This window comes from Streptomyces sp. V3I8 (assembly GCF_030817535.1).
GTDB lineage: Bacteria > Actinomycetota > Actinomycetes > Streptomycetales > Streptomycetaceae > Streptomyces.
The window spans coordinates 1,826,689-1,941,455 of the sequence record NZ_JAUSZL010000002.1 but is presented as its reverse complement, the minus strand read 5'-3'; the positions used below and the strand labels follow the sequence as shown (position 1 = coordinate 1,941,455).

Genomic DNA, 114,767 nt, shown 5'->3' with positions numbered 1-114,767 from the left:
CTCCTGGAGATCGCGGAGGCGCTGCGCGAGCGGTGCCCGGGGTTCGACCCGTGGGAGCCCGCGCGCCGGGAGCTGGGCCGGTACGCCGCGGAACTGCCCGAGGTGACGGACCTGCTGCGGTCCCCGGCCCTGCCCGGCAAGACGAACCTGCTGCTGCGCTGGACGGGGGCGGACGGCGCGGACGCGCGCTACCGGCCCGTCCCGAACCCGTTGCGGACGCCTGACGCCTGACGCCTGACGCCTGACGCCTGACGCCTGAGGTCTGAGGTCTGAGGCCTGACGCCGGACGTCTGACCGGCTGCGTGGCGGTCCGGCGGGCCCCCGCACACGGGCGCGGTGCGGAGACCCGAAGCGGCGGAGGCCCGAAGCGGCCCCCGCACCGTCGTCGTGCCGACGCCGTGCCGTCTCAGGGAGCCGACGGAAGACCGGCCGGGAGGTCCGGTCCGACCGTGTGGCCCAGCAGGTGCAGCGGCCCCGCCGTCACCCCCGCGCGTTCCACGGCCTCCCAGTGGGCGAGGGCCGCCGCCCCGTCGACCAGGCCGTGCACCGGCGGCAGTCCGGGATCCGCCGCGTGCAGCAGGGACTCCACCCGGCAGGAGGCCAGCGTCCCCTTGAGCCACGGCTGGGCCAGGTAACCGGCGGCGGCCGCCGCCGGCAGGTCCTCGGCGATGTCCCGGACGAGGTCGCCGACGTGCAGGAGTCCGCCGCCCAGGACGAGCACGTCCCGGCGTTCGCGCATCCGGGCCAGCGCCCGGCCGGTGTCGAAGCAGTGCGGGAAGGAGTCGTCGACCACCACGGCCCCCGGCGCCAGCCGGTCCACGTCCAGCAGGGTCCCGGCACCGCTCACCGCCGTCACCAGCAGACCGGCGCCGTACACCGCGTCGGGCAGCGCGGGTCCGGACTCCAGCACCTCCACCGCACCGGCCAGACCATGCTCCCGCAGCCCGCGCGCCAGCCGCCGCAGCCGGGGCCCGCTGCCGGGCACGTCGCACAGCAGCAGGCGCCGTGGCGGCCCGGCGGCCCGGGAGAGCAGCAGCTCCAGGGACGAGGTGCCGATGGACCCCAGCCCGACGAACGCGACGTCGAGGCCGGTCAGGTCCCGCCCGGTGGCGTCGAGGGACGCCTGCACCGTCCGCACCACCGAGACGACCGTCGCCGCGTGCCCGGTCGTCACCGTCACCGCCGACGCCATCGGTTCGAAGTCCGCGGACCGCAGGACGTCGAAGCCGTAACCGGTCAGCGACGGGATCATCCCGGCCAGCGAGACGCACCGGGCTCCGAGCGAGGAGGCGTACGCCACCGCGCGGACGGTGTGCGCGACGAGCCCGGGATCCTGCGCCAACTCGTCGGAGAACAGCGGCACGCAGACGAAACCCGACCCGCCCAGGGGCGTGCGGGCCGTCTCCAGCAGACGCGGCGCTCCCTCGGGGAACAGCATCGCGCGCAGGTCGTCCCGCCGCAGGGCGCCCTCGGGCAGACCTGCCAGTTGCGCCAGATGGTCCGGCGCGGGCAGGTAGCCGACCAGCGCGGCGTCCATCGTTCCCCGTGCACCTGACGTTTCCCGGGGGCCTGGGATTCCCCGAGGGTCTGACATTCGCCGGGGAGTTGACGGGCGGTGTGCGGCGCGCGGGTGTACGGCCCGGACGAGCCGTTCCCGGAGCGCCCGCGCGAACTCCTCCAGCGCGGCGGCGGAGAAGGCCGCGCCGGCCCCCCGCACGCTCACGCGCAGCCCGGCGCCCTCCGGCCGGGCGGCCAGGAACACGTCCGTCGCCGACGGGGGCGGCGCGAACGCGCTGTCCCCGTCGTCCCAGGTCACGGTCAGCGACTGCCCGTGCGGAGCGGCCAGCACGGAGAAGTCGAGGAAGGTGAAGAAGAACTGCGACGTCAGCGGCAGCCCGTCGCCGTCGCGGGGCACGATGTCCTCGTGCCTGCGTGCCTCCTCCGCCTCCGCGACGACCCGGCGCAGGACGGCACCGAAGTCGTCCGCCGGTGCGCCGTCCCGCGCGACCGCCGGCCGTACGGGCGGCCGTACGGGCGGCCGTACGGGCACGGCGGTGGCGAACGGGCCGAAGATCCGGTGCACGTCGGGCAGCGGACGGTCACGGCCGCTCACCGCCAGGCCGACGATCAGATCCGCCCGACCCGTGAGATACGTCAACTGCTGGTGGTAGGCGGCCAGCAGCGGTGCGTACAGCGTCGCCCCCGCCTCGGCCGCCAGCGCCCGCAGCGCCGCCGTCGCCCCGGCGTCGAGCACGAACCCGGCCGACCGGAACGGTTCGGGGTCACGCCCCCAGGCGCCGGCGGCGCGCAGCACGGGCGGGCGATAGGGGGCGTCGAGCCGGGCCCGGCGCTCGGCCGCGCCCGGTGCGGCACCGGTGTCCGGCACGTCGCCGGTGTCCGCAGCGGACACCGGCAGCGCGTGGTCCCGGAAGGTCGCGCGCGGGGCGGGCAGGTCGACGGCGCGACCGGCCGCCAGACGGTCGTGGACCGCCGTCAGCTCCTGTACGAGGAGTGCGGCGCTGTATCCGTCGCCGATGAGGTGGTGCGCGTGCACCAGGAGGACGTGTTCGCGCTCGCCGAGGGTGAGGACCCGGAGCCGGAGCAGCGGCCAGGCCCAGGGTTCGAAGCGCCGCTCGGCCTCGGCCGCCGCGCGTTCGTCGACCTCGGCCGGGTCGGTGAGCGTCTCGAAGACGACCGGCAGCCGCAGCGAGGGCGGGAGTTCCTGCTGCACGGGCGGCCGGGCGCCGGCGGGGAAGACGGTACGCAGCATGCCGTGACGTTCCACCAGCAGGTCCACGGACGCCTGGAACACCTCCTGGTCGAGCGGGCCGGACAGCCGCAGCCGCGCCGGCCACGAACCGCCTCCTCCTGGTGAGAGCGCCTCGGCGAGCAGGAATCCGCGCTGGGCCGGTGTGACGGGGAAGGGGGCGGCACGGTCCGCGGTGCCGCTTGCCGTGGGTGCGGGGCGCCGTTCCGTGGCGGTCGCGTCCACCGCGGCGGCGAGCTTCGCGAGGGTGCGGTTGTCGTAGATCACGGTGGGGCGGGGCAGCGGTGCCCGGGTCTCACCGAGCCGTGCGAACACCTGGAGGACGAGCAGCGAGTCGCCACCCAGGTCGAAGAAGTCGTCTTCCGGGGAGACGGCGTCGAGGTCAAGCAACTCGGTCCAGATGAGGGCCAGTTGCTGCTCGGTCGGTGTGCTCGGTGTGCTTGGCGTGCTCGGCGTGCTCGGGGGCGTGGTCCCGCTGGTGGTCACCGCCGTGCCGGCGGGAAGGCCGGCGAGCGCGCGCCGGTCGACCTTGCCGGTGCCGGTGAGGGGCAGCTCGTCCAGCACGGTGATCCGCGCCGGGATCATGTACGGCGGCAGGAGACCGGCCAAGTGGCGTCGTACGAGCCGCGGTTCGGGCCGCCCGGCGCCCGGCCGGGCGGTGACGAACGCCAGCAGCCGTCCCTCGTGCGCGACGACCGAAGCCTGTGCGACACCGGGATGCGTCTGCAGGGCCGTCTCGACCTCTCCCGTCTCCACCCGGTTGCCGCGGATCTTGACCTGGCCGTCGATCCGGCCCAGGAATTCCAGGTCACCGTCCGTGCGGAGCCGGACCCGGTCGCCGCTGCGGTACCACCGCCGCCCGTCCCGCACGGTGAACGCCCGGGCGGTCAGCTCGGGTTCGCCCAGGTATCCGGGCGTCAGGCCGATTCCCGCGATCAGCAGTTCACCCGTCCCCTCGGTGCGGCCGAGGACGCCGTCCGCGCCGAGGACCGCCAGATCGGTGCCGGTGACCGGCCGTCCGATCGGCAGGGTCCGCACGTCGTCGGCCGGACGCGCCGTGATGACGTGGCAGGTGGCGTTGACGGTCGCCTCGGTGGGGCCGTACAGGTTGGCGATGCGCTGCCCGTCGCCGAACAGGTCGAACCACCGGCGTACGTACGCGGCGGGCAGGGCCTCGCCGCCCACGTGCACCCAGCGCAGCGCCGACAGGTCCGGCGGCCCCGCTCCCCGCCGCACCCGCTCCTCGGCGGCCGACAGCAACTGCTCCCACAGCGTCGGGACGGAACTCCACACGGTGATCCGGGCCCGTTCCGCGTACGCCAGCAGCAGTTCGGGATCCCGCAGCAACGTCCGCGGCACGGTCACCACGGTGCCGCCGACCAGCAGAGGCGCGAGCAACTGGCGCACCGAGGCGTCGAAGCACGGCGAGGCGGTCTGCGCCAAGCGGTCGCCGGGGCCGTAGCCGAACGTCCCGATGGCCCAGTCGAGGTAGTTCTCCATGGCCCGGTGGGTGAGGGGGACCGCTTTGGGGCGGCCCGTGGAACCCGAGGTGAAGATGACGTACGCGATCGCGTCGGCGCCGGCGCAGGTGTCGGGAACAGGCGCGGACGAGAGGTCGTCGGTCCGGGGGTCCGGCGCGCCGTCGGCACGTACCGTCCGTACTCCGTCGAGGGAGACGGCGGTGTCGAGCGTCGGCGCGTGACACACCACGGTGCGGACGTCCGCGCGCCGCAGCTGATCCGTCAGCCGGGCGGCCGGGTGCGTGCCGTCCAGCGGCACCCAGCCGGCTCCGGCACGCAGGATGCCGGTCAGGCCGACGACGGTGTCCGGGCCGGGCTCGGTGAGCAGTCCGACCAGTTCACCCGGGCGCACCCCGGCCGCACGCAGCCGCGTCGCCAGCAGGTGCGAGGCGTGGTCGAGCGCCGCGTAGGTGAGGGTCCTCGGCCCGCCCTCCACGGCGGTCGCGCCGGGCGTGGCACGGAACTGCCGCAGCAGCCGGCCGACCACCCCGCGCGGTGCGCCGGTCGCACGGGACGGCACGGGTGCCGAGAGGATGGCGGGAGCAGGCACGACGGCGGCAGGCACGGCGCCGGATGAGGGCATGGCGGCGGGCGAGGACACGGCGGGCGAAGGCACGGCGGGTGAGGGCACGGCGGGCGAAGGCACGGTCTGGGCCGGGGGCCCGCACAACGCGGCCAGTTCCTCCCGGTACCCGCTGTCCAGCCGCGCCACCGTCCGGGGTTCGAAGAGGGGCAGCGGGAAGTTCCACGACCAGCGCAGCGCCCCTCCGTCCGCCCAGCACAGCAGACTCAGCCGGGTCGCGGCCGATCCGGTGCCGGCCGCTTCGGCCCGTACCTCGACCGGGCAGTCGTCCGCCGTACGGGACGGGAAGCGGGCGAAGCTGAAGCCCGCCGGGCCCGCCGTGCGAGGGCCGCCACCGGGCAGCAGGGCGGCCAGGTCCAGGCTGCTCAGCCCGGCATGCCGTTCGCTCTCCAGCCAGGTGCGGCGCAGTCGTTGCGCCAGCGCCACGACCGGTTCGCCGGGGACCGTCCCACAGAGCAGGGGGAGGGTGTCGGCGAGCGGGCCGACGAGCCGGTCCACCCCGGGGAACCGCTCCTCACGCCGGGCACGGGCCACGTTGACCGCGACGTCCGGCCGCCCGGTCCACCGCGACAGACAGCGCACGTACGCGGCGAGCAGCAGGTGGAACAGGGACACGTCGTGCGCGGCGGCCAGCCGTTCGAGGCCGGCGGTGAGGGTCGCGTCGAGCGAGCCGTAGTGCTGCACGAGCGGGCCCGCCGGAGGCGCGTCGGGATCGCCGTCGTAGGGCAGCCGCGGCGGTTCACCCCGCCCGGCCCGGTGCGCGGCCAGACGCTCGGCCCAGTACCGGCGGTCGACGTCCGGGACGGCGCTGCCGGAGGAACGGGTGGTTGCCGCCACGTGAGCCACGTACGCCGCGAAGTCCGGCGCGTCCGGTACCGGCGCCGACGCCGGGCTCGGGTACTCGCCCCGCCACAGCAGGGTGTACGAGGACCACAGCTCCTCGGCCAGGACGTTCAGGCTGTACCCGTCGACCGCCGCGTGGTGCACCACCAGCAACAGGTGTGCGACGGAAGGTTCCTGACGGAGCAGCACGGCACGCACGGGAGGTTCCGCGGTCAGGTCGAAGGGACGGTTGCACAGCTCCGTCTCCAGGTCGGCCACCTGTCCGGCACCGCACGCGCGGACCTCGTACCAGGCCGACAGCGGAACGGCCGGTGCCAGGCGTTGCACCGGCCCCGCCGGTCCCGTGCCGGCGTCGTCGATCCGCAGGCGCAGCATGCCGTGCCGTTCGGCCAGGCCGGCCAGCGCCCGGCCGAGCACATGGGTGTCCAGCGGACCCCGGACCGTCATCCGCAGATGACCGCGGGCCGGGACACCGGGGTGCAGCCGGCTGCTGGTGTGCAGGGCCAGCTGTACGGGGGTGAGGGCGAAGGGAGCAGCCTGTCCCGGGGCGGGTACGGGAGCGGGCGCCGCGGCCTCCTCGGTGCCGGGGGACGGGGTGCCCTCCGCGTCCAGACGGGCGGCCAGTTCGCGCACGGTCCGGTACTCGAAGAAGAGCGTGGCCGGCAGGGACCGGCCCGTCCGGCGTTCGAGCCGCTTGACCAGGTCGACCGCGCCCAGCGAGTCCAGGCCGAGGGACAGGAACGGCGTGTCGCTGTCGACGCGGGACACCGGGACGCCCAGTGACTGCGCGAGCAACTCCCGCAGTACCTCGGCGATGCCGGACGTCGACACCGCCACCGCCCCGGACCGGGGCACGGCCGACGCTTCCTGCGGCAACGGCGTTCGTGGCGGGCCTGGTTGCGGCGGGCGCGGTCGTGAGGACGTACGGTCCGGCCGGACCGCCGTCAGGTCCGCGAGCACCAGTTGGGCGGCGCCGGTGCCACAGGCGGATCGCAGCGCCGCCAGTGCCGGTGCGGTCGCCAGTGGCCGGCCTCCGTCACGCGTGACGCCGGTGACGTGGGTGACGCCGGTGGAGGTGTCGGCGGCGAACGCGGCGGTGGCCAGGCCCGTCTCGGCGAACGGACCGAGGTTCACCGCCAGCCACGGCCGTCCCGCCTGCCGTTCGGCGGCGGCGAACGAGTCAAGGAACGCGTTCGCAGCCACGTAGGCACCGAGCGCCCCCGCGAGTCCCGGCAGGACCGAGGAGACGGAGGAGAAACGCCACGCACAGTCCGGGACCGCGGCCGTGCCTGTCGAACGCCTCGGCCAGCAGCACGGTGCCGAGCGTCTTCGCGCCCAGCGCCTCCATCGTCTCCTCCGCCTTCGTCCCGCGCAGGCTGCCGGGGCGGACCACCCCGGCCGCGTGGAAGACCGCGTCCGGCGCGGGCAGTGCGGCGACCAGCGCATCGACGTCGTCGTACGAGGTGAGGTCGGCCCGGTGGTAGCGGGCGTCGGCGCCGAGACCGGCGAGTTCCTCCAGCAGGCCGGCCGGTGGCTGCGGGGAACGGCCCGTGAGCCACAGCACCGGCCGGCCGCGGGCGGCGAGTTCCCGGGCCAGGGCGGAACCGAGGCCCCCGCCGCCCCCGGTGATCAGGAAGGTGCCGTCGGCGGGCAGTCGGCTCGGGTCTCCGGACAGCCGGCCCTGATCGCCGGGCAGCCGGTCGGGGGCGTCGAGCACGTCGGCCGTTTCCGGTGCGACGGTCCGCACCAGCCGCCGCCCGCCCCGCCAGGCGACGGCCCCGGCCGCCTGGGGTGCCGTCGCCTCGGCGAGGACGGCCAGGACGCGCTGCCCGGCGTCGTCGAGGGAGGAGAGGTCGACCCAGTTGGCCACCGCCCCGGCGGACTCCGACGGCACGGCGGCCGCCAGACCGCCCAGTACCGCCTGCACCGGGTTCGGCTGCTCACGGCCGTGCCCGGTCACCTGCGCGTCCTCGGTCACCACCAGCAGGCGGCCGGCCCCGGTCAGGTCGAACAGACCGAGGGCCTCGGAGAACGCCGTGACCAGCTCGTACTGGATCCGCTCGATCCTGTCGGACGTGCCACGAGCGGCGGGCCCGGCCAGCAGGACCACCGTCCGCGGACGGACGTCGGGGTCCGGGGCCACGGTCGTCCGTACGCCCCGGTCCGCGAGGCGCCGCGCGAGGTCGCGCACGGCGGCCGGGTCGGGGCCGGTCACCAGCACCGGTCCGCAGTCGCCCGGCGGCAGGGGCGCCGCCCGCCAGCCGACGCGGTGCAGCAGCCCGCGCTCCGCCGCCCCGGGCCAGAACCGGCGCCGCTGGTAGGGATACGGCGGCAGCGACACCCGCGGACGGCCCGCGCCCGCGTCCGCGTTCATGTCCGCGCCCGCGCCCGCGTCCGGTTCCACGTTCACGTCCGGTCCCGTTCCCGGTCCCGGGTCGGTACGGTCCAGCGCCGCACCGCGTGCCCACAAGTGCGCCACGGTCTCCATCAACTCGCGTGCCCCGCCCGGGACATCGTCCCGTGATGCTCCGGAGCGCCCGGGGCCGAGGGGCGCGGACAGGACGAGGACGTTCCTGCCGGTACCGTCCGCAGGTTCCCGCACGGCGGCGACGGCCCGTACGGGTCCGGCGAGGCTCTCGCGCGGGCCGAGTTCCACGAACGTGTCGTAGCCCTCGTCGAGCAGCCGTGCCGTCGCCCGCCCGAACAGCACGGGTCGCAGCGCGTGTTCGCGCAGGTGGTCCGGGTCCATGCGCGGCTGCCACTCGGCGGTGAGCGTGCTCATCACCGGGAGCCCGCCCGTCATGACCTCCAGCTTGCGGGCCGCGTCGGTCAGGTCCTGGGCGACCGGCTCCATCAGCGGCGAGTGGAAGGCGCGCGACACCTCCAGCGCCCGTACGGCCGCTCCGCGCGCGGCGAGTTCCCGCGCCGCCCGTTCGACGGCCTCGGGACCGCCGGACAGCACCAGCCGGCCGGGGCCGTTGCAGGCGGCGACGGCGAGCTCTCCGGGGGCCGCCGCGACCAGCGCCGCCACGGCCTCCTCGTCGGCTCCCCGTACCGCCACCATCGCGCCCTGCGGGGTCGACGTCCCCATGAGGCGCCCACGTTCCGCCGCGAACGTGAGCGTGTCGGTGAACGACAGCATCCCGCCGACGCACGCGGCGGCGAGTTCGCCGACGCTGTGCCCGAGGAGTGCGTCCGGCCGTATGCCCCAGGCCAGCAACTGCCGGGCGAGCGCCACCCCGTGGGCCACCAGCAGCGGCTGTGCCACCTCCGTCGCGGCCTGCGCCCGCGCGTCCACCTCGCTGTCGGCACACCAGGCCGTCAGCGTGCGTCCGTGCACCGCGCCGACGTGGGCCGAGGCCTCGTCGAGCGTGTCGCGGTACACCGGGGCCGTCGCGTACAGCGCACGCCCCTGCCCCGGCCGCAGGGCCCCCTGGCCCGGGAACACGAAGACGGTCCGCGGCCGGCTCGTCACCGTGCCGCCGGCCACGCCCGGCGGTCGGCCGCCGCCGGGAGCGGTGGCGGTGGCCGCGGCCAGGCGTTCCGGCAGGTCGCCGTCGGCCACCACGGCCAGGCGGTGCGGGCCCTCGTCCCGGGCGGTCGCCGCCGCCCGGCACACGTCACCCTCGGCCAGCTCCGGGTGCGCGTGGAGATGGCCGAGGAGACGGGCCGCCCAGGCGTCCAGACCGGCCGCGCTGTTCGCCGACAGGGTCAGCAGGTGCGGTCCGCCGACGCCGGCCCGCCGGCCGTGCGCCGCCGGTGGCGGGGCCTGTTCCAGTACGGCGTGCGCGTTGGTGCCGCCGAAGCCGAAGGCGTTGACCCCGGCCCTGCGTGGGCCGGACGGGCCGGTGGAGGGCCAGGCCCCGGCCTCGGTGACCAGCGCGAACCCGGAGCGTTCGACGGCGGGCGAGGGCGGCGTGTGGTGCAGGGAGGCGGGCAGCCGGCCGTGCCGCAGTGCCAGCACCACCTTCACCAGCGAGGGCAGCGCGGCCGCGTTGAGCAGGTGGCCGACGTTCGTCTTCACCGAGCCGAGCAGCCGGGGCCGGCCGTCCTCGCGCGGGGGGAAGGCATGCGCCAGGGACCGCAGTTCGACGGGGTCGCCGACTGCCGTGCCCGTGCCGTGCGCCTCGACGTACGTCACCGAGGCCGGATCGACGCCGCAGCCCTCGTACGCGCGAGTGATCACCTCGCGCTGCCGCAGCGGGTTCGGTGCCATCAGGCTCAGCGAGGTGCCGTCGTTGTTGACGGCGGTGCCCCGCACGAGCGCGAGTACGTCGTCGCCGTCCCGGCGGCTGTCCGCCAGGCGCCGCAGGACGAGGGCCGCTCCGCCCTCGCCGGGGACGAACCCGTCGGCGGCCGTGCTGAACGCGCGGCCGCGTCCGGTGGGGGAGAGGGCCTGTGCGGCTTCCAGCGCCTGGTACCCGTCCGGGGTCAGATGCAGGTTGACCCCGCCGACGACGGCGATGTCGCATTCGCCGTCCGCGAGACTGCGGCGGGCCAGATGCAGTGCGACCAGGCCCGACGAGCAGGCGGTGTCGACGGCGAGCGCGGGCCCGTCCAGGTCGAGGCAGTGCGAGACCCGGGCGGCGACGAGGTTGGGGAGGTTGCCCGTCAGGGTCGCCGCGGACGGGAGCGGGGCGGGGGAGGCGCCGGCGAGGACCCGGCGGTAGCCGCTGTCCCCGACGGCGGCGAAGACGCCGACGCGCAGGCCGCGGCGGCGGGGTCCGGCGTAACCGGCCCGTTCCAGGGCCTCGTGGGCGAGTTCGAGGAAGATCCGGGCCTGCGGGTCCAGGGCGCGGGCCTCCTCGTCACCGATGCCGAAATGGCCGGCGTCGAAGGCGGCCGGGTCGTCCAGGAAGGCGCCCCAGCGGCCGGTGGAGGGGGCGAGCGGCGGTCCGTCCGTCCCCTCCCCGGGCAGTCCGGTGCCCCAACGGTCCGTCGGGACCTCGGTGACGAGGTCCCGTCCGGCCGTCAGCAGTTCCCAGAACTCCTCCGGCGTGCTCGCGCCGGGGAACCGGCAGGCCATCGCGACGACCGCCGTCGCGGACGGGTCGGCGGTCGGCACGGGCGCTCCCGTCGCGGGCGCTCCTGACGGTGACGCTCCCGTCGAGGACGCTCCCGACGGTCCGCCCGCGGCGCGGCCCGCCCGGTCGCCTGTCCGGAACGGCTCGCTGCCGGCGGCGACCGGCGGGCGGGCGGATGACGGCGGTGCCGCACTCGCCGCCGTGTCCGCCTCCACGGCCGCCAGCAGGTGATCGGTGAGCGCGGCGACGGTGTCGTCGCGCATCACGGCGGGACCCAGCGTGACGCCGAGGGCCTCTTCCAGTTCGGCCAGCGCCTCCATGGCCTTCAGCGACGTGCCGCCCAGCTCGCGGAACCGGTCCCGGTCACCGAAGGACGCCTCGGGCAGCCCCAGCACGCTGCTCCAGACACCGCGTACCACCAGCCGCACGTCACCGCGCGAGCGAGGCACGGCGGCCCCGCGCCCGTCCGGCACACGGGGGGCGGGACCCGGTGCGGGAGCGGCGGCGTGCGTTCCGGACGACACGGCGGAGTCGTACGCGCCCTCCTCGAACCGCGTCCGCATCCGCTGCCGCTGCACCTTCCCGCTCGTGGTGCGCGGGAACGCCGACGGCGGCAGCGCGAGCACCCGTACGTCGTCGTGGCCCAGCGCGGTACGCACCCGCCGCGCGACCCCGTCGAGGACCGGTCCCGCGTCCCGGGGCGGCCGGGCCCACGGCACGAGGACCACCACCCGCTCGCCGCCGGTCACCGGGTCCGTGGAGCCGACCACCACCGGACTGCCCGGCGGCAGCCCGGGACTCGTGCTCGCCACCTCCTCCGTGTCCGGGGCGTGGAAGGTACGGCCGTTCAGGAAGAGGACGTCCTTGTGGCGGCCGCTGACGCACAGCCGGCCGTCCCGCAGGAACCCCAGGTCCCCGGTCCGCAGCCAGCCGTCGGCGAAGGATAGCGCCGTCTCCCGTGGCAGCCGGTGGTAGCCGCGGGCGATCTGCGGACCGCGTACCTCGATGTGCCCCACCCGCCGGTCGCCCAGCGGCCGGCGGGCGTCGTCGGTGATCCGCACCGAACAGCCCGGCACGGGCAGCCCCACGTCCATCACTTCCACGACGCCACCGTGCGCCGCACACTCCACGACGCCACCGTGCGCCGCACACTCCACGACGCCACCGTGCGCCGGGCACTGCGCGCCGTCACCGTGCGCCGCACACGCCGCGGCATCGCCGTCCGCCGTGCGTTCCACGGCCACGCCCCGGCTGAGCGCCGCCCGTTCCAGGACCACGGGAACCGCCACCTCGCCCAGGGGAGGGCACGTGACGCTCAAGGTCGCCTCGGCCAGCCCGTACACGGGGGTCGCCGCCCGCGGGTCCAGCCCCGCCGGCCGCATCCTGGCGGTGAAGTCCCGCCACACCGTCGCGGAGATCGGTTCGGCCCCCACCATGAGGAGCCGCACCGCACCGAGGTCCAGTGCGGCGATGACCTCGCGCGGAACACGGCGGACGGTCAGGGCGAGCGCGAAGTTGGCGGCCGACAGGACCGTGGCCCGGTGCCGGGCGGCCACGTCCAGCCACAGCCGCGGGCGCTTCGCGAACGACAGCGGTCCGATCTTCACCTGCTTCATCCGCGCGGCCAGCGGCGCCAGATGCGTGCCGATGAGGCCCATGTCGTGGAAGTACGGCATCCAGCTGACCATGACGTCCTGCTCGCGGAGAGCCGAAACGGCGATCATCTGCCGCAGGTTGGCCACCACGGTCCCATGGGGCAGTTCCACGCCTTTGGGCGCACCGGTACTGCCGGACGAGAACTGCAGGAACGCCAGGTCGTCGGGGGCCGGTACGGCGGGGACGGCCGGGGTACGGCACTCCCGCAACGTCTCGAGCCGCAACACCCGTACAGGACCGGGCAGTTCGTCGGCCACCCCCGCGCACGCGGCGTCCGCCACGACCGGCGGGCGCCCGAGGTGCTCCCACACGGGCCCGACGCGCCGCGCGTCGGGAGCGAGCGGCACCGGCACCAGACCGGCCGCCAGCGCGCCCCAGAACATGGGCTGGAAATCCTCACTGCGGTCCGCGAGCAGCGGCACACAGGTACCGGGCGTGATCCCGGCCGCGCGGAAGCCGCCCGCGACGCGCAGGGACTCGTCGAGGAGCTGCCGGAAGGTGACGGTCACCTCGCTGCCGTCGCCGCGGACATGGACGACGACTTGTCCGGGTGCCCGGCGGGCCGCGTCCAGCAGTACGTCCAGGAGCGTTTCAGGAGGAGTCATGAGTCCGTTCGATCTTGCGTGGGCCTGAATCGTGCGTGTGCGTGTGTGCCGAAGGGGAGGCGGCGCGCTGCGGGAAGCCCAAGTATCGAGTACGAGGAGGACGTGAGCCCTGCCGGGGACGGCCGAGGACGCGGACGCGGAAACGAGTTCGGCCCTGCCTGTAAGAAGTGGGCCGCCGCGCGCACTGCTCGGTATGAGAGGCGACATGAGGGGCGACACGAGGGGCGGCGCATGACACACGCCCAACGGTTCCGCGACATCTACGAGGAGTGCTGTCCGCGCGGGACAGCGGTGCCGGGACCGGCGGCGGGCGCACGGCCCACGTGCTGCGGCAGGCCGCCGGTTTCGTCTTCCCCGGCACTGTGTGGACACCGCTGGGAAGGGTCGAACAGCGGCTGGTCGTGGACCCGTCCACCGGCGCGATGCTCGCTGAGCAGACCGTACTGGTCGAACCGTCGGCCAGGGCCGAGAAGGCGGGTCCGGCCGCGGGCACGACCGTGAACTGCACGGTGACGACGCGGACGGGCCGGGGCGAGAGCCGGATCCCGGTGCCGGAGAACGCGCGGCACTAAGCGTGAGGGGCGCGCGGAACACCCGCGACCACCGTGACGTGTCGTCCTTCGTCGGAGCCACCCCGAAAAGCCCTACTTCAGTTCGTCCTCCTTGTACCATCCGCCTCCTACGAGCACCGCTTCGTAGTTCGACCTGTCGACGCTGACCGGCTGCAGCAGGTACGCGGGGACCACCTTGACGCGGTTGTCGTAGCTCTTCGTGTCGTTGATCGGCGGCTTTTTCCCCTTGAGTTCGGCGTCGACCATTCCAGCGGTCACCTTGGCGAGTTTCCTGAGATCCTTGTACACGGTCTGTGTCTGCTCGCCGGCGATGATTGACTTGGTCGAGGCCAGTTCGGCGTCCTGGCCGGTGATGACCGGCCAGGGCTTGGCCTCGGAGCCGTAGGCGTCGGACTTCAGCGCCGATATGATGCCGATGGATATCCCGTCGTACGGCGAGAGGATCGCGTCGATCTTCCTGCTCTTGTACGACGAGGTGAGAATGTCTTCCATGCGTTTCTGCGCGGTCGCGCCGTCCCACCGCAGAGTGGTGATGCGATTCAGCTCGGTCTGTCCGGACCTGACGACGAGCTGCTTGCTGTCGAGATAGGGCTGCAGAATCTTCATCGCGCCTCTGAAGAAATAGCGCGTGTTGTTGTCGTCGTTGGAGCCCGCGAACAGTTCGATGTTGAAGGGGCCCTTCGTGGAGCCCTTCTCCAGTCCGAGCTTCTTGACGATGTAGCCGCCCTGCATCTCGCCGACCCTCTCGTTGTCGAACGAGGCGTAGTAGTCGACGTTCTTCGTGCCCAGGATGAGGCGGTCGTAGGCGATCACCGGTACGTCCGCATCGGCGGCCTGCTGGACGACGTTGTTCAGCGACTTGTTGTCGATCGCCGCGATGACCAGCGCCTTGACGCCCTGTGTGATGAGGTTTTCGATCTGCGAGACCTGCTGATCGGGATCGTCCTCCCCGAAGACCAGTTTGACCTTGTACCCTTTTGCCTCCAGCTCCTTCTTGACGTTCGCCCCGTCGGCGATCCAGCGCTCGGAAGACTTCGTCGGCATGGCGATGCCGATGGTGGCGCCCTCGGTTTTCTCGTCGTCACCGTCGCCGTTCTGCCCGCAAGCGGATAAGGCCAGGACGAGAAGTGCGGCGGGAGCCATTCTGTAAACTTTCACTTCGCCCATTCCTGTTCGATATATCGACAGCCGTTCGAAATCTGACGCGGACTCTAGGAGGGGGCGTCAGAGGTGTCAACGGAATGGACGGTAATCGTTGAACGGGCCACAACCTGGTGAGCGGGCGTGCCGGCACACTCTTCTCGCTGCCGGACCTCCCCGGACTGTTTCAGGGCCCTCGTCACGCGTCACGTCACGGATGGAACCGCCACCGGCCCTCGGAGACGACGTCCACCTTGCCGTCCCTGACGCGGACGGCCGTCTCGTCGTCGATGAAGTAGATCGGGAAGTCCGCCCGCGCGGTGATGCGATCGGCCCAGGCGTCGTCCCGCTCGGGGAAGTCCGGCGAGTACAGGTGGGGCTTGAGATACCAGTCGAAGAGGCCGAACGGCGGCTCCACGGTCGTCGCGCCGAGCACATGGAGGTCGGCGGTGTCCCCGATGACGTCGGCGGAGTGTTCGGTGAGATTGCGGCTGAACATCATCGATCCGGCGCTGAACCCCACGTAGACCCGGCTCTCCAGCGCCTCCAGGAATCCGTCGGCCAGGCCGTTGCCGGTGATGCTGCGCGCGAGGTGGTAGTGGCTGCCGCCCGAGACATGGACGACGTCCGCGTGGAGCAGCCGGTCGAGCACCATCTGCCGGGGCAGGCCGTTCAGCTCCAGGACGTCGAACTCCCGCCAGCCGAGGCCGTGCAGCCGGTTCATGTCCTCGAGAACCCATCCGTGGTCCCCGGGCTCGGCGACCGACGCCGTGGGAACGTACACGACGTTCGCCGAACCGAACGGCTTTCCCAGCATGTCCCGCAGTGCCTCGCGCAGTGTCTCGTTGCGCAGGCCGCTCGCCGTCAGCAGAAAGTTCATCGGGCGAGCCAAGCACGGCTGACGGGCACGCGCAAACGAACCCGGAATCCCCCGTACCGCCATGGCGCGGCCGCATCGGGAAGCGGCCGGTCGGTGTTTTCGCAAGGGCCGTACGGCCCTGGCTCAGGGGCGTACGACTCTGGGACGGGTGGGCGGACAGGGGCAGAATCTCGGCACAGTCCGCGGTCGGCCGTGCCCGTGTCCCGTGCAGCCACCCGCGGCGATCCTCGCATCGAGAGAGAGCGGCCGAACGTGACCGGTGTCGCAGTGCGTTCCGCCGACGAGCCGCGGCCACGCGGAAACACTCCCGCGGTCCCGCCGCCGTGCGGGGCGACGCCATGAGCGCCGACGAGGCCGTGAGTTCCGGAACCGGCGCGCACCTGGTGGTACTGAGCAGAGGGGAAGCGCTGCGGCTTCTGGCGAGTGTGTCCCTGGGGCGGGTCGGTTTCACCCAGCAGGCGTTGCCCGCCATCCGGCCCGTCAACCACCTGGTCGACCGGGGCGTCGTCGTCATCCGCACCCACTCGGGGTCCGCCCTGCTGAATCACTCCCTGCGCTCGGAGGTGGTGGCGTACGAGGCGGACGACATCGACCCGGCCACGCACACCGGTTGGAGCGTGGTGGTGACCGGAGTGGCCACACGGGTCACCGGCGCCGAGGAACTGGCCCGCTACCAGCGTCTGCTGACGCCCTGGTCCGGCGCGGCCGCGGGAGACGTCGTACGCATCGAGCCGGAACTCGTCACCGGGTACCGCCTGACGACGACACCCTGACCGGGGCGCACCGCGGCGTGCGGGTGTGCGCCGGCCGTCCTTCGGGGCCGCTCTCCGGCGGGGCGGGACCGGTGGCCCCTCACCGACCACCACGACGCCGTTCGACATGGTGGTACGCAACGACCTCGACCGGTACCGCCTGGTGATGGACGTCATCGACCGCGTCCCCGGTCTCGCGGTACGGGCCGCCGCCGTACGCCGGTCCATGGAGGACGCCCGGCTGCGCCACCACGACCGGATCCGCGAGCACGGCACCGACCTGCCCGAGATCGCCGACTGGGCGTGGGACGGCTGAACAGCCCTTCCCCGCAGGGACGTTCGGCCCTGTTCCCCGGGCCCCACAGCCCCTGCGTTCCCCGTTCCCGACGCGGGACATTGATGACGCAACGAAAGACATCGAGAACCCCGGGCACCACCCCTGGAAGGAACGAACATCATGGCAGTCCACGACCACCCCCGACAGCACCGGGGATTCCGCCTCCCGTCCCTGCGCGGGAACGGGACGGCTCCTGTGGCAGCCGGCACGACCGTCGCGACGGCGACCGCGACGACGGCGTACGCCCTCGCCGGGTTGCGGCTGCTGACGGGTTTCGTCTTCCTGTGGGCGTTCCTCGACAAGGCGTTCGGCTTCGGTTACGCGACCGGCTCCGGCAAGGCCTGGATCGACGGCGGTTCGCCGACCAGGGGTTTCCTCAGTGGTGTGGCGGCCGGGCCGATGGAGTCCACGTTCCATGACTGGGCGGGCGCGGCCTGGGCGGACTGGCTGTTCATGCTGGGTCTGCTGGGCGTCGGTCTCGCGCTGGTCAGCGGGATCGCGCTGCGGCTCGCGGCGGTGGCGGGCACCCTGATGATGGCGTTCATGTGGATCGCCGAGTGGCCGCCGGCCAAGCACCTGTCCGACGGTTCGCCGAGCATGTCGCCCAACCCGTTCGTCGACTACCACCTCGTCTACGCCGTGGTCCTGATCGCTCTGGCGGCGCTGGGCGCGGGCACCGTATGGGGACTGGGCACGGTGTGGGCACGGCTGCCGCTCGTCAGCCGCAACCGCTGGCTCACCTGACCTCCGCAGCACCGCAGGGGGCACCGCCGTAACCGCGGCGGTGCCCCTCTACGCGTGTGACACGCAGGACCGTACGGGAGGCGGAACAGGGCCGACCGGCCCTGGCCTTTCGAGCGGTGAGCGGGAAGGATCCCGATGGACGAGGCCGACACCGTCCCTCACCGGACACCGGCGCGGACCGCAGGGCAGGGAGCGTCTCATGGCGGACAGCGAGCAGGTCGGTGGCCCCGGCGGACCGATCCGGGTCTTCCTGCTGGACGACCACGAGGTGGTTCGGCGCGGAGTACGTGACCTGCTGGACGACGAACCGGACATCACCGTGGTCGGCGAGGCCGGCACCGTGGAGCAGGCCCTGGTGCGCGTGCCCGCGCTGCGGCCGCAGGTCGCCGTCCTCGACGTCCGCCTGCCCGACGGCGACGGCGTGACCGTGTGCCGGGAACTGCGTTCCCGGATGCCGGAACTGCTCTGCCTGATGCTCACCTCGTTCGACGACGAGGAGGCTCTGCTCGACTCGATCATGGCCGGGGCGTCGGGGTACGTGCTGAAGCAGATCCAGGGCACGGACCTCGTGTCGGCCGTCCGCACGGTGGCCCGGGGCCAGTCGCTGCTCGACCCCAGCGCCGCCACCAGCCTGATGGCCCGGCTGCGCAAGGACCAGCAGCGGGAGGAGGAGCCCGACGCGCTGCCGGGCCTGACCGACCGGGAGCGGGAGATCCTCAAGCTGATCGGTGAAGGACTGACCAACCGGCAGATCGGCCAGCGGCTCTACCTCGCCGAGAAGACGGTCAAGAACCACATCTCCCGCCTGCTGGCCAAACTCGGCGTCGAACGGCGCATCCAGGCCGCCGTCATCGCCACCCACGCCGAGGACCGCCTTCGGCCGGGCCGCTGACACCGGCGAGCGCCGGCGAAGCCGCTGCCGCTGCCGCTGCCACGGCCTGATCCTCTACCGCCTCCTGCGCCGGAGCGTTAGTGTGACGCGTGACCACCATGGTCGGCAGTCGACACCGTGCGACGACCTGGAGGATCACCGATGGATGGCACGCCGGAGGCCGGAGAGGCCCGTGTACGGCTGCCGCAGTTGAGGCTGGACGAACTCCTGGAGGAGCTGCAGGCCCGGCTGGACGCGGCCCGCGGCACGCGCGACCGGGTGCACAGCCTGCTGGAAGCCGTGCTGTCGGTCGGCCGGGAACTGGAACTGGAGCAGGCGCTCCACAGCATCGTGGAAGCCGCGGCGGTCCTGGTCGACGCCGAGTACGCGGCCCTCGGCGTGATCGGTCCGGACGGCAAGGGCCTGTCGGCCTTCCACACCGTCGGTGTCGGACCCGACCGGATCGCCCGCATCGGCCCGTTCCCGGAGGGGCACGGCATCCTGGGCGAGCTGATCAGCCACCCCGAGCCGCTGCGCCTGACGAAGCTCTCCGACCATCCCTCCTCCTACGGCTTCCCGGCGAACCACCCGCCGATGAATTCGTTCCTCGGTGTCCCGATCCGGGTGCGTGGCGAGATCTACGGAAATCTGTACCTGACCGAGAAGCGGGACGGGCTGCAGTTCGACGCGGACGACGAGTCGGTTCTCTCCACCCTGGCCGTCGCGGCCGGCGTGGCCATCGACAACGCCCGCCTCTACGAGGACTCCCGGCTGAGGGAGCGCTGGCTGCAGGCGAGCGCGGAGGTCACCCACAGCCTCATGTCCGGGAGCGGGCGCACCGAGGCCCTCGACCTGATCGCCGAGAGGGCCCGGGAGATCACGGGAGCGGCTCTGGCGGCCGTCGCGCTGCCCATGCCGGACACCGGAATGCTCTCCGTGGAGATCGCCGTCGGGGTGGACGCGGACGTGCACCGGGGGCTGGTGCTGTCCATGGAGGACACCCTGATGGGGCTGGCGTTCTCCGCGGCGGCCCCTGTCACCACCGCTGATGTCGCCAAGGACGAAAGGATCTCTCCCGAGCCCCCGCGCTTCCAGGGGCTCAGCCCCGCGATGGCCGTCCCCATCGGAACGGGCGAGGACGATGTGCGAGGGGTGATCCTGCTGGCGCGGGAGGCCGGCCGGCCGAGTTTCTCGGAGAAGGAGTGCGAGACGCTGCGGGGCTTCGCGGCGCAGGCGGCGGTCGCCATGGAACTGACGGAGCGCCGGCAGGACGCGGAGAAGATCGCGGTGCTCCAGGACCGCGACCGGATCGCCCGGGACCTGCACGATCTGGCGATCCAGCGGCTGTTCGCGACCGGCATGACCCTCCAGAGCGCGGGCCGCTTCATCCAGCACGAGGAGGCGTCGGAGCGCGTGGCGCGAGCGGTGGACGATCTCGACGAGACCATAAAGATCATCAGGTCCACGATCTTCGGCCTGCGCTCGCGCGACGCGGCCACCGGATCCGGCCTGCGGGCGCGGACCGTGCGCGTGGTCGGTGACGCCGCTCCGATCCTGGGCTTCACGCCCAGCCTGCGGATGGAGGGCCTGCTGGACACCCAGGTCCCGAAGGGGACCGGCGACCACGTCGTGGCGGTCCTCTCCGAGGCCCTGACCAACATCGCACGGCACGCGCGAGCCGGCCGGGCCGAGGTCGTCCTGGAGACCGACGGGCGGGAACTGCTGCTGACCGTGTCCGACAACGGCGTGGGCATCCCGGCCGGTGGCCGCCGCAGCGGCCTGCGCAACCTGGAGGAACGAGCCGAGCAGCTGAGCGGCTCGCTGCGGACGGACAGCCCGGCGGACGGCGGCACGACATTGGTGTGGCGGGTCCCGCTGGAGGAGCGCTAGACCGGAACACGGCGGCTCCTCGCGCACGACCGCCTCACCACGGCGGCCTGCGCCGGCACACTCGGGTTCCCCGACGCGTCCAACTTCTCGGTGCTCTTCCGGAAGGCGACCGGGATGCGCCCGGGCGCATGGCGGGCGACGCCGGCCGTCGAGTGAATACCTGTGCCGGAACCGAGTATCCGTCCTCCTGGGCGCCGGACAGCCTCGCGGACGACCACCGGATGACGGCAGTGGTGCCGGCGCGGACGCGTGCCCGGGGCTTCGGTGAGGTGCGGCACCACGAGACCCGGTTCGGGTGGGGCCCCGGGGCGCCCGGGGTGCGGTGACGGCGGGAGTGATGCTGGTTGTGCCGTCCCTGCGGTCGGGGTCTGTCGTGTTGCGGGTCCGAGCGGTGGCAGGAACGGTGGTCGTGTGACGTTCACGATCAGGGACCAGCCGACTCTGGGTGTGGAGGAGGAGTACTTCCTGACCGCGGCCGGCTCCCGTGCGGTGGCCGACGGTGCCTCGCGTATTGCGCCGGGTGCCACGGCGGCGCTGGGGGAGCGCTTCTCCTGCGAGCTCATGGAGTGCCAGGTCGAGGCGAAGACGCCGCCGTGTTCCACGCTGCGGCAGGCCCACGGTCATCTGACCGCGATGCGGGAGGCGGTCGCACGGGCGGCCGGTGCGCAGGGGCTGCGGATTCACGCGTCAGGCACTCCGGTGCTGGGTTCGCTGGGCTCCGCGCGGCTCCGGGACGATCCCCGCTACCTGGCCGCCCACGCCACCTTCCGGGCCAGGACGGAGGCGGCTGTCATCTCCGCGAGCCACGTCCACGTGCAGGTGCCCGGGCGTGAGGAGGCGGTGCTGGTGGGCAACCACCTGCGTCCGTGGCTGCCCGCTCTGGTCGCGCTGTCGGCCAACTCCCCGTTCTGGGCGGAGCGTGACACCGGTTACGCCAGTTGGCGGACCATGGCGGCGCACGCCCTGCCCGTTTTCGGGCCGCCACCGTACTTCACCTCCCTGGACCACTATCACCAGGTGGTCGCCGGCCTGCGCGAGGCTGAAGCAGTGGTCGACGAGGGCATGCTCTTCTGGGACGTGCGGCCGTGCAGCCACCTGCCGACCGTGGAGATCAGGGTGATGGACGCGGTCGCGGACGCCGAGGTGCTGGCCGTGCTCGCGGTCCTGGTCCGGGCCCTGGTGGTGACCGCCCTGGCACAGGTGAACCGGGGCGACGCGGGACCACAGCTGCCCGAGCCGGTACTGGCCACCGCGTACTGGAGGGCGGCGCGTGACGGACTGGGGGGCCACGGCGTCGAGGTGCACAGCGGGCGGCTGCTTTTGGCGCACCGCCTCGTCGCGGAGCTCGTACGCGCTGTCAGGCCGGTGCTGAGGGAGTACGGCGAGTTCGAACAGGTATGCCAAGTGCTGAGGCGCTGGTGCCGACAGGGCGGCGGAGCGGGCCTCCAGCGCGCGGCATACGGCCGCCGCGGGGACCTGCGGGACGTCGTCGACATCCTGTGCGCCTGCACCACCGGGGCGGCGACGGACACTGCGGGGCCGGCCGACGGTCGAGACCGGGACCGCGCGGCACGGCGGCCTGCCGTCACCCCCACCGGGCCCCGGTGACAGCCGGCCCCTGCCTTCCACACTCGCGACCGGGGCGGCTTGCGCAAGGTCACCTGTTCGGACCACGCGAGGCGCGAGGCGCAGACACCACCGCGACGATGAAGGTGTCCCGCCCGGGCCGGCCTTTCCGGCCGTCGAAAGAGGGCTTCCCCATGGAGCAGAACTCCGGCTACCCCGACATCGGCCTCGCGGACGGCAGGGTCTTCGTGAGCTTTCCCCCCGGCCATCCGGGGCACCGTGACCTCGCCTACCACCGGCGCCGTGTCACGATCGCCGAGGCCGCCTTCGCGGCGGGCCCCGCCGCGCCCGCCGCGGACATCACGTACACCGACGAGGAACACGACGTGTGGCGCACGGTCGGCGCGGCCCTGGCGGACCCCCACGCGAAACATGCCTGCCGGGAGTTCCTCGAAGGCGCCGACCGGCTGCGTCTGCCCGCCGACCGGCTGCCGCAGCTCCGCGAGGTCTCCGACACGATCGAGCAGCTCACCGGGATGCGGTTCAGCCCCGCCCCCGGCATGCTCGCGCCGCGCGACTTCTACAGCTCTCTCGCGGAGCGCCGTTTCCAGGCCACCCAGTACATTCGGCACCCCTCGCTGCCGCACTTCTCCCCCGAACCCGACCTGATTCACGAGGTCATCGGGCACGGCACCGCCCTGGCACATGAGCGATGGGCCGACGTCTACGAGCTGTTCGGCCACGCCGTGCGCCGCCTGAAAAGCCACGATGCCCTCAGCGACGTATCGAAGGTGTTCTGGTTCACCATGGAGGCCGGACTCGTCACAGAAGACGATGAAGTCAAGGCGTGCGGCGCCACCCTGCTCTCCTCCTGCGGGGAACTGGACAACATCGCCCGAGCCGACATCCGCCCCCTGGACATCACGGCCATGCAGCGACAGCGGTACACCGTCACCGGCTACCAGCCCGTCCTCTTCTGCGCCGATTCCTTCGACCACCTCGAGGGCACCCTCCGGGCCTACCTGACGGGCGCGCAGGACAAGCGGTGACGCATCATGGCCGGCCGAGGTGCCGTACGCGGGCCTGGAGGGCGCGGCGGGAATCCGTCCGCAGCGGTCCGTGCTGCGTCCGGGGACCGTCGCGGTACGCGTCACCGTATGACGCCCGTCCGTCACGCATAGGTAATCGGCTGGTGGCTTGCAGCCTTTGACGCTCTGCCCCGCCGAGCGCCGGGAGCGGCTGGCGGTGGGGGTGGCGATACACAGCCGTCCGCCGGCGTTCGTCAGCGTCTTGCAGGTGTTGGCGAAGAGGCTGACGCCGCTGGAGTCCATGAAGGTGACCACGCTGAGGTCGACGACGATGCGCAGCGGCTGAGACCGTCTTCGGTGTGCAGGGCGGCTTCGCGCCGCTGCACGGCGGCGATTTGGGCGTCGACGCGCCGCACCCACAGGGCGTGCCAGGTCCTCAACGTGGTCAGTCGTGCCAGATGTTGTCAGGTAGGTCGTCGAACATACGCGTCCTCCTGCGGTCGGGCAGCCGGATCACGTTGCCGTGACCTGGCTCCCTCGGAACCGGACGTGCACCTTTCAGCGCATCCGGCTCAAGCGAGCCCCGATGGCTTCGCAGGTCAGGCGACGCCACCGGGAGCCGTTCGACGACGGTGACCTGCGAGGAGACCGGAGAGGCGTTGCAGGGTGCGGCCGGACAGATCGATACCGCACGGGTGGACAAGCACGCGAAAGCTCCTGGCGGACTGGTGATCCTGGTCGTGAACCCGCTTTACCAGGAGCTTTTTCATGCCCACCGCCGGGGCGCCCGTCCAATCACCCGTCAGGGTGGAGACGCCTCACGCCCTGTCATCAGGCAGCCGGAGCTCCATGCTGCCGACACCCACCCGCTGCTACCAGCATGCCCACTCACAACACGCGTTGAACTCCCTCTGATAGCAAGGGAGTTCAGCGCCACACCTGTCTCCTCGGTTACGAATCCATGACATTGGGACGTACAACTGGGATCGCCCGGCTCGAGTCGTACCCACTGAACGCGGCCTTCCGCGTACAGAACCGACCGACTCGAAAGGCTCACGTATGTCCCGAGCACACCGCTGGACCCGTACGCGTCTCACCGCCCCCCTGGCAGCCGCGGTGCTGCTCGCCGGAGGATTCGGCGCCATGGCCCTCACCGGGAGCCCGGCGCTGGCGGCCACCGGGTCCGCGGGCGCGCAGGACGACTTCAACGGCGACGGGTACGCCGACCTGGTCGTGTCCGCCCCGGACGCCACGATCTCCAGCAAGGCCAAGGCGGGCTACGTGGCCGTCACGTACGGCTCCGCCCATGGGGTCTCCACGGCCAACAAGAAGCTCATCAGCCGCTCCACCAGCGGCGTTCCCGGCTCCGCCACCGCGAACCAGCGCTTCGGGACCAACTTCACCAAGGGCGACCTGGACGGCGACGGCTTCAGCGACCTGGTGATCTCGGGCGGCAGTCCCGGCTCCGTCATCCTCTGGGGCTCCGCCTCCGGACTCACCGGCGGCACGGCCGTACCCGGGTACGGGCAGTCCCCCACGACCGGCGACTTCGACGGCGACGGCAAGACGGACCTCGCCCTGTTCTCCTACTTGTCCGGCGCGGGCGACGACCCGGCGAGCGGCGACGCCACCGTGTGGAAGGGCCCGGTCACCCGTGCCGGACAGCCCGCCGCCACCCTGCCGCTGCTGGACAAGGCCGACTGGTGGGGCTACGACACCCCCGACGCGTCCTGCGCCACCAACGGCGGCTGCCAGGAGGACGGCGACTCGATCAGCGGGCCCATCCGCTCCACCCGGACCGGCGACGTCAACGGCGACGGCAAGGACGACATCGTCGCCTGGAAGTACGCGGGCGACGGCCAGTGGGGTAACCATCTGCTCCTCGGCGGCGGCAGCACGGGCTTCACCACCGGCTGGGTCCCCTCGGATGGCACGGCGACCGGCACGGGCACCGGCATCGGGGACGTGAACAACGACGGGTTCGACGACGTCGTGGTGGGCAACTACTGGAACGGCGGCAAGGTCCAGATCGCGTTCGGGTCGGCCTCCGGCCTGTCCGAGGAGCGCGTACAGACCTTCGACCAGGATCTGCCCGGCTTCCCCGGCGTGGAGGAGGAGGGCGACGGGATCGGCTCCACGGTCTCGGTGGCGGACGTCAACGGTGACGGCTTCGGCGACATCGCGCTCGGCATCCCGGGCGAGGACATCGGCGACATCACCGACGCCGGGTCCGTCGCCCTGGTCCCCGGCAGCGCCTCCGGTGTCACGGGCGCCGGTACGCAGACCTTCCACCAGGACACCGCCGGGATACCCGGAGTCGCCGAGAACGACGACCAGTTCGGCGCGAGCAGCGCGCTGCTGGACTTCGACGGTGACGGCCACGCCGACCTCGCGGCCGGTTCCCTGGCCGAGAACAGCTGGAACGGCGCGGTCTGGGTGCTGCGCGGCACGGCGACCGGTCTCACGGCCACGTCGTCCCTCGCGTTCGGCGCCGGCGACCTCTCGGCGCCCGCCACGGGCGCCCGCTTCGGCGCGCTCCTGCGCTGAGCGAGCCGATCGGGCAACGGGGGTTCGGTGGGGCGGCCTGGTGCCGCCCCACCGTCATGTCCGGCCGGGACGAGCCGGCTTCGGCCGAGGTGCGCGGGCCGCCTCACCGCCTCGGTCCAGGTGCGTCGGCGCGCACATCCGCAGCACCGCAGGCAGCACGACCACCGAAGGGCCGGCGGACGCGGCCGTTGATCTGGTCGATGCGTTCGGGGATCACGGCCCGGATGCCTCGTCTGCGGAGGCAGCTGCGGATCTTCCGGGACGAGTAGCCCTTGTCCGCGGCCACCTGGGCGGGGCGGGTGCGGGGCCGGCCGGGTCCGCATCGCTGGATGCGGATACGGATGCGCCGCCCACCAGGGCGGGTGTCCTGGCAGAGTGCGCAGCGGCCGGCCCGCGCTGCGCAGCCCGCACCTGCATGCCACGCACCGATTGCGCGGTCTGTACGGCCTGCGCACCGTTCGGTGGTCCGAGGGGGGACAGCCGTGCGTTTCATCGGCGGGAGCGCACGGCTTGCCGAACGTATGGCCTCTGCCGCGTCTGCTGCACCCGACGCCTGTGCCGGGTGTGCTTCGCGACCGGAGTCTTCCGGCTCTCACCACCCCGGGCGCTTCCTTGCCGTGAAGTGCCCGCGACGGGCTGCCGAGGCGAGGTGGGGTCAGCTGTGGAGGGCCTGTTCGAGGGTGGGGTGGCAGTTGATGAGGTCGTCCAGGGCGACGATGTGCAGGACGCGCAGGATCGCTTCCTGGGCTCCGGCGATACGTATCCATCCTTGTGCGCGGTGGGCGGCCTGGTAGGCGGCGACGAGGATGTTGACGCCGCTGGAGTCCATGAAGGTCACCGCGCTGAAGTCCAGGACCGTCCGGGAGGGCGCCGCACCGTCGCGGGGCAGGAGGGTCTGGGCGAGGTGGTCCTTGGTGGTGTGGTCGATCTCGCCGCGCAGGACGAGGACGCGGATGCCGTCGAGGGTGACGTCATCGACCGACAGCCGACTCGAGGGGGCCATTCCGTTGGTGTCTGTCACCGTCTCCCTGACTGCGCTCTCGACCAAAAAGGCGGATGTGGGGCTCCGCCACGATATGCGCTGCGATCCTGCCCGCCGCCACCGCCTACAACCATTCGCCTGTACCGGGCGTCCCAGCAGACATGTGAGCAACCGCAAGGGGTATCCGTACAGTCCGGATACGGGGGGATACAAGGTGGAGCTGATGGAATCGGTCCCCGGCGTCGAGGACCACGCACGGCCCGGTGACCGGCCGATCCGGGAGACACTCGCCCTCAACGGCGAGGGGTCCGTCATCGCTGAAGCGCGCCACCGCGCCGCCGCCTTCCTCACCCGGGCCCAGACCGAGCACGGCGTGCAGGTGTCCGCGCGTGCACTGGACGTGACCCAGTTGGTGGTGAGCGAGCTGGTCACCAACGTCCACAAGTACGCGCCCGGCCCGGCCCTGATGGAGCTGCGCATCACCGACAGCCTGGTGGAGGTGAGCGTGTGGGACAGCGATCCGGCCCGGCCCACGGCCCGGACGACGGACGCGGGCCGGATCGGCCAGCACGGCCTGGAAATCGTCAAAGCGGTCAGCGAATCGCTCGAGATCGTGCAGGAGCCGGTCGGTAAACGGGTCACCGCTCGTATCATCCTGTCCGATCCGCCCGGCGAGCTCTCCTCACGCACCCCGGCTTGAGAAGGCGTCGCGGTCTGCTGCCCGGGGATGCGGGTGCGGGGCGGAATGGTGCGGGGCCCACGGGGGTCAGGTGGTGCTGCGGTCTCCGTGGGCGTTGCAGGGGAGGTCGGAGGCGGGGTGGTCGGCCGTGAAGTCGCGCATCGCCTGGCGTTCGGTTTCGGTGATCGCGGTGACCCCCACGCCCACTTACCTGGAAGAAGAAGGAGAAAGGCAGGAGAAGAAGCGGGGCCGGGTGCGAGGTGCGCCGCGGGGGATCGGGGCGCCGGCAAGTTGTCCGCGCGCGTCGGCCGGGCCGCGCGCGAGTGGATCCCTGGCCGGGCCTGGCGCCCGGCAGGAGCGGTAGCTGGCGGGTGGGATCGATGGCCAGGACCACTCATAGGCCGCCACGCGAGCGCCTGACGGCCCCTCGCGGATGATGGCCCCGGCGGGGCGGTGTCGCAGGGCGGTGTCACAGGGCGGTGGGTGTCGGGGTCTTCTAGCGCAGGGCTGAGATGCCGGTGAGGAAGATGTCCACCCCGACGCGGAACTGCTCGCGATCGTCGTGCTCGCCCAACCGAGTCGCCGCCGCGTGCACGAACGGGTATCGGCCCGGGTCGATCTGCGTCCATCGCGTGGCGGCATTCTCCAGGAAGGTCTCTCGGTCCGTGTCGCTGCCCGCGCGGAGCCGTGCGTTCGCAGCGTTCTGCGCGGCGACACCGAGGACGTAGTTCACGAGCGCGCCGGCCGCATCGAAGCGCGTCTTTTCCGGAACACCGAGGGCGTCCAGCAGGCGGCCGACACCCTCGTAGAAGTCCAGCAGCGCGGGCCGCCACGGCTGGCGGGAGAATTCCGCCCCGACCCAGGGGTGCGCGTCGATCGCGTCGAACAGGCCGAGGGCGAGGCGGCGCAGAGCAGCGCGCGGATCAGCGTCGGCGACCGCGCCCGACACCACGCCGGCAATGACCTCGTCAGCGGCCGTCGCGAGCAGATCACCCTTGTCCGCGACGTGGTGGTAGATCGCCCCGTAGCCGGTGCTCAGGCGCACGGTGAGTGCGCGCAGCGTCAGCGCCTTCTCGCCGCCGCTGTCCAGCATCTCGATCGCGGTCTGGATGATCAGTTCCCTCGACAGGCTGTCCGTCCGCCTCGGGGAGCGCGCGGATCCCTTCGCCGTTCTCTTCACCATGACCTCAGCATCGCATGAATGGAGCGTCGATCCAAGCCGTGTTAGCGTGATTGGAGTGGCGATCCAAAGAGGGCGTCACGGCACCCCCCCCCAGGATCCAGGAGGACACCATGACGACGCCTGTCATGATCATCGGAGCAGGTCTGGGCGGCCTGACGCTGGCCCGTGTACTGCATGTGCACGGCATCCCGGCCACGGTCTACGAGGCCGAGCCCGCCCCGGACTCCCGCCGCCAGGGCGGCCTGCTCGACATCCACCCCCACAACGGGCAGGCCGCTCTGGAGGCGGCCGGACTGATCGAGGAATTCCGCAAGCTGATCCTCCCGGGCCGCGAGGCGTACCGGATCATGGACCGGGCGGGGAACGTACTGCTCGACCTGCCCGACGTCGGAACCGGCGAACGCCCGGAGATACCGCGCGGCGTACTGCGGCAGATGCTGCTCGACTCGCTGCCCGCCGGGACCGTCCGCTGGGGCCACAAGGTCACCTCCGTCAAGGCACTCGGCGACGGCCGCCACCGGGTGAACTTTGCCGACAGCACCACCGTGGTCGCGGACCTGCTCATCGGCGCCGACGGCGCCTGGTCGCGCGTGCGACCGCTGCTGTCGAAAGCCACTCCGGAGTACTTCGGCGTCTGCAGCGTGGAGACGTTCCTCTTCGACGCGGAAACCCGCCACCCTGCCTCCTCGAAGGCGGTCGGAGCCGGCTCGCTGTTCGCGCTCGCACCGGGCAGGGGACTGCTGGCCCACCGTGAGGGCGGCGGAACCCTGCACACCTACGCGCAGCTGAAGAAGCCCCAGGACTGGTTCACCGACTTCGACACCACCGATGCCGCAGCCCTCACCGCACGGGTGATGAAGGAGTTCGACGGGTGGGCTCCCGCACTCACCGCCCTGATCACCGACAGCGACACCCCGCCGGCCCTGCGCCCCGTCTTCACGCTGCCGGCGGGGCACCGCTGGGACCGTGTACCTGGGGTGACCCTGCTCGGCGATGCCGCTCACCTGCGGGCACCGAACGGCGAAGGCGCCAACCTGGCCATGCTGGACGGCGCCGAACTCGGCCGGGCCCTCGCTGCGCACCCCGGAGATACGGAGACCGCACTCACCACGCACGAACACGCCATGTTCACCCGCGCCGCCGCCGTGGAAGCGGACGACGACGGCATCTACACGACCATGATCGACGACCACGCGCCCCACAGCCTGCTCGCCCTGATGACCGGTGCCGGACCAGCCGTGTGATCCGCAGCCGCGCGTACAGCACCAGGCGGCCCGATGCCGTGTCCCACACGGTGCTCCGAAGCGCGGGTCACCGGCACCGGCACCGGCTCAGTTCTCGTCGCCGCCGTCGTCAACGCGACGTTCTCCGGGGTGGTGAACAGGTCGGTGATCGTCCGGGAACCGCGGGCGCCGGGGACGGAGGTTATCCCGGGACGTCCTGTGGGCACTCGTGACCGCCGAGGGGGCAGCCGGTGAGAGGGGCCTGCCATGCGGATGTCGTCCCGGGACGTTACGGTCGTCGCTCTGCTGGCGGATCCGGACGCCCCCACGGAGATCGCCCAGCGCATGGCCCGGACCCTTCCTGATCGGCTCGCGGGCCGGTGGGGCCAGGGGCGACGGTTCGACGTCGAGGTGATCAGTGAGCCCTTCACCTCAGGGACCGAGGACCCGCCGACCCTGGTGCGCCGGATCACGGAGCGTGCGAGCAGGGAGAACTGGGACATCGTGGTGGCCCTCACGGACCTCCCGCTGCACGCGCACGGGCGCAAGCTCGTGGTGGATCTGAGCCACGCACACGCTCTGGCGCTGCTGTCTCTTCCCGCGCTGGGAGGTCTGCGGCTGCAGAGGAGGGCCGAGCGGGCCGTGGAGGAGGCCGTGCTCAGCCTGGCGCGCCCGCAGCCCGCCGCGGCTGAGGAATCGTCAGCGAGCCGGCCGTCGCCGGGTCGCTTCGCCGGGCCTTTCGCGCCTGTCCGCGCGGAACCGGTCGGTGAGCAGGAGAGCACCGATCTGCGGTACGTCGTCAGCGGGCCGCGCGGTTACCTCAGAGTGCTCTTCGGCATGGTCCGCGCCAACCGGCCGTGGCGCCTGGTGCCGGGCTTGTCGAAAGCCCTGGCGGCCGCACTCGCCACGGGAGCGATCGCCACCGTGAACTCCACCATCTGGACCCTGGCCGCGTCCCTGAGCACGCCACGCCTGGTGATCGCCATGGTCGGGTCCGTCGCGCTCATGATCGGCTGGCTGATCGTGGACGCGCACCTGTGGCATCGAACGGATGAGGTTTCGCCGCAGGCGAGGAGGAGAACGGTCCTCTACAACGCCTCGACGGTCGTGACCGTGGGTATCGGGGTGCTCGTCTGCTACGCGGGGCTGCTGGTCATCAACCTGGTGTGGGCGCTGTTCGTCCTCAACGAGAGGGTGTTCGCCTTCCTCACACGAACCCCGCTGCACGCCGGGCAGTACTGGACGCTGGCATGGTTCGTCGCTTCGGTCGCCACGGTGGGCGGCGCGCTGGGATCGGGCTTGGAGAGCGACGAGGCGATCCGGGCGGCCGCCTACTCCAAGCGCGAACAGGAACGTCGCGACAAACTCCACGACGACCAGGGCAACCACGAAGACCACGGCGGCTAGGCCGTGTCTGATGGATCTTTCCCGGCTCTTGATGGATCAGTGATTCGTGTACTCCGGGGTTGCGGCAGGGGGCCGGTCGTGTCGTCTGAAGAGGCGGTCATGATGGTGCTGAGTAACAGCAACTCCGACGAAGGCGGCATGACATGGCCTATGGCTACATCGGTTCGATGAAGACTCAGCCCGGCAAGCGCGACGACGTGGTTGCGATCCTGCTCTCCGGAGCCGATAGTCTCCGCGAGCTCGGCTGCAGAAGCTACGTGGTGGGTCTGGCCGACGATGACCCGGACACGATCGTGGTCACGGAGGTCTGGGATTCGAAGGACCACCACGACGCATCCCTGCGGTTGCCCGAGACCAAGGAAGCGATCGCTGCTGCCATGCCCCTGCTCACCGGCGAGTTCACCAGTCGCGAACTGGTCATCGCCGGCGGCCTCGGCGCTGGTGACTGATGCATCAGGGTTTGAGCCGGAGGAAGACGGCTGCGACGTGGAGTGCGGCCTGACAGTTCGTGGCGAGTTTGTCGGTGCGCATGGCAATGCCGCGCCATTGTTTGAGCCGGTCGATGCAGCGTTCGACAGGGTTGCGGAGGCGGTAAGCATCACGGTCGAGCGCGATCGGGCGGCCGTCGCACGGGCCGTGGCGCTTCCGGTTGGCCTGCTGGTCGGCAGGTTCGGAAATGACCGCGCGGATTCCGCGTCTGCGCAGGTGGGCGCGGATCGCCCGAGATGAGTAGGCGCGGTCGGCGAGCACGATGTCGGGACAGACACGAGGTCGACCGACCGGGCGCGGGACACGGATAGCGGCCATGGCATGCTCAAACTGCGCCGCGTCACCTGTTTGTCCAGCGGCGATCACAAAGGCGATCGGGCGGCACCGGCGCCGTGCTGGTGGGCGCGGACGACCGTGGAATCGACGCCAACAAGCCAGTCCAGATCGCCGTCCACGTCCGTGTGGGCATGCAAAGCGACGAGGACGCGGTGCCAGGTGCCATCGCGGGCCCCACAGGTGAACCGGTCAAACACCGTCTGCCAGGGAGGGCACTCGCCCGGCACGTCACGCCGGGCGAGGTTGTTGCGGTACTTGAACGCCACCGCGTCGATCACTCGCCGGTGATCCGTCCACCGTCCGCTCCGACGAGGTGTCCGGTCCGGTAGTAGCGGCTCGATCAGCCTCCGAGGGACATCACTCGGGCCCGCACGAACACCCACAGCGCGCAAAAACGACCATCTGATCCATCAGGCACAGCCCAGGGGCCTCCGCAACGGCGGGACCCCTGCCTCAGCTTCAGCCGGTGCGGCCAGTTCGTTGCGCGCGGACAACGAACTCGTCTCCCATGGGGCGGGGGAGTGCCCCTATGTCTTTCGTCAAGAGAAACGGGGGTGCGTTGGGTCGCTGAGGCGGGCAGCATGGCGGGGTGGCTGATCTGCGGTGGGATGACGTGAGTTCCTTCTTCGACCCGGACTTGATGGGGTCGCTGCCGGACGTGCGTGTCGCGAATGCCTTGGTGGAGGACTGGCAGGCGGTCCTCGATCTGGTCGCGGAGAAGGGCTGGAAGTACCAGTACTCCCAGGGAGATGGGGTGCTTCCGGTGCCACGGGCGGAGGCTACGCTGTCCCGCTCGGCGGATGCCGAGTGTCCGGACCTGCGGGTCTGGCCGACGGCCGATGTGTTGGCTATCTTCCGCTTCTACTCAGTGGAGGAGATCGACTTCGATGTTGATCTGCGGGAACTCCAGGGCCAGGAGCGACTCGACCTGTTCTGTGGCTTCCTCACCGTGATCGGGCGGCGGTTGGGCAAGCCGGTGGTGATGTATTGCGAGGGCGGCCCTCCCAGCCATCCGGTACTCGGGTTCGATGTTGAGAGCGATCAGGTGGTTCTGTTGGCGAAACCACTGGTCAGCTGACCGCTGTGGGTGGCCGCCGTTCGTAGAAGGTGCCGTCGCGGAGCATCGCGAAGAGGACGTCGGCCCGGCGTCTGGCGAGGCAGAGCAGGGCCTGCGTGTGGTGCTTGCCCTGAGCGATCTTCTTGTCGTAGTAGACCCGGGAGGCAGGGTCGCCAAGTGCAGCGAACGCGGAGAGGAAGAAGGCCCGCTTGAGCTGCTTGCTGCCTGCGTCACGGAGCTTCAGTTCCTTGTGCAGCTCGGCAACTCGGCAGCTCAGCAGGCAGCTTGGCTACGCCTTTTCCCGATCGATCGGGTCGTATGGCGCGGTCGTGGCGCTACCTTATTCACCTTTGAGGTCGCGGAGACCCCATCGGGTGAGCGTTTCACCTTGCTTGTCGTCCGCGGACAACAAACTTCCCCTGCTTGAGGGAGACCAGGGCACTGCCGCCGGTGTCCCATCTCATCCGAGTGAGTCGTTGTCTCCACGACCTGCGTCGTCCGGGCTCCGCCGTAGCGAACTTGGCCGGACAGCGGGAGTACGCAGTTGCCGGTGGTCTACTGCTGTCCATGTCGCTGCTGCTGCTGGACCTCGACAACACTCTGATCGATCGCGATGCGGCCTTTCGTGCTGCTGTCGCTGGCTTCCTTGCCGAGCACGGTCTGCCCGTATCCGACCTCACGTGGGTTGTAGCTGTCGACGCCAGTGGCTATACCCCACGTCACGAGGTCGCCGCCGCTCTGACCGATCGATACAGCAACCTGGTGCCGGCTGCCGCCATCCGTGTCCTTCTCGACACCGGCGCCGCTGACCGCGTCGTTCTGGCACGCGCGTCCCGCGAGGCTTTGATCCGCGCATGGGTTGCGGGATGGACCTGCGTGATCGTCACCAACGGCCGCACCGTCCAGCAGGAAGCGAAGATCCGGAACACCGGACTCGACCAGCTCGTCCGAGGCTGGGTCATCTCCGAAGAAGTCGGCCACACGAAGCCGCAACCGCAGATCTTCCAGGCAGCAGCGGCAACCGTCGGCCTCCCCTTGCCCGGAGCATGGGTTATCGGCGATTCCCCGCACGCCGACATCGCAGGCGCCCACATGCTCGGTCTTCGAAACGTGTGGGTGACAAACGGCCGGCCCTGGCCCCGCAACTCCTACCAGCCCACCTATGTCGCTCATGATGTCGCCTCCGCGATCAACCATGTCATCGACGCATCGGCATAAGGCATCGTCACTCCTGAGACCTGCCGTTTCGTCTCACCGCAACCAGTCTGCGCGCCCCTCCCAAGCGGATCCACACTGCATAGCGGGACCAGGACGGCTCTCTGTCGTTGAGACAGGGCAACCAGCCGTCGCATCGCACGGCTTGCCGCGCGCCTGGCGCATGCGCTCTTCCTTCGTCCTGCCCTCGAGTTCTACGCTCACGGAGTGGGTCCCGTGTCGGGAGCCCAACCGCTGGTATCACCGGGGAACACCATGGACGTGCCGATGCTCATCCTGCTCGGAGCGGTAGGAGGCGCTTTACGCGGCCTCCTTGAGGCCTATATCCGGTTCCGCGAGTGGCGAGCCGACCGTCAAAGCCACCGGCGCCTCCCCGCCGGGCATGACGAGGAACCACCCCATTTCGCACAGTACTTCGACTCCCTCGCCGACCCGGTTGCCGTTGTCGTGCACAGCGCGATGGGAGCCGGCGCCGCGGTACTCTTCGGCACCACGGGACAAATCAGCGGCGCATACGCGGCCATCGTCGTAGGCCTCTCAGCACCAGTGATTCTGACGCAACTCGGCCGCATCCAAGCGGTCGGTGATGCCGTCACCGTCACGCCCTCACCGCCTGCGAGCGCTGACGAAGCCGCGGCCGAAGTTCCCTCGCCCTCGACACCCGTAACTTCATGGCTGCCAGCACCGCTGGACGTCACCACCGCGCCCCAGTCCGCACCGGCCGTCGCGGCCGACCCCACACCACTGAGACTGCCCACCGCCTCACCCGCTGTCGACAACGGCCACCCCAGTGCGCTGAGCAGCAGCTCGCGAGATATGGCAGCTTCCGATCCGCAGCCGAACGGTCATCCGGCATCCCGCTCGACCCAGCGGGGTATCGATGGCGCTCAGGAAACGCCGCGTCTTCCTCGCAATCCGACCGTCAGCGAGGAAGGCACAGCACTATGACGCAGCCCTCCACCCTGCGGCGCATCATCACAGCCGTTGTCGGCGGCGACCCCAGCAGGAACCGGCGCCCCGTCATCGCGCAGCAGCGCCAATTGCCCCTCGGACGCCGCCTGCTTGCCTCGCTCCTGGGTGCCCATGCTCACCCGGTACAGCCGCGTACACCCTCACGCCGTGAGGCTTCCAGGACAACCGCAGCACCCTCGAGTGGACAACAACCAGATCGCCCCGGGCCGGCGGCGCCTGCTCCCCATCAGTCGCCCCAAGCTCAGCCAATCAAGCATCTCCAGCCAAAGGAAACCAACCCCACACCGCACGGCGCGGATCAACCAAGCCCGCAACGCAACCCCGCGCCGGAGCCGAGCCCACAAGCACCCCGCGACCGCCGTATCGCGCAGCCTCTCCTGAGCGAGGACCGCCCCGCATACGAACACATCCTCGACGAAGTGCTGCGCTCCACAGCGCAGCACCCCGAACTCGCCGGACGCCGGAGCCTCACTACCGAGCAGCTGCGCACGATGGCATTGAACGCCGTCGTTCCGATCACGGCCGGTGCGGCCAGCGAATATCAGCACTATGTGGACGTCCGCGACGAACTGCGCAAGTCGCAGTCCTCCCGTCCCCCCGCCCTCATGCAGCATGACGTCGAGACCGCAGAGCGGGACGACCTTGAGGTGAAGAGTGCCTCCGCCATGGGAGAGGCCGCCGAGAGTGCCGGAGCAGGTGCCGCTGCGGTCGCTGTCGTGCTCGCCCCCGTTCTCGCCGGAACAGCCACGGCGATCTTCCTGCTCGTCGGTTACCTCCTGAGGATCCTCAACCCCGAAACGGGCATCGCACGGCCCCTCATCACCACCGGATGGCTGTTCGGCGTCATCACTGCGGTCTCGATCCTCGTTGCTGCCGTCGCACTGCTCCTCACAACCCTTCGCAACGGTTCCAACCCGCCCCAGGCAGAGGGGAGCCGCGAATACGATGAGGAGGTTGAGCAGGCTAAGGAGGCCTGGCAGGGCGCCCTTGTCGAGCACGGCATCATGCCGTTCCTTCGTGCAGCCCTGGCGGACCCTGTCACAGCCGGTTCCGGCTCAAGGCGCATCAGCCGCACTGCGCAACTCGGGTACAGCCGCCCTGGCTTCAGCAGCCCCGATGACGGCCCGGCCGCTGGTTCCCGGCCCCGCTACTCCACTCCGTCCACTCCGGAGTTCACAAGTCCTGATTTCGGAGGACCGACGGCGCCTGCCCCTTCCGTAGAGACCGAACCATCCGACTGATCTTCACAAGGTGCACCTGACGGACAGCCGCTGAGCACTGATCGGATACACATCAGAGGTCGTGCCGTCCGGTGCTGCTGTCCGCGGACAACGAACTCCCGCCCCAGCGAGAAGACCGCGCTGAATGCCTTCGGCATCACCTTCGGCAGCCGCCTCTCCGCAGCCCGTCAGTAACCCCGTCAACCCTGGTCACGCCGCTCGTTTGACGGATCTGCAGCACGTCTTGGCCGGCGCTGTAGGCCCAGCTGCCAGTCGTCCACCGGAATGCGGAGTCACCTGGCTGCCCGTCGTCCGAACGGTCATCCCGCCGACGTCCATCGCTGCGCTGCGGTGCCGTTGCAGTCGAAGATCTGCAGTTGGGTCCGGTCCGCGCTGGAACCGTTAGGTACGTCGAGGCAACGCCCGGACCGGGGGTTGACCAGCGAGGAGTTGGGTCCGGGTATCCAGCGCTGGGCACCGGATCCGTTGCACTGCCACAACTGGACCTTGGTGTGGTTGGCAGTCCCGCCGGCGCTGACGTCCAGGCAGCCGCCCAGGGCTCGCAAGGCGCCGCCGGTGTCGGGCGCATACGTCCACTTCTGCGCGCCGGTGCCGTTGCAGCCGTAGAGCTGGACAGGGGTGCCGTCGGCGGTGCCGGAGCTCGCCACGTCCATGCACTTGCCCGCGATTCCGGAGCTGACGGCCGCGGTCCGCAGTTGCCCGGACGCCGCGAGGGCGGATTCCACCAGCGTGGCGGCGGCCTTCATGCCGGCCTCGTTCGGGTGGTACTGAGCGCGGCCGGCGGCCGGCCGGTACGTCTCCACCCACGGGGCCGAGGCACAGGCGTCGTGCCCGCGGCTGGCGGCTCCCAGGTCGACGAGTGTGGCACCGGTGGTGGTCGCCGCGGTGGCGGTCGCGGAGGCGAGGCGCGTGGCGATGCTGCGTTCGAATGCCGCCTGGTCACCGGTGAGCGGCACATCGGTGCAGACGCCGGAGTCGGGCAGGATCGTGAAGTAGTTCACCAGGAAGACATGCGCTTGCGGGGATGCGTCGTGGACGGCGTTCACAACATTCTGAAGCCGTCCGGTCAGCACGTCGAAGGTCTGGTTGATCGCGTTCTGGTCCACGCTGCCGCAGTTCGTGCCGCCGCTGGTCTGGCAGGAGTAGGAGCCGAGGCTGCCGAGGTAGTTGACGTCGTTGCCGCCGATGGTGATCGTGACCACGCGGGTCGCCCCGGTCACGGACCGGACCTGCGGTGCTTGGCCGGACTGGTCGTCGGTCAGCAGGTGCGCGGTCGTCGCCCCGCTGCAGGAGACGTCCGTCAGGTTCGCGCCGATGTCGCGGGCGACGATGCTGGGGTAGTTGTTGCTTGACCGTCCGCATGCTGCTGCCCCGTTGCCGGACTGTACCGGTGTGATTCCGGGACCGGCGGCGAAGGAACTGCCCATCGCGACGTAGTCGGGACCGGCCGCCGCGGCATCCGCGCTGCGGATGGCGCCCTGCGCTTGCACGCTTGTGGCCAGCAGGGTCACCGCCACTGTTAACGCTGCCGTGATGGCGCCCATCGCCAACGGGGCTCGGGGTGAAGTCTTTCGGGTCCTTGGGTGTCGATCTGACATCGGATACCTCTATCTCCACTACGGGCGTCTGCGGTTCGCGCGGCTCCGCACCTGGTCTCTGGCAACGTTGTCGGCGGAAACTTAGCCTTCCGGGTGCGAACAGCCAAGAGCCCGGACACACTCTGCTGGAGGTGAACGGACACTGCGGCAGGCCGCCGCGGGCGAGAGCGCATTCTGGGGCCGACGCACCTGGGTCCGGCTGAGCGGCCGCCGTCCCTGGGAAGGCTTCCCGGGGGCAGACGGTCACCGTTCTGATGCAGGATGCCCGGTGTCGTGGAGCAGGGTGGAGTCGCCCATGCGCGCTACCAGCCGGTTGGCGTGGTGGCGGGAGGAGATCCGGGATGCTGCGCACGACGTCTGCCCCCCGCGCAGTCGGTCCGGGACGAACGCCAGGAGCAGGAGGCCCGCACCGGGCGCTGTCGCATTGTCGGGTGTGTGGGTTCCTGACGGCGTGTCGGGGCGTGGTGGGGCGTGGTGGGGCCGCGTTCCGTGCCGGTGCCAGGCCTCGGTGGGCCGGCGGAAGGTGGCGGTGATCCGGACCCGGATCGCGAAGCGGATGGTCATCCCGGCTCGGCGGCCGGAGGCGGTCGTCAGATGGCGCCGGGGTCGGAAATGGGGTGAGACGCCGCTGAACGCGGACAGGAACCGCTGGGCCGCGCCGATGCTGCGGAAGTTTTTCGTCGCGCGTTCACGCCGCCTTGTCGGCTGATGACTGTTCTCTGCCCGGTTGTTCAAACCCTTGTGGGCACGGTGTTCGGCCGAGGGCATGACCTCACGGTGGGCCGCGCCGCAGGAGCGCATTCGGTCGGTGCCCACCACCCGCCAGAGGTACTTCTGCGCATCATTGATCTTGATGAAGACCTCGTCCAGGTGCCACTTGTTCCCGGGCCGGGGTGGGTGTGGGTGTGCCTCGGGGCAACGGTGCCCGTGCTTCACCGGTTGCGCCTCGGCTCTTCCTGCGCGCCGCACTTGGCTCATCGGGTGATGCCGCTGTCGCGGCAGCGACGTACACGGCGGATATGCTCCCGGGCTCATGAGCGCGATACGCCCGTGGGCGCAGGCACGACTGACGGACAAGACGGTCTCTGTGATCGTCGGGGTCGGCGATCTGCTGATGTGCGGTGTGCTGCTCCTGATGTCCATCGGAGTCCTCGGCGCCGAGCCGACCACTGGCGCCGAGGAAACGGCTGCTTGGCACCGTGCCGGCGAACTGTACGTGGGATGGCTGTTGGGCGGGACGATCCTCTTTGCCGTGTCGGGTATGACGCGGTCCCTGCTCGCGCATGTGGCGATGATGCTGATGTCGCCCGTCATTGTGTTTGTGCTGATGGTTGTCCCGACCCTCCGGTGAGATGAGGGCCGGCCGGCAGCGGACGTTCGAAGGGGCGGCCCGCACGGCCAGGCTGACGGTCACCGGCCGCACCCTGCGCGCCTGGCAGGCCGGCACCCGCACGCCCTCTCGCGCAAGAACCCGGAACGCATCGAGCAGGCCTGCCGGACCGTGCGGCGCGAGAACGTCGCTCGCTACCTCCTCGCCCCCCTCAACCGCCAGGGCCGGGGCACCTGCGTGGAGATCCATCCGCTCAACAGTCCCAGGTCGACCGTCCCCGCCAGCGGACCATGGCGTCGTGCACGCTCTTCCCGCATCTCCTGCGGGCGGCCGGTGACGCCCGGCCCTGCAGCGGGTGGCGCAGCTGATCCTGGAGACGGCGATGCCACGCGGCGAGGATCCATTCGTCCAGCAGGTCCTGCAACTGCGGGAGACTCCAATACGCTCCGCCCTCGTTCCCTCGTTCCCTCGTTCCCTCGTTCCCTCGTTCCCTCCTCCACGGGGGCGGGTGGCCGGACGGCGGCGGCGTGCCGTGTGAAGTGCGCGGCGAGTGTCTTCAGCGTGCGCAGCCCCGCGCCGGGCGTCTCCGTGCGGTCGAGGAGGAGTGTCTTGGGCACGGCCGCCGGCACGGAGTGAATGGCTCCTGGATCTTCGGGCATGTGAACTGCGTTGCAGAAAAGTCGAGTTGGAGGCAGGCATGAGTGAGCGCACCTGGCGGATCATCCCGACGAGCCGGCCCCTGAGTGTTCTCTACCTCCTGGCCGGAGTCCTTCTGGCGTTCAACGCCGCGAATCAGTTGAAGAACGGCATGGCAGTGCTGCCCCTGATCTCCGGCCTCGCCGCCCTGGCGCTCGTGGCCGTGGCCGTCGTGGGCCTGACCCGCCCCGGCTCACGCGCCCGAACGCACTGATCCCGCGCCGGACCGACGGTCAGCCCGACTCCTGGAGGCCCCTCGCGCCGCACGGTGTGGGGCAACACCGCGACATGGCACGGCAGGACGACCTCAGCCGAGCCGAACCGTTGTCCCGCCATGAGGAACTTGGCGTCATCGGCTGGCGACATGACCGGGGCCGGGTACCCATGGGCCCATGACAGGAGTGGTTCAGGCGGGCCGGTGAGGGCTGGTGGCGGGTTCTGCGCTGCTTCTGAGGGCGGTGCCGGTGGCGGTGGCGCTGGTGGGGTTCGGGTTGCGGGCGCCGCAGAAGGCGATCGCGGCAGTGATGGCCTTCGGGGCCGGCGTGCTGCTGTCAGCGGTCGGTTTCGAGCTGGTCGGGGAAGCCTACGAGCAGGCAGGACTGGCGCCGACGGCCATCGGCACGCTGGCCGGTGTCGTGGTTTACACGGCGGGCGACATGTGGCTGGCCCGGCGCGGTGCCCGCCACCGCGAGCGCTCCGGCCACCACCGGGACCAGGCACGGCCCTCCAAGGACCAGCAGAACGGTTCGGGACTCGCGCTGGCCTTCGGTGCCCTGCTCGACGGCGTTCCGGAGTCGGCGGTCATCGGCGTGAGCCTGCTCGACGGCGGAGCAGTGAGTCCGGTGACCGTGGCGACGCTGTTCGTCAGCAATGTTCCCGAAGGGCCGTCCAGCTCGGCGGGGATGAAGAAGGCCGGCCGTAGCAGGGCGCACGTCTTCGGGGCGTGGGGTGCCGTCGCCGCAGCGAGCACCCTTTCGGCGGTCCTCGCGACGGTCGCCGACACGATGATCCCCGAGGCGTTCGAGGAAGCCCACCTGGCCATCGGACTGGTCACGGTCAGCAGCTTCCTGGTCTCCTGCGCCCCTCCCACACCTGACGGCTCACAGGCGACCGCTTCACCGTGGTGCCCGCGGTGCCCGTGGTGAAGCGGTGCTCCTCACGGCCTGCGCCAGTCGTCGCTGTCCAGGTGGGATCCGGCCTGCGGGCCCATGCGCAGCATGCCGCCGTCCACCGCCCATGAGGCTCCTGTCGTGTAGGACGCGTCCGTCCCGGCGAGGAAGGCGATCACGGCGGCGACCTCTCTGGCGTCACCCGGCCGGCCCAGCGGGATACCGGGGCGGCGTTCCTCGGTCACGTCCGTGTCCTCCTGACCGGTCATGGGCGTGGCGATCTCACCGGTCATGGGCGTGGCGATCTCACCGGGTGCCACCGCGTTGACCGTGATCCCGTGCTCGGCCAGCTCCAGCGCCATCACCTGCGTCAGCAGCCCCAGGCCGGCCTTGGCCGCGCAGTACGGCGCGGCTCCCACGCGCGGCTGGTGCTCGTGCACGGACGTGACGTTCACGATCCGCCCTCCCCCGCCCCGCGCGATCATGTGGCGCGCGGCCCGCTGGGAGCACAGGAACGGTCCGACCAGGTCCACATCCAGAACCTGCTGCACCGTCTCGTGGTCGATGTCGAGGAAGGGGGTGGACGTACCGGTCCCCGCGTTGTTGACCAGGACGTCGACCGCTCCCAGCTTCTCCACCAGGGCGTCGATGACGTCCGCGGCGCGGGACGGGTCTGTCAGGTCCTGGTGCGCGTGGACGGCCCGGCGGCCGTGGGACCGTACCTCGGCAGCGGTCTCCTCGGCGCCCTGTGCGTCGCTGTGCCAGGTGATACCGACGTCCATGCCGGCCGCAGCCAGCCGTACGGCGGTGGCCCGGCCGATTCCCGAGTCCCCTCCCGTGATCAGTGCCACGGGTACACGCGTGGGGTCTGGCATGTCGTTCATGAGTTCTCCGTACGTTCTCGAAGGCCCCGGAAGGGCCGGACGCGCTGCTGGGGCGGGTACGTCGGTCTCCGGTCACGGTCCGGCTGCCGGCGCACTCGGTGGGCAAGTTCCCCGAGCAGGGCAACCGGAACGCGCCAGATCGCCGACGGTCACGAAAGCAACGCCTGAACCGGTCCGCGCCCACGTCGGACCGACCGGTCGGCCGGCCGGCCGTTTGGACCGTCGATCATTTCGATGTGCTTGCGGGCGGGACGTAGGTGTCCTTCGCGGGCGTGGAACCGGCGGGCGGCGGCGAGGGTGGTGTTCCAGCGTTCGTCCTGCGACCGCCGCACCGGCACCGCCACTTCATCGTCCGCGGGTGGTCCGATCGGGCAGTTGAAGGTTCTGGGGGTGTTTCGGGATCCGTGAAGGCGGGAGGGAGCAGAGCAGATCGGGTAGGGAGTGACGGGTGTGGTGGTACGGGTGGTGCGTTCTTTGCCCGCCTCGGGCGCCCGCCTCGGGCGCCCGCCCCGGACGCCCGCCTCGGGCGCCCGCCTCGGGCGCCCGCCCCGGACGCCCGCCCCGGACGCCCGCCTCGGGCGCCCGCCCCGGACGCCCGCCCCGGACGCCCGGCCCGGACGCCCGGCCGGGAGAGCGCGGCAGGGAGAGCGCGGCAGGGCGTCCGGGGCGGAGGCAGGGATGTTCTGCGGGTCAGCTCGAGGTGCTCTGCCTCGTCACTCCGGCTGTGTCACGGTCAGGGACCATCGGATGTTCTGCGATGAGGCATCGACACCGATGCTGAAGGAGCCCGGCCGCACGATGCCGGCTTCCATGACCACCGAGCCTGTTCCGGCGGTTCCGACGGGGCAGTCGACCGGGAACGCGGCGACTTCCGTGCCCTGCGACTGCATCGTCACCTGCACGTCGCCACCGCCTTCGCAGGCCACCGTAAGGACGGTCGGCAGTCTGTCCCACGCACCACCCGAGGCGACTCCGCCATCACCGATCTATTCTTCCACCCAAACCAAACCGTCCGGACCGGGATGGGGCAGCAGGGGATCGGTGACCGCGGCTGCGGGCCCTGCGGTGCCGCCCGTCAGCGCGCAGAGCGTCATCGCTGTCACCAGCAGGGCTTTCCTCGTCCGGTTCATACCTACTCCTCGCCGATCTGTCATGGATGCCACAGTCTGGCGGGGTGATTGCCCCCGGACCTGAGTACGCGTACCCAGGCACCGGCAAGTCGGCCGGAAACGGACGGCTTGCCGACTGCAACTGACCGCGCGAGCGGGCCCTGGCCGGGCCGGCACCGACGGTCTCTGTCAGGGTTGGGCAGCATCCGCCAGGGGGAGCCTGTGTCCTGCGGACCGCTGACCGACGCGGAACCCCTGTGGTGTAGCGGCCGTTGTTCGAGAGCCGGAGAAACTTCAGGGATGGAGTTGATGCACGGTGGAACGACGCATGCCGGTGGCGACGCACTGGGGCAGTTTTGTAGCCGTGGTCGATTCGGGTCAGCTGGTGCGCATTGAACCCCGGGGTGATGACCCCGCGCCGTCGCCGATCGGCCCGGGCATGGTGAGGGCTGCCGAGGACGGTGCGCGTGTGCTGCGTCCCGCGGTGCGCAAAGGGTGGCTCAATGGCTTGCCGCGCGCCGATGAAACAGCCCGAGGTGCGGACGCCTTCGTGGAGGTCGGCTGGGACGACGCGCTCACGTTGGTGAGCGAGGAATTGCGCCGGGTGCGCGCACAGCACGGGGACAGCGCGGTGTTCGGCGGCTCGTACGGCTGGGCCAGTGCGGGCGGGTTCCATAATGCGCAGGGTCAGCTCCAGCGGTTCCTGGCGTTGGGCGGGGGCTACACCGACTCGCGCAACACGTACAGCACCGCCGCTCTTGAGGTCATCCTTCCGCATGTGATCGGCGGTGCTCCGTGGAGCTACCAGTCCCGGATGCCGATGTGGGACGAGATCGCCGAGAGTTGTGAGCTGGTGGTGGCGTTCGGAGGGCTGGCTTTGAAGAACAGCCAGGTCAATCCTGGCGGGCTGGCCCGGCACCGGACGCGGGACCTGCAGCGGGGGTGCCGTGCGGCCGGGGTGCGGTTCGTGAACGTCAGCCCGATCCGCAGCGACACCGCCGACTTCCTCGACGCCGAGTGGCTGCCGGTCATCCCCAACACCGACACCGCCCTGATGCTCGGCATCGCGCACACGATGCTGGTCAACGACTGGCACGACGAGGACTTCCTCACCCGCTGCTGCGTGGGGTTCGACCGCTTCGCCTTTTACCTGACCGGCGACGTGGACGGCGTCGTCAAGGACGCCGACTGGGCCGCGAGGATCACGGGCATCAGCCGCGACACGATCTCCGATCTCGCCCGCCGCCTGTGCGCACAGCGTTCCCTCATCATGGTCAACTACGCCATTCAGCGGGCGGACCACGGTGAGCAGCCGATCTGGATGTCGGTCGTACTGGCGGCCATGGCGGGTTCGCTGGGCCGGCCCGGCTGCGGCTGGGGCGCGGGCTACGCAACGATGGACGCGACCGGTGTCGCCCCGGGCCGCCCGTCTGTGGCGTCGATGCCGCGGGTGGCGAACCCTGTTGCGGACTTCATTCCGGTCGCCCGGATCGCCGACACCCTGCTGGAACCGGGCGCGACCATCGACTACGACGGTCAGCGCCTGACCCTGCCGGACCTGCGCCTGATCTACTGGTGCGGAGGAAATCCTTTCCACCACCACCAGGACCTCCACCGCCTCACCCGGGCCTGGCAGCGCCCGGACACGGTGGTGGTCCATGAAGCCTGGTGGAATACCACGGCGAAGTTCGCCGACATCGTGCTTCCCGTCGCGACCAGCCTGGAGCGTGACGACTTCGCCGCGGGGTTCTCCGACCCTCACCTCGTCGCCATGCCGAAGGTCCGCGAGCCGGCCGGCGAGGCACGTACCGACCACCGGATCTTCGCCGCTCTGGCTGCCCGGCTCGGCTTTGAGCGCGAGTTCACCCAGGCGCGTTCCGAGATCGAGTGGGTCCGGCACCTCTACGTCCAGACACGGGCGAACCTCGGCGACGACGCGGCCCTGCCGGACTTCGACGACTTCTGGCAACGCGCCTCCGGTGTCGAACTGCCGGCACTCAGCGGGCCGTTTCCTGGCAGCTTCGAAGCGCTGCGCTCCGATCCGCAGACCTTCCCCCTGACGACGCCGTCGGGCCGGATCGAGATCTTCTCCGAGGAGATCGACTCGTTCGGCTACGACGACTGCACCGGACATCCGACGTGGTTCGAACCCGTGGAGTGGCTTCGCGCCGGCCTGGCGGACCGCTTCCCGCTGCACCTGATCTCGAATCAGCCTGCCTCACGCCTGCACAGCCAGTACGACAACGGTGGCCACAGCCTCAAGTCGAAGATCCACGGCCGCGAACCCGTAACGATCAACCCGCAGGATGCGGCCTCACGCGGTATCGAGAACGGCATGATCGTCCGCGTCTTCAACGACCGGGGCAGCTGCCTGGCGGGCGCGATCCTGTCGGACGCCGTGATGCCCGGAGTCATCCAGCTGTCCACCGGAGCGTGGTGGGACCCGGCCCAGCCGGGCCGGAGCGGAACCTTGGACCGCCACGGCAACCCCAACACCCTCACCGGGGACCGCGGGTGCTCGCGTCTGTCCCAGGGACCCAGCGCGCACAGCGCTCTCGTCGACGTCGAGGTCTACGACGGGCCGGTCGAGGAGGTACTCGCCTTCACACCACCACACCTCGAACACTGAAACGAAGCCAACTCGACGACGGGCGAGTTTGCCGTGTTCACCTTCGTCGGGCGCGCGGGCGGCAAATCCGACCGGCGCCCAGCCTCCCCTCGGACGTTTGCTTCACCGTAACCGCGTGAATACGGTGCGCAGTTATGACTGCACTACAAGATCTCAAGTACGGCCAGTGGTTCAGGGGCGCCGATGTCGACGGCGACGGGTTCATTACCCAGCACGACGTCCGCAAGATGAGCGAGCGCTACATCAGCGCCCGCGAGACCAGCCCAGATGCCGAGACCGTCCGCCGGCTCACCGAGGGGATGGACCAGTTCTGGTCGAACGTCATCGCCCCGATGGATCAGGACGGTGACGGGAAGGTCGATGTGCGGGAGATGACCGAAGGCTTCAAGAGTGCCCTGACCGACCGCGCGCTCTACCCGCAGCAGATTGCGCCGGTCACCAACTGCTTCTTCGACCTCGTCGACCTCAACGGAGACGGCAAGATCGACCAGGCCGAGTTCCAGCGGATGTTCGACTCGGTCGCCGCCGTCCCCGGTGAGGACTGCGCCGCCGTTTTTGCCGCTCTGGACCTCGATGGTTCCGGCGGACTGGACCGTGACGAGTTCCACCAGGCACTCGAAGAGTTCTTCTACGGCAACGACCCCGGCGCTCCCGCCAACCACATCTTCGGCAAGATCACCGCCTGACGGTCCCCGGATACCCCTCCGGACCTGCGCTCGTGCCAGGGACTGCAAGACGTTCGGCTCTTCCAGGAATTTCGTAGGCGCTGATCGTCCCGGTGTCCGGTTTCGGTTGGACAGGACGATCTGGCGCAGGAGGCGGTGGCCGGCGCGTCCGTACACCAGGAGCTTGGGGAGTTCGATCTGTGTGCGGGAGCCTTCGGTGCGGCCGTTGTGCCACGACAGGGTGAGGACGGCATCGACAGCGGCATGGTCATCTCAGGGCAGGCGCCGGTGAGTGACGGCAACGCCTGGATCTTCGGTGTGGTTCTTTGTGGCGGGCGTAGCGCTTGACCGTGTTGAGCGACACGTCAAGGCGGCGGGCGCAGGCAAGCAGGCCGACGTCCTGGCCGGGGAGGTCATGCACCTGCCGTCATCGCTCAGGGGGCAGGGGAGTGAGTTCTCCCTGCCCCCGGGCCGGAGGCCGGCGGGTCCGTCGTGACCTCGGCGCGGTGGCTCGGGCGCTCCTCGCCCACGATCACCCTCGGTTACCATGGATCGCTCGGGGAGCAGGGAGAACTGCATGCCGGTCGGAACTCCCCGGATTCTGCCCAGGGCCGCTGACGGGCGATTTCCGCTTTGGTTACCATTCGGAGGCGGCCATGGATTGTAAGGTTACATAGATGGGTGACCCGAGAAAATGCTGAGAGAGGTCACCGCGACCCGCTATGTCACACCCCTGCGTGAGGGCGGCTCGTTGCCGGGGCTCGTCGAGGCGGACGATCTCGGTACGTACGTCGTGAAGTTCACGGGCTCCGCGCAGGGGCACAAGGCGCTGGTCGCCGAGGTGATCGTGGGCGAGCTGGCCCGCGCCCTGGGGCTGCGGTTCCCCGAACTGGTGCTGGTCCACTTCGACCCGGCGGTCGCCGCCCACGAGCCGCACCAGGAGGTCCAGGACCTGCTCCGGGCCAGCGCCGGGCTCAACCTCGGCATGGACCACCTGCCGGGCGCCCGGGACTTCACGCCCGAGGTCGCGGCGGAGTTCGGCGTGGACCCCTTGGAGGCCGGCCGGATCGTCTGGCTGGACGCCCTCACGGTCAACGTGGACCGCACGACGCACAGCTCGAACCTGATGATCTGGCCCACCCTCGGCGTCGCGCCGCCGAGACTGTGGCTGATCGACCACGGCGCCGCCCTGGTTTTCCACCACCGCTGGGACGCGTCGTCACCGGAGAAGGCGTACGACTTCCGGCGGCACGCGCTCGGCGGCCACACCCCCGACACCCGGGCGGCCGACGCCGAGCTGGCGCCCAGGGTGACGGAGGACCTGCTGCGCGCGATCACCGCGCAGGTACCCGACGCCTGGCTCGCCGACGAGCCGGGGTTCACCGGCCCCGACGAGGTCCGCGAGGCGTACGCCGGCTACCTCCTCGCCCGGGCCCGCGCCTCCGCGGCCTGGCTCCCCACGGACTTCCCCACCCGCGCACAGCTCGCGGACGAGGACGCGCACCGGGCCGCGCAGACCCGGCAGGGCCGCCCGGACTGGCTCAGGCAAGTCCCCGACCTGCACGGCGAACCGGCGGCGGAACAGGATTGGTCGGTGCACCTCGGATGACCACGGACAGCACACCCGCGACACCCCCCGGCCGGCCGCACCGGGTGCAGATCGAGTACTGCACCCGGTGCCGCTGGCTCCCCCGGGCCGTCTGGCTCGCCCAGGAACTGCTCACCACCTTCGAGCAGGAGCTGACCGAGCTCTCGCTCAAGCCCGGCACCGGCGGGATCTTCGTCGTACGCGTCGACGACGAGGTGGTCTGGGACCGCCGCGAGCAGGGCTTCCCCGAGCCGACGGCCGTCAAGCGCCTGGTACGCGACCGAGTGGCCCCGGACAGGTCCCTGGGCCACTCGGAGGGGTAGTGCCTCTCCCGCGTACCGCTCAGCCGGTCAGCTGCTCGTAGGCCGGCAGGGTCAGGAAGTCCGCGTAGTCCTCGTCGAGCGCGACCGTCAGCAGCAGGTCGTGGGCCTGCTGCCAGCGGCCGGCCGCGAAGGCCTCCTCGCCCAGGTCGGCGCGGAGGTCCGCCAGTTCCCGGGCCGCGATCTCGCGGGCCAGTTCCGGCGTCGCCCGCACGGTCCTCCCGTCGTGCTCGAACTCGACGCCCGCGTTGATCCACTGCCAGATCTGCGAGCGCGAGATCTCCGCCGTGGCCGCGTCCTCCATCAGGTTGAAGATCGCGACGGCGCCGAGACCGCGCAGCCACGCCTCGATGTAGCGGATGCCGACCTGGACGGCGTTGACCAGTCCGTCGTACGTGGGGGCGGCGTCGAGGGAGTCGACGGCGATGAGGTCGGCGGCCTTCACGTCGACGTCCTCGCGCAGCCGGTCCTTCTGGTTCGGCCGGTCGCCGAGAACCGCGTCGAAGGAGGCCATCGCGATGGGGACGAGGTCGGGGTGCGCGACCCAGGAGCCGTCGAAGCCGTCGGCCGCCTCCCGGTCCTTGTCGGCCTTGACCTTCTCGAAGGCGACCTTGTTGACCTCCTCGTCCCGCCGGGAGGGGATGAACGCCGCCATGCCGCCGATCGCGTGCGCCCCGCGCCGGTGGCAGGTGCGCACGAGCAGTTCGGTGTACGCGCGCATGAACGGGGCCGTCATCGTCACCGCGTTGCGGTCCGGCAGGACGAACTTGCGCCCGCCGTCACGGAAGTTCTTGACGATGGAGAAGAGGTAGTCCCAGCGGCCCGCGTTCAGCCCCGAGGCGTGGTCGCGCAGTTCGTAGAGGATCTCCTCCATCTCGTACGCCGCGGTGATCGTCTCGATCAGGACGGTCGCGCGGATCGTGCCCTGCGGGATGCCGACGTGGTCCTGCGCGAAGACGAACACCTCGTTCCACAGGCGCGCCTCCAGGTACGACTCCGTCTTCGGGAGGTAGAAGTACGGGCCCTTGCCGAGGTCCAGCAGACGCTGCGCGTTGTGGAAGAAGTACAGGCCGAAGTCGACGAGCGCGCCCGGGACCGGGGTGCCGCCGGCGTCCACCAGGTGCCGCTCGTCCAGGTGCCAGCCGCGCGGGCGCATGACGACCGTCGCCAGCTCCTCCGGAGCCTTCAGGGCGTACGACTTGCCGGTGCGCTCGTCCGTGAAGTCGATGCGGCGACGGTAGGCGTCACTCATGTTCACCTGACCGAGGATCACGTTCTCCCAGGTGGGCGCCGAGGCGTCCTCGAAGTCCGCGAGCCACACCCTGGCGCCCGAGTTGAGGGCGTTGACGGCCATCTTGCGGTCGGTGGGCCCGGTGATCTCGACCCGGCGGTCGTTCAGCGCCTCCGGCGCCGGAGCCACCCGCCAGGAGTCGTCCGCGCGGACGGCCGCGGTCTCCGGGAGGAAGTCGAGGGTGGAGGTACGGGCGATCTCGGCGCGGCGTTCGGCGCGGCGGGCGAGGAGCTCGTTGCGCCTGGGGGTGAACCGCCGGTGCAACTCGGCGACGAAGGCGAGAGCCTCGTCGCCGAGGGCCTCCTCCTGCCGGGGCAGGGGCTCGGCGTCGACGATGGCCAGCGGGGACGGCGCTGGTGCGGACATGAGCTGTCACTTCCTTCAGCGAGCGTGGCACCGGGTGCCAGTCGACCGGGTACGGCGGTGAGCGCCCGGTGAGGGGCCGGACGCTTCTGAGCAGTGGATACTAGTTTCCTCATGGTGGAAGTTCAATGTTTTGTTGATGTCGAGATTCTCCGGATCGAGGGAAGGTGGCGCTCGGTGCCACCGCCCTCACCCGAGGTGTCGTTCGAGACGGGCGAGGTCCGCCACCGTGTCGATGTCGTAGGGGTCGGCCACGTCCGCGCACTCGACGAGCGCGATCGCGTCCGCGTGCGCCTTCAGGTACGCGCGTGCCCCCTGGTCGCCGGTCGCAGTCGCGGCGATGCCCGCCCAGTGGTCCGCGCCGAGCAGCACGGGGTGACCGCGCCGCCCCTCGTACGCGGCCGAGGCGAGCGTCGCGGGGGAGTCGTACGCGGCCACCAGCCGGGCCGCCGCCTCGGCGCCGATGCCGGGCTGGTCGACCAGCGAGACCAGGACGGCCCGCGCCCCGGTACCCCGCAAGGACTCCAGCCCGGCCCGCAGCGAGGACCCCATGCCCCGCTCCCACTCCGGGTTGTCCACCAGCACGCACCCGGGCAGGACCGCCCGCTCCCGCACGGTGTCCGCCCGTGCTCCCAGCACCACGTGGACGCGGGTGCACCCGGCCTCGCGCAGCACCCCCGCCGCGTACTCCACCAGGGGGCGCCCCCGGTGTTCGAGGAGGGCCTTGGGGCGTCCGCCGAGGCGCCGGCCGCCGCCCGCGGCGAGCAGGAGTCCGGCCACCGGGCCGTAGTCGTCCGTCATCCCCCCTGCATACCCGACCCGCGGGTGAGAACAGGGTGTCCGGGGTCTGAATTTCGGTCCGTGTGGTGGCGCCCGGCACACCGGGTGGCGTTTACTGGCCCGCGTCCCCGGCGCCCGACCAGCGTCACGGGACGGTCGGGCGGGGAGCGGTGACGGCGTGCGCGATCACGGCGCACAAGGGGAGAGCTGTGTTGCGGAGCTTGGGGCAGAGGTCGGTGGCCGGCAGCGAAGAGGATCCGAGAGTGGCGGAGCTGAAGACCGCCGTGTCCAGGCTGCGCCGCGAACTCGCCGCGCATCCGGCCGAGTTACCGGACCGCGGTATCGCGGAGGACGAACTCGCGGCGCTCGCCGCGATGGCCGGCGGCGGTCTCCCCGAGACTCCGCGCCTGCGCCGCTCGCTGCTCCTGGTCGCCGGTTCCATCGGCTCGGTCAGCGCGCTGGCCGCGGGGCTCGCCGCGGTACGCGGCGCGATCGAGCTGTTCGGCGAACCGCCGCAGCACTGAGACGGACCGGACCGGACCGAAGTGACTGGTCGGCCGTTCCGCGCGGGTCCTTCCAGGTCCCTTCGGATCCTTCCAGGTCCCTTCAGGTTGCTCCAGGTCTGTTCAGGTCTGTTCAGGTCGACGGGCCCGAGCTGGCCAGCGCCTCCGACAGCTCCACCGCGACCTGTTGCAGCACGGGCACGATCCGTTCGGTGGCCGCCTCCGTGACGCGGCCGGCCGGACCGGAGATCGAAATGGCCGCTGCGGTGGGGGAGTCGGGCACGGGGACGGCGAGGCAGCGGACGCCGATCTCCTGTTCGTTGTCGTCCACCGCGTAACCGGTGCGGCGCACCTCCTCGAGCGCGCTCAGGAACGCGTCCGCGGTGGTGATCGTCTTGTCCGTCGCGGCGGGCATACCGGTACGGGACAGGAGGGCGCGCACCTCGTCGGCCGGGGTGTGCGCGAGCAGCGCCTTGCCCACGCCCGTGGAGTGCGGCAGCACCCGGCGGCCCACCTCGGTGAACATCCGCATGGAGTGCTTGGACGGCACCTGGGCCACGTACACGATCTCGTCGCCGTCGAGCAGCGCCATGTTCGCCGTCTCGCCGGTCTCCTCGACCAGGCGGGCCAGGTAAGGGCGGGCCCAGGTGCCGAGCAGCCGGGACGCCGACTCGCCGAGCCGGATCAGCCGCGGGCCGAGCGCGTACCGCCGATTGGTCTGCTGGCGTACGTAACCGCAGACCACGAGCGTGCGCATCAGGCGGTGGATGGTGGGCAGCGGCAGCCCGCTGCTCGCGGAGAGCTCGCTCAGGCCGACCTCGCCGCCCGCGTCCGCCATCCTCTCCAGCAGGTCGAAGGCGCGCTCGAGGGACTGGACGCCACCGCCGGCGGCGGCCGGTTTGGCGGCGGCTTCGGCGGGGGCGTCGCTGGCGCTGGACGTCGGCACGGGCGCGGTCCTTTCAGACGGGCAAGCAGGTGGGAAGCCTACCCGGCGGTTGATTGACCGCATGGCGGTGATTGACTAAATTCTGCTGTATGAAAGTAAATTTCCGCTGCGTGGAAGTATAGAGGCGGGACCGGCTCTTGACGGGGCGGAGTGCGGAGTGAAGACTCCTTCAACAGAACGTTGAATTCCGTTACGTGCAGGTAAACGGCGGAAGGAAGACGTCCGGTACGGAAGACGTCCGGTACGGAAGGGGTCTAGGTGTCCGACGACGGTCCGGTCGAACTGGTCCTGCGCTCGACGCGCGTCATCACTCCCGAGGGGACGCGCGCGGCCTCCGTCGCCGTCGCGGCGGGGACGATCACGGCCGTGCTCGCGCACGACGCCGAGGTGCCGGCCGGGGCCCGGCTGGAGGACTTCGGTGACGACGTCCTGCTGCCCGGGCTCGTCGACACCCACGTGCATGTCAACGACCCGGGCCGCACCGAGTGGGAGGGCTTCTGGACCGCCACGCGCGCCGCGGCGGCCGGCGGCATCACGACGCTGGTCGACATGCCCCTCAACTCCCTCCCGCCGACCACGACGGCCGACCACCTCCGTACGAAGAAGGACGTCGCCCGCTCCAAGGCGCACATCGACATCGGGTTCTGGGGCGGCGCCCTGCCCGACAACCTCAAGGACCTGCGGCCGCTGCACGACGCGGGGGTCTTCGGTTTCAAGGCGTTCCTGTCGCCGTCCGGGGTCGACGAGTTCCCCGAGCTGGACCAGGAGCAGCTCGCGCGGTCCCTCGCGGAGATCGCCGGCTTCGGCGGGCTGCTGATCGTCCACGCCGAGGACCCGCACCACCTGGCGGCGGCTCCGCACAGGGGCGGCCGCAGGTACGCCGACTTCCTGGCCTCACGGCCGCGCGACGCCGAGAACACCGCCGTCGCGAACCTGATCGCCCAGGCCGGGCGGCTCGACGCGCGCGTCCACGTCCTGCACCTGTCGTCCAGCGACGCGCTGCCGCTCATCGCGGCCGCCAAGCGCGAGGGCGTACGTGTCACGGCGGAGACCTGCCCGCACTACCTGACCCTCACCGCCGAGGAAGTCCCGGACGGGGCCAGCGAGTTCAAGTGCTGCCCGCCCATCCGCGAGGCCGCGAACCAGGATCTGCTGTGGCAGGCGCTGGCCGACGGCACGATCGACGTCGTGGTCACCGACCACTCGCCGTCGACGGCCGACCTCAAGACCGACGACTTCGCCACCGCGTGGGGCGGCATCTCGGGGCTGCAGCTCAGCCTGTCGGCCGTCTGGACCGAGGCCCGCAGGCGCGGACACGGCCTGGAGGACGTGGTCCGCTGGATGTCCTCGGGCACGGCCCGCCTCGTCGGCCTCGACGACCGCAAGGGCGCCATCGCGGCCGGCCTCGACGCCGACTTCGCGGTCCTCGCGCCCGACGAGACGTTCACCGTCGACCCCGCCGCGCTCCAGCACCGCAACCGCGTCACCGCGTACGCGGGCCGGACCCTGCACGGTGTGGTCCGCTCCACCTGGCTGCGCGGCGAACGCGTCATGTCGCAGGGCGGGTTCACCGAACCGAGGGGCCGGCTCCTGTCCCGCCGGACCGACCGGAGGTGACCCTGCGGACCGGCCGGGGGTGACGCTCCGGACCGGCCGGAGGTGACCCTGCGGACCGGCCGGAGGCGATCCGCCCGCGTGCGCCTCCGGCCGTCCGCATCCGCGGCGGCGCCGACCCCGCCCCGGACCCGGACCCGGACTCCGATCCCGATCCCGATCCCGATCCGGACCCGGACCCGGACTCCGATCCCGATCCGGACCCGGACTCCGATCCCGATCCGGACCTAGACCCCGCCCCCGAAAGGAAGACCTGATCACGTGACCGAGCAGCAGCGATCCCCTTTGGCTCGTTTCACCGGCGACGCGAACCCCTACGGAGGCGGTGACCCGTACGCGGACCACCGCACCGCCGACTTCCCCTTCACCCAGTACGCCAACCTCGCCGACCGGCAGCTCGGCGCCGGGGTCGTCGCCGCCAACGACGAGTTCTTCGCCCAGCGCGAGAACCTGCTGCTGCCCGGGCCCGCCGAGTTCGACCCCGAGCACTTCGGCCACAAGGGCAAGATCATGGACGGCTGGGAGACCCGGCGCCGGCGCGGTGCCCGTGCCGACCATCCGTGGCCCACCGCCGACGACCACGACTGGGCGCTGGTCCGCCTCGGTGCCCCCGGTGTCGTACGCGGCGTCGTCGTCGACACCGCCCACTTCCGGGGCAACTACCCGCAGGCCGTGTCCGTCGAGGGCGTCTCGGTACCCGGCTCCCCGTCCCCCGAGGAGCTCCTCGCGGACGACGTCAAGTGGACCACCCTCGTCCCGCGTACGGAGGTCGGCGGCCACGCCGCCAACGGGTTCGCCGTCGACGTGGAGCAGCGTTTCACCCACCTGCGCGTCAACCAGCACCCCGACGGCGGCATCGCGCGCCTGCGTGTGTACGGCGAGGTCGTACCGGACCCGCGGTGGCTGTCGGTCCTCGGTACCTTCGACGTGGTCGCCCTGGAGAACGGCGGCCAGGTCGAGGACGCGTCCAACCGCTTCTACTCGCCCCCCACCAACACCATCCAGCCGGGGCGTTCGCGCAAGATGGACGACGGCTGGGAGACCCGGCGGCGGCGCGACCGGGGCAACGACTGGATCCGCTACCGGCTCGTGGCGCGGTCCGAGATCCGTGCGGTCGAGATCGACACGGCGTACCTGAAGGGCAACGCGGCGGGGTGGGCGGCCGTTTCGGTGCGGGACGGTTCGGACGGGGAGTGGACGGAGGTCCTGCCCCGGACGCGGCTGCAGCCGGACACGAACCACCGGTTCGTGCTCGACGCGGCGGCCGTCGGGACGCACGCGCGTGTCGACATCTACCCCGACGGCGGGATCTCCCGGCTGCGGCTGTTCGGCGCCCTGACGGACGACGGCGCGGACCGGCTGGCCGCCCGCCACCAGGAACTCGGCGGCTGACCCGGCGGGGTTTGACCGCCCCCGCCGCCCCTTCCCTCCCCACTCTCGGCTTCGCTCGACCGGGGGGGGACCCCATCGTCCCTGGGGGCTGCGCCCCCGGACCCCCCTGTCGCGCTGGCGCGCTCGTCCTCAAACGCCGGACGGGCTGACATGGTCAGCCCGTCCGGGGCACCGCCCAGCGGTGGTCGGGGGCGGGAGAACTCCCCGGCCCGCCTTCGCGCTGTCCGCGACCGCGCGACGGAAGTCCCCGAACGGCACGGCGGACCGCGCCGAAAGTCTGCCGTGCCCCGACTTCGGTCGCGGACCGCGTCCGCGGGGCGGTGCGCGCGGCCGGTGCTGCGTAGATTTGCCGATCGTGAGCCGTACCGAGCCGCCGCAGCAGCAGTCCCCGAACCTCCCGGTCCGCCGGTGGTTCCTGCCGTCGGCCGTCACCTCGGCCCTCGATCCGGACCACACCGACCGCAAGGGCCGCCCCCGGCGCACCGCGCGGGACTGGGCCGTCGACCTCGCCTGCTTCCTGCTCGCCGTCGCGGTGGGCCTCCTCGGCGCGGACCAGACGAACGGCGACCCGAACATCCCGCACGCCGTGGAGGTCCTCGACCAGTGGCTCGGCGCGTTCGCCTGCGCGGCCGTCTGGCTCAGACGGCGCTGGCCGGTCGGCCTCGCGGTGGCGATGGTCCCGGTCTGCTTCCTCTCCAACACCGCGGGTGGCGCGGGGCTCGTCGCCCTGTTCACGCTCGCCGTGCACCGGCCCTTCAGGTACGTCGCCTGGGCGGGCGGCGCGCAGCTCGCGCTGCTCCCTTTCTTCTTCTGGTGGCGCCCCGACACCGACCTGCCGTACGCCGTGGTCGTGGGCCTCGGCGTACTGCTGGCGCTCGCCGTGGTCAGCTGGGGGATGCTCGCGCGGTCCAAGCGGCAGCTCATGCTGAGCCTGCGCGACCGCGCGCGGCGGGCGGAGACCGAGGCGGCGCTGCGGGCCGAGCAGGCGCAGCGGCTGGCCAGGGAGGCGATCGCACGCGAGATGCACGACGTGCTCGCCCACCGGCTGACCCTGCTCAGCGTGCACGCCGGCGCGTTGGAGATCCGGCCGGACGCCCCCAGGGCGGAGGTGGCGCGGGCGGCCGGGGTGATCCGGGAGAGCGCGCACGAGGCCCTGCAGGACCTGCGGGAGATCATCGGGGTGCTGCGGGCCGCGGGCGACGACGACGAGGCCGGACGCCCGCAGCCGACGCTCGCCGCGCTGGAGGGGCTGGTCGCCGAGAGCCGGGAGGCCGGCATGAAGGTCACACTCGACAATCAGGTGGTCGACGCGGCCGCCGTCCCGGCCTCGGTGGGCCGCACCACCTACCGCATCATCCAGGAGTGCCTGACCAACGCCCGCAAGCACGCCCCCGGCGCGGAGGTCACGGTCACCGTGTCCGGCGCCCCGGGCACCGGTCTCACCCTCCGCGTACGCAACCCGCCGCCACCCGGTGACGTCCCCCCTGTCCCGGGCTCCGGCCAGGGTCTGATCGGCTGCGCCGAGCGGGCCACGCTGACCGGCGGGCATCTGGACCACGGGGTCGAGGCGGGCGGCGGCTTCCTCGTGCACGCCTGGCTGCCCTGGAACTGAAAGGGGAGCCGTGCCCTCGGTGCGCCTCAACTACCGTGTGCGCATGACTCCGATCCGGCTGCTCCTCGTCGACGACGACCCGCTGGTCAGGGCCGGCCTCTCCCTCATGCTGGGCGGCGCCGACGACCTCGAGATCGTGGGCGAGGCCGCCGACGGCAGTGAGGTCGAGGCCGCCGTGGACCGTACCCGCCCCGACGTCGTGCTCATGGACATCAGGATGCCGACGGTGGACGGCCTGACCGCCACGGAAAGGCTGAGGGCCCGCGAGGACGCGCCCGAGGTCATCGTCCTGACCACGTTCCACGCCGACGAGCAGGTGCTGCGGGCCCTGCGCGCGGGCGCCGCCGGATTCGTCCTCAAGGACACCCCGCCCGCGGAGATCCTGGACGCCGTGCGACGGGTCGCGGCCGGTGATCCCGTGTTCTCGCCCACGGTGACCCGGCAGCTGATGGCACACGCCGCCGGGAGCGGGCCCGGCAACCGGCGTACGAGTGCCCGTACGCGGGTCGCCGCGCTCAACGACCGCGAACGCGAGGTCGCCGTGGCCGTCGGCCGGGGCCGCTCGAACGCCGAGATCGCGGCCGGACTGTTCATGAGCGTGGCCACCGTCAAGACCCACGTCTCCCGGATCCTGGCCAAGCTCGCCCTCAACAACCGCGTGCAGATCGCCCTGCTGACCTACGACGCGGGCCTCCTGGAGCAGGACGACCGCTGAAAGGCCGGGGCGCGGCCCCGCCTTTCAGGGGCGCGGGGAACTGCGCGACCGGCCGCGACGGCGCCGCAGCCGACCACGCACGCACCCCGTCCCCCGGAGGGGTCAGTCGCGCCCGCCCGGGATCTCCGCGAGCGGAACCGACCGCCGCCCCCGCCGGGACACCTCGCAGGCTTCGGCGATCCGCAGCGCGTGCAGCGCCTCGCGCCCGTCGCACGGATTGGCCCGCTCCCCGCGCACCACCTCCACGAACGCGTGCAGCTCGGCCTCGTACGCCGGGCCGAACCGTTCGAGGAACCCCGTCCACGGCTTGGTCGCGGCGGGCGGCCCCGCCGGTTCCGTGGAGGTGATCGGCGTCCGGTCGTCGAGCCCGGCCCCGATCTGGTCCAGCTCCCCGGCCAGCTCCATGCGGACGTCGTACCCGGCGCCGTTCATCCGGGTCGCCGTGGCCGTCGCGAGCACGCCGTCGTCCAGAGTGAGGACGGCCGCCGCCGTGTCGATGTCGCCGGCCTCGCGGAACATCGCGGGCCCGGCGTCCGACCCCATCGCGCAGACCTCGGTGACCTCGCGCCCGGTCACCCACCGCAGCATGTCGAAGTCGTGCACCAGCGTGTCCCGGTACAGGCCGCCGGAGAGCGGCAGGTGCTCGGCCGGCGGCGGAGACTGGTCGGACGTCATCGCCCGCACGGTGTGCAGCCGGCCGAGCCGGCCGGAGCGCACCGCCTCGCGCGCGGCCGTGTAACCGGAGTCGAAGCGCCGCTGGAAGCCCATCTGCAGGATCGTTCCGGCGGCTTCCACCTCCGCGATGGCCGTGAGGGTGCCCGCCAGGTCGAGGGCGATGGGCTTCTCGCAGAACACGGGCAGGCCGGCCCGTGCCGCCCGGCCGATCAGTTCGCCGTGTGCCGAGGTGGCCGCGGTGATGACCACGGCGTCCACCCCCCAGGTGAAGATCTCGTCCACGCCGGGTGCCGCGGTGGCACCTAAGCGGTCCGCGAGCCGGCGGGCTCGCGCGGGGTCCGCGTCCGTGACGATGAGGGAGCCGCCCACCTCGCGGTGGCGGCTGAGGGCGGTCGCGTGAAATGTACCGATACGACCCGTCCCGATGAGTCCGATGCGCATGGGACAAAGTTGAGGGCGGATCCTACACCCTGTCAACTCTTTGTCCGGACAACCGAACCTCACAACTTCCCGTCATCATGCACCGGAGTTACGCTCGGCCCCGTGCCCAAACCAGATGTGGACCCGACCGCGCCGCTCCAGCTCAGCGTCGACCGGAACAGCCCGGTGCCGCTCTACTTCCAGCTGGCCCAGCAGCTCGAAGCGGCGATCGAGCGGGGCGCCCTGACCCCGGGCAACCTCCTGGGCAACGAGATCGAGCTGGCCGCACGCCTGGGCCTGTCCCGTCCCACGGTCCGCCAGGCCATCCAGTCACTGGTCGACAAGGGCCTCCTCGTACGCCGCCGGGGCGTCGGCACCCAGGTCCTGCACAGCCAGGTCAAGCGCCCCCTGGAACTGAGCAGCCTCTACGACGACCTGGAGGCGGCCGGCCAGCGTCCGACGACCCGCGTCCTCGTCAACACCGTCGTCCCCGCCTCGGCGGAGGTGGCGGCCTCGCTCTCGGTGGCGGAGGGCAGCGAGGTGCACCGGGTGGAGCGGCTGCGCCTGGCCCACGGCGAGCCGATGGCGTACCTCTGCAACCATCTGCCCCTCGGCCTGCTGGAGCTGGACAGCGCGCAGCTGGAGGCCACCGGCCTGTACCGGCTGATGCGTGTCGCGGGCATCACACTCCACAGCGCCCGCCAGTCCGTCGGCGCGCGCGCCGCCACCGTCCCGGAGGCCGAGCGCCTCGACGAGCCGGCGGGCGCCCCGCTGCTCACCATGCAGCGCACCACCTTCGACGACACGGGCCGCGCCGTCGAGTTCGGCTCCCACACCTACCGCGCCTCGCGCCACTCCTTCGAGTTCCAGCTCCTCGTACGCCCCTGAGCTGGTACGACTCGACGGCCGCCCGCGCCGTCGCCGGGGGCTCCCCTGCCCGGACGCGCGGCGGCACCGAGGGCCCCGCTGTCCGGAATCCTTCCCTCCGTATCCGATACTTGGTTGTTCCATGCATCGGTGGACCGGTCGGCGGACGTATCGGCGGACGCACCGGCAGCAAGAAGGGCACGGCCTCGTGGCACGGTTTCGGACCTGGGTCAGCATCGCGTTGGCAGGGGCGCTGGGCGCATCCCTGGCCGGATGCAGCAGCACCGGCGGAAAGCGGGCCGAGGACGCCCGCAAGGCGGCGTCGGTCCGGGGCGGGGCCGCGGTGGACACGCCCCGCTGGACCGTCGCGATGATCACGCACTCCGGCGACGGCGACACCTTCTGGGACATCGTCCAGAGCGGCGCCCAGCAGGCCGCCGACAAGGACAACATCAAGTTCCTGTACTCGCACGACGACGAGGGCCAGCAGCAGGCACAACTGGTGGACGCGGCCGTGGACAAGGGCGTCGACGGCATCGTCGTCACGCTCGCCAAGCCCGACGCCATGAAGAGCGCAGTCGCCCGCGCCGTGAAGGCCGGCATCCCCGTGATCACCGTGAACTCCGGCTCCAAGGAGTCCAAGGCCTTCGGCGCGCTCACCCACATCGGCCAGGACGAGACGATCGCCGGTGAGGCCGTCGGCGACGAGCTGAACGGCCGCGGCCGCAAGAAGGCCCTCTGCATCCTGCACGAACAGGGCAACGTCGGCCACGAGCAGCGCTGCGCGGGCGTGCGGAAGACCTTCGACGGCACCGTCCAGAACCTCTACGTCGAGGGCACCGACATGTCCGCCGTCCAGTCCTCCATCGGCGCCAAGCTCCAGGCCGACCCGTCCGTCGACGCCGTCGTCACCCTCGGCGCGCCCTACGCGGACACCGCCGTCAAGGCCCGCGAGGACGCCGGCAGCAAGGCCGAGGTCGACACCTTCGACCTGAACGCCAAGGTCGCCGCCGCGCTCGAGGACGGCACCCTGGGCTTCGCCGTCGACCAGCAGCCCTACCTCCAGGGGTACGAGGCCGTCGACCTGCTCTGGCTGCACAAGTACAACGCCGACACCCTCGGCGGCGGCCGGCCCGTCCTCACCGGGCCGCAGATCGTCACCAAGGACCAGGCCGCCGAGCTCAAGGACTACGCGGACCGGGGGACCCGATGACGGCGACGGCCCCCACGGCGGACGAACGGCTGCTGCGGACCTCACCGCTGCGCAGGCTGCTGGGCCGGCCCGAGCTCGGCTCGGTGGTCGGCGCGCTCGCCGTCTTCCTCTTCTTCGCGCTGGTCGCGGACGGTTTCGTCCGGGCGGCAGGGCTCAGCACCGTGCTGTACGCGGCCTCCACGATCGGCATCATGGCGGTACCCGTCGCGCTGCTGATGATCGGCGGCGAGTTCGACCTGTCCGCGGGCGTCATGGTGACGTCGTCCGCACTGATCTCGTCGATGTTCAGTTACCGGATGACCGCGAACGTCTGGGTCGGCGTCGGCGTGTCGCTCCTGGTCACGCTCGCGATCGGCTTCTTCAACGGCTTCATGCTGACCCGCACCGGGCTGCCGAGCTTCATCATCACGCTCGGCACCTTCCTCATGCTGACCGGCCTGAACCTCGGCTTCACCAAGCTGATCAGCGGCACCGTCTCCACGAAGACGATCGCCGACATGGAGGGCTTCCCGTCCGCCAGGGCGCTCTTCGCGTCCGTCCTCACCGTCGGCGGCGTCGACTTCAAGGTCACCATCGTGTGGTGGCTCGGCCTGGTGGCACTCGCCTCCTGGATCCTGCTGCGCACCCGCGTCGGCAACTGGATCTTCGCCGTCGGCGGCGGGAAGGAGGCGGCCCGCGCGGTCGGCGTCCCCGTCGACGCGACCAGGATCGGCCTCTACACGGGGGTGGCCTTCGCCGCCTGGATCGCCGGACAGCACCTGCTCTTCTCCTTCGACGCCGTCCAGTCCGGCGAGGGCGTCGGCAAGGAGCTGACGTACATCATCGCGGCCGTCATCGGCGGCTGCCTGATCACCGGGGGATACGGTTCCGCCATCGGCTCGGCGGTCGGCGCGCTGATCTTCGGCATGACGGACAAGGGCATCGTGTTCGCCGAGTGGAACCCCGACTGGTTCAAGTTCTTCCTCGGGGCGATGCTGCTCCTCGCGACCCTGCTGAACGCCTGGGTCCGCAAGCGGGCGGAGGCCACGGCATGACGCGGTCCACCGGGAGCACGCCGCTGGTCGAGCTCGACGACGTCAGTAAGTACTACGGCAACGTCCGCGCCCTGGAGGGCGTGTCGCTGGAGGTCCACGCGGGGGAGATCACCTGCGTCCTCGGCGACAACGGCGCCGGCAAGTCGACGCTGATCAAGATCATCGCCGGGCTGCACCAGCACGACACCGGCACCTTCCGCATCGAGGGCGAGGACAGCCGCCCGGCGTCCCCGCGCGAGGCCCTGGACCACGGGATCGCCACCGTCTACCAGGACCTCGCCGTCGTCCCCCTGATGCCGGTCTGGCGCAACTTCTTCCTCGGCTCCGAGCCGCGCAAGGGCTCCGGGCCCTTCAAGCGTCTGGACGTCGACCTCATGCGCCGCACGACCCACGCGGAACTGCTGCGCATGGGCATCGACCTGCGCGACGTCGACCAGCCCATCGGCACCCTCTCGGGCGGTGAGCGCCAGTGCGTGGCGATCGCCCGCGCCGTCCACTTCGGCGCCAAGGTCCTCGTCCTGGACGAGCCCACCGCCGCGCTGGGCGTGAAGCAGTCCGGAGTGGTCCTCAAATACGTGGCCGCCGCACGCGACGCGGGCCTGGGGGTCGTCCTCATCACCCACAACCCCCACCACGCCTACCTCGTCGGCAACCGCTTCGTCCTCCTCAAGCGCGGCACGATGGTCGGCAACCACACCCGCGACGACATCACCCTGGAGGACCTGACCCGCCAGATGGCGGGCGGCGACGAACTGGACGACCTGCGCCACGAGCTGGAGAGCGGCCCCGTCTGAGACACGCCCGCACCGGGGCGTCCCCGAGGAGCGCGGGGAACGGCGCGACCAGCCACGACGCGCCCGCGGCTGACAGCAGACGGGTCACGACCCGGGGCGGCCGAGCGCAGCGAAGGACGCCGCCGTGCAGCCCAGCGGCGGCGTGCGGCAGAATCGGCGCGATGAGCACCTACCGCGACCTCGCCCTGCCCAGGGCGCTCGGCTCCGCCAGAGCCGCGGGCGCCCCCATCGGCTCCCGCCGTGCCACCGTCCTGCGCACCGTGGGCACGCGTGAGCGCCGTTCCCACCTGACGGCGCCGCGCGTCCCCACCGTCGGCATCGACATCGGCGGTACGAAGGTGATGGCGGGCGTCGTCGACGCGGACGGCAACATCCTGGAGAAGGTCCGCACCGAGACCCCCGACAAGTCCAAGAGCCCCAAGGTCGTCGAGGACACCATCGTCGAACTGGTCCTGGACCTCTCCGACCGGCACGACGTGCACGCGGTCGGCATCGGCGCGGCCGGCTGGGTCGACGCGGACCGCAACCGCGTCCTGTTCGCGCCCCACCTGTCGTGGCGCAACGAACCCCTCAGGGACCGTATCGCCGGACGCCTCGCCGTCCCCGTGCTGGTCGACAACGACGCCAACACGGCCGCCTGGGCGGAATGGCGCTTCGGCGCGGGCCGCGGCGAGGACCACCTCGTCATGATCACGCTGGGCACCGGCATCGGCGGCGCCATCCTGGAGGACGGGCAGGTCAAGCGCGGCAAGTTCGGCGTGGCGGGCGAGTTCGGCCACATGCAGGTCGTGCCCGGCGGCCACCGCTGCCCGTGCGGCAACCGCGGCTGCTGGGAGCAGTACAGCTCCGGCAACGCCCTGGTCCGCGAGGCCCGCGAGCTCGCCGCCGCCGACTCCCCGGTGGCGTACGGGATCATCGAGCACGTCAAGGGCAACATCGCCGAGATCACCGGCCCGATGATCACCGAGCTGGCCCGCGAGGGCGACGCGATGTGCATCGAACTGCTCCAGGACATCGGCCAGTGGCTCGGCGTCGGCATCGCGAACCTCGCGGCCGCCCTCGACCCCTCCTGCTTCGTCATCGGCGGCGGCGTCAGCGCGGCCGACGACCTGCTCATCGGCCCCGCGCGGGACGCCTTCCGCCGCCAGCTGACCGGTCGCGGCTACCGCCCCGAGGCCCGGATCGCCCGCGCCCAGCTCGGCCCCGAGGCGGGCATGGTCGGCGCCGCGGACCTCGCCCGGCTGGTCGCCCGCCGCTTCCGGCGCGCCAACCGGCGCCGGGTCGAGCGCTACGAACGCTACGAGCGGTACGCCGAGTCGCGGCACGAGGCCCAGGAGACCCTGTGACGGCCGCACTGCCGCGCCAGGCCCCGCCCCCGGACGAGCCGCCGCGCCCGCCCGAGGACCCGGGGCACCGGATCCGCCGCCGCGCCCTGACGCTGCTGATCATCGTGCTGCTCATCGGTGTCCCGGCCGGCTACCTGGTGATCTCCGCCAACCAGAGCCGGGACAGCGGCAAGGACAAGGAGGCGAAGTACTCGGCGACCGGCCTGACACCGGGCTGGCCCTCCCGCGTCCAGCGCCGCCTGTACCAGGTGCCCGTCCCGGGCTACTCGGCCGAGGTCGCGTACTACGAGACGAACAACTGGAAGACCAGCCGCCTCTACGTGCAGTTCCTCACCAGCGACGAGGGCCTGGAGAAGTTCCTCAGGACCATCGGCACCAGCCTCGACGCGCTGGAGAAGGACGACATCGCCATCAGCGCCCGCGACCGGCGGGTCGTCGGCTGGGAGTTCACCGGACCCGGTCCGTGGTCGGGCCTCGACCACGAACGGAAGAACCCGACGCCCACCCACCACATCGTCGTGGACTGGTCGAAGCCCGGTCATCCCATGGTCTACGTGGTCTCCAGAACGACGCCCTGACCGCCCCCGCCCCGCCGCCGGACCGCGATGTCGTACCCGGCCCGTAGAGTCGGAGACCAGTGATCCGACGGGCGGATCCGACAAGTGATCCGTGCGGGGCGAGGGAGGTGACCGGGAGCGTGGGTACGGGGAGGACGAGCGCGGGAGAGACCCTCGCGGCGGGCACACGTGCGGCGAGCACCCCTGCGGTGGGAACCTCCGTGGCGGACGCGCGCGCGGCGCGGTCGCATGCCGGATCCGGCACCGGATCCGGTGCCGCGCCCGACGTGTCCCTGCGGCTGGCCGCCGTGTTCCTGCCCGCCGCGCTGCCCCGCGGCGGACGGATCGCCTTCTGGGACCCGGACGGCACCCTCCCGGTCCCCGGCCCGCACACCGGGCTCACGGTCGTGCGACCGCACGGTACGGGCGCGCGAAGGCACGAGGTCCCCGCGCTGACGCTGCCCGTCGCCGCCGCCCTGCCCCATCTCGTACGGGCCGGGCGCGACCCCGCCGCACACCCCGCGACGGCCTGCTGGGGCGCCGCCGCCCTGCACGCGCTGCGGCTCGTCGCGCGCGGCCGGCTGCTGCCCGGCCTGACGCCCGAGGGGTACGACGCCTGGCGGGCCGGCCCCCTGGACCCGGACGACATCGCCCACCTGCGCGCGATCGCCGCGGCCCTCCCGTACGAGGGACACGCCGTACCCCTGCCGGGCCGCGGCCCGCTCCGGCTGCCCGAGCCGGAAGCGCTCGTCCGTGCCTTCCTGGACGCGGTCGCCGACACCCTGCCCCGCACCCCGGCCGCCCCGTACGCCGCCGGGAAACCCTTCGCGGCGAGCGCGCCCACGCGCCTGCCGGGCGCCCAGGACTGGGCCGCGGAGGTCGCCGCCGGCATGGACGCGGGGGTGCGGATCTCCCTGCGCCTGGACCTGTCCGCGTACGAACTCTTCGACGACAGCGAGGACGCGCGGCGGGCCGGCGCGGCCGTCGTCCAGGTGCACAGCCTCGCCGACCCCACGCTCGTCGCCGACGCGGCGGCCCTGTGGGCGGGCACGGCGGACGCCACGTTCGGCCCGCGCGCCCGGGTCGACGCCGCGCTGGCCGTGCGCCGCGCGGCCCGCGTCTGGCCGCCGCTGGACCGGCTGTCCGCGCAGGACGTGCCGGACGTACTGGCCCTGTCCGAGGACGAGCTCTCCGACCTGCTCGGTGTCGCCGCGACCCGCCTCGGCGCGGCCGGCGTCGCCGTGCACTGGCCCCGGGACCTCGCCCAGGACCTGAGCGCGGCAGCGGTCGTCCGCTCCGCGCCGGGCTCGGCCACGGACGGCACGGGCTTCTTCGAGAGCGAGGAACTGCTCCAGTTCCGCTGGCAGCTGGCCCTGGGGGGTGATCCCCTCAGCGAGGCCGAGATGGACGCGCTCGCCGAGGCGCACCGTCCCGTCGTGCGGCTGCGCGACCAGTGGGTGCTCGTCGACCCCGCCGTGGTCCGCAAGGCCCGCAAGCGCGAACTGGGCCTGCTCGACCCGGTCGACGCCCTCTCCGCGGCCCTCACCGGCAGCGTGGACGTCGACGGGGAGAGCGTCGAGGCGGTCCCGGTCGGAGCGCTCGCCGTGCTGCGCGACCGCCTGACGGCCGGACTGCGGCCCGCCGAACCGCCCCCCGGCCTGGCGGCGACCCTGCGCGACTACCAGCTGCGCGGACTGGCCTGGCTCGACCTCATGACCTCGCTCGGCCTCGGCGGCTGTCTCGCCGACGACATGGGGCTCGGCAAGACCGTCACCGTCATCGCCCTCCACCTGAAGCGGGCGCGCACCGAGCCGACCCTGGTGGTCTGCCCCGCCTCGCTGCTCGGCAACTGGCAGCGGGAGATCGAGCGGTTCGCCCCCGGCGTGCCCGTGCGCCGCTTCCACGGGCCGGACCGCTCCCTGGCGGACCCGGACGGCGGCTTCGTCCTGACCACGTACGGCACGATGCGCTCGACGGCGGCACGGCTCGCCGGGCAGACCTGGGGCATGGTCGTCGCGGACGAGGCCCAGCACGTCAAGAACCCGTACTCGGCGACCGCCAGGGCCCTGCGGACGATCCCCGCGCCGGCCCGGGTCGCCCTGAGCGGCACACCGGTGGAGAACAACCTCTCCGAGCTGTGGGCCCTGCTCGACTGGACGACCCCGGGGCTCCTCGGCCCCCTGAAGTCCTTCCGCGCCCGGCACGCGCGCGCCGTGGAGAACGGCGAGAACGGTGAGAGCGCGGAGGCCGCGGCCCGCCTCGCCCGGCTCGTCCGCCCCTTCCTCCTGCGCCGCAAGAAGTCCGACCCGGGCATCGTCCCCGAACTCCCCCCGAAGACGGAGACGGACCACCCCGTCCCCCTCAGCCGCGAACAGGCCTCCCTGTACGAGGCGGTGGTCCGCGAGTCGATGCTCGCCATCGAGAACACCCAGGGCATGGCCAGGCGGGGCCTGGTCCTCAAGCTCCTGACCGCGCTCAAACAGATCTGCGACCACCCGGGGCTGTATCTGAAGGAGGCGCCGGACGAGGGCCCCAGCGGCTCGGGGACGGCCCGGCAGGCCGCCCGTTCCGGCAAACTGGCCCTGCTCGACGAGCTGCTGGACACGCTGCTCGCCGAGGACGGCTCGGCGCTCGTCTTCACCCAGTACGTGGGGATGGCCCGGCTGATCACGCACCACCTCACGGCGCGCGCGGTCCCGGTCGAGCTGCTCCACGGGGGCACGCCGGTGCCGGAGCGCGAGCGCATGGTGGACCGGTTCCAGAGCGGGGCGACACCGGTCCTGATCCTGTCCCTCAAGGCGGCGGGCACGGGCCTCAACCTCACCCGCGCGGGCCATGTCGTCCACTTCGACCGCTGGTGGAACCCGGCCGTCGAGGAGCAGGCCACCGACCGCGCCTACCGTATCGGCCAGACCCAGCCCGTCCAGGTGCACCGCCTCATCACCGAGGGCACCGTCGAGGACCGCATCGCCGACATGCTCGCCTCCAAGCGGGCCCTGGCGGACGCGATCCTCGGCTCCGGCGAGGCGTCCCTGACGGAACTGACCGACCGCGACCTGTCCGACCTGGTCTCACTGCGGAGGTCCACGTGATGTCTCCGACGGTCCGGCGGGACGAGGGCGACGGTCCGGACGAGCCCCACGGGACGGACCGCCCCGCGCCGTCCGTGCCGCCCGAAGGGCGCGGCTGCACGGAGGAGGGGCTCGCGAGTCAGGAGATCGCGCAGGCCGCCGGGACGGCACCGGCTGCCGGGGCGGCGGGGCGGACCGGCGAGGTGCCGCCGGCGGACGAGCCCCGCCCGGCCGGCGGGGAGCGGCCGGCCGACGCGGCTCGGCGGGCCCTGCGCGAAGCACGGCGTGGTGCTGCCGGCGCCCCGGGGCCGGGCCCGGCGGGAACGCCCTGTGCCGCGCCGGGTCCGGATCCGGCGCCGGACGCGCGTCCGGCGCCAGGCCTGCGGCCGGTTGCGGACACGCCTCCGGCGGATCCCGGGCGGCGGCGTGGAACCACGGAAGGCACCACGGCGCTTGGCTCCCGGCCGGGCGACGTCGCACGAGAGGCGCTGCGGCGTGCCGCGGGGACACCGGCGGACGCCGACCGGTGCGACGCGTCCTCGACTCCCGCGCAGGCGGAGCGGGCCGAGGGGGGATCCGAGCCGGCGGGGGCCGGCCGGCCCGACACGGGACCCGGGTCGACGACCGCGGGGCGACCCGGCACGGACACCGCTGTCACGGAGGCCGGACCGCCCGGCGGGGCCTTCGTTCCGGCGGACGCCGGACGGCGCGACACGTTCTGCGCTCCGGAGGAGACCGGCCGGACGCACGGCGTTCCCGCCCCGCCGGAGGACGGACCGGCCGGCGGCCCCGGTGGGGACGCGGTCCCGCCGGTGACCGGTCGGGCCCAGGCCCCCTCCGGAGTCCCGCGTCCCGGCGACGTGGCCCGCGAGGCGCTGCGTGCCGCGCGCACGCAGGCGGAGCGGGAGCGAACCGCCGCTCGGGCGAGCGGTGCCGGTGCCCGCGGGCACCGCGGTGGTGCGGTGCCCGCCGCTCCCGGCCCCCGCCCGGCCGCGTCGAGCCGTGAGGCGGCGGCACGGGTCCGGGAGATGGCCGAGAGGCTGGGCGACACCTTCGAGCTGTCGTCCCGGCTGGAGAGGGAGGCGCAGGCGGACGGGCCCGACGCCGGGCCGGCCACCACGGCCACGCCGGTGACGGCCCCGGACGCCGACATCACCCCGGCGCCCGGCACCTGGCCCGCCACGCTCGAAAGCCCCTCCACCGACAACAGCACCGACGGCCGCACCGACAACCCCGCTGTCCGCCCCGCCGACAACCCCGACAACCCCGACAGCCCGGCCGACAGCCCGGCCGACAGCCGGGCCGCCGACCGCGCCGTCACGCTCCCGGGCCGTTCCATGGCCGCCCCGGCCCGCGACGGGGAGCTGCGGCGCACCTTTCCCGCGTTGTCCGTCCGCCCGCCGGGTGCCGGCACGGGTGGGTTCGCCGAGACGTGGTGGGGCGACGCGTGGGTCGCCGCGCTGGAGGAGACGGCGCTCGACCCGGCGCGGCTCGGCCGGGGGAAGGCGTACGCGGAGAAGGGGCACGTCGACGCCGTCACCGTCACCCCGGGGCTCGTGCTCGCCTACGTGCACGGGAGCCGCCCGCGGCCGTACCGGGTCCAGATCCGGACGCGTACGCTCGCGGACGACGACTGGGAACGCTTCCTCGACGCCGCGGCCGAACGGCCGAGCCACATCGCCGCGCTGCTCGACAGGGACCTGCCCCACGCGCTCGCCGACAGCGGGGTGGAGCTGCTCCCCGGCCCCGGCGACCTCGTCCCGCGCTGCAGCTGCCCCGACTCGGGCCACCCCTGCAAGCACGCGGCCGCCCTCTGCTACCAGACCGCACGGCTGCTGGACGAAGACCCGTTCGTGCTCCTCCTGCTGCGCGGCCGGGGCGAGCGCGAGCTGCTGGACGAGTTGTCCCGGCGCAACGCCACCCTGGCCGCCCGCTCGGCCCGCGCCGCCGAGGAACCGGCTCTGCCCGGCGTACCGGCGCGCGAGGCCGTCGGGCGCCGGGTGCTGCCGCGGCTCCCGGCCCCGTTGCCGCCGCCGGCGCATCCGGAGCAGCCCCCGGCCTACCCGGCCTCGCCCGGCGGCCCCGACCCGTTCGCGCTGGACCAGCTGGCCACCGACGCGGCCGCCCGCGCGCACGCCCTGCTCACCACGGGCCGCGACCCGCTCGCCGAGCTGACGCTCTGGCAGGACGCCGTCCGGCTCGCCGCCGCCCGCCCGGGTTCCGGTCTCACCGCGACCACCCGTGCCTTCTACGGTTCCCTCGCCACCGCCGCCGGCCGCACCCCGGCCGACCTCGCCCGGGCGGTCGCCGCGTGGCGCCAGGGCGGACTCGAAGGACTCGCCGTGCTCGAAGAGGCCTGGGACCCGCCGGCGGGCCGCTTCGACCGGGCCCGCCCGCTCCTCCTCGCGGCCGACTTCCCCGCCTTCCGGCCCTGGCACAACCGCCTCACCCACCCCCGCGGCCACATACAGCTCCGTCTCGGCCACGACGGCCTCTGGTACGCCTACGAGTCGGAGCCGGACCACGACGACTGGTGGCCCCGCGGCACCCCCGACCTCGACCCGGTCGGCGCCCTCACCGGCCTGGGCTCACCGACCGGGTTCTGAGCGCGAGCCCTGACCGAGGCCGAGGTCGAGGCGTCCGCCCCGGCCACGCCGGCCGACCACCTCGGTCGGCCACCCCAACTACCCGGATTCACCCGCGAGCCGGCGCGCGGCCTCGTACCATGACGTCCATGATCTCCAGCCAGTGCCGCCCTGCCCCGCGGTTCCGCGTGCGCACGCCGCACGGCTGTTGTTGATCCTCGCCGAGCCGGAGCCGGAGCCGGAGCCGGAGCCCGAGCCCGAGTTGCAGCCGGAGCTCGTGGCCGGACAGCGGTGATCGTCGGCGGGTCTTCGTTCGGACCGTAACTGCGCCCTTGGCCGCCTCTCCCCGGCGCACACCATCCAGCTCGTCCTCCCCCCCCCGGCTCATCCCTCCCAAGCACGGTCCGGCCCGAAGGCCCGGCGAGCTCCGCCGTACCCGCACGCATGCCCGTGAACCTCCCGAGAGCAGGAGCCCACCCATGCCCCGCAACAGCGCGCGTACCAGCACATATACCGGCACACATACCGGCACGCATGCCGGCGCCCGTGACGAGGAGTCCGTCCACGACCGGCGCAGACTCCGGCAGTGGCTCGCGGGCGAAGCCCGGGCCGACGGCGTCGAACGCCGCGACATGCTCCGGCTGCTCGCCGCCGCCGGACTGGCCACGACGGCCACCGCCGCCACCGCGGGCTTCGCGCCACCCGCCCCGGCCGCTGCCGGAACCGCCGGACGGACCGAGCGGGCCGCGGCACCCCGGGACAGCTCGGCCGCCGCGGTCCCGGGGATCGTCAAGCCCCTCCCCGAGGCCTGGTTCACGTCCCGGGGCACCAACGCCGAGACCAGGTTCGAGGCCCTGGCCGGCACCGGCCACCACACCCCCACGGACCGCTTCTTCGTCCGGAACCACACCGCCACCCCCGTCCTGGACGCGAACACGTGGACCCTCACCGTCTGGGGGGACGGCCTCGTCAAGGGCCGCACCAGCGAGTTCACGCTCGACGACCTCAAGCGCCTGCCCGCCACCACCCGCAGCGCGTTCGTGGAGTGCGCGGGCAACGGCCGCAGCTTCTTCACGACACAGCAGGGCCAGACCGTGTCCGGCACGGCCTGGACCCTGGGCGCGGTCGGCGTGGCCCGCTGGCGCGGCGTACGGCTCGCCGAGGTGCTGCGCCGGGCCGGGCTGAGCCGTGGAGCCGTGGACGTCCTGCCCCGCGGCCTGGACGCCGACTACGTCACGGCGGACGGCACGAACCTCGGCCGGGTCCGCCGCCCGCTGCCCCTGTCGAAGGCCCTGGACGACGTGCTGCTCGCGTACGAGATGAACGGCGAGCCCCTCCCGCCGGACCACGGTCACCCCGTACGGGTCCTGGTGCCGTCCTGGGTCGGTATCGCGTCGATCAAGTGGGTCGGCGACATCGAGGTCTCCGCCCAGCCGCTGTACTCCCCGTGGAACACCGACTTCTACCGGCTGTTCGGCACGGCGTACCCCGAGGGCGGCAGCGCCCCGCTCACCCGCCAGACCCTCAAGAGCGCCTTCGAACTCCCCTGGAACGCGCGCCTGGAGGCCGCCGCCGACCACCGGCTCACCGGGCGTTCCTGGTCGGGCGCGGGCGCGATCGCCCGCGTCGACGTGAGCACCGACGGCGGCGTGACCTGGCAGCCCGCCCGCCTCCACGACGCCCCCCGCCGCGCCGACTGGGTGCGCTGGTCCGCCGACTGGCGTCCGGCGGCCCCGGGGGCGTACACCCTGCTGGCCCGCGCGACCGACACCACGGGCCGCACCCAGCCGCAGGCCACGGTCCACAACACCCAGGGCTACCTCTTCGACGCGGTCGTCCGGCACCCGGTCCAGGCCGTGTGACGCACCCTGCGCCCCGCGCTCCACTCCCCGCGACCCCGGCCGTGGCCCGCCGCACGACACGCGGCGGGCCACGGCCACGCGCCGTCCCGGGCCGTTCCGTAGCGGCGAACAGCCCTCGGTCATGACCATTGCCGACCGCAACACACCTCGCTATGTTAATCGAAAATCACATCGGTGCGACAAGGGTCGGCACGCGTCGGTCGCACAACCGGCGGATCTGCGCAGGTACCTGGACCATCTGTCCCTTCAGGGAAGCAGGTAAGTCAATGGAGAATCTCAGCAGACGAAGGCTTCTGTCCCTCGGCGCCGCACTCGGCCTCGTGGGTGCGACGAACCCCGCCCAAGCATGGGCGTCGACCGGTTCGGTGGCCGAAGCCGCCGCGGGCACCGGTCCGCAGTGGATCTGGGACGACGTGGCGGACCCGCTGATGGTCTCGATGCTCGACGGCGGCCACGTCCCGGCGATCAACGCCGCGTGGGCGTCGTGGGTGGACAACGACGACGCGCTGCCCGGCGGCCTGCCGGCCGACTTCACCGCGTACCTGCGGCAGGTCAACCGGCTGCCGTCCTGGGCCGATCCCGTCAAACTGGCCCGCGCCGCCGACTTCAACCGGCGCAGGGACACGTACCTCTTCATGCTGTACGGCCTGGGCGGCGGCATCATGAGCACCGTGATCCCGCGCGAGGCCAAGAGCGTCTACTGGTCCGCGGGCGGCGCCGACATGCAGGACCGCGCGGCGAAGACGTTCACGTTCGGCTACGACCTGTCCCAGCTGAAGGCCTTCGAGCCGACGGGGCAGTTCGTCGTCACCGCCAACAAGACGCGCGTGGTGCACGCCGCGGTGCGGCACCTGCTGCCGCAGTCGCCGCACTGGCGTGCCGTGGCCGACGAGAGCGTCCCGATCAGCGCCGCCGACATCCTGGTCACCTTCCACAGCCTGGGCACCTTCGTGTACCGGAAGCTGCTCGACTGGAAGATCCCGTTCCCGGCCGCGGACCAGGAGGCGTTCCTGCACGCGTGGCAGGTCGCCGTCCACCTGCTCGGTGTGCCGTACGAGCACATCCCGCGGACGTGGGCGGCCGCCGAGAAGCAGGCGGCACAGGTGCTCACCCCGATCCTCACCCCGTCGACCGAGGGCATCGCACTGGCCGAGGACCTGCTCGGCCTGACCGCGCAGATCGACCTCGGTGTCACCCGCGGGTTCCTGAACGAGTTCGTGCGCTACGTCCTCAACGACGAGGTGGGGGACTGGCTGGGGCTGAAGCGCGACTACGCGTCGGCGGCCCTGGTCCGCACCGCCTGGCCGGCGTTCATCCTGTTCCGTGAAGGGCTGTCGCCCGTCATGCCGGGCACCTTCTACGTGTTCGACCAGTTCGTACGGGCCCTGGCCATGCTGTTCCTCAACAAGGGGTCCTCCGGGAGCACCACGCCCATCACCATTCCCACGGGGAACAGAGCGGGTTGAACCGCCGCTCCGGTTCCGCCGGCCGGTCAGAGGCCCAGCGCGGCCACGACCAGAGCGGTCACCGTCTCGCGCCGGTCGGGGCTGTCCCGCCACCGGAGCCTGCGTCCCGCCTCGACCACCACGCCGAACCCCGCGTGCACCAGCACCCGGGCCTGGCGGGGGTCCAGTTCCGGGCGGGCCAGCCGCAACTGCCGTTCCCAGACGGCGATGTGCTTGCGCTGCGCGAGGACCACGGGCCGCCGCGGGCCGGCCGGCAGGCCCGCCAGCTCGGCCTCGGCGACGCTGTTGAGCGCGGTGTGCTCGAAGCTGTAGGCCACGTACGTCGCCGCCAGCGCGACGACGGCGTCGTGCGGGCCGGTCACCTCGCGCAGACTCCGCTCCACACCCTGCGCCAGCAGCCCCGCGGCCTGGAGGCACGCCGCCGCCAGGATGTCGGTCTTGCCGGGGTAATGGCGGTAGAGCGCGGACGGGGTCAGGCCCACGGCCTCCGCGATCTGCTCGTTCGTGACGCTGGCGAACCCGTTCCTGGCGAACAGCGGGACGGACGCCGCGAGGATCTCCTCGCGGCGCGTACGCGGCACGGGCCGGGCGGGCAGCTCGACGGGGCGCGCGCCCGGCCGGTCCGCCGCGGGACCGCTGGCGGCCACGCGCAGCGCGGACGCCAGCAGCAGTTCCTCGGCCCGGCGCCCGGCGATGGAGGTGCGATGCATCGTGACGGACCCGATCGCGCCGAGGGCCGCCGTGGCCCGCAGCCGCCCGTCGGGCAGCGGATGCTCGCGCTGCACCGCCTCGTCGACCCGTCCGACGAGGCGGCCGAACTTCGCCGCGAGACGCCGGCGGTCCTCGCGGCCGAGGTACCGGGCCTCCCACCGGTACACGCCGCCCGACGCGCGGTGGGCGACGGTGATCCGGGTGACGGCGGTGAGCACGTCCGTCAGGGCCGCCCCGGCCGGCACCTCGTCGAGCGCGGCGACCAGCCCGTCCACCATGACGTCGGCGCACTCCGCGAACAGCGCGTACTTGTTCGGGAAGTGCCGGTACAGGGCGGCCGCGGTGATCCCCACGGCGGCGGCGACCTCCTCCATGGAGGCCGTGTGGTAGCCGCGCTCGCTGAAGACCCGCCCGGCCGCGTCGACGATGAGCTGTCTGCGGTTGCGGGGCCGCGTCGCCGGGCCCGGGGTCGCCGCCGAACGGGCGGACGGGGAGGCGGGAGCCATGCGGATCAGTCAACCACACGCCGTCCGGGGGCCGGCCGGACGAAGGTGAGGACCGGTTCGACCGCGCTGCCGTCGCACAGGACGGCCACGGCCGCGCCGATGTCCTCGAACGGGAAGGTGGTGCCCAGCCGGTCGAGCGGGAAGAGGCCCCGCACGTCGAACGTCACCTCGCCGCCGAGGAGGGCGAGTTCGCCACGCGGGCGCAGCGCGCCGACGGCCCGGCGGGCCGTCGGCGGACGGCCGGTGGCCCCGACGACCTGGTACGCGGCGCCGAGCGCGATGGCCGACGCACGGCGGGAGGCGGCTGGGCCGCCCTTCTTCCGGGGCTCGTGGAACCGGGCGCGGGTCTCGGGCACGTCCAGGTGCGGTGTCCTCCCGTCGGTGCCGGCACGCAGGAGCGGAACGTCAGGATGGTGCGGGTCCGGGAGGTGCCGTGGACGACCGCGCCGCCCCCGGCCGCCGGGCGGCGGCCCGCGCGAGGGAGGCGGACCGGAGGGGGGCGGAGGACCGGGGGCGGAGCGTCGTGGGAACGGGAGCGCAGGGTCACCGGTGACCGCGCCGCCCGCCGTCCGGGCGGAGGTGGACCGGGCGGTCGCCGCGGCCGACTCCCGGCTCAACCGCAGCGAGCAGGTCAAGCGGTACGAGCTGCTGACCGAGGAGTGGGGTCCGGCGACCGGCGAGCTGACGCCGTCGCTGAAGATGCGGCGCCGGGTCATCCGGGACAAGTACGCCGACTCGCTGTCCGGGCTCTACGAGGGCTGAGCCGGACCTTTTCGCCTCCGCCGCCGCGAGGCCGGGCGGCCGTTCCCCCGCCGGCAGTCAGCAGTCAGCAGTCGGCAGCCGACAGCCGGCCGGGGGAACGGCCGTCTGCCGTCTCTTCCCGGCCGCCTGCCGTCCCCGACGCGGTCGGGTGCCGTCATTCCCGGTCGGGGGACGGCACCCGGCAGCGTCAGGGCCTTCTCGGAGTCCGTAGGTTTTGCCGATGACGTCCCGCTGGATCTCGCTGGTCCCGCCGTAGACCGTGGAGACCACGGCGGCCCGCAGGTGACGCTCCATGTCGAACTCCGTGGCGTAGCCGTAGCCATAGCCGCCGCCGGAGCCTGCGTACTCCTCGGGCAGGCACACCCCCAGCCGGCCGAGGCCGGCGATCCTGCGGTACAGCTCGGGGTTGTGGGCCTCGCGGCCGCCCGAGGTCAGCGCGTCGCGCTGCTCCCGGGCGCCGCACTCCCGCTTGGCGAAATCCCGGACGGCCGCGACGACATCGGCCTGCTCCTCGGTGAGGCGACGGCCCATCAGGTCCTCCAGGATCGGTGTCGCATGAGGGGACGCACTGTTCGTCTCACCGGCGCCGGTGCAGCGCCCGGGCCAGCCGGACCGCACGTTCCCGCGTGGCGGCCGGAACCCCGAAGGAGGTCAGCGCGACCGGCGGGGTGAACCGCTGTACCGTCGTCGACTGGACGGAGGTGAAGGCGCGCAGCCCCTCCTCGCCGTGGATCCGCCCGAAGCCGGAATCCTGCGAACCGCCGAACGGCAGCGCCGGCACCGCCGCGAAGCCCAGCACCGAGTTCACCGACACCGCTCCCGCGCGCAGCCGCGCCGCGATCGCCGCACCGGCGCGCCCGCCGCGGCAGAACACCGCGGCCCCCAGGGCGTACCGCGAGGCGTTGGCCCGCTCCACCGCCTCGTCCACGTCGGCCACCGGGTTGATCACCACGACCGGTCCGAAGGTCTCCTCCGTCATCGCCGCCGCGTCCTCCGGGACGTCGGTCAGCACGACCGGCGCGATGTACGGGGCGCGGACCGACCCGGGCCCGCCCAGCAGGGCCCGGCCCCCCGCCGAGACCGCACCGCTCACGTGCCGTTCGACGACCGCGACCTGGCCCGGCAGCGTCATCGGACCGTAGGCTGCGCCCGCCCCGCCGCCGGGGCGCAGCGCCCCGGCCCGCTCGACCACCCGCTCGCACAGCTGCGCGTGGACCTCCCGCACCGCGTAGACGCGCTCCACCCCGGCGCAGGTCTGCCCGGCGTTGCTCAGCGCGCCCCACACGATCGCGTCGGCAGCCGCGGCCAGGTCCGCGTCCGCGGTGACGATCACCGCGTCCTTCCCGCCGCACTCGGCGAGGAACGGCGTGAGGGTCGCGGCGCACACCGCCATCACCGTGCGGGCGGTCCCCGGCGATCCGGTGAAGGCCAGTTTGTCGACCCCGGACCGGGCCAGGGCGTCCCCGGTGGACGCCGGGCCGGTGACGGTGCCGAGCAGCCCGGCGTGCCGGGGCACGGCGGCGTCGAAGAGCCCGGCCAGCAGGACCCCGGTGCCCGGGGTCAGTTCGGACGGTTTGAAGACCACGGCGTTCCCCGCCGCCAGGGCATAACCGATGGAGCCCATCGGCGTGTACAGGGGATAGTTCCAGGGGCCGATGACGCCGACCACGCCGAGCGGCCGGTGCACCAGTGAGGCCCGCTGGTGGAGGGCGAACGGTCCGGTGCGCACCTTGCGCCGGCGCAGCACGCGGTCCGCGTTGCGGGCGGCCCATCCCAGGTGCTCCAACGTGAGCACGACCTCCAGCGCCGCGTCGCCGGCCGGCTTGCCGGTCTCCTCGGCGATGGTGCGGGCCACGGTGTCCAGTTCGGTGGCCAGGGCCTTCTTCCAGCGCAGCAGGTGCTCACGGCGCCGGGCCGCGGGCAGCGCCGCCCAGCCTGCCTGGACGGTCCGGGCCCGGACCGTGGCACGGGAGACCGCCTCCGGCCCGTGCACCGGATGCTCGGCGATGGGCTCGCCGGTCGCGGGGGAGTACGTGGTGAAGACCGCGGCGTGCGGTGCGGCGGCCGGGGTGGTGTCGGTCATCGGGTCTCCTGACGGGGGACACGGGGGACACGGGGGACGGACGACTCCTCCGGCCGCGGGGACGCCGCCCGGACCGGCGGACGCGGCCCGAGGGGACACCCTGGGAGTCGAAGATACTGAAACTATTAAACTGTTTCACGGGACGTCAATACTCCGGACACGGCGGAGACAAGAGGGCATCCGTGGCGGTGCCGTCGCCGCGGTCCCGGGCCGTGCCCGGATTCCTGCGGAGGCCCTGTCGCGGCACCGAAGGCCCTGTCGCGGCACCGGAGGCCGTGTCGCAGGAGGCGCCTGTTCCGCGATCGCACGTACCGACGCGTACGCACGCACCGCCTCGTAGGTCCACCGGGCCGGAGGCGCCGCCCGGCCCGGAGATCCGGCCCGCGGGCCGGCCGGGCCATTTCTCCTGCGCCACGGTGACGGGCGCCACCGGACTTCGGCGCCACCGGACTTCGGTGCCACCGGACTTCGGCGCCGCGGGAGGCGCGCCGTCAACGGCGGATCGACCAGCCGCGTTCACTCAGGGCGGCGGTCAGGGCGGGGGCCGCCGCGGGGCTCACCATCAGCTGGACCAGGCCCGCCTGCCGGCCGGTCGCGTGGTCGATGCGTATGTCCTCGACGTTGACGCCCGCGCGCCCGGCGTCCGCGAAGATGCGGGCCAGTTCGCCCGGCTGGTCACTGACGAGGACGGCCACCGTCGCATAGGAGGCGGGCGCCTCGCCGTGCTTGCCGGGCACCCTGGCCCGGCCCGCTCCGCCCCGGCGCAGGACCTCCTCGATGCCCGCCGCGCCGCCGCGCCGTTTGGACTCGTCGGCGGACTGCAGGGCGCGCAGCGACTCGACGGTCTCCTCCAGGTCGGCCGCCACCCCCGCGAGCACCTCCGCGACGGGACCCGGGTTGGCCGAGAGGATCTCGATCCACATCCGCGGGTCGGACGCGGCGATCCGGGTGACGTCGCGGATGCCCTGGCCGCACAGCCGTACCGCCGTCTCGTCGGCGGCCTGCAGCCGGGCGGCGACCATCGAGGAGATGAGCTGCGGCGTGTGCGAGACGAGGGCGACGGCCCGGTCGTGGGCGGCGGCGTCCATGATCACGGGCACGGCGCGGCAGAGCGCGACCAGTTCCAGGGCGAGGTTCAGCGCCTCCGTGTCGGTGTCCGGCGTCGGGGTGAGCACCCAGGGCCGGCCCTCGAACAGATCGGCGCTCGCCCCGAGGGGGCCGGAACTCTCCTTGCCCGCCATGGGATGGGTGCCGATGTACGAGCGCAGATCGAGTCCCAGGTCCTCCAGCTCGCGCCGGGGCCCGCCCTTGACGCTGGCGACGTCGGCGTACCCGCGCGCCGTCCCCGTGCGCATGGCCCCGGCCAGCACGGAGGCGGTGTGCGCGGGCGGCACGCAGACGAGCGCGAGGTCCACCGGGCCGGGGGGTGGCTCGTCGCTGCCGGCGCCGAGGGCCGCCGCGGTCCGGGCCCGGTCCGGGTCGTGGTCGGCCAGATGGACGACGACGCCGCGTCCGGCGAGCGCCAGCGCCGCGGACGTACCGATCAGACCGGCCCCGATGACCAGGGCGGTCCTCATCGGAGGCCGCCCTCGTGCCGGGTCGCCGCGCGGCGGGGGAGGGCCGCCGGCCCTTCGTGCTGCTGCTCGGTGTCCACGTGCTCCATCCATGTCCGGAGGGACCCTTCACCAGGATCGCGCCGGTCCGGACGACGGGCCCGGCGCGCGTGCCGCGGCCGGCCCCGCCCGGATCCGGACCTGGTGTGGGTGCGGGTGTGGGTGCGGCTTCAGTCGGCCCAGTGTTCGAGGACCCGGCGGCGGATCCGCTCCGGATACGCCTGGGCGAAGGAACTGTGCGGGAGCCGGTCCTCGCCGGGGGCGGACAGCAACCCGTCGTGGAAGACGATCGGGCCGGACTGGGCGGCGCGCTCCTCGCGTGTGTAGCAGTTCAGCAGCGGGTGGACGAATCCGTACCACGCCTCCGCCCGGTCCAGGGGGTGGATCCGGGTGGCCAGTGCCCACAGCAGGTCGGTGTCGTCGGCCGGGTCGATGTCGTCGTCCAGGACGAAGGTGGCCGCCGTGGCGCGGCCCGAGTGGGACCCGGAGAGCACCTTGCCGATCCGGTGCGTGAGTGCGGCGGAGTCGACACCGGGCAGCCGCTCCCGCCAGTCCCGGGGGACGGTGACCACCATCCAGTGCGACGCCGCACGCAGGGGCGACCAGGCAGTGGTGACCGGCAGCCCGGCGGCGCGCAGCTCCGCCAGGACTTCGGCCGCCTGACCGACGCCCGTCACGGTGTGGAACTCGTCCACCGGCCGGCCCTCGGCCACCAGCGGCCAGATCGGGTCGTCGCGGTGGGTGATGGCCTCGACCGTGTACACCGGCTGCATCGACGTCTCGGTGGAGCCGTATCCGGCGAACTCGCCGAACGGTCCCTCCCGCGCGTCGCGGCCGACGGACAGATGCCCCTCGATGACGATCTCCGCGCCCGCGGGCACCTCCAGATCCACCGTCTCGCACCGCACGACGTCGACCGGCTCGCCGTGCAGCGCCCCGATGTAGCCGGCCTCGTCGACTCCCGGCGGCAGCGGAACGCCCCCGACGAACGGGATGGCCGGGTCGCCGCCCTGCACCAGCGCGTACGGCATCGGCTCGCCGATCTCCACCCACTGCGACCAGATCATGCCGATGTGCTGCGCCGGAATCACCAGGCCGGTCATGTGCCTGCCGTCGATCAGCATGATCCGGGCGATGGACCAGTTGGTCCACCGGCCGTCCGGTGTCCTGGCGACGATGATGCCCCAGGTGTTGGCGTAGGGTCCGCCGTCGAACTCGTGGACCCGGGGCACCGGGAAGCGGTCGAGGGTGGCGTCGTCGCCCAGCAGCACGTTCTGCTTGCAGGGCGCGTCCTCCCGTGCGACCGGCCGAGGGGGCACGGGCTTCGCCTCGCGGGTGCGGGCCAGGTGGTCGACCAGTTCGGCGGCGGTGGTCCCGGCGGGCAGGCCGACGGACAGGGCGACCCGGGCCAGCGGCTTGCCGGGAGCGGAGCTGAGCGCGGCGGGCGCCCCGAGCAACCGGAAGCCCGGCGCGACGCCCTCGACGTTCTCGAACAGCGGGGCGGCGGACTGCCGTTCGCAGGACAGACGGCTGATCGCGGCGGCTTCCAGGTCGGCGCTCACCGGTCGTGTGACGCGGTGCAGGTCGCCGAGGGCCTCCAGTGCGTCGAGGTAACCGCGCAGTTCACCGAACCGGATCACCGGCCCGGCCGTGGGGTCGGTCGTGGGGCTGGTCGTGGGGTCGGCCGTGGGGTCGGTCATGAACGGGCGCTCCTCTGTTTCGTGCCGTTGTGGCGTGTCGCGGGGGCGTCGGCCGCGGGGCCGGCCGGCGGCCGCGGGAAGCCGTCCCAGCGCCGGGCGCCGGCGGTCCCGAGCCCGAACTGGTCGAGGACTCGCATGACGATGTGGCCGACGATGTCGTCCACCGACTCCGGCCGGTTGTAGAAGGCGGGCATGGGCGGCACGATCGAGACGCCCATGCGGGCGAGTTCCAGCATGTTCGACAGATGGATCTCGTTGAGCGGCGTCTCCCGCGGCACCAGAACCATCCGGCGCCGCTCCTTGAGCGTCACGTCGGCGGCGCGGACCATCAGCCCTTCGCCGTACCCGGCCCGGATGCCGGCCAGCGTCTTCATGCTGCACGGGACGATCACCATGCCGTCGGCGGGGAACGAGCCGGAGGAGATCGCCGCCCCCTGGTCGTCGGGCGAGTAGGTGACGTCGGCCAGCGCGGCCACCTCGCGGGCGCTCAGCCCGGTCTCCAGCTCCACCGTCGTGCGCGCCCAGCGGCTGAGCACCAGATGCGTCTCCACCTGCGGGTTCCCGCGCAACTCGGTGAGCAGCCGAACGCCCAGCGCCGCACCGGTGGCGCCGGTCATTCCCACGATCAGTCGCATCCTGCCTCCACCGAAACCTTCCGTGTACGGAATATCCTTGTACTGAATATAGTGGTCGCCATGACGAACACAAGCCCCCGACCGCGGCCACAACTGGAAGAGGCGCTGCCGCATCAGCTGCGCCGGGCCGGACAGACCTGGACGGCGCTGTGGCAGCAGCGCCTGCCCGACCTGACCAGTCCTCAGTTCGCGGTGCTGCTCGCCCTGGACGACCACGGCAGCCTGGATCAGTCCGCGCTGGGTGCCCTGGCAGCCGTCGACCGTTCCACGCTCACCGTCCTGCTGGACCGTCTGGAGGCGCGCGGCCTGCTGACCAAGGAGATGGACCCGGCGAACCGCAGACGCCGCATCGTCGCCCTCACCGGCGCCGGCCGCCGGCGCCTGGCCGAGGCGGTCGAGGAGGCCGCGCGACTGCACGCGCGGGTGGAGGAGCTGCTGGGCGAGAAGCGGATGGGGCAACTGGTCGAGATGCTCCGTGTCCTGGGCGACATGCCGCAGTCCACTTCCCCTCAATAGAGGGATGGGCCCTCCGAGCCGGCGCTGGAAGTGTGATCAGCGAACCGACTGGCTCCGACTGGGAGGGCTGACACATGTACGGACCGGCAACCGCGCAAGGGCTTGTCGACCGCCTTCCCGGCCCGGTGCCGGGGGCCGGGGGCGAGGGACGTGCGGCCGGGGCCGCCGGGTTCGGCCGGGCCCCCGGCATCGGCCCGCGACGGCCCCGCCGCACGGGACGCCCCGCAGGTGCGCAAGGCCGTCGCCTTCGCGGCCGGGACCGGACCGCTCGCCGCCGGGACCGGACCGCTCGTCGGCGCCCGCCGGGCGACCGGCGTGACCACCGGCCCCGTGGCCCGGGTCGTCCGGGCCGAGGCCGGCGCGCGGGACGCCCGGAACACGTCGTGGACGGCATGGCACACCACGGAACGGGCCGCAGCCGTCCCGGCCTCCCCGTCCCCGCCGGACCGGGGACCGCCCGGCCGGGACCGCGCGGTCCCGGCCGGCCACGCGGTCCCGGCCGGCCACGCCCGCCCGCCCGGCCACGCGCGGCCGGGCGGGGTCAAGGCCCGGTACGACCCGGAGAACCCCTTCCGGTTCGACCGCACCCTCCCGCCGCGTGCGAGGGCCGTCCGAACGTCCCGCGTGAAGAACCCCCGACCGCACGAAGACGCCGACCCGGCACACCTCAGGAATCCTGGAAGGGACGACTCTCGATGACGACCAACAGTGCGGTGCAGGCCCCGCCGCGAACCGCACCCGGTGCGGGCTCCACCGGACTCAGGCTCGGAGCGCTCTTCGGCCCCGTGATCTTCGGGGTGACCGCCGCGGGCGTGGCGCTGCCCGACGTCGCCATGGAGATGGAGGTCCGCCCTGCCGTCGCCGGCTGGGTGCTGACCGCGCACGCCCTCGCGCTCGGTGTGGGCACCGCGTTCTTCGGGCGGCTCTCCGAGAAGTGGGGGGTGCGCAACACCCTCCTCACCGGCGCCCTGTTCCTCGCCGTGGGCGCGGTCCTGTGCCTGGTCGCCCCGGGCTTCGGCACCTTGATCGCCGGCCGGTTCGTGCAGGCGGTGGGCTCCGGCGCCATCACCTCCAGCGCCCTCACGCTCGCCTCGGCGGCGGCGCCCGCACTCCGGACGAAGATCCTGGCCATCTTCGGCGCGTCCATGGCGCTGTTCTCCTCCACCGCCACCCTCATGGGCGGCATGGTGACGGACTGGCTGGACTGGCGGCTGACCCTGGTGCTGCCGGCGCTCTCCTTGCTGATGGTGCCCTTCTGCCTGGAGCTCGCGGCCTCCCGCCCTGGCTACGGCAAGGCCGTCGACGTGACCGGTGGGGTCCTGCTGAGCGCCGGCGCGACCTCGCTGCTCCTGCTCATCCAAGCCTCCTCCCTCGACCTCGACACCTTGCCGGTGATCGGACTGGCAGTGCTCCTCGTGGTGTCGGTGGCCGGCCTGCTGGTGCACATCGGCAGGCGGCCCGACGGCTTCCTCCCCCGTGAACTGGCCACCGACCGCACCTTCCTGACCTCCGCGATGATCGGCGTGGGCGGCTACGCCGGACTGTTCGCCGCGATGTACGCGGTGCCGCAGATCCTTGCCATGCAGTACGGCTGGGGCGTGTTCAAGATCGGTGCCTGGCTGCTGCCGGGCGCGGTCGTCGGCGCCGTGGCCGCTCGTGTGGCCAGCAAGCTCGCCGCCGGCAAGGGCGGCAGCCTGCTGCTCGCCGTGACCGCCGTGAGCTGCGCGGTGTTCCTCGGCATCGTCGGTCTCGTCGACGGCGGCATCGTCGTCATGCTCATCGGCACCTCCATGGGCATGGCGACGTTCGCCGCTACGCAGGTGCTCACCACCGCCGTGCTCTCCAGCCGCCTCGAGCCCGCTCAGCGCGGTGGCGCCATGGGCGTGCTCAACCTGCTGTTCTTCGTGGGCGGCGGTATCGGCTCGGCCGCGGCCGGGACCCTCTCCGAGCACATGGACCTCACCAGCGCGCTCGCCGTCGTCGCGGTTCTCCCGCTGCTGGCCGGCCTGATCGCCTTGACGCTCCCGCCCGCCCGGGTGCAGCAGGAGGCCTGACGCGTACGGCGCCGAGGTGGGAACGTCCCTCCCTCCGGTCCGCTCCGTCGCGGACGGGAGGGAGAGACGCCGTACGACGGTTCAGGAGGCCGCGGCGCCTGCATCGCCGTCGTTCAGGTCCAGCCACAGGGACAGGATCCCGCGGAGCCCGTCGCGTTCCATGCGGAGCAGGTCGTTCTCCAGCCGCAGCTGCTCCATCGGGTCGCCGGTGATGTCCGGCGAGGCCTGTGAGAGCAGTGAGAGGCAGGCCGGACGACCCCGGTGGCCGTTCGCGTGGGGAGAGGGCGGTGCCACCGAGGCCGAAGGGCGTGCGGCCGTGGAGGAGAGCTGTCCCGCCAGGATCGACTGGTGCAGGACGTGCAGGTCGCGGGTCGGCTCGATGCCGAGGTCCTCGGAGAACCGCATCCTGGTGGTGCGGAAGGTCTCCAGGGCGTCCGCCTGGCGACCCGAGTGGTACAGCGCGAGCATCAGCTGGGCACAGGCGCGTTCCCTGAAGGGGTTCTCGGTGACGAAGCCGGACAGATCGCCGATGATCTGCTGGTGGCGCCCCAGCTTCAGCGCCACGTCGAAGTACTCCTCCTGCAGGGTCAGCCGGTCCTCGTGGAGCTTGACGACGAGCGAGGCCAGCGCCGGGCTGTCGAGGCCCGCCACGACCGGTCCGCGCCACAGCGCGAGCGCCGATTTCAGCAGCCTCTCGGCGCGCTCCAGCTGGTTGTCGCGGACCATCGCCCGTCCCTGGGAGACCAGCCGTTCGAACGTGAACAGGTCCAGGGCGTCCTCGTCGTGGACGTTGATCCGGTAGCAGGAGGGATGGGTCTCGATCACGCTGTCGCGCTCTCCTCCCCTGAGCAGGCGGCGAAGACCGGAGACGCAGATGCGGATCTGTCCGTGGGCGGACGCGGGCGGCTTGTCGTCCCACATGGCGTCGACGAGCCGGTCCAGGCTGACCGTCTGATTCGGCTGAAGAAGCAGCGCCGCCAGTAACTTCTGCCGGCGGATCCCGCTTATTTCGATCTGTTCCCCTCCGTTCGTCACGAACAGTGGGCCTAGTATTCGGAATTCGTAGGCGGCGCACATATCTATACCCCCGTTAGTGATGTGCGAGTGTTGACGTATGAGCGTGTGAACGCCGGCAACTGTGCCAATACAGTTGCCATCGGCATCGGTGAGAATGTCGATGGCAACTGTCGTCGGTGGCACGGTGGATCCGTCGTGCAGGCTATTTTTTGATGCCCCCCGGGGCGGCGCTATTCGTAGCGGTAGAACTTCGTGGAGTCCAGCAGATCGGCCGGCGTCATCGTGTACCAGGGCGCGAGTTTCGTGTGCAGCGAGGGGACGTCCGGGTGGTCCTCCACCGGCAGGTACTGCGGAACGTCCGGGTGCTGCTTCTGCCAGATCGACCAGGCCCTGTCGAGGAAGCAGTGGTGCATGAAGAAGATGGGATCGTTGGGCGACCCGATGTACAGCATGTGGCCGCCCACCCAGGTGTGGCCGGCGCCGTGCAGCTTGCCGAGGTTGGCCTCGTAGGGGAACTTCGCGTACCCCTCCAGGTGGTTGCGCAGGGACTGCGTCTCGGTGCCGTACCCCGAGGTGTAGTTGTAGGGCGGCGTGTCGTACGTCGGGATGGCGAGGGTGTCCTCCAGCTCCTTCGTCGTCGGCAGGTCGGGGTTGACGGTCCCGAAGTCGCGGACCAGGTAGTCCCGGTCGTCCGTGGTGTAGTGGCCGTTGAACGCCGGGTGCTCGTCGCCCACCGGCACCACGCTGATGTTGAGCTTCCAGCCGTTGCGGCGGGCGAACGGGCCGGTGGTGACCATGCCGTCGCCGGGCCGGCCGTTGCCGCCCATGAAGGTGTCGGCCCACAGGGGCGAGTCGAGGCTCTGGTCCTTGGTCCAGTCCCAGTACGGGATGGTGACGGTGGGATCGATCCGCTGCAGCGCCCGCTCCAGGACCAGCAGGTACTGGCGGTGCCACGGGAACAGGCCCGGGCTCATGTGGCCCCAGCGCTTGCCGACGCCACCGTCCTTGTCCAGGTAGTCACCCGAGTTGATCTTTATGTGAAGCCGGACCAGCTCGTCGTAGACGCCCGTCTCCTTGACCCGCAGCAGCGCCCGGATGAAGCGTCCCTTCTCCCTGGCGGTCATGGCGAGGTGGTTCTTGCGAACGGGAACCATCGGTTTCTTCCCTCTCGGTTCTCCGGCGGCCCGGTCAGGCATGGTGGCCGCCGGAGGGCAGCAGGTTCGCCCCGCGCAGCTCGTCGACGGCCTGCCGGCCGGCGGCCAGCGGGGTGGGCTCGAACCGGTAGTGGCACATCGAGCTGAGGTAGGCGTCCTCACCCAGCTTCATCAGGTGCAGTTCGCTGCCGTCGATGTGCACCTTCTCGGTGCTCTTCGACACGGTGATCGTGCGGCCCTTGTACTGCTCGGTGTACAGGTCCCCGGACTCGTCGGCGGCCCGGGTCGCGGCCGTGTCGTCGTTGGACGCGGCCCAGGTGTTGCCTGCGTGGATGACGGCGGCGGGCGCCGCCACGACCGCGGCGGCGCCCGCCACGCCCTTCATCACGTCACGTCGTTTCATTTTTGTTCTCCCATCAACAATCACAAACAGCGGCAAGCATTCCCACCAGACTTTCAAGGACATATATCGGCGGGGTATTTTTCCGGTCGGGAGTGCGCGTGCGAGCGGCGCCGTGTGGACTTTTCGAGGTGGGGCGGGGTCAGGCCGACGAGGGGCGTGGCACGATATTGTGGTTGAATCGGAAAAGATTGTCCGGATCGATGCGGGTCTTGATCTCGGTCAACCGGGCGAAAGTGGCCGGTTCATAACCGCTCTCGGCGAGGTGCGCGGTGTCCGGACTGGCCAGGAAGTTGAGATAGCGCCGTCCGGTGCCCCATGCCGCCATGCCGTCCACCACGAGCGGGGGGCGGTTGTCGGGCAGTGAGAGGGTCGACAGCGCGAATGCGGCGTCCCGGTGGTCGACGGCGTTCGGCCGCTCGGGCGGCCGGCCGACCGCGCCGCCCAGCTGCCGCAGTTCCACGACCAGGTCGATGCAGTCGGCACCCGGGCCCGCCAGCTCCAGCAGCGTGTCGACCGCCGCCGTGTCCAGCTCGCGGAGCATCATCGACCGCTCGCTGTAGGGGATCGGCTCGGTCGGGTCGTTGTGGATCTCCCCGAACCTCGTGTACGGCATGTCGGCGAGGGTGTCGACGACCAGCGGACCGGCGGCGCGCAGCGGCTCGACCAGCTTGTTCCCGTCCTCCGCCGAGCCCAGATAGGCGATCCGCACGTGCACGGTCAGCCGGCCGCGCAGGAAGGGCGGGATCTCCTCGACGTCCGGCATCCGCAGCAGTGCCAGCGAGGAGGTGAGGTCCTCGGGCACGACCGAGGTCCACGCGCGCCAGGCGTGCAGCACCTCCACGGCGGCCTCGCCGGGGAAGAACAGCCCACCGCCGTACAGCCGTGTCACCGGTACGAGGCCGAACTCGAGGGCGGTGACGACGCCGAAGTTGCCCTTGCCGCCGCGCACGGCCCAGAAGAGGTCGGCGTCCTGGACGGCGGTGGCCCGGCGCGAGCGCCCGTCGGGCGTGACGATCTCGACGGCGGTGACGTGGTCGGCGGCGTAGCCGTACCTGCGGGCCATCAGCCCGAGGCCGCCCCCGAGGGTGTAGCCGATCACCCCGGTCAGCGGCGAGGAGCCGTTGAGCGGGGCGAGGCCGTGCTCGGCGGCCGCCTCGACCACCTCGAACCACTGCGTGCCGCCCTCGACCCGGGCGGTCCGTGCGGCCGGGTCGATGCTCACGCCGCGCATCCGGCGGGTGCTGATCAGCAGTCCGCCGTCCGCCGCGGCGGACGGGCCGTGGCCGGTGGCCTGGACGGCGATCGGTATCCCGCGGACGGCGGCGAAGGCCACGGCTTCACGCACGTCCTCGGCCCCGGCCACGACGGCCATCAGGTCCGGGGAGTGCTCGGTGATCTGGTTGAACCCGTCCAGCTCCTCGGCGAAGTCGTCGTCTCCCGGCAGCAGGACCCGGCCGCGCAGCCGTTCGGAGAGTTCCGCCGCGGTCGGCCTCACGATGCTCTTGCCTGTCGTCATCCTCAGTCCTCCAGGACCCGGTTGTTTATCGGGATGTGAGGACTCTTTCAACCGCGGGAGACGCATCCCATCCCCCGTTTGGGGAGGATGCGGCGACCGGCGACCGGCCGCCGGGGGACGGGGCCCGGCGGCCGGTCGTGGTCACAGCAGGGAGGCGACCCCGTCGAGGACCCGGCGCCTCACGGCGGTCTCGCCGCGCATGGCCGCGCCGAGTTCTTCCATGTCCTCGTGGACGAGCGCCTGGGGTCCGTCGCACAACGCGGTCGCCGGGTCGGGGTGCACGTCGACGATGATCCCGTCGGCGCCGACGGCCAGCGCCGCCCGGGTCAGGGGAAGCACGAGGTCGCGCCGCCCACCCGAGTGCGAGGGGTCGACGATGACGGGAAGGTGCGACCGCCGCTGGACGATGGGCACGGCGGAGATGTCCAGAGTGTTGCGCGTGGCCGTCTCGAACGTCCGGATGCCGCGTTCGCACAGCACGATGTCGAGGTTGCCGCGTTGCGCCACGTACTCGGCGGCCATCAGCCACTCCTCGATGGTCCCGGACATCCCCCGTTTGAGCATGACCGGCTTGCCCACGTCGCCCACGGCCTGCAGCAGCGCGAAGTTCTGCGCGTTGCGGGTGCCGATCTGCAGCATGTCGGCGTACGAGGCGACCAGTTCGACGTCGTGGGCGTCGACCACCTCGGTGACGACGGGCAGGCCGGTCTCGGCGCGCACGTCGGCGAGGATCCTCAGCCCGGCCTCCCCCAGGCCCTGGAAGGCGTAGGGAGAGGTTCTGGGCTTGAAGGCGCCGCCCCGCAGTACGGTCGCGCCGGCCGCCCGGGCCATCAGCGCCGCCCGCAGCGTCTGCTCCGGCGTCTCCACCGCGCAGGGCCCGGCGATCAGCGTCGGCGCGCCGGGACCGATCGGCGTCCCGCCCACCAGGACCACCGAGCGGTCCGGGTGGCTCTCCCTGCTGATCAGCTTGTACGGCGCCGAGATGCGCACCACCTCGGCGACCCCGCGCAGGACGCCGAGGTCGAGCGTGCCGAACTGCTCGATGTCGCCGACCAGTCCGATGACGGTGCGGCTCGTCCCACGGCTGACGAAGGCCTTGCCGCCCGCCGACTCGACCCGCGCGACGACCGCGGCGATGTCCGACGCGGTGGCCTGTGGCGCCATCACGATCACCATGTCTCAACCCCGGACAACGGCTTGCCCCCAGTCCTCGTCGGGCCCGAACAGCTTGCGCGGCTTCATGGCGTCCAGCTGCTCCGCCAGCAACGCGGTCGGCACCAGGGTGCCCTCGGGCACCGCGCCGGCCGCACAGGGCACCCCGAGCTCCGTCTCGACGGACGCCGCGAGCGACGCGGCGGCCTCTTCGCCGTCCGGACCGGGCGCCTCGAACTCGACCACCAGACGGTCCTGTTCGGCCCTGGCCCGCCAGAACAGCACGCCGTGGGAGGCGGGAAGCCGGTGGACCATCTCCTCCACCTGGATCTGCCCGAGACGCCGTCCGGCCACCGTGTGGCCCTGGCCGAGCCGGCCCATGACCCGCACGGTGGGGAGGTTCCACCCGCAGGGGCAGTCCTCGTACCGCAGTTCCACCAGGTCCTCGAGGTTGTAGCGCACCAAAGGCATCGCTTCGCGGTACAGCGGGGTGATGACCAGCTGCCCGGCGCCCTCGGCGGCGATCTCCCCGGTCTGCGGGTCGTAGATCTCCGGCAGCACCCGGTCGGCCCAGAAGTGCATCCGGCCGTACGGGCAGTCACTGCCCAGCGGGCCGACCTCGGTGCAGCCGTACTCCTCGATCACCGGGGCGTCCCAGATCTCCTCGATCCGGCGGCGGCGCGCGTTGCTCATCGGTTCGCCCGCCACGTACAGAGCCCGCAGCGACGTGAAGGAATCGGCGGGGTGGCCGGCGGCCTTGGCCGCGGCGACCCACAGCAGGCTCTCGCTCGGCGTCGACCAGGTCAGCGTCACCTCGAGGTCGCGCAGCACGCGCACGACCCGCGCGTAGGGCACCGCGAGCGAGCGGCAGTCGCCGGGGACGACGGTCGCACCGCTGCGCATGGCGGCCCAGTGGGCCATGTGCCCGGCGAGCACCAGTCCGTAGGGGATGCGCACCAGCATGGTGTCCTGCGGACCGAGCGGGACGGCCTTGCGGACGAACCGGTCGGCCAGGTCGGTCCACTCCGCCTGGGTGAAGTAGGCGGGGGTCGGGTTGCCGGTGCTGCCGCTGGACTCGTGGTAGGAGGCCAGCCGCTCCCTGGGCACGCCGAGCATGCCGAACGGGTAACTGTCGCGCAGGTCCGACTTCCCGGTGAGGCCCACCGTGGACAGCTTCTGCCCGGCCTTCAGACGCTCGGCGTAGAACGGTGAGTCGAGGGCGTGCCACAGCGTCGGCTCGATCCGCTCCTGCTGGAGCGCCCGCAGTTCGTCGAAGGACTTCCAGTCACCGATGGCCGGCAGCGGGCCGGACGCCGGACCGGAGGGGGCCACCCCGGTGTTCGCGGTGGCGGTCACAGGTTCCCTCCCGCCCGAGCGGCCTCGGTGACGGCGCCGGAGATGATCATCTCCACGACCGCGGCGATGTCACCGTCCATCTGCCGGTCCTTGGCGGCGAAGGGGACCTCCTTGCGGATGCGTGCGTGCACGGCCTTGGTCCGAGGGCTCATCTCGTCGACGCCGCGCAGTTCGACGGCCTGGCAGGCGGCGAGCAGGTGGATGGCCGCGACCTCACGGGTCAGCTCGATCACGTTGCGCGCGTCGCGCGCCGCGATCGGGGCCATGCTGACCTTGTCCTGGTTGTGGGCCTCGGTGGAGCGGGAGAACGTGGAGGCCGGTCCCGCGTGCTTGAGTGCCTCGGCGGTGAGCGACGAGCACGCGATCTGCATGCCCTTGAAGCCGTGCTGGAGCCCGGCCTCGGTGTCGTCGTCGGCCACCCGGGCGATCAGGTTCGGTGTGAGGCCGTTGTTGAACTTCTCGTCGACCAGGAGCGCGAGCTGCCGGTCGAGCAGGTCGGCGATGCCGGCGACGGCCGTCTTCAGCGAGTCCATCGCGGTGACGACGTGCCCGCCGTAGAAGTTGCCGCCGCTGTACACGGCGCCCGTGGAGGGGTCGAACAGCGGGTTGTCGCTGGAGGAGTTGATCTCCACCGTCATCCAGGCGCGGACCCAGTCGAGCATGTCCCGCAGGACGCCGTTGACATGCGGGGCGCAGCGCAGCGAATAGCGGTCCTGGATGCTGCGCGTGAGCTTCTGGTAGTGCCGGCCGTCCAGCGGGACGTTCAGGTCGACGACCTGGTCGTACGTCATCGCCAGTGAGGAGCCCTCGAGCAGATCGTGGACGAACGCGGCGCTGTCGCCCTGGCCGGCGTGCGGCTTCTCGTTGTGGATGAACGGCGCGTAGTGGCCCCGGTTGCCGAGCATCCCCTCGCTGGCCAGGGCGGTGCAGATGTCGGCCACGTCGGCGAGTTCGGCCGCCGCCTCGGTGTTCAGGACCGCGAACGCCGAACTGAAGGAGGTGCCGTTGATCAGCGCCAGCCCGTCCTTGGCCTCCAGTGTCACCGGCTCCAGGCCCAGTTCGGCCAGCACCTCCGCGGCCTGACGTGTCTCGCCGTGGTGGCGCACCCTGCCCTGGCCCGTCAGGGCGTGGGCGAGGTAGCAGAGCGGGACGAGGTCGCCGCTGGCGCCGACCGAGCCGCGCTCGGGGACGGTCGGCAGGATGTCGTGCCGGAGGAAGTCCAGCAGCAGGTCCACCACGGGGAGGCTGACGCCGGAGTTGCCCCGGGCCAGGCAGTTGGCGCGGATCAGCAGGGTGGCGCGCACGACCTCGTCGGAGGCCAGCGGGCCGGTTCCGTTCAGGTGGTAGCGGATCAGCTCGTTCTGCAGTCGCGCGGTCTTCTCCGGCGATATCTGCCGGTTGACGCTGTCGCCGAAACCCGTCGTCACCCCGTAGATGGGCTTGCCGGTCGCGAGGATCTCCAATTTCAGGTTCCGGGAGGCGTTCATCGCCCGTAACGCGTCCTCGGAGACCGCGAATTCCGAACCTTCGCGGGACGCGGCGGCCACGGTCTGGGCGATGCTCAGGCCGTGCCCGTCAATTTTCATGGTCGTCACTTGTGGACACCTTTCTCGCCGGTTTCCCAAGAGTCTTGACCGCTGATGTTCCCCGTCGATATCGGAAAGGCGTCGCACGCGATATGTGAATGAGACACCGAAGATAGCTGCCCTCTTCAGGGTTGGTGCAAGACCGGCACGGAGAAATGAGGAAACCCCAATGATCTCCAACGGCGCGTTCGGCAGGCGACTCCGTCTGCGGCGCCTCTACCGAAACGATTCCGAACGGTTGTTCATCGTGCCGCTGGACCACTCGGTGAGCCAGGGACCGATCACCGGCGCCGAAGGGCTCGACACGCTCGTGGGCCGGCTGGCCGCCAACCGGGTGGACGCGATCGTCCTGCACAAAGGCAGTCTCCGGCACGTCGATCCCGCCTGGTTCGGCAGCACCTCGCTCATCGTCCACCTGAGCGCCAGTACCGTGCACGCTCCCGACCCGGACGCCAAGTACCTGGTGGCCGGCGTCGAGGAGAGCCTGCGGCTGGGCGCGGACGCGGTGAGCGTGCACGTCAACCTGGGCTCGGACGGCGAGCAGCGGCAGATATCCGATCTGGCGGCGGTCGCCGAAGCCTGCGACCGCTGGAACGTACCGCTGCTGGCGATGATGTACCCCCGCGGCCCCCGGATCAGCGATCCGCGCGACCCCGCACTGGTGGCGCACGCGGTGACCCTGGCCGCTGATCTCGGCGCCGACCTGGTGAAGGCCCCGTACGTCGGCTCGGTGACGGAGATGAAGGAGATCACCTCCCGCTCTCCCGTCCCGGTCATCACCGTCGGCGGTCCGCGCAACGACGACGAGGGCCAGGTCCTTGCCCACGTCGGCGAGGCGCTGAGCGCGGGCGTCGCGGGCGTGGCCATGGGCCGCAACGTCTTCGAGGCGCCCGATCCCGGCGTCATGGCCGCGAAGCTGGCCGACCTCATCCACAGCGAGTGACCTCTAGGAGCCCCGCACATGAAGCTCAGCTGGCTGGACATCCGCAACGTCGACGAGGCGCGGGACGCCATCGTCCAGGAGGCGCTGCACCAGCGGGTCGACGGCATCGTCGTGGCGGACCCGGCAGCCCTGGAGGGCCTGCCCCCGACCGTCACCAAGGTGCTGTTCCCCCGCGGCAAGACCCTTCCGGAGGACTTCGGCGAGGCGACCGTGGTCATCGTGGACCCCGACTTCCACAAAATCACCCCCGCCGAGCTGAAGCTCGAACACCCGGGGCTGGAATTCGGCCGGTTCGTGGAGATCGTCGATGCCGGGACGCTGGAGGACGCCTGCCAGTCGGCGCGCACCGAGCAGTGGAGCCTGCTGCTCTTCCGCGACCCGACCAAGATCCCGCTGGAGATCGTCATCGCGGCGTCCGCCTCCTCCCGGGGCAGCCTGATCACGGTGGCGGCCGACGTCGAGGAGGCCGAGATCATCTTCGGCGTGCTCGAGCACGGCTCCGACGGCGTCATGATGGCGCCCCGCAAGGTCGGCGACGCCACCGCCCTGAAGACCGTGGTCAACGCCGAGACCCCCGACCTGACCCTGACCGAACTCGAGGTCGTCGGCACCGAGCACGTGGGCATGGGCGAGCGCGCCTGCGTCGACACCTGCACCTACTTCCGCAAGGACGAGGGCATCCTGGTCGGGTCGCACTCCAAGGGCATGATCCTGTGCGTCAGCGAGACACATCCGCTGCCGTACATGCCGACCCGCCCGTTCCGGGTGAACGCCGGCGCCATCCACTCGTACACGCTGTCCAAGGACGGCCGCACCAACTACCTCAGCGAACTGAAGGCCGGCAGCAAGGTCGTGGCGTCCGACGTCGAGGGCCGCACCAGGCTCGTCACCGTCGGCCGGGTCAAGATCGAGACCAGGCCGCTGATCTCGGTGAACGCGGTCTCCGCCGACGGCCATGAGGTCAATCTGATCCTGCAGGACGACTGGCACGTACGGGTGCTCGGCCCGGGCGGCAAGGTCCTCAACAGCACCGAGCTCAAGCCCGGCGACAAGGTGCTCGGCTTCCTGCCGACGGAGGACCGGCACGTCGGATACCCGCTCGACGAGTTCTGCCTCGAGACGTGACGCGGTGGACGCGCTCCTGTACGTCCCGGTCCGGGGCGACGACCTCGGTGGTGCGGCGGCCGTCGTGCGTACGGCCCGGCCGGGTGCCGGCCAGGAGCGGGTCGGCCTCGCCTTCACCGGCGAAGAACGGCTCCACGCCGCGCTGGGACCCACCCAGCGGTGGATCCGGTTGTCCTGGCCCGCACTCCTGGCGCTGCTGCGGCCACTCGGAATCCAGCACGTCCGGATCGACGCGCTCTACGTCGGACCGGAGATACCGAGGATGCCGGAGGCGGCCGACCTGCCGGCCGTGGACGTCTGCGGGGACGGGCCCGTCCTCGTAGGTTCGCGGCGGTACGCGCAGTGGCTGCCGGACGAGGTGTGGTGACGGCCGGCTCCGCCGCCGTCACCGGCCGGGAACCGCCGAGTGGCGTACGGTGGTGTGGAGTTGGGACAGGCAAGGGTCACCTCATCATCCGTGGACCACCCCGGAACGGAGTGCCGCAGATGCCCACTGCGCCCGGTCGTGACGAGCTCCTCCTGCGCGCCGGACGCGCGGACAGCCCGCACACGCTGTTCAGCACGCTCGCGACACAACTGCGCAGGGCGGTCCCGTACGACGCCGCCGTCTGGCGGGCCACCGACCCGGAGACCGGCATGATCACGTCGCCGATCTTCGCGGAGAACATCGAGGATCACAGCTGTGCCGTCTACTGGCAGTACGAGCTGTTCACGGAGAAGATCAACCTGTTCCGGGACCTCGCGCTGGCGCCGGTGCCGGTGGTCAGCCTGTGGGACACCACGGGGGGCGAACCCGAGCGCAGCTCCCTGTACCGGGGGTTCCTGGCGCCGCGCGGAGTGCACGACGAGTTGCGGGCCGTGCTCCGGGTGGACGGCCGCCCCCACGGGTACGTCAGCCTGTTCCGGGAGAAGGGGCGGGCCGAGTTCTCCGCCGGGGAGCGCAGGTTCGTGGAGGACCTGAGCACGCCGGTCGCGCGCCTGATCAGGGCGTACGCCAAACAGCGCCCTGATCCCTCCGGCGACGCCCTGACCGGCACCGGACTGCTGCTGTTCGACGCCCAGGGCACCCTCGTCTCGGTCAACGACGAGGCGCGGCGCTATCTGGAGGAGATGCCGAAGGGTCCCGCCTCGCTCACCGCGCTCGGTCTGCGCGTACCCCTGTGGGCGTACGGCACCGCGATGCGGGCCAGGGCGATCGCCGAGGAGCGCGGCGGGGGCACCGCGCGCATCAGGATGCGCACCCGCACCGGCCGCTGGCTGGTGTGCCACGCGTCCTGCCTGCGCGGGCCCGACGGGCACCTGGGCGTCTCCGCGGTGATCATCGAACGCGCTCCGGTCTCCGACGTCACACCGCTCGTCGTGCAGGCCTACGAGCTGTCGGAGCGGGAGCTCGAGGTCACCCAGCAGGTGGCGCGCGGACTGTCCACCAGCGGGATCTCCGAGGAGCTCCATCTCTCGCCGCACACCGTGCGCGACCACATCAAAGCGATCTTCGAAAAGCTCGGCGTGTCCAGCCGCGGGGAGCTGGTGGGGCGGCTGTTCACCGAGTACTACCAGCCCACCGGGCCGTACTCCACAGGCCGGCCGAGTTAGGCTCCGGCCGAGGGTGCGATCGTCTTCCGCTTTCCGGCCGTCGGCGGAGGCAGACCCTTCGGATTCCGTCATGCCCTTGCTCCTTCCGGACTCGAACAGGCCTCCCGTGCCGCACAATTCGAGCGCATCGCCGAAAGAGGCCGCAATTCACGCGGTTTCTGGCGCGGTGTCGAAAGGCCGATATCTCGCGGATCTCTCCTGTTGCATCCGGCGCAGGGGATTCTCGGTGTGCGCAGGCGGGGCAGCCGGACGGTCTTCTGCCCGATTTCACGTGTCCGTACGGCCGGTTGAAGACCGGAGCGGCTCTTCCCGCCATCGGTTGCGCGTTCGGGACCGCGAAACCACGGACGGGAACGGCCCTCGCGGAGTCCGTCTGTACGATGCTCGGGCGTCGTGCTTGACCTGCCTGGCGGACAACGGGGTGCCGGATCACCCACTCGCCGTGCGGGCCGGGCACATCGATGTGGAAACGACCGAGAAGTGGTACGTGAAGCCGGACGTGGCGGACCTGCCTCCAGCAGCGGAGGTATGGGGAGGTCTCGCGGGGGGGTGTGTGACGGATCGTGACAGATGAAGGTGTGAACCCGTGACCGAAGCCATGATCAATACGCTGCAGTACCGCTTTGACGGGCCGGAGGACGCCCCGGTGCTGATCCTGGGGCCGTCCCTCGGCACCACCTGGCACATGTGGGACCGGCAGGTTCCGGAGCTGGCCAAGCAGTGGCGGATCTTCCGGTTCGATCTGCCGGGCCACGGCGGGGCGCCGGCGCACCCGGCCGGATCGGTCACCGAGCTCGCCGAGCGGCTGCTGGCGACCCTCGACGCGCTCGGCGTCCAGCGGTTCGGTTACGCGGGCTGCGCGCTCGGCGGCGCGGTGGGCGCCGAACTGGCGCTGCGCCGCCCGGACCGTCTCGCCTCGCTGACGCTGATCGCGGCCTCCCCGCGCTTCGGCACGGCCGACGAGTTCCGCCAGCGCGGTGTGATCGTCCGGTCGAACGGCCTGGACCCCATCGCGCGCACGTCCCCCGAGCGCTGGTTCACGAGCGGTTTCGCCGCGGCGCAGCCCGCGATCACCGAATGGGCCGTGCAGATGGTGCGCACCACGGACCCGGGCTGCTACATCGCCGCCTGCGAGGCGCTCGCCGCGTTCGACATCCGCGCCGAACTCGGCCGGATCGGGGTGCCGACCCTCGTCCTGGTCGGCTCGGACGACCAGGTCACGGGGCCCGCCGAGGCCCGCACCCTGGTCGCCGGGATACCCGACGCCCGCCTCGCGGTCGTGCCCGGCGCCTCCCACCTGGTGCCCGTCGAACAGCCCGCCGCGGTCACGGACCTCCTCGTACGGCACTTCTCCACCGCCTGGCAGCAGCCGGCCTACGACTCGTCCACCGGACAGATGGCGGTCGTCGTCCCGCCGGCGCACCCGGTGCCCGCCGCGCAGCAGCAGATGTCACCCGTCGCCGAGATCGCCCCCGCCCCCCAGCCCGAGGCGGTCGTGGGCCGGGCCGATCCGTACGACGCCGGCCTCAAGGTCCGCCGCGAGGTGCTCGGGGACGCCCACGTGGACCGGGCGCTGGCCCAGGCCGACGAGTTCTCCGGCGACTTCCAGGAGTTCGTCACCCGCTACGCGTGGGGCGAGATCTGGGACCGGCCCGGTCTCGACCGGCGCTCGCGCAGCTGTGTCACGCTCACCGCCCTGGTCGCGGGCGGCCACCTCGACGAGCTGGCCTTCCACACCCGGGCCGCCCTCCGCAACGGCCTCACCCCGGTCGAGATCAAGGAGGTGCTCCTCCAGGCGGCCGTCTACTGCGGCGTACCGGCGGCGAACAGCGCCTTCAAGGTGGCGCAGCAGGTCATCCGGGAGGAGACCACACCGCAGGAGTGAGTGCCGCGGGGCCCCTCGGGTGAGCCCGCGCCGGCGCCCGGAGGCAGGATGGGAGGCATGAGACTCACGAAGAACACGCACGCCTGTGTCCGCCTGGAGAAGGACGGCCGCGCCCTCGTCATCGACCCCGGCCTCTTCAGCGAGGCGGACGCCGCGGTGGGCGTGGACGCGATCCTCGTCACGCACGAGCACCCCGACCACTTCAGCGAAGGGCACCTGCGGGCCGGTCTGGAGGCCAACCCCGAGGCGCAGATCTACACGCTGAGGTCCGTCGCCGACCAGCTCTCGGCCGCGTTCCCGGGGCGGGTGCACACCGTCGGCCACGGTGACACGTTCACCGCCGCGGGATTCGACGTACAGGTCCACGGTGAACTGCACGCCGTGATCCACCCCGACATCCCGCGCATCACGAACGTCGGCTTCCTCGTCGACGGCGGGCGCGTCTTCCACCCGGGCGACGCGCTCACCGTCCCCGACCACGCGGTCGAGACGCTGATGCTGCCCGTGCAGGCACCCTGGAGCAAGATCTCCGAGGTCATCGACTACGTCCGTGAGGTCAAGCCGCAGCGCGCGTACGACATCCACGACGCCCTCCTGACCGACCTGGCGCGCCCCGCGTACGACCGGCAGATCGGCACGCTGGGCGGTTGCGAGCACCTGAGGCTGGCGCCGGGAGAGACCGCCGACCTGTGAGTGTCGGAGGTGCCCGGTAGGTTGTGAACCATGCGTATCGCCACCTGGAACGTGAACTCGGTCACCGCCCGTCTCCCGAGGGTGCTGGCCTGGCTGGAGAGCACCGGCACGGACGTGCTGTGCATCCAGGAGACCAAGACCACGGCCGAGCAGTTCCCGTCCGACGAACTCCGCGAGCTGGGCTACGAGTCGGCGGTGAACGCGACGGGGCGGTGGAACGGCGTGGCGGTGGTGTCCCGGGTGGGCCTCGAGGACATCGTGCGCGGCCTGCCGGGCGGCCCGGACTACGAGGGCGTCGAGGAGCCGCGCGCCGTCTCCGCGACCTGCGGCCCGGTCCGCGTCTGGTCGGTCTACGTGCCGAACGGCCGCGAGGTGGGCCACCCGCACTACGCGTACAAGCTCCAGTGGTTCGAGGCCCTGAGAGCGGCGGTCGCCGAGGACGCGGCGGGCGGCCGCCCGTTCGCGGTGCTGGGCGACTACAACGTGGCGCCGACGGACGACGACGTCTTCGACCGGTCCCTCTTCGAGGGCTCCACCCACGTCACCGAACCGGAGCGCGCCGCCCTCGCCGCCCTGCGCGGCACCGGCCTCACGGACGTGGTCCCGCGCCCCCTCAAGTACGACCACCCGTTCACGTACTGGGACTACCGCCAGCTCGGCTTCCCCAAGAACCGGGGCATGCGCATCGACCTGGTCTACGGCAACACCCCGTTCTCGAAGGCGGTCACCGACGCCTACGTGGACAGGGAGGAGCGCAAGGGCAAGGGCGCCTCGGACCACGCCCCGGTGGTCGTGGACCTGGACGTCTAGAGCGGCCCGTCCTCAGGGGCGCGGGGAACTGCGCGCCCGGCCACAGCCGACCGGCACCCGGATCCCGGCCCGACCGGCCCCGGAACCGCCCTGCGCCCGGCTCACGCACACGTCTACAGCAACTCCAGGTCCACGGAATCGGCCAGCGCGGCGAGCCCCGCGTCCCCGGGATGCAGATGATCCCCGCTGTCGTAGGCGGGCAGCAGCCGCGCGGGGTCGGCCGGATCCCGCAGCACGGCGTCGAAGTCCAGCACGCCGTCGACGGCGGCCCCGGCCCCCGCGCCGGCCTGCTCCCTGATCCACCCGTTCACGGCGGAGCGCTCCGCGTCGACGGCGCCCGTGCACCGTGCCTCCCCCGCGCAGGGCGCGATCGTCGCGGCCACCACCCGGAGCCCGCGGCCGCGAACACGCTCCGCGACCTCCCGCAGCCCTTCGACGACCTGTTCCGCGCTCGCTCCCCACCGCACGTCGTTCACCCCCTGGAACACGACGACCGTCCGCGCGGACGTCTGCGCCAGAACGTCCCGGTCCAGCCGGTGCAGCGCACTCACCCCGCCCGTGTCGGTGGACACCCCGTCGCCGGCGTACCGGTCCGTGACCACCCGGTTCGCCGAGATCCCGTGGTTGAGCACCCCGTAGCGCGGCACCGCGCCCTGCGCCCGGAGCCGGTCGGCCAGCAGGTCGGGCCAGCGCCGGTTGGCGTCCCGCGTGGACTTCTCGCCGTCCGTGATGGAATCGCCGAGCACCACGACGGACCCCGGCCCGCCGGCCACGTCGACACCGGTCAGCAGCGGCCAGCCGAGGATCGTCGAGGTGTACGCGTCCGGCCCGGCGTCCGCCGCGTGGTCACCGGGCTCGCTGACGTACGACTGCTGCACGGCCAGACTGTGCACGGGCGCCGCCGTCACCGTCCCCGGCAGATGGAGGCTCACGAGCAGATTGCTGTCCGCGGGCACGTCGAAGCCCAGCGGATCGCTGAACTCCTGGGCCCCGGCCGGAAGGTCCGGACCGGCGGAGCCCTTGAAGGACAGCGGCACGGGAGCGCCGCGCGGAGCCGCCCCGGACGCCTGCACGGCCACCGTCGCGCCGCCGATCCGTACGGGTGCGGCGGCGAAGGTGTTGTCGAGCCGGATGCGCACCCGCGGCCCGCCGGCCGAGGTGTGCACCACCAGGCGCAGCGTCCGGTCCGTCCAGGGCCCGACCGCGGTGTAGCCCGAGGAGGAAGCGGCCCAACTCCCGGTCCAGCCACGGCTTTCGGGGCGTACGGACAGGGCGAACACATGCAGGTCGCCGTTGACCGGCAGCCGCACGGAGTCCACCGCGCGCCCCCGGGCGAGGGGCACGGTCACGACGTACAGCTTCGTCTTCCCGGCGAGCTGCCCGCCGGGGGTGTTGACGTGCGGCAGGGCCACGGCCTTGGTGGCGAGCGGCCCGCCGCGCCAGTCCGGCGCGGTCAGCCGGTAGGAGGAGCGCGAACCGTCGCGGTACCGCACCGCACCCGTGCCGCTCTCCTCGCCGCCACCCGTGCCCGCGACCAGGAAGGCGAGCGCGTCACCGTGGCCGCGTACCCGCACGGACTGCCCGTCGGCGCGTACGTTGTCGGGCTCGCCCGGCGTCCGGCGGGGCAGGGTCAGCCGGGCGCCCTGGACCGTCAGCGAGCGCCCCGGCGTCCAGCCGGCGGCGGCCAGGTCCTGCGCCGACAGGGAGCCGCCCGAGCCGTCGAAGTCCGCCTCGGCGGGCCGCGTGTCGTCGCTCACGGCCGTGTTGTCGAAGTGCCGTTCCAGGGGGACGGGCCGCACCGCGGCCCGTGACGCGGCCTCCACGGGAACCGCCAGTGCGACGGGAACCGTTGTCGACAGCAGAGCAAGGGCGACGGCATCGCCCCACACACGTCGGCGCACACCGAACTCCTCCCACTCGCGGCTGCTCACCGGTGCATCGCCGGTGCTCACCGACGAGGCGACAGATGCACAGTGAAGCTAAGGAGACGACAGGGACTCGTCAATGAGACAGGCGCGAACTGCGTGCGAACGCGCCGGGAACGGCGGGCCGCGCGCCCTGTGGTGCACCGGGTGATACGAATGAAAGGCTGTGTGTATGAACATCCCTTTCCTGGGCAACTGGCGCAAGAAGCGGGGCCCCGCCAGGGGAGTCGCGATCTTCTCGGACGGCGAGAGCGACCACGAGGGGGTGGCCGGACTGCTCTCCGAATGCGAACTGCTCCGCTCCCAGGCCCAGCAGGCGGGAATCGAACTCGACGACTCGGCCGCCTCGTTGGAGGCGCTGGACCAGCTGCTGCCGCGCTGGCGCGACGACGAGGAGAGCCTGCCCTGGCTCGGCAACGACGCCGGCCTCTACCTCGGCACGGTCATCGTCCGCTCGGTCCCCGGCGCGGTCTGGGAGGTCTGGCCCAACGGGCAGCCCGTCGTGCGGCTGGAGTCGGGACGGGAGATCGACGTGGTCGTCTCGGGCCACGCGTGGGCGGCCAGCGGAGTTCCCGAACTGTCCCAGCTCTACGCCGAGGTGGCGGAGACGTGAGTCCTGGCCTGGACCAGCGGGATAAATACGGCTAATGCCCGATAAGTGCGTGTCGCGTATTTGCCCCGCTCGAGGTGTGGATAGTTTGCGGCGACCGCGACACGGCTGAGAGTGGGTAGGGCTGAGGATGGCCGTTGATCCGTTGATCGAGCTGCGTGACGTCAACAAGTACTTCGGGGAACTGCACGTCCTGCGGGACATCACCCTCACCGTCGGCAGGGGGGAGGTGGTCGTGGTCATCGGCCCCTCGGGGTCGGGCAAGTCGACCCTCTGCAGGGCGATCAACCGTCTGGAGCCCGTCCAGTCGGGTGAGATCAGGCTGGACGGGCAGCCCCTCGCACAGGAGGGCAAGGACCTCGCGAGGCTCCGTGCCGAGGTGGGGATGGTGTTCCAGTCCTTCAACCTCTTCGCGCACAAGACGGTCCTGCAGAACGTCTCGCTGGGACAGATGAAGGTGCGCGGCCGGAAGAAGGCCGAGGCCGACAGGCGCTCGCTCGAACTGCTCGACCGGGTGGGGCTCGCCTCGCAGGCGCCGAAGTACCCGGCGCAGCTGTCCGGCGGCCAGCAGCAGCGTGTGGCCATCGCCCGCGCGCTCGCCATGGACCCCAAGGCGCTGCTCTTCGACGAGCCGACGTCGGCGCTCGACCCGGAGATGATCAACGAGGTCCTGGAGGTCATGCAGCAGCTCGCGCGTGACGGAATGACGATGGTCGTCGTCACCCACGAGATGGGATTCGCCCGCTCGGCGGCCAACCGTGTCGTCTTCATGGCCGACGGCGCCGTCGTCGAGGACCGGACCCCGGAGGAGTTCTTCACCGCCCCGCGCAGCGACCGGGCAAAGGATTTCCTCTCCAAAATCCTCACACACTGAGCGATGGGCATGATCATGACCCGTACGGCACGTGAACGCCCCGTCCGGCGGCGTCCGACGTTTTCCCCGCGGTCGCCTCCCGCCGCCCGCACGCCTCCCGCAGAGCCTGTGGTGGGGCCCAACTCGCCGACCGTACAGCCGAATCGACGCCGTCCGCCGGCTCCGGTGCGTGGCTCCACCGTGCCGGTGGGCCCGCCGGGCCGGGCCTCGACTACGCTTTGTCGTTCATCCCCGCGGTGACAGAGGCTGTCGAAGGCGCCTCGGCCGACCCGGGGACGCTGCTGCCGGGCACGCGGTGGCGAAGGGCAATGGCCCGTCCGGCAGCAGCCGGAGATCACTGCTCGCGCAGCGGGACCGACCGGTACGACGGGTCGGCCGCGGCGGGCGGAAGGTCAGCTGCGCCGGTCGGGTTGTCGCCCCCGGGAGGTGCCCCGGCAGACGCCACGGCAGACGCCATGGAGATCCGCCACAGGCTTCCCAGGAGGCCCGGTGGGTGGTGCCCTTGTCTCCGAGGAGGGTCTCGGGGCGGCGGCGGGGCCTGCCCGGGCGGCCGGCGACGGGCGGGACGCCGTCGACCAGGGCGAGGGTCCGGGTGACGTCGTTGACGCCTGCCGCGGTGGTGATGACCTTGGCGGGGTGCCATGTCCGTCGCGGATCAGGTGGTGTCTGCTGCCCGTCTTCCGCCGCTCGGCCGGCGACGGACCGGTGTCGGCTCCCCTTTTTTGGCGCGGCCGTGGGAGCCGTCGACGCATGCCCCGGACCAGTCCAGTTCGCCGGCCGCGTGCAGTCTGGCGAGCAGGATGCGGTGCGGTCGGTCGAAGGCTCCGGTCTGCTGCCACCGTTCGAGGCGCCGCCGGCAGGTCTGCCCCGAGCCGAATCCCATGATCTTCGAGGTGATTGGATCGCTCCAGGATCGACGAGGTGGGGGTGCGGGGTGGCACGGCCGAAGCCGTGGGAAGCCGACGGCGAGCTGTGGGCAGTGGTCGAACCGCTGCTGCCCAAGATCTAGCGCCGGACCCGGCATCCAGGGCGCAAGCGCCATCCGGACCGGCTGGTGTTCCAGGGCATCCCATTCGTGCTGCATACCGGGATCGCCTGGGAACATCTGTCGCAGGAACTTGGCTTCGGCTCGGGCATGACATGCTGGCGCCGCCTGGCCGCCTGGCCGCCTGGCCGCCTGGCCGCCTGGCCGGATGGACCGAGGCCGGCGTGTGGCCTCAGCTGCACCAGGCCCTCCTCGCAGCGCTGCGCGCCGCAAAGGCTTGGACTTCTCCCGCGCGGCGGTCGACGGCTTCCACATCCGGGCGTTGACGGGGGAGCCAAGACCGGACGAAGCCCCGTTGACCGGGGCAGGACGGGCAGTGAGCATCATCTACCGTCCGGCGGTGGCGGTGGCGGTGGCGGTGGCGGTGGCGGTGGCGGTGGAGACACCGAACCCGGCTCCCACCCGGTGCAGCGTCTCGTTCTTGCGCAGGTGCACCAGCACAAGGAAAGCCTGCTGGAAGCAGCTCAGCCGCCGCCAACGCGCACGCAGTTCACGCCTTCCGGCGCAGATGAGCCAGGAATCATGCTCAACCACCTCGTGCGGGATGTCGAGCATGGCTCGATACGGGCCAACAGGGCTCCTGTGTCGAGACGTCGATGAGTGGGATCACCAACCGGACGACCAGGAGCCCTGCCACGTCACGCACTCCCGTCAGCCCTTCGTCATCAACCTCAGACCCCAGGACGAGAAGAGTTCACCAAGCTGCTTCAGGCGAGGCCGTCGATCAGGGCCTCGAGGTGGCGCTCTCCGTCCCGGGTCTGCGCGCCGGCGGCCAGTGCCGCCTCTCCGCGGCGGCCCGCGTCGGGAGTGCTGAAGAGCTGGCCGAACAGTTCGTTCGCCGTGGCCAGGCCACCGGCGGTGGACACCGCTGCGGCGTCCACCGCCTCGACCGTGGCGCGGGCAACGCCGGGCGCCAGGGCGGCGATGCGGGCGGCCAGGGTGTCGACGACGTGGTCGAGCTCGGCAGCCGGCACGGCCCGGTTCACCCAGCCCATCCGTTCCGCGGTCGGGGCATCGACCAGCTGGCCGCTGAGAATGATCTCCAGCGCGCGTGCGCGGCCGACGAGGCCGGGCAGATAGACGGTGCCTCCCGCGCCCGGGATGATGCCCATCGTGTCTTCCGGCTGGGCCAAGCCGGCATGCTCACGAGCCGCGAACCTCATGTCCATCGCGGACAGCAGTTCCGCACCGCCTCCGCGTGCCAGCCCGCGCAGTTTGGCGATGGTGATCTGCGGCAGGGTCCGGATGCGTTCGTGCAGGCGCATCATCGGATTCAAGGAGGGGTCCTGCTCCGAGGCGATATCAAGCGCCGCGAACGACTGAGGGTCCTCGGCGATGCGCATGTCTCCGTGCGCGATGAAGAAGTCCGGATCCGCGCTGTCGAAAACGATCACTCGGACGTCGGCGGCGGCGAACATGGCGCCCGTGAACCGGTCCAAGTCCGTCATGAGGGCGGCATCGAGCAGGTTGACGGGAGGGTTGTCGATGATGGCGTACGCCACACCGTCGGTGACAGAGACATGCAGGGTCGAGTAGGTGTCGGCCATAGGGAGCCTTCCTCACGGATCGAACTACTAGATATCCAACGTATATCTAGTAGTTCTGGTATACTGCAACGAAATCAGGTATCCCCGAGGAGACCGACGTGACCCACATAGAGCTCGGTGACAACGGTCGACAACTACTCGACCAGCTCTTCGACAAGTGGTCGCTACTGGTGCTGGACGCCTTGTGCGATCGCCCCCGGCGTTTCAACGAGCTTCGCCAGCACCTGCCCGCGGTCACCCCGAAATCCCTGACGGCATGCCTGCGGCGGCTGGAACGCAACGGCGTGATCGAGCGAGTGATCCTGTCCACCGAGCCCGTGGCGGTCGAGTACCGCATCTCCCCTCTGGGGCGCACCCTCCAGGACCCTCTGCAGACCCTGCTGAGGTGGGTGGGCAATCACCTCGACACGGTGGACGCCTCCCGCTCCCGCTACGACCAGCGGCATACGCGCAGTTGAAGCCGAGGCCCACGCCGTCCGTGCATGGTGAACGCGACCGAAGCGGAACCATCGCGTCGTGGGAGCGTTTCCCCACGGAAGTCGGTCCTCGGAGGCGAGAGCTACGGAGAAGAGCCGCGCCCCCGTCATGGCCTGCTCAGGGGTTCCAGAAGACGGTGGTGAACACGCGCTCGAAGCGTCGGGCCGCGAGGTCCTCGCGCTGGATCACCCAGTGGACGGTCGCGCCTTCCCGCCCCTTCACGTCCCTGCCGGCGTACCAGTCGGCGAGGAGCACCCAGTCGGCCACGTCGTCCGAGACGGGACCGTCCCAGTGGCCGGCGTCCACCGCCTGCGCCGCGAGGGACGCCGCGACGTCGACCGGGTCGAACTCCACGGCCTCCTCGTCCGCGTATCCTCCGAGCTGCATCTGCGCCGAGGGAGCGATGAGGTCCTTGGTGTCCTCCCAGATCTCGACGAGTTCGGAGCAGTAGGGATGCCCGGGAAGGTGTACGGCTTCCTCCTCACCGGCGGGAACGATGAACTGGTGGTGGGGGAGCGACACGTCGGTCCGCACGCGGAGCGGCCCCTCCGGATAGCTCGCGAACACCCTGTCGTCCTCGGCGATGTTCGCCGAGTTCCAGGCGTACGGATCCCGACGTGTGACGGCCGCGTCGGCCGGCACGTGGATCACCGTTCCCATGGAGGTGTCGTCCCCGGCCTCGGGCAGGGCGAAGAACAGCAACCGGCCGTCGGGCGGCAAGAGGAGGTCCGTCGCGCCGGCCGGCAGTGCGGCCAGGTCGACCGAGGCCACGAAGGGGTGTCCGGGGTCCGGGGTGTCGGCCGCAAGCAGCAGGGGGCCGCCGAACCGTCCCACGACCGGTCCGGGGTCGTCGTCGGACAGTGTCAGGGTGGCGCAGGGACGGGCTGTGGCCAGCCACCGCTCCACATCGTCGGCCGGCACGCCGTGGACCTCGGCTTTTTCACGGAAGGGACGGAACCGGGCCCGTATCGCAGATGTCATGGGCGCACCGTACCGAGCGAAGCGGAGGGCGGCGTCGACGCATCTCCCCTGCAGGAAACACCCGTTGGCGGTCGACGACAGGGCGCCACGCGCAGACTCCCGAAGGCTCCTCCGGCGGATTGGACGGTGCCGCTCGCCCGACCGACGCACCGTCAGCCGAACGGCAGGACCACCAGCGGGACCTGACGCAGGGCGCTCAGGGTGAGCGGGAGGCCGGCCAGAGCGCAGACGGCACGCATGGCGATGGAGCTGTCGGCCTCGCCCGGCTCGATGCCTTCCTCCTCCACGGTGCCGGCGGCTTCGAAGGCCGCGCGCAGTTCGGCGGGCATACGGGGAAGATCCTTCTCCGGGGCGAGACCGCCGACGTCGACCCAGGCGACCTGCTTGCCGTCGACGGCATAGGTGAGGCTGGCGTCCCCGTTGATGCTGAACACGCTCGTGGCCGCCGTCCGTCCATCGGCGGACAGTGCCTTCGCCGCGTTCTCGGAGGTGAACCCGGAGTCGTCGTAGACGAAGGTCCACTCGCCGACGCGTCCCGCCAACAGCGCCGCGGACGATCCCGGGTCCATACCGAGAGCCGCGCACGGCAGTGACGTCCACTCGTCCGGCCTGCTGTCGGGCAGTTCGCAGGGCTGCGTCAACCTCGTCCTGGCGCCGAGCCTTTCCAGCGCCTCCGCCGGTTCGACGCCGTGCACGACGTGCAGGATGTGGTACGGGTCTTCGGAGGCCAGATCAGTGATCCATATCGGCATTCCTTCGGGATCGAGCGTATGCGGCGGGAAGCCGGGCGTGGGCATCATGGACCTCTTTCCTCAGCGGCGCGGGCGGCCTCCCCGGCAGCGGTGCCGCAGGTGACGCCGGGAGGACCTGCGTCCGGCAGTGCCCCCATCGGGGAATGACGACGGTTACCGTAGCCTCCCGCCCCCCGGCCCCCCTCTCGCCACATCCCTCAACTGGACGTGCCTCACCGGTAATTCAGAACGACGAGATGCATCCAACGAGCACACGTGCTCGGGTATTGCTTTCGGTGATCAGGGCGGTGAGTGCCGCAGCCAGGGGCTTCGACGGCGAGAAGAAGGTTGACGGCCGAAGCCGCAAGTGGGTCAGGAGCCTGCAAATGTGTCGGTGCCGAGCACGGTCAGCAGGGCGAGCTTGTCGTGGCTCTCCGTGCCGGGTGTGGCGGTGAAGATGAGTAGCGACTGTCCCTGGTCGGGGTCGAGCAGTGTCTGGCAGTACACGTCGATGCGTCCGATCTGAGGGTGGACGAAGCGTTTGGCGCCGCTCCACCGCAGTCCCACTTCATGGCGGTTCCAAAGCTCGGCGAATTCCTCGTTGTGCTGCAGGTCGGCCACGAGTAGCGCGGCTGAGGACCCGGGCCCTTGCGCGGCGGCGCCGGCGCGCAGGGTGGAGACATAGACGCGGCTGTGCTGATGGTGGTCTTCGGGCAGGTACCGATGGCGGGCGCCGGGGTCGTTGAACCATCGGTAGAGGGCGCTGCGCGCCGGGCCGGTGTGGTGCGTTTCGTTGCCGAGCAGCGCTACGGCGGGCGGCGTCTGCTGCAGCGTTTCACCGACCGGGCCCACGATCTGTGCCGGGGTGTCCTGAAGCCGGTCCATGACGCGCAGCAGCCCAGGACTGATGTGCGCTTCGCGTAGGTGCCGTGTCGGGAGGCGGTGCCCGCACAGCAGGAACAGGTGGTCGCGTTCGTCCGGGGTCAGGCGCAGGCCCCGGGCGATGGCCGCCGCCATCTGCTGCGACGGCTGGGAACCGCTGCCGCGTTCCAAGCGGGCCAGATAGTCGGCCGACATGTCGCACAGTTCGGCGACCTCTTCCCGGCGCAGCCCGATCGTGCGCCGTCGCACACCGCGGCGCAGCCCGACGTCCTCGGGTTGCAGGGACGTCCGGCGTCCGCGCAGGAAATCGGCCAGACCATCACTGTCCAGTGCCGTGTCCGCCATGTGCTCCCCACTTCGCACGCTGTCTGCCTCCACCTCATTGTCCGGCAGGTGAACGCGGGTAGCCACGCCCTGCCATTCAGTGGCTGGGCAAGTCCTTCATCCGCCGACACAGGCCCTTTGTACTGGACGACGTCAGGAACCCGGTAAGAGAGCGTCTGGAGAGTTTCACCATGGCCGAATGGACTGCGGACCGGCTGCCGAGCATGACCGGCGTGACAGTAGTGATCACCGGCGCCGGTGGGGGGATCGGGCTGGTGACCGCTCGCGAACTTGCACGGGCCGGCGCTCACGTGGTGCTGGCCGTGCGCAACGTCGACAAGGCGCGCCGGGCAGTGGCCGGTATGCGCGGAGATTTCGATGTCCGGCACCTCGATGTCGCCGATCTGGACTCGGTCCACGCGTTCGCGGCCGCGTACACCGGTGCCGTCGATGTTCTGATCAACAACGCTGGGGTGATGGATATCCCGGCGGCGCGCACCGCGCAGGGCCTGGACGTTCAGACCGCGACGAACTATTTCGGGCCGTTCGTGCTCACCAACCTGCTGCTGCCCCGGCTGACCGACCGCGTGGTGACGGTCTCCAGCCAGCTGCACCGCTTTGGCAGGCTGGACCTCGACGACCTCGACTGGCGCACCCGCAAGTACAACGGGCTGGCCGTCTACGAGGCGTCCAAGCTCGCCGTGGTGCTGTTCTCGCTGGAGTTGCAGCGCCGCTTGACCGCCTCGGGCAGCCATGTCCGCTCGGTCGTCGCTCACCCTGGCGTCGCGCGGACCGGACTGGTCACGCACTCGCCGCTGAGACTCGTCAACCGGCTCCCGTTCCTGGTCCAGGACGTGGAACACGGAGCGCTGCCGCTCATGTACGCGGCCACGCAAGACGTTCCTGGCAACGCCTACGTCGGTCCGGACGGGTTGTTCAGCTTCACGGGCTCCCCACTGGTCCGCAAGCCCAGCCGGGCCGGCCTGGACGGGGCCGTCGCCAAGAGGCTCTGGCAGGCAACCGCCGCTCTCACCGGAACCGGCATCTGAGACCAGGCACCAGGTGCGACTTCGGGTGCAGCTCCCTCGGGCATGGGTTCACCGGCACCGAGCCGCGATACGGCGATCGCCCAGAACTTGTTCGCGTGTGGGATCGGCGCCCGATGGTGCGGGGCATACCTCCCGTCCGCTCACGCCGCGGCCCCCGCCGACGCAGACCACACCGCCGCTGAGACCTTCCCGGCATCCCGTCGGCGTCCTGTCCGGGCAGACCCGACGGATGAGGGCCGTCTGTGTCCGGGCAGTCTCTGCCTCTATCGAGGGGTGACCAGCTCGGCCCGGCGCGCGATGAAGTAGTCGACGATCGGGGTGGGTGCTCGCCCGGTGAGCCGTTCCACCGCGTGGGTCGTGATGTCGAACCAGCCGTTGCGCTTGATGATGCCCGAGGCGCTCCAGGCGTGGGCGAATTGCTCGGTGATCCCCTGTTCGACGAGCCGCTGGGGCTGCTTGTCGTCGCTGACCTCCTCGTGCCGTACGCGGCGGCCGGTGGCCTCGGTCAGCGCGGCGGCGATGTCGGCGTCGGTCACTGCTTGCGGCCCGGTGACCTCGACCACCTCTCCCAGGCTGCCGCCGTCGGCCAGTACGGCGGCGGCCACCGAGGCACTGTCGTCGCGCGTGAGATGACCGACCCGTCCGCTTCCCGCATTGCTGGGAAGGACTCCGGTGGCCACGGCTCGGCCGGCCACCCCGACCAGGGTCAGCATCTCCACCCATACGTTGAAGCGCAGCACCGTGAACGGCACCCCGGATTCCGCCAGCAGCCGCTCCGTGGCCCCGTAGTCGGGAACGAGGGGACTGGGATGGCCCGGTTCGGCGGCGCGGGTGAGCGAGGTGAAGACGATATGGCCGGCCCCGGCCTTCGCCGCGGCGTCGATGGCCCGGGCGTGCTTGGGCAGCCGGTCGCCGGTCCCGATACTGACGATCAGCAGCCGTTCCGCACCGTCCAGGGACCGGACCAGTGAATCCGGTTCGTCGAAGTCGGCGTGGCGGGAACGGACCCCCAGATCGCCGATCGCGTCCGGGGTTCGCGACAGCGCGAGGACGCGGGAAGCGTCGATGCGCTGTACGAGGTGTTGAACGGTCCGCCGACCCAGGTTCCCCGATGCCCCGCTCACCATGATCATGAAGCTCTCCTCTGTCTGCGCCGTGTGCGTAACCTGATGATTGGCGACCCACGTTGCTCCCGGAAGAAGGCACATTGATGTCACCTCCCCATGAGATGCCGGAAGTTGAGCCCGCTGCCGGAGTCACTTCGCCGGTCACCGTCGCCGATCATCAGTACTGTCCGGCAACGGCGCTGCTGTCCCGGATCGGGGACAAATGGAGCCCGCTGCTGCTGTCACTGCTGTCGCGACGCAGCTACGGCTTCAACGAACTCGACCGCTCCGTCGAGGGCCTCAGCCGTCGCATGCTGGTACGCACCCTGCGCTCGCTGGAACGTGACGGGCTCATCAGCCGGACGGTCCACCCGAGCGTGCCCCCAAGGACCGAATACGCCCTCACCGACCTCGGCCGTTCACTCCAGGAGCCGCTGTTCGCACTCGGCCGGTGGGCGGTCACCCACGAGATCGAACTACTGGCTGCCCGCGCCCGGTTCGAAGCGGCACCGTGAAGGAGGGAGAGACCCACAGCACCTGCCCGGTCACGACCTGCCCGTTTACGCTGTGGCGGCGTGCATGAGCGAGTAGTCGTCACCGACCTGGTCGCACCAGGCGGTTTCGTTCGAACCGTCCGCCTCGCCTGATCCGGACGACACGTCCTAGCGGTGGGCGGCGCGATTCATCTCGACGACGTCCTCCAAAGTGGCCGCGGCCGGGAGGGCGGCGAAGCGTTCCGGCACGCTGTCGCGGATGCGCGCGTCCTTGGCGCGGTCGGCCGCGGCCAGGGCCGCCGGCAGCTCGTCGAGGGTCAGCTCGGTGCAGTAGGCGGGGCTGTTCGGCTGCTGGCGCCAGGATTCGGCCAGCGTGCCGGCGTCGTAGGGGTCGAAGCCGGTGTCGTCCACGAGCTGCATCGCCACCCGCCGCGCCTCCTCGGAGTCGCCGGCGACGGGGATGGCGAGGCGGCCGGGCGTTCCGGCCGGAACGCCCCGGGTCTGCTGGGTTCCGGCCAGGGCTGCGTTCCACGCCTTGACCACGGGGCGGCCGAGCAGCTCGGCGGTGTACATGCTCTCCACCTGGCCGTTGTCCACCGCCTCGATCGGCTCGCTGAGCATGCCGGGGTAGTAGTTCGAGGTGTCGATGACCACCGTCTCCTCGGGCACCGACGCGAACAGGTCCGCCAACTGGCCCGCCACCCCGAACGGGATCGACAGGACGATGACGTCCCGGCCCTGTACGGCGTCGGCGAGCTCCGCCGCGCGGGCACCGGATTCCAGCACCTCGGCCCGAACGACCGCACGGCCGCGGGCGTCGGCCACCTGGACGTCGTGACCGGCCGTGCTGAGCTTGGCAGCGAGGTTCCCGCCGATGGCGCCAGCGCCTATCACGGTAATTTTCATGATTTGTCCTTTGGGTGGTTGCACTGCCCCTGAGGGCAGCGGGATGTGATGGCCGGGTGGCGATGCCACTCGGTGTTGCGGGGGCCGGGTTGGGGGGGCTTGCGGCTACGCCCGGGTGTTCCGCTCTCGGTAGCCGCTGGCGATGAGCGTGCGGAGCCGGTCGAGCGGCTCCTCCTCCATGCCGGTGCCCTTGATCCAGGCAACGGAACAGGCCGCGAGGAACAGGTCGTGCCCCCGCACCGACGCGCGCACGTGCCCCGCGCCCTGCGCCGCTTCCACGTACTGATCGGTGGCGGTAATGAGGATGTCGCAGGGGATCGTGAGCGGGTTGTCCGGCTCCTGGGCCCTGGCCGCAGCCATGAGCGGTTCCGGCAGCCCGCTGAAGGCGCTGAAGTAGTCCTCCATCGCCCGCAGCCACTGCTCCAGCGCCTCGGCGGGGTCGTCGAGCTGCTCGATGCCCGCCTGGCGGGCCACCAACTCCTCGGAGCGGGTCTGCAGCACGGCCGCCAGGAGCGCCTCCCGGGTGGGGAAGTGCCGGTACAGGGTGCCGGGCCCGACGCCCGCCTCCTTGGCCACCGCCTCCAGGGACGTGCCGACCCCATGCTGCAGGAAGTGACGCTGCGCGGTCTCCAGGAGGGCGGCGCGGTTGCGCTGCACGTCCGCGCGGGGCTTGCGTCCCCGCTGTTCACCGGCGCTCATACGCCCTCCTGTCTGCCTCGACCCTGCGGCCGCATCAAAACGGATGCTGCCTCCGCATGTATCCGAGAGTAAAACGGAGGCAGCATCCGGTCAAATCGTCGGCTTGGCCGCGGAGCCCGGACAGGACAGGGCTCGTCATGGCTGGCCGCAGAGCGCAGGGCAGGAGCCGTGCGGAACCGGGTGGGCGCGGTGCGCGCACTGCCGGTCCTGGCGGCTTCCGGCGTCACCGGCGGGCTGGATGCGCAGGCTCCCCAAGATCGATCTCAGATCTATGCCATTTCCTCGGCGGAACGATGAGTCTGCGGCTGAGCCACCGGGCACCAGGACTGCAAACGAGCTCGGATCGCGCACCGATGAGTTTCCCGCGCCGCGCCGGTCTGTACGCGTGAGACCGACTTACGGAAGGCTGGCGCCATGCGGAAACTGATCTACGGCATGAACCTGACTCTGGACGGCTACACCGCCGCGCCCGGCGACGACATCGGCTGGAGCGTGCCGAGCGACGAGCTGTTCCAGTTCTGGTCCGACCGGTTGCAGGCGACCGACCTGTCGCTGTACGGGCGCAAGCTGTGGCAGACGATGAGCTCCTACTGGCCGACCGGCGACCAGCAGCCCAACGCCACCCCGGCGGAGATCGAGTTCGCGCGCCGCTGGCGGGACATGGCGAAGGTGGTGTTCTCCTCGACGACCGACAAGGTCGACTGGAACACCCGCCTGGTCACCGGCGACGCGGTCGCCGAGATCACCCGGCTCAAGGCCGAGGACGGCGGCCCGATGGACATCGGCGGCGCGACGCTCGCCGGGGCGGCCATGCGGGCCGGGCTGATCGACGAGTACGTGCTGGCCACCGCGCCGGTCCTGGTGGGCGGCGGCACGCCGTTCTTCACCGCGCTGGACAACTGGGTGAACCTGAACCTGGTGGAGACGCGGACGTTTCCCTGCGGCGTGATCCTGACCAGGTACGAGACGAGGCGCTGAGCGCCCGTCCGGGAGCCCTGGGCCGTAGGCTCCGCGGGTGACACCGGAGGAGCCGGCTCGGTTGCGCCGCGCACGCGCCCAGCCCACAGGCGAGAGCCCGTGAAGCCGAGGTGCCGGCGGTGCTTCCCCCGACGCGCCGGACCGGAATCCCCGCCACCCGAAAGGGTGAAAGCTCCGACCGGAGTGTCCCGTCGCTGCCTGGAAAGTCGGGTGCGGGGTGTCGTGGCGCCGGGAGATCAGGTGCGGAGCAGGTCGGCCGAGACCGCCCACAGGCGCTCGGCGATGGCGGGATCGAGCGCCCATTCCTTGACGCCGTGCGGGTGTTGCGCGAGGTCGGCATCGTTCGGCACGGTGTAGGCCTCCTGCGAGTCGTCGAGGTAGTGGCCTCCGGAGTGGGCGAACTGCGGGGTGACGGCCGCGACCATGGTGGTGGCGGCTCCCTGCTGGACCGTTTTGTACGTGAAGACTCCGGCGGCCTCGGCTGCATCGAGCGACTGCTTCTGCTGCGCGGTGAAGTTCCGTTGCAGACCCGTCGCGACGCCGCCAGGATTCACCGCGTTGGCGACGATGCCGTCGGACGCCCACAGACGGGTCGCTTCAACGGCGAACAGGGAGTTCGCCGTCTTCGACTGGGCGTAGGCGATCTGCGGGTCGTAGCTGCGCCGCTCGAAGTGGAGGTCGTCGAAGGCGATGCCGGAACGCATGTGCGCCGTCGAACTGACCGAGACGATCCGTGCCCCGTCGCGGTCGGACGCTCCGAGGGTCAGGGCGCGGTGCAGGCCGATGGCGAGTGCGAGGTGACCCAGATGGTTTGTCGCGAACTGCAACTCCCAGCCCTCACGGGTGCGTTCGAGGCCACCGGTGACCACGCCCGCGTTGTTGACCAGCAGGTGAAGTGGGTCGCTCCACGCGTCGACGAACGACGTGACGGTGGCCCTGTCGGCAAGGTCCAGACGGACGACTCGGGGGCGGATCCCTCCGCTCGATCTCTCGATCGATCCTGCGACGGCGTCCCCCGCAGCCGTGTTCCGCACGGCGAGCGTCACCTGTGCCCCAGCTGCGGTCAACGCGCGAGCCGTCTCGATTCCGATCCCGGAGGAAGCTCCCGTCACGATCGCGCGGATGCCGGTGAGGTCAACGCTCCGTGCCACCTCGTCCGCGGTGCTGGAGGCGGTGAAGGACG

General features: G+C 71.6%; 91 protein-coding genes and 10 pseudogenes (2 of these 101 only partly in view). 60 read left to right on the top strand and 41 right to left on the bottom strand.

What is annotated here, in order from left to right; all coding sequences use genetic code 11:
* Positions 1-231, top strand: the final stretch of a protein-coding gene (locus tag QFZ75_RS08520) for an IucA/IucC family siderophore biosynthesis protein (RefSeq protein WP_307535193.1). It extends 1,545 nt beyond the left edge of the window; 231 of the gene's 1,776 nt are visible here — the last part of the coding sequence; its start codon lies beyond the left edge, outside the window; the stop codon is at positions 229-231.
* A gap of 175 nt (positions 232-406) precedes the next feature.
* On the opposite strand, the pseudogene QFZ75_RS08515 reads toward QFZ75_RS08520, so the two are convergent.
* Positions 407-12,998 (bottom strand): annotated as a pseudogene (locus QFZ75_RS08515) (amino acid adenylation domain-containing protein).
* A 269-nt stretch (positions 12,999-13,267) separates the two neighbouring features.
* Here QFZ75_RS08515 and QFZ75_RS08510 point away from each other — a divergent pair.
* Positions 13,268-13,570: a hypothetical protein gene (locus QFZ75_RS08510; protein ID WP_307535191.1), complete on the top strand. Its 303-nt coding sequence runs from the start codon at positions 13,268-13,270 to the stop codon at positions 13,568-13,570.
* A 72-nt stretch (positions 13,571-13,642) separates the two neighbouring features.
* On the opposite strand, the gene chvE is transcribed toward QFZ75_RS08510, so the two are convergent.
* Positions 13,643-14,713, bottom strand: coding sequence for a multiple monosaccharide ABC transporter substrate-binding protein (gene chvE, locus QFZ75_RS08505; RefSeq protein WP_307544317.1), 1,071 nt, complete (start codon positions 14,711-14,713; stop codon positions 13,643-13,645).
* 208 nt (positions 14,714-14,921) lie between these two features.
* Complete coding sequence (locus QFZ75_RS08500; protein ID WP_307535190.1) at positions 14,922-15,590, bottom strand: Type 1 glutamine amidotransferase-like domain-containing protein; 669 nt, start codon at positions 15,588-15,590, stop codon at positions 14,922-14,924.
* A 338-nt stretch (positions 15,591-15,928) separates the two neighbouring features.
* Here QFZ75_RS08500 and QFZ75_RS08495 point away from each other — a divergent pair, with 338 nt between their 5' ends.
* The 9 genes and pseudogenes from QFZ75_RS08495 to QFZ75_RS08450 all read left to right on the top strand — a co-directional run bounded on the left by QFZ75_RS08495 (position 15,929) and on the right by QFZ75_RS08450 (position 25,325).
* Entirely contained in the window at positions 15,929-16,363 is a 435-nt protein-coding gene (locus QFZ75_RS08495) for a pyridoxamine 5'-phosphate oxidase family protein (RefSeq protein ID WP_307535188.1), read from the top strand.
* An 85-nt stretch (positions 16,364-16,448) separates the two neighbouring features.
* Positions 16,449-16,658: pseudogene (locus QFZ75_RS08490) on the top strand (hypothetical protein); the annotation flags it as partial.
* 141 nt (positions 16,659-16,799) lie between these two features.
* The gene (locus tag QFZ75_RS08485) at positions 16,800-17,423 is read left to right on the top strand and encodes a hypothetical protein (RefSeq protein WP_307535184.1); all 624 of its coding nucleotides are present in this window, start codon (positions 16,800-16,802) and stop codon (positions 17,421-17,423) included.
* A gap of 199 nt (positions 17,424-17,622) precedes the next feature.
* Positions 17,623-18,315, top strand: coding sequence for a response regulator transcription factor (locus QFZ75_RS08480; protein WP_307535183.1), 693 nt, complete (start codon positions 17,623-17,625; stop codon positions 18,313-18,315).
* A gap of 141 nt (positions 18,316-18,456) precedes the next feature.
* The gene (locus QFZ75_RS08475; protein WP_307535181.1) at positions 18,457-20,184 is read left to right on the top strand and encodes a GAF domain-containing sensor histidine kinase; all 1,728 of its coding nucleotides are present in this window, start codon (positions 18,457-18,459) and stop codon (positions 20,182-20,184) included.
* A gap of 9 nt (positions 20,185-20,193) precedes the next feature.
* A pseudogene (locus tag QFZ75_RS08470) lies at positions 20,194-20,340 on the top strand (helix-turn-helix domain-containing protein); the annotation flags it as partial.
* Between the two features lie 255 nt (positions 20,341-20,595).
* Complete coding sequence (locus QFZ75_RS08465; RefSeq protein ID WP_307535180.1) at positions 20,596-21,792, top strand: glutamate--cysteine ligase; 1,197 nt, start codon at positions 20,596-20,598, stop codon at positions 21,790-21,792.
* A 152-nt stretch (positions 21,793-21,944) separates the two neighbouring features.
* Positions 21,945-22,799, top strand: a complete 855-nt coding sequence (locus tag QFZ75_RS08460; protein ID WP_307535178.1) for a phenylalanine 4-monooxygenase — start codon at positions 21,945-21,947, stop codon at positions 22,797-22,799.
* 1,038 nt (positions 22,800-23,837) lie between these two features.
* Entirely contained in the window at positions 23,838-25,325 is a 1,488-nt protein-coding gene (locus QFZ75_RS08450; RefSeq protein WP_307535174.1) for an FG-GAP-like repeat-containing protein, read from the top strand.
* Positions 25,326-25,485: 160 nt separating this feature from the next.
* Here the strand turns inward: QFZ75_RS08450 and QFZ75_RS08445 are convergent.
* Together QFZ75_RS08445 and QFZ75_RS08440 are read right to left on the bottom strand one after the other, a co-directional pair.
* A pseudogene (locus QFZ75_RS08445) lies at positions 25,486-25,662 on the bottom strand (IS5/IS1182 family transposase); the annotation flags it as partial.
* A gap of 318 nt (positions 25,663-25,980) precedes the next feature.
* The gene (locus tag QFZ75_RS08440) at positions 25,981-26,346 is read right to left on the bottom strand and encodes an STAS domain-containing protein (RefSeq protein WP_307535172.1); all 366 of its coding nucleotides are present in this window, start codon (positions 26,344-26,346) and stop codon (positions 25,981-25,983) included.
* Between the two features lie 184 nt (positions 26,347-26,530).
* Between QFZ75_RS08440 and QFZ75_RS08435 the strand changes: the two genes are divergently transcribed.
* Positions 26,531-27,007: an ATP-binding protein gene (locus QFZ75_RS08435; protein WP_307535171.1), complete on the top strand. Its 477-nt coding sequence runs from the start codon at positions 26,531-26,533 to the stop codon at positions 27,005-27,007.
* Positions 27,008-27,482: 475 nt separating this feature from the next.
* On the opposite strand, the gene QFZ75_RS08430 is transcribed toward QFZ75_RS08435, so the two are convergent.
* Positions 27,483-28,169, bottom strand: coding sequence for a TetR/AcrR family transcriptional regulator (locus QFZ75_RS08430; protein WP_307535169.1), 687 nt, complete (start codon positions 28,167-28,169; stop codon positions 27,483-27,485).
* Positions 28,170-28,279: 110 nt separating this feature from the next.
* On the opposite strand from QFZ75_RS08430, the gene QFZ75_RS08425 reads away from it, so the two are divergent.
* The 3 genes from QFZ75_RS08425 (at position 28,280) to QFZ75_RS08415 (ending at position 31,248) form a co-directional block, all read left to right on the top strand.
* On the top strand, positions 28,280-29,413 hold the full coding sequence (locus QFZ75_RS08425) for an NAD(P)/FAD-dependent oxidoreductase (RefSeq protein ID WP_307535167.1): 1,134 nt from the start codon (positions 28,280-28,282) through the stop codon (positions 29,411-29,413).
* 246 nt (positions 29,414-29,659) lie between these two features.
* Positions 29,660-30,799: a hypothetical protein gene (locus QFZ75_RS08420; protein ID WP_307535165.1), complete on the top strand. Its 1,140-nt coding sequence runs from the start codon at positions 29,660-29,662 to the stop codon at positions 30,797-30,799.
* A 143-nt stretch (positions 30,800-30,942) separates the two neighbouring features.
* Positions 30,943-31,248 carry a putative quinol monooxygenase gene (locus QFZ75_RS08415; RefSeq protein ID WP_307535164.1) on the top strand — a complete coding sequence of 102 codons (306 nt, stop codon included), beginning with the start codon at positions 30,943-30,945 and terminating at the stop codon, positions 31,246-31,248.
* Positions 31,249-31,252: 4 nt separating this feature from the next.
* On the opposite strand, the pseudogene QFZ75_RS08410 reads toward QFZ75_RS08415, so the two are convergent.
* A pseudogene (locus QFZ75_RS08410) lies at positions 31,253-32,007 on the bottom strand (transposase).
* Between the two features lie 206 nt (positions 32,008-32,213).
* Between QFZ75_RS08410 and QFZ75_RS08405 the strand changes: the two are divergent.
* Positions 32,214-32,702 (top strand): hypothetical protein, encoded by a 489-nt coding sequence (locus QFZ75_RS08405; protein ID WP_307535162.1) that lies wholly within the window; start codon positions 32,214-32,216, stop codon positions 32,700-32,702.
* On the opposite strand, the pseudogene QFZ75_RS08400 reads toward QFZ75_RS08405, so the two are convergent.
* Positions 32,695-32,907 (bottom strand): annotated as a pseudogene (locus tag QFZ75_RS08400) (IS110 family transposase); the annotation flags it as partial. The gene QFZ75_RS08405 and the pseudogene QFZ75_RS08400 sit on opposite strands and share 8 nt — an antisense overlap.
* A 341-nt stretch (positions 32,908-33,248) precedes the next feature.
* On the opposite strand from QFZ75_RS08400, the gene QFZ75_RS08395 reads away from it, so the two are divergent.
* The 3 genes from QFZ75_RS08395 (at position 33,249) to QFZ75_RS08385 (ending at position 36,109) form a co-directional block, all read left to right on the top strand.
* Positions 33,249-33,899 (top strand): HAD family hydrolase, encoded by a 651-nt coding sequence (locus tag QFZ75_RS08395; protein ID WP_307535160.1) that lies wholly within the window; start codon positions 33,249-33,251, stop codon positions 33,897-33,899.
* A gap of 252 nt (positions 33,900-34,151) precedes the next feature.
* Complete coding sequence (locus QFZ75_RS08390; protein ID WP_307535159.1) at positions 34,152-34,844, top strand: hypothetical protein; 693 nt, start codon at positions 34,152-34,154, stop codon at positions 34,842-34,844.
* Between the two features lie 443 nt (positions 34,845-35,287).
* Positions 35,288-36,109: a hypothetical protein gene (locus tag QFZ75_RS08385; RefSeq protein WP_307535157.1), complete on the top strand. Its 822-nt coding sequence runs from the start codon at positions 35,288-35,290 to the stop codon at positions 36,107-36,109.
* Positions 36,110-36,408: 299 nt separating this feature from the next.
* Here QFZ75_RS08385 and QFZ75_RS08380 read toward each other — a convergent pair whose 3' ends face one another.
* Both QFZ75_RS08380 and QFZ75_RS08375 read right to left on the bottom strand, forming a co-directional pair.
* The gene (locus QFZ75_RS08380) at positions 36,409-37,599 is read right to left on the bottom strand and encodes a ricin-type beta-trefoil lectin domain protein (protein WP_307535156.1); all 1,191 of its coding nucleotides are present in this window, start codon (positions 37,597-37,599) and stop codon (positions 36,409-36,411) included.
* A 609-nt stretch (positions 37,600-38,208) separates the two neighbouring features.
* Positions 38,209-38,601, bottom strand: a pseudogene (locus tag QFZ75_RS08375) (DDE-type integrase/transposase/recombinase); the annotation flags it as partial.
* A gap of 139 nt (positions 38,602-38,740) precedes the next feature.
* On the opposite strand from QFZ75_RS08375, the gene QFZ75_RS08370 reads away from it, so the two are divergent.
* From QFZ75_RS08370 to QFZ75_RS08355, 4 genes and pseudogenes are all read left to right on the top strand, one after another.
* Entirely contained in the window at positions 38,741-39,058 is a 318-nt protein-coding gene (locus QFZ75_RS08370; protein ID WP_307535154.1) for a hypothetical protein, read from the top strand.
* A gap of 34 nt (positions 39,059-39,092) precedes the next feature.
* A pseudogene (locus tag QFZ75_RS08365) lies at positions 39,093-39,345 on the top strand (transcriptional regulator); the annotation flags it as partial.
* A 389-nt stretch (positions 39,346-39,734) separates the two neighbouring features.
* Entirely contained in the window at positions 39,735-39,947 is a 213-nt protein-coding gene (locus QFZ75_RS08360) for a hypothetical protein (RefSeq protein WP_307535152.1), read from the top strand.
* 211 nt (positions 39,948-40,158) lie between these two features.
* Positions 40,159-40,878 carry a ZIP family metal transporter gene (locus QFZ75_RS08355; protein ID WP_307544315.1) on the top strand — a complete coding sequence of 240 codons (720 nt, stop codon included), beginning with the start codon at positions 40,159-40,161 and terminating at the stop codon, positions 40,876-40,878.
* Between the two features lie 11 nt (positions 40,879-40,889).
* Here QFZ75_RS08355 and QFZ75_RS08350 read toward each other — a convergent pair whose 3' ends face one another.
* The 3 genes from QFZ75_RS08350 to QFZ75_RS08340 form a co-directional block, all read right to left on the bottom strand.
* On the bottom strand, positions 40,890-41,717 hold the full coding sequence (locus QFZ75_RS08350; RefSeq protein WP_307544313.1) for an SDR family oxidoreductase: 828 nt from the start codon (positions 41,715-41,717) through the stop codon (positions 40,890-40,892).
* A 722-nt stretch (positions 41,718-42,439) separates the two neighbouring features.
* Positions 42,440-42,652 carry a hypothetical protein gene (locus QFZ75_RS08345; protein WP_307535150.1) on the bottom strand — a complete coding sequence of 71 codons (213 nt, stop codon included), beginning with the start codon at positions 42,650-42,652 and terminating at the stop codon, positions 42,440-42,442.
* 60 nt (positions 42,653-42,712) lie between these two features.
* A complete protein-coding gene (locus tag QFZ75_RS08340) occupies positions 42,713-42,856 on the bottom strand; it encodes a hypothetical protein (RefSeq protein WP_307535147.1) in 144 nt (47 codons plus the stop codon).
* Positions 42,857-43,163: 307 nt separating this feature from the next.
* Between QFZ75_RS08340 and QFZ75_RS08335 the strand changes: the two genes are divergently transcribed.
* From QFZ75_RS08335 to QFZ75_RS08320, 4 genes are all read left to right on the top strand, one after another.
* Positions 43,164-45,464: a molybdopterin-dependent oxidoreductase gene (locus tag QFZ75_RS08335; RefSeq protein WP_307535146.1), complete on the top strand. Its 2,301-nt coding sequence runs from the start codon at positions 43,164-43,166 to the stop codon at positions 45,462-45,464.
* A 134-nt stretch (positions 45,465-45,598) separates the two neighbouring features.
* Positions 45,599-46,150, top strand: coding sequence for an EF-hand domain-containing protein (locus QFZ75_RS08330; RefSeq protein ID WP_307535144.1), 552 nt, complete (start codon positions 45,599-45,601; stop codon positions 46,148-46,150).
* Positions 46,151-46,823: 673 nt separating this feature from the next.
* Entirely contained in the window at positions 46,824-47,738 is a 915-nt protein-coding gene (locus tag QFZ75_RS08325; protein ID WP_307535142.1) for a HipA family kinase, read from the top strand.
* Positions 47,735-48,040, top strand: coding sequence for a SelT/SelW/SelH family protein (locus QFZ75_RS08320; protein ID WP_307535140.1), 306 nt, complete (start codon positions 47,735-47,737; stop codon positions 48,038-48,040). Before QFZ75_RS08325 ends, QFZ75_RS08320 begins: the two co-directional genes overlap by 4 nt.
* A 19-nt stretch (positions 48,041-48,059) precedes the next feature.
* Here QFZ75_RS08320 and aceB read toward each other — a convergent pair whose 3' ends face one another.
* On the bottom strand, positions 48,060-49,694 hold the full coding sequence (gene aceB, locus QFZ75_RS08315) for a malate synthase A (protein WP_307535138.1): 1,635 nt from the start codon (positions 49,692-49,694) through the stop codon (positions 48,060-48,062).
* A 186-nt stretch (positions 49,695-49,880) separates the two neighbouring features.
* Positions 49,881-50,492, bottom strand: a complete 612-nt coding sequence (locus tag QFZ75_RS08310) for a nucleotidyltransferase family protein (protein WP_307535136.1) — start codon at positions 50,490-50,492, stop codon at positions 49,881-49,883.
* A 188-nt stretch (positions 50,493-50,680) separates the two neighbouring features.
* Here QFZ75_RS08310 and QFZ75_RS08305 point away from each other — a divergent pair, with 188 nt between their 5' ends.
* Entirely contained in the window at positions 50,681-50,995 is a 315-nt protein-coding gene (locus QFZ75_RS08305; protein ID WP_307535134.1) for a DUF5955 family protein, read from the top strand.
* Between the two features lie 112 nt (positions 50,996-51,107).
* Here the strand turns inward: QFZ75_RS08305 and QFZ75_RS08300 are convergent, their stop codons facing one another.
* The gene (locus QFZ75_RS08300) at positions 51,108-51,920 is read right to left on the bottom strand and encodes an IclR family transcriptional regulator (protein ID WP_307535132.1); all 813 of its coding nucleotides are present in this window, start codon (positions 51,918-51,920) and stop codon (positions 51,108-51,110) included.
* A 258-nt stretch (positions 51,921-52,178) separates the two neighbouring features.
* Between QFZ75_RS08300 and allB the strand changes: the two genes are divergently transcribed.
* The 4 genes from allB to QFZ75_RS08280 all read left to right on the top strand — a co-directional run bounded on the left by allB (position 52,179) and on the right by QFZ75_RS08280 (position 57,253).
* Entirely contained in the window at positions 52,179-53,537 is a 1,359-nt protein-coding gene (allB, locus tag QFZ75_RS08295; protein WP_307535131.1) for an allantoinase AllB, read from the top strand.
* A gap of 258 nt (positions 53,538-53,795) precedes the next feature.
* The gene (gene alc / locus QFZ75_RS08290) at positions 53,796-54,926 is read left to right on the top strand and encodes an allantoicase (RefSeq protein ID WP_307535130.1); all 1,131 of its coding nucleotides are present in this window, start codon (positions 53,796-53,798) and stop codon (positions 54,924-54,926) included.
* A gap of 346 nt (positions 54,927-55,272) precedes the next feature.
* A complete protein-coding gene (locus QFZ75_RS08285) occupies positions 55,273-56,538 on the top strand; it encodes a sensor histidine kinase (RefSeq protein WP_307535128.1) in 1,266 nt (421 codons plus the stop codon).
* A 43-nt stretch (positions 56,539-56,581) separates the two neighbouring features.
* On the top strand, positions 56,582-57,253 hold the full coding sequence (locus QFZ75_RS08280) for a response regulator transcription factor (protein ID WP_307535127.1): 672 nt from the start codon (positions 56,582-56,584) through the stop codon (positions 57,251-57,253).
* Positions 57,254-57,355: 102 nt separating this feature from the next.
* On the opposite strand, the gene QFZ75_RS08275 is transcribed toward QFZ75_RS08280, so the two are convergent.
* Complete coding sequence (locus QFZ75_RS08275; protein WP_307535125.1) at positions 57,356-58,369, bottom strand: Gfo/Idh/MocA family oxidoreductase; 1,014 nt, start codon at positions 58,367-58,369, stop codon at positions 57,356-57,358.
* A gap of 117 nt (positions 58,370-58,486) precedes the next feature.
* Here QFZ75_RS08275 and QFZ75_RS08270 point away from each other — a divergent pair, with 117 nt between their 5' ends.
* The 10 genes from QFZ75_RS08270 to QFZ75_RS08225 all read left to right on the top strand — a co-directional run bounded on the left by QFZ75_RS08270 (position 58,487) and on the right by QFZ75_RS08225 (position 73,143).
* Positions 58,487-59,236 (top strand): GntR family transcriptional regulator, encoded by a 750-nt coding sequence (locus QFZ75_RS08270; protein WP_307544311.1) that lies wholly within the window; start codon positions 58,487-58,489, stop codon positions 59,234-59,236.
* A gap of 187 nt (positions 59,237-59,423) precedes the next feature.
* A complete protein-coding gene (locus QFZ75_RS08265; protein ID WP_307535122.1) occupies positions 59,424-60,428 on the top strand; it encodes a sugar ABC transporter substrate-binding protein in 1,005 nt (334 codons plus the stop codon).
* Positions 60,425-61,462 (top strand): ABC transporter permease, encoded by a 1,038-nt coding sequence (locus QFZ75_RS08260; protein ID WP_307535119.1) that lies wholly within the window; start codon positions 60,425-60,427, stop codon positions 61,460-61,462. The genes QFZ75_RS08265 and QFZ75_RS08260 overlap by 4 nt, the downstream gene beginning before the upstream one ends.
* Entirely contained in the window at positions 61,459-62,256 is a 798-nt protein-coding gene (locus tag QFZ75_RS08255) for an ATP-binding cassette domain-containing protein (RefSeq protein ID WP_307535117.1), read from the top strand. The genes QFZ75_RS08260 and QFZ75_RS08255 overlap by 4 nt, the downstream gene beginning before the upstream one ends.
* Before the next feature lie 161 nt (positions 62,257-62,417).
* The gene (locus QFZ75_RS08250; RefSeq protein WP_307535115.1) at positions 62,418-63,602 is read left to right on the top strand and encodes an ROK family glucokinase; all 1,185 of its coding nucleotides are present in this window, start codon (positions 62,418-62,420) and stop codon (positions 63,600-63,602) included.
* A complete protein-coding gene (locus tag QFZ75_RS08245; RefSeq protein WP_307535113.1) occupies positions 63,599-64,180 on the top strand; it encodes a sugar kinase in 582 nt (193 codons plus the stop codon). Before QFZ75_RS08250 ends, QFZ75_RS08245 begins: the two co-directional genes overlap by 4 nt.
* 200 nt (positions 64,181-64,380) lie before the next feature.
* A complete protein-coding gene (locus QFZ75_RS08240) occupies positions 64,381-67,251 on the top strand; it encodes a DEAD/DEAH box helicase (protein WP_373465826.1) in 2,871 nt (956 codons plus the stop codon).
* Between the two features lie 359 nt (positions 67,252-67,610).
* The gene (locus QFZ75_RS08235; RefSeq protein WP_373466031.1) at positions 67,611-69,836 is read left to right on the top strand and encodes an SWIM zinc finger family protein; all 2,226 of its coding nucleotides are present in this window, start codon (positions 67,611-67,613) and stop codon (positions 69,834-69,836) included.
* A 458-nt stretch (positions 69,837-70,294) separates the two neighbouring features.
* Positions 70,295-71,677 carry a sulfite oxidase gene (locus QFZ75_RS08230; RefSeq protein ID WP_307535111.1) on the top strand — a complete coding sequence of 461 codons (1,383 nt, stop codon included), beginning with the start codon at positions 70,295-70,297 and terminating at the stop codon, positions 71,675-71,677.
* A gap of 266 nt (positions 71,678-71,943) precedes the next feature.
* Positions 71,944-73,143, top strand: coding sequence for an oxygenase MpaB family protein (locus QFZ75_RS08225; RefSeq protein WP_307535110.1), 1,200 nt, complete (start codon positions 71,944-71,946; stop codon positions 73,141-73,143).
* 26 nt (positions 73,144-73,169) lie between these two features.
* On the opposite strand, the gene QFZ75_RS08220 is transcribed toward QFZ75_RS08225, so the two are convergent.
* Together QFZ75_RS08220 and QFZ75_RS08215 are read right to left on the bottom strand one after the other, a co-directional pair.
* Positions 73,170-74,360: a TetR/AcrR family transcriptional regulator gene (locus tag QFZ75_RS08220; RefSeq protein ID WP_307535108.1), complete on the bottom strand. Its 1,191-nt coding sequence runs from the start codon at positions 74,358-74,360 to the stop codon at positions 73,170-73,172.
* Between the two features lie 5 nt (positions 74,361-74,365).
* Entirely contained in the window at positions 74,366-74,716 is a 351-nt protein-coding gene (locus QFZ75_RS08215; protein ID WP_307535106.1) for a hypothetical protein, read from the bottom strand.
* A 199-nt stretch (positions 74,717-74,915) separates the two neighbouring features.
* Here QFZ75_RS08215 and QFZ75_RS08210 point away from each other — a divergent pair.
* A pseudogene (locus tag QFZ75_RS08210) lies at positions 74,916-75,122 on the top strand (long-chain fatty acid--CoA ligase); the annotation flags it as partial.
* Between the two features lie 57 nt (positions 75,123-75,179).
* Here QFZ75_RS08210 and QFZ75_RS08205 read toward each other — a convergent pair.
* From QFZ75_RS08205 to bagM, 5 genes are all read right to left on the bottom strand, one after another.
* Positions 75,180-75,653: an acyl-CoA dehydrogenase family protein gene (locus QFZ75_RS08205; RefSeq protein WP_307535104.1), complete on the bottom strand. Its 474-nt coding sequence runs from the start codon at positions 75,651-75,653 to the stop codon at positions 75,180-75,182.
* A 46-nt stretch (positions 75,654-75,699) separates the two neighbouring features.
* Complete coding sequence (locus QFZ75_RS08200) at positions 75,700-77,205, bottom strand: aldehyde dehydrogenase family protein (protein WP_307535103.1); 1,506 nt, start codon at positions 77,203-77,205, stop codon at positions 75,700-75,702.
* Between the two features lie 491 nt (positions 77,206-77,696).
* Positions 77,697-78,782 (bottom strand): prephenate dehydrogenase, encoded by a 1,086-nt coding sequence (locus tag QFZ75_RS08195; protein WP_307535102.1) that lies wholly within the window; start codon positions 78,780-78,782, stop codon positions 77,697-77,699.
* A gap of 206 nt (positions 78,783-78,988) precedes the next feature.
* Complete coding sequence (gene bagN / locus QFZ75_RS08190; protein ID WP_307535100.1) at positions 78,989-80,518, bottom strand: bagremycin/ferroverdin biosynthesis UbiD family decarboxylase BagN/FevL; 1,530 nt, start codon at positions 80,516-80,518, stop codon at positions 78,989-78,991.
* The gene (gene bagM / locus QFZ75_RS08185) at positions 80,515-81,153 is read right to left on the bottom strand and encodes a bagremycin/ferroverdin biosynthesis UbiX family decarboxylase BagM/FevK (protein WP_307535098.1); all 639 of its coding nucleotides are present in this window, start codon (positions 81,151-81,153) and stop codon (positions 80,515-80,517) included. The genes bagN and bagM overlap by 4 nt, the downstream gene beginning before the upstream one ends.
* A gap of 60 nt (positions 81,154-81,213) precedes the next feature.
* Here bagM and bagL point away from each other — a divergent pair, with 60 nt between their 5' ends.
* From bagL to bagJ, 3 genes are all read left to right on the top strand, one after another.
* Positions 81,214-81,669, top strand: coding sequence for a MarR family transcriptional regulator BagL/FevM (bagL, locus tag QFZ75_RS08180; protein WP_307535097.1), 456 nt, complete (start codon positions 81,214-81,216; stop codon positions 81,667-81,669).
* A 228-nt stretch (positions 81,670-81,897) separates the two neighbouring features.
* Positions 81,898-82,368 carry a hypothetical protein gene (locus QFZ75_RS08175; protein ID WP_307535096.1) on the top strand — a complete coding sequence of 157 codons (471 nt, stop codon included), beginning with the start codon at positions 81,898-81,900 and terminating at the stop codon, positions 82,366-82,368.
* Positions 82,365-83,723, top strand: coding sequence for a bagremycin/ferroverdin transporter BagJ/FevB (bagJ, locus tag QFZ75_RS08170; protein ID WP_307535094.1), 1,359 nt, complete (start codon positions 82,365-82,367; stop codon positions 83,721-83,723). The genes QFZ75_RS08175 and bagJ overlap by 4 nt, the downstream gene beginning before the upstream one ends.
* Positions 83,724-83,804: 81 nt before the next feature.
* Here the strand turns inward: bagJ and bagI are convergent, their stop codons facing one another.
* The 7 genes from bagI to bagA all read right to left on the bottom strand — a co-directional run bounded on the left by bagI (position 83,805) and on the right by bagA (position 91,907).
* Entirely contained in the window at positions 83,805-84,758 is a 954-nt protein-coding gene (gene bagI, locus QFZ75_RS08165) for an AfsR/SARP family transcriptional regulator BagI/FevR (RefSeq protein ID WP_307535092.1), read from the bottom strand.
* 212 nt (positions 84,759-84,970) lie between these two features.
* Positions 84,971-85,894: a bagremycin/ferroverdin biosynthesis o-aminophenol oxidase BagH/FevF gene (gene bagH / locus QFZ75_RS08160; protein WP_307535091.1), complete on the bottom strand. Its 924-nt coding sequence runs from the start codon at positions 85,892-85,894 to the stop codon at positions 84,971-84,973.
* A 34-nt stretch (positions 85,895-85,928) separates the two neighbouring features.
* The gene (gene bagZ / locus QFZ75_RS08155; RefSeq protein WP_307535089.1) at positions 85,929-86,297 is read right to left on the bottom strand and encodes a bagremycin/ferroverdin biosynthesis copper chaperon BagZ/FevE; all 369 of its coding nucleotides are present in this window, start codon (positions 86,295-86,297) and stop codon (positions 85,929-85,931) included.
* 139 nt (positions 86,298-86,436) lie between these two features.
* Entirely contained in the window at positions 86,437-87,813 is a 1,377-nt protein-coding gene (gene bagG, locus QFZ75_RS08150) for a bagremycin/ferroverdin biosynthesis FAD-dependent oxygenase BagG/FevA2 (RefSeq protein ID WP_307535086.1), read from the bottom strand.
* A gap of 141 nt (positions 87,814-87,954) precedes the next feature.
* On the bottom strand, positions 87,955-88,977 hold the full coding sequence (gene bagF, locus QFZ75_RS08145) for a phospho-2-dehydro-3-deoxyheptonate aldolase BagF/FevY (RefSeq protein ID WP_307535084.1): 1,023 nt from the start codon (positions 88,975-88,977) through the stop codon (positions 87,955-87,957).
* A 15-nt stretch (positions 88,978-88,992) separates the two neighbouring features.
* Positions 88,993-90,321, bottom strand: coding sequence for a bagremycin/ferroverdin synthetase BagE/FevW (gene bagE / locus QFZ75_RS08140; RefSeq protein ID WP_307535082.1), 1,329 nt, complete (start codon positions 90,319-90,321; stop codon positions 88,993-88,995).
* On the bottom strand, positions 90,318-91,907 hold the full coding sequence (bagA, locus tag QFZ75_RS08135) for a bagremycin/ferroverdin biosynthesis tyrosine ammonia-lyase BagA/FevW (protein ID WP_307544305.1): 1,590 nt from the start codon (positions 91,905-91,907) through the stop codon (positions 90,318-90,320). The genes bagE and bagA overlap by 4 nt, the downstream gene beginning before the upstream one ends.
* A gap of 169 nt (positions 91,908-92,076) precedes the next feature.
* On the opposite strand from bagA, the gene bagB reads away from it, so the two are divergent.
* The 7 genes from bagB to QFZ75_RS08100 all read left to right on the top strand — a co-directional run bounded on the left by bagB (position 92,077) and on the right by QFZ75_RS08100 (position 98,956).
* On the top strand, positions 92,077-92,850 hold the full coding sequence (gene bagB / locus QFZ75_RS08130; protein WP_307535080.1) for a bagremycin/ferroverdin biosynthesis DhnA-type aldolase BagB/FevI: 774 nt from the start codon (positions 92,077-92,079) through the stop codon (positions 92,848-92,850).
* A gap of 18 nt (positions 92,851-92,868) precedes the next feature.
* Positions 92,869-93,975: a bagremycin/ferroverdin biosynthesis 3,4-AHBA synthase BagC/FevH gene (gene bagC / locus QFZ75_RS08125; RefSeq protein WP_307535079.1), complete on the top strand. Its 1,107-nt coding sequence runs from the start codon at positions 92,869-92,871 to the stop codon at positions 93,973-93,975.
* Positions 93,976-93,979: 4 nt separating this feature from the next.
* Positions 93,980-94,342, top strand: a complete 363-nt coding sequence (locus QFZ75_RS08120; RefSeq protein ID WP_307535077.1) for an SAV_915 family protein — start codon at positions 93,980-93,982, stop codon at positions 94,340-94,342.
* A 119-nt stretch (positions 94,343-94,461) separates the two neighbouring features.
* Positions 94,462-95,568 carry a LuxR family transcriptional regulator BagY/FevT gene (gene bagY / locus QFZ75_RS08115; protein WP_307535075.1) on the top strand — a complete coding sequence of 369 codons (1,107 nt, stop codon included), beginning with the start codon at positions 94,462-94,464 and terminating at the stop codon, positions 95,566-95,568.
* Positions 95,569-96,166: 598 nt separating this feature from the next.
* Positions 96,167-97,453 (top strand): 4-carboxymuconolactone decarboxylase, encoded by a 1,287-nt coding sequence (gene pcaC, locus QFZ75_RS08110; RefSeq protein WP_307544303.1) that lies wholly within the window; start codon positions 96,167-96,169, stop codon positions 97,451-97,453.
* 57 nt (positions 97,454-97,510) lie between these two features.
* Positions 97,511-98,146 carry an MBL fold metallo-hydrolase gene (locus QFZ75_RS08105; RefSeq protein WP_307535073.1) on the top strand — a complete coding sequence of 212 codons (636 nt, stop codon included), beginning with the start codon at positions 97,511-97,513 and terminating at the stop codon, positions 98,144-98,146.
* A 30-nt stretch (positions 98,147-98,176) separates the two neighbouring features.
* Complete coding sequence (locus QFZ75_RS08100; RefSeq protein WP_307535071.1) at positions 98,177-98,956, top strand: exodeoxyribonuclease III; 780 nt, start codon at positions 98,177-98,179, stop codon at positions 98,954-98,956.
* A gap of 113 nt (positions 98,957-99,069) precedes the next feature.
* Here QFZ75_RS08100 and QFZ75_RS08095 read toward each other — a convergent pair whose 3' ends face one another.
* Positions 99,070-100,887, bottom strand: coding sequence for an SGNH/GDSL hydrolase family protein (locus QFZ75_RS08095; RefSeq protein ID WP_373465825.1), 1,818 nt, complete (start codon positions 100,885-100,887; stop codon positions 99,070-99,072).
* Between the two features lie 166 nt (positions 100,888-101,053).
* Here QFZ75_RS08095 and QFZ75_RS08090 point away from each other — a divergent pair, with 166 nt between their 5' ends.
* The 3 genes and pseudogenes from QFZ75_RS08090 to QFZ75_RS08080 all read left to right on the top strand — a co-directional run.
* A complete protein-coding gene (locus tag QFZ75_RS08090; RefSeq protein WP_307535068.1) occupies positions 101,054-101,494 on the top strand; it encodes a DUF6278 family protein in 441 nt (146 codons plus the stop codon).
* Between the two features lie 127 nt (positions 101,495-101,621).
* The gene (locus QFZ75_RS08085) at positions 101,622-102,365 is read left to right on the top strand and encodes an amino acid ABC transporter ATP-binding protein (protein ID WP_307535066.1); all 744 of its coding nucleotides are present in this window, start codon (positions 101,622-101,624) and stop codon (positions 102,363-102,365) included.
* A 970-nt stretch (positions 102,366-103,335) separates the two neighbouring features.
* Positions 103,336-103,740, top strand: a pseudogene (locus QFZ75_RS08080) (transposase); the annotation flags it as partial.
* Here the strand turns inward: QFZ75_RS08080 and QFZ75_RS08075 are convergent.
* Positions 103,738-103,965: a transposase family protein gene (locus QFZ75_RS08075; protein WP_307544300.1), complete on the bottom strand. Its 228-nt coding sequence runs from the start codon at positions 103,963-103,965 to the stop codon at positions 103,738-103,740. The pseudogene QFZ75_RS08080 and the gene QFZ75_RS08075 sit on opposite strands and share 3 nt — an antisense overlap.
* Positions 103,966-104,117: 152 nt before the next feature.
* Entirely contained in the window at positions 104,118-104,957 is an 840-nt protein-coding gene (locus tag QFZ75_RS08070; protein ID WP_307535064.1) for an enoyl-CoA hydratase/isomerase family protein, read from the bottom strand.
* Between the two features lie 98 nt (positions 104,958-105,055).
* Here QFZ75_RS08070 and QFZ75_RS08065 point away from each other — a divergent pair, with 98 nt between their 5' ends.
* Complete coding sequence (locus tag QFZ75_RS08065; protein ID WP_307535063.1) at positions 105,056-105,415, top strand: helix-turn-helix domain-containing protein; 360 nt, start codon at positions 105,056-105,058, stop codon at positions 105,413-105,415.
* Positions 105,416-105,551: 136 nt separating this feature from the next.
* On the opposite strand, the gene QFZ75_RS08060 is transcribed toward QFZ75_RS08065, so the two are convergent.
* The 3 genes from QFZ75_RS08060 to QFZ75_RS08050 form a co-directional block, all read right to left on the bottom strand.
* Positions 105,552-106,415, bottom strand: coding sequence for a DUF1963 domain-containing protein (locus tag QFZ75_RS08060; protein ID WP_307535061.1), 864 nt, complete (start codon positions 106,413-106,415; stop codon positions 105,552-105,554).
* 152 nt (positions 106,416-106,567) lie between these two features.
* Positions 106,568-107,215: a DUF6461 domain-containing protein gene (locus tag QFZ75_RS08055; RefSeq protein WP_307535059.1), complete on the bottom strand. Its 648-nt coding sequence runs from the start codon at positions 107,213-107,215 to the stop codon at positions 106,568-106,570.
* Between the two features lie 303 nt (positions 107,216-107,518).
* Positions 107,519-108,373 carry a helix-turn-helix transcriptional regulator gene (locus tag QFZ75_RS08050; RefSeq protein ID WP_307535057.1) on the bottom strand — a complete coding sequence of 285 codons (855 nt, stop codon included), beginning with the start codon at positions 108,371-108,373 and terminating at the stop codon, positions 107,519-107,521.
* Positions 108,374-108,543: 170 nt separating this feature from the next.
* Here QFZ75_RS08050 and QFZ75_RS08045 point away from each other — a divergent pair, with 170 nt between their 5' ends.
* Positions 108,544-109,401, top strand: a complete 858-nt coding sequence (locus QFZ75_RS08045; protein ID WP_307535055.1) for an SDR family NAD(P)-dependent oxidoreductase — start codon at positions 108,544-108,546, stop codon at positions 109,399-109,401.
* 263 nt (positions 109,402-109,664) lie between these two features.
* On the opposite strand, the gene QFZ75_RS08040 is transcribed toward QFZ75_RS08045, so the two are convergent.
* Positions 109,665-110,534, bottom strand: a complete 870-nt coding sequence (locus QFZ75_RS08040; protein WP_307535053.1) for an NAD(P)H-binding protein — start codon at positions 110,532-110,534, stop codon at positions 109,665-109,667.
* 95 nt (positions 110,535-110,629) lie between these two features.
* On the opposite strand from QFZ75_RS08040, the gene QFZ75_RS08035 reads away from it, so the two are divergent.
* The gene (locus QFZ75_RS08035; protein ID WP_307535051.1) at positions 110,630-111,022 is read left to right on the top strand and encodes a helix-turn-helix domain-containing protein; all 393 of its coding nucleotides are present in this window, start codon (positions 110,630-110,632) and stop codon (positions 111,020-111,022) included.
* Positions 111,023-111,169: 147 nt separating this feature from the next.
* On the opposite strand, the gene QFZ75_RS08030 is transcribed toward QFZ75_RS08035, so the two are convergent.
* Entirely contained in the window at positions 111,170-111,907 is a 738-nt protein-coding gene (locus QFZ75_RS08030) for an NADPH-dependent F420 reductase (protein WP_307535050.1), read from the bottom strand.
* Between the two features lie 105 nt (positions 111,908-112,012).
* Positions 112,013-112,606: a TetR/AcrR family transcriptional regulator gene (locus tag QFZ75_RS08025; protein WP_307535048.1), complete on the bottom strand. Its 594-nt coding sequence runs from the start codon at positions 112,604-112,606 to the stop codon at positions 112,013-112,015.
* 414 nt (positions 112,607-113,020) lie between these two features.
* Here QFZ75_RS08025 and QFZ75_RS08020 point away from each other — a divergent pair, with 414 nt between their 5' ends.
* Positions 113,021-113,584 (top strand): dihydrofolate reductase family protein, encoded by a 564-nt coding sequence (locus QFZ75_RS08020; protein ID WP_307535046.1) that lies wholly within the window; start codon positions 113,021-113,023, stop codon positions 113,582-113,584.
* A 236-nt stretch (positions 113,585-113,820) separates the two neighbouring features.
* Here the strand turns inward: QFZ75_RS08020 and QFZ75_RS08015 are convergent, their stop codons facing one another.
* Positions 113,821-114,767, bottom strand: partial view of an SDR family NAD(P)-dependent oxidoreductase gene (locus tag QFZ75_RS08015; RefSeq protein WP_307535044.1) — the 3' portion only. It continues 25 nt past the right edge of the window; 947 of the gene's 972 nt are visible here — the last part of the coding sequence; its start codon lies off the right edge, out of view; it ends in the stop codon at positions 113,821-113,823.

Excerpts from the sequence above, each read along its gene's own strand:
- QFZ75_RS08485 (WP_307535184.1), top strand. The coding sequence starts at position 16,800 with ATGGCAGTCCACGACCACCCCCGACAGCACCGGGGATTCCGCCTCCCG.
- QFZ75_RS08450 (WP_307535174.1), top strand. The coding sequence starts at position 23,838 with ATGTCCCGAGCACACCGCTGGACCCGTACGCGTCTCACCGCCCCCCTG.
- QFZ75_RS08435 (WP_307535171.1), top strand. The coding sequence starts at position 26,531 with ATGGAATCGGTCCCCGGCGTCGAGGACCACGCACGGCCCGGTGACCGG.
- QFZ75_RS08350 (WP_307544313.1), bottom strand. The coding sequence starts at position 41,717 with ATGCCAGACCCCACGCGTGTACCCGTGGCACTGATCACGGGAGGGGAC.
- bagM (WP_307535098.1), bottom strand. The coding sequence starts at position 81,153 with ATGCGACTGATCGTGGGAATGACCGGCGCCACCGGTGCGGCGCTGGGC.
- QFZ75_RS08280 (WP_307535127.1), top strand. The coding sequence starts at position 56,582 with ATGACTCCGATCCGGCTGCTCCTCGTCGACGACGACCCGCTGGTCAGG.
- QFZ75_RS08040 (WP_307535053.1), bottom strand. The coding sequence starts at position 110,534 with ATGATCATGGTGAGCGGGGCATCGGGGAACCTGGGTCGGCGGACCGTT.
- QFZ75_RS08395 (WP_307535160.1), top strand. The coding sequence starts at position 33,249 with ATGTCGCTGCTGCTGCTGGACCTCGACAACACTCTGATCGATCGCGAT.
- QFZ75_RS08275 (WP_307535125.1), bottom strand. The coding sequence starts at position 58,369 with ATGCGCATCGGACTCATCGGGACGGGTCGTATCGGTACATTTCACGCG.
- QFZ75_RS08390 (WP_307535159.1), top strand. The coding sequence starts at position 34,152 with ATGGACGTGCCGATGCTCATCCTGCTCGGAGCGGTAGGAGGCGCTTTA.
- bagY (WP_307535075.1), top strand. The coding sequence starts at position 94,462 with ATGCCCACTGCGCCCGGTCGTGACGAGCTCCTCCTGCGCGCCGGACGC.
- QFZ75_RS08320 (WP_307535140.1), top strand. The coding sequence starts at position 47,735 with ATGACCACGGACAGCACACCCGCGACACCCCCCGGCCGGCCGCACCGG.
- QFZ75_RS08020 (WP_307535046.1), top strand. The coding sequence starts at position 113,021 with ATGCGGAAACTGATCTACGGCATGAACCTGACTCTGGACGGCTACACC.
- QFZ75_RS08100 (WP_307535071.1), top strand. The coding sequence starts at position 98,177 with ATGCGTATCGCCACCTGGAACGTGAACTCGGTCACCGCCCGTCTCCCG.
- QFZ75_RS08430 (WP_307535169.1), bottom strand. The coding sequence starts at position 28,169 with ATGGTGAAGAGAACGGCGAAGGGATCCGCGCGCTCCCCGAGGCGGACG.
- QFZ75_RS08500 (WP_307535190.1), bottom strand. The coding sequence starts at position 15,590 with ATGAACTTTCTGCTGACGGCGAGCGGCCTGCGCAACGAGACACTGCGC.
- QFZ75_RS08055 (WP_307535059.1), bottom strand. The coding sequence starts at position 107,215 with ATGATGCCCACGCCCGGCTTCCCGCCGCATACGCTCGATCCCGAAGGA.
- bagA (WP_307544305.1), bottom strand. The coding sequence starts at position 91,907 with ATGAAAATTGACGGGCACGGCCTGAGCATCGCCCAGACCGTGGCCGCC.
- QFZ75_RS08035 (WP_307535051.1), top strand. The coding sequence starts at position 110,630 with ATGCCGGAAGTTGAGCCCGCTGCCGGAGTCACTTCGCCGGTCACCGTC.
- bagJ (WP_307535094.1), top strand. The coding sequence starts at position 82,365 with ATGACGACCAACAGTGCGGTGCAGGCCCCGCCGCGAACCGCACCCGGT.
- bagC (WP_307535079.1), top strand. The coding sequence starts at position 92,869 with ATGAAGCTCAGCTGGCTGGACATCCGCAACGTCGACGAGGCGCGGGAC.
- QFZ75_RS08325 (WP_307535142.1), top strand. The coding sequence starts at position 46,824 with ATGCTGAGAGAGGTCACCGCGACCCGCTATGTCACACCCCTGCGTGAG.
- bagZ (WP_307535089.1), bottom strand. The coding sequence starts at position 86,297 with ATGAAACGACGTGACGTGATGAAGGGCGTGGCGGGCGCCGCCGCGGTC.
- QFZ75_RS08335 (WP_307535146.1), top strand. The coding sequence starts at position 43,164 with ATGCCGGTGGCGACGCACTGGGGCAGTTTTGTAGCCGTGGTCGATTCG.
- bagL (WP_307535097.1), top strand. The coding sequence starts at position 81,214 with ATGACGAACACAAGCCCCCGACCGCGGCCACAACTGGAAGAGGCGCTG.
- QFZ75_RS08025 (WP_307535048.1), bottom strand. The coding sequence starts at position 112,606 with ATGAGCGCCGGTGAACAGCGGGGACGCAAGCCCCGCGCGGACGTGCAG.
- QFZ75_RS08425 (WP_307535167.1), top strand. The coding sequence starts at position 28,280 with ATGACGACGCCTGTCATGATCATCGGAGCAGGTCTGGGCGGCCTGACG.
- QFZ75_RS08225 (WP_307535110.1), top strand. The coding sequence starts at position 71,944 with ATGGAGAATCTCAGCAGACGAAGGCTTCTGTCCCTCGGCGCCGCACTC.
- QFZ75_RS08415 (WP_307535164.1), top strand. The coding sequence starts at position 30,943 with ATGGCCTATGGCTACATCGGTTCGATGAAGACTCAGCCCGGCAAGCGC.
- bagF (WP_307535084.1), bottom strand. The coding sequence starts at position 88,977 with ATGGCGCCACAGGCCACCGCGTCGGACATCGCCGCGGTCGTCGCGCGG.
- chvE (WP_307544317.1), bottom strand. The coding sequence starts at position 14,713 with ATGGCTCCCGCCGCACTTCTCGTCCTGGCCTTATCCGCTTGCGGGCAG.
- QFZ75_RS08340 (WP_307535147.1), bottom strand. The coding sequence starts at position 42,856 with ATGAACCGGACGAGGAAAGCCCTGCTGGTGACAGCGATGACGCTCTGC.
- QFZ75_RS08030 (WP_307535050.1), bottom strand. The coding sequence starts at position 111,907 with ATGAAAATTACCGTGATAGGCGCTGGCGCCATCGGCGGGAACCTCGCT.
- QFZ75_RS08050 (WP_307535057.1), bottom strand. The coding sequence starts at position 108,373 with ATGGCGGACACGGCACTGGACAGTGATGGTCTGGCCGATTTCCTGCGC.
- bagB (WP_307535080.1), top strand. The coding sequence starts at position 92,077 with ATGATCTCCAACGGCGCGTTCGGCAGGCGACTCCGTCTGCGGCGCCTC.
- QFZ75_RS08360 (WP_307535152.1), top strand. The coding sequence starts at position 39,735 with ATGAGTGAGCGCACCTGGCGGATCATCCCGACGAGCCGGCCCCTGAGT.
- QFZ75_RS08370 (WP_307535154.1), top strand. The coding sequence starts at position 38,741 with ATGAGCGCGATACGCCCGTGGGCGCAGGCACGACTGACGGACAAGACG.
- QFZ75_RS08105 (WP_307535073.1), top strand. The coding sequence starts at position 97,511 with ATGAGACTCACGAAGAACACGCACGCCTGTGTCCGCCTGGAGAAGGAC.
- QFZ75_RS08260 (WP_307535119.1), top strand. The coding sequence starts at position 60,425 with ATGACGGCGACGGCCCCCACGGCGGACGAACGGCTGCTGCGGACCTCA.
- QFZ75_RS08310 (WP_307535136.1), bottom strand. The coding sequence starts at position 50,492 with ATGACGGACGACTACGGCCCGGTGGCCGGACTCCTGCTCGCCGCGGGC.
- QFZ75_RS08205 (WP_307535104.1), bottom strand. The coding sequence starts at position 75,653 with ATGGGCCGTCGCCTCACCGAGGAGCAGGCCGATGTCGTCGCGGCCGTC.
- pcaC (WP_307544303.1), top strand. The coding sequence starts at position 96,167 with ATGATCAATACGCTGCAGTACCGCTTTGACGGGCCGGAGGACGCCCCG.
- QFZ75_RS08330 (WP_307535144.1), top strand. The coding sequence starts at position 45,599 with ATGACTGCACTACAAGATCTCAAGTACGGCCAGTGGTTCAGGGGCGCC.
- bagH (WP_307535091.1), bottom strand. The coding sequence starts at position 85,894 with ATGGTTCCCGTTCGCAAGAACCACCTCGCCATGACCGCCAGGGAGAAG.
- QFZ75_RS08460 (WP_307535178.1), top strand. The coding sequence starts at position 21,945 with ATGGAGCAGAACTCCGGCTACCCCGACATCGGCCTCGCGGACGGCAGG.
- QFZ75_RS08195 (WP_307535102.1), bottom strand. The coding sequence starts at position 78,782 with ATGAGGACCGCCCTGGTCATCGGGGCCGGTCTGATCGGTACGTCCGCG.
- QFZ75_RS08070 (WP_307535064.1), bottom strand. The coding sequence starts at position 104,957 with ATGGCCGACACCTACTCGACCCTGCATGTCTCTGTCACCGACGGTGTG.
- QFZ75_RS08200 (WP_307535103.1), bottom strand. The coding sequence starts at position 77,205 with ATGACCGACACCACCCCGGCCGCCGCACCGCACGCCGCGGTCTTCACC.
- QFZ75_RS08230 (WP_307535111.1), top strand. The coding sequence starts at position 70,295 with ATGCCCCGCAACAGCGCGCGTACCAGCACATATACCGGCACACATACC.
- QFZ75_RS08495 (WP_307535188.1), top strand. The coding sequence starts at position 15,929 with ATGAGCGCCGACGAGGCCGTGAGTTCCGGAACCGGCGCGCACCTGGTG.
- bagN (WP_307535100.1), bottom strand. The coding sequence starts at position 80,518 with ATGACCGACCCCACGGCCGACCCCACGACCAGCCCCACGACCGACCCC.
- QFZ75_RS08045 (WP_307535055.1), top strand. The coding sequence starts at position 108,544 with ATGGCCGAATGGACTGCGGACCGGCTGCCGAGCATGACCGGCGTGACA.
- bagG (WP_307535086.1), bottom strand. The coding sequence starts at position 87,813 with ATGACGACAGGCAAGAGCATCGTGAGGCCGACCGCGGCGGAACTCTCC.
- QFZ75_RS08255 (WP_307535117.1), top strand. The coding sequence starts at position 61,459 with ATGACGCGGTCCACCGGGAGCACGCCGCTGGTCGAGCTCGACGACGTC.
- QFZ75_RS08220 (WP_307535108.1), bottom strand. The coding sequence starts at position 74,360 with ATGGCTCCCGCCTCCCCGTCCGCCCGTTCGGCGGCGACCCCGGGCCCG.
- QFZ75_RS08060 (WP_307535061.1), bottom strand. The coding sequence starts at position 106,415 with ATGACATCTGCGATACGGGCCCGGTTCCGTCCCTTCCGTGAAAAAGCC.
- QFZ75_RS08075 (WP_307544300.1), bottom strand. The coding sequence starts at position 103,965 with ATGCTCGACATCCCGCACGAGGTGGTTGAGCATGATTCCTGGCTCATC.
- QFZ75_RS08475 (WP_307535181.1), top strand. The coding sequence starts at position 18,457 with ATGGATGGCACGCCGGAGGCCGGAGAGGCCCGTGTACGGCTGCCGCAG.
- QFZ75_RS08480 (WP_307535183.1), top strand. The coding sequence starts at position 17,623 with ATGGCGGACAGCGAGCAGGTCGGTGGCCCCGGCGGACCGATCCGGGTC.
- aceB (WP_307535138.1), bottom strand. The coding sequence starts at position 49,694 with ATGTCCGCACCAGCGCCGTCCCCGCTGGCCATCGTCGACGCCGAGCCC.
- QFZ75_RS08250 (WP_307535115.1), top strand. The coding sequence starts at position 62,418 with ATGAGCACCTACCGCGACCTCGCCCTGCCCAGGGCGCTCGGCTCCGCC.
- QFZ75_RS08085 (WP_307535066.1), top strand. The coding sequence starts at position 101,622 with ATGGCCGTTGATCCGTTGATCGAGCTGCGTGACGTCAACAAGTACTTC.
- QFZ75_RS08420 (WP_307535165.1), top strand. The coding sequence starts at position 29,660 with ATGCGGATGTCGTCCCGGGACGTTACGGTCGTCGCTCTGCTGGCGGAT.
- QFZ75_RS08090 (WP_307535068.1), top strand. The coding sequence starts at position 101,054 with ATGAACATCCCTTTCCTGGGCAACTGGCGCAAGAAGCGGGGCCCCGCC.